At 62.2% G+C, this 114,339-nt stretch carries 94 protein-coding genes and 20 pseudogenes (2 of these 114 running past the window's edge); 58 read left to right on the top strand and 56 right to left on the bottom strand.

Annotated features, from left to right (window positions below; all coding sequences use genetic code 11):
- Positions 1-521, top strand: partial view of a methyltransferase domain-containing protein gene (locus HNQ08_RS13635; RefSeq protein ID WP_229790021.1) — the 3' portion only. It extends 10 nt beyond the left edge of the window; 521 of the gene's 531 nt are visible here — the last part of the coding sequence; its start codon lies beyond the left edge, outside the window; its stop codon occupies positions 519-521.
- Positions 522-667: 146 nt separating this feature from the next.
- Here the strand turns inward: HNQ08_RS13635 and HNQ08_RS13630 are convergent, their stop codons facing one another.
- Together HNQ08_RS13630 and HNQ08_RS13625 are read right to left on the bottom strand one after the other, a co-directional pair.
- Entirely contained in the window at positions 668-1,774 is a 1,107-nt protein-coding gene (locus HNQ08_RS13630; RefSeq protein ID WP_184133062.1) for a serine hydrolase domain-containing protein, read from the bottom strand.
- Positions 1,775-1,825: 51 nt separating this feature from the next.
- On the bottom strand, positions 1,826-3,151 hold the full coding sequence (locus HNQ08_RS13625) for an amidohydrolase family protein (RefSeq protein ID WP_184133060.1): 1,326 nt from the start codon (positions 3,149-3,151) through the stop codon (positions 1,826-1,828).
- A gap of 55 nt (positions 3,152-3,206) precedes the next feature.
- On the opposite strand from HNQ08_RS13625, the gene HNQ08_RS13620 reads away from it, so the two are divergent.
- Entirely contained in the window at positions 3,207-3,884 is a 678-nt protein-coding gene (locus tag HNQ08_RS13620) for a helix-turn-helix transcriptional regulator (protein ID WP_184133043.1), read from the top strand.
- 84 nt (positions 3,885-3,968) lie between these two features.
- On the opposite strand, the gene HNQ08_RS13615 is transcribed toward HNQ08_RS13620, so the two are convergent.
- Positions 3,969-4,181 carry a hypothetical protein gene (locus HNQ08_RS13615; protein ID WP_184133040.1) on the bottom strand — a complete coding sequence of 71 codons (213 nt, stop codon included), beginning with the start codon at positions 4,179-4,181 and terminating at the stop codon, positions 3,969-3,971.
- Positions 4,182-6,333: 2,152 nt separating this feature from the next.
- Positions 6,334-6,609 (bottom strand): 3'-5' exonuclease family protein, encoded by a 276-nt coding sequence (locus tag HNQ08_RS13610; RefSeq protein WP_229790022.1) that lies wholly within the window; start codon positions 6,607-6,609, stop codon positions 6,334-6,336.
- Between the two features lie 143 nt (positions 6,610-6,752).
- On the opposite strand from HNQ08_RS13610, the pseudogene HNQ08_RS13605 reads away from it, so the two are divergent.
- Positions 6,753-7,596 (top strand): annotated as a pseudogene (locus tag HNQ08_RS13605) (IS5 family transposase).
- Positions 7,597-7,602: 6 nt separating this feature from the next.
- On the opposite strand, the gene HNQ08_RS13600 reads toward HNQ08_RS13605, so the two are convergent.
- Positions 7,603-7,977 (bottom strand): DMP19 family protein, encoded by a 375-nt coding sequence (locus HNQ08_RS13600; RefSeq protein ID WP_221284190.1) that lies wholly within the window; start codon positions 7,975-7,977, stop codon positions 7,603-7,605.
- 331 nt (positions 7,978-8,308) lie between these two features.
- Here HNQ08_RS13600 and HNQ08_RS13595 point away from each other — a divergent pair, with 331 nt between their 5' ends.
- A complete protein-coding gene (locus HNQ08_RS13595) occupies positions 8,309-8,479 on the top strand; it encodes a hypothetical protein (protein ID WP_184133034.1) in 171 nt (56 codons plus the stop codon).
- Between the two features lie 34 nt (positions 8,480-8,513).
- On the opposite strand, the gene HNQ08_RS28245 is transcribed toward HNQ08_RS13595, so the two are convergent.
- Positions 8,514-8,759 (bottom strand): helix-turn-helix domain-containing protein, encoded by a 246-nt coding sequence (locus HNQ08_RS28245; RefSeq protein WP_184133031.1) that lies wholly within the window; start codon positions 8,757-8,759, stop codon positions 8,514-8,516.
- A 184-nt stretch (positions 8,760-8,943) separates the two neighbouring features.
- On the opposite strand from HNQ08_RS28245, the gene HNQ08_RS13585 reads away from it, so the two are divergent.
- Both HNQ08_RS13585 and HNQ08_RS13580 read left to right on the top strand, forming a co-directional pair.
- A complete protein-coding gene (locus HNQ08_RS13585; RefSeq protein ID WP_184133027.1) occupies positions 8,944-9,255 on the top strand; it encodes a hypothetical protein in 312 nt (103 codons plus the stop codon).
- A complete protein-coding gene (locus HNQ08_RS13580) occupies positions 9,252-9,842 on the top strand; it encodes a class III extradiol ring-cleavage dioxygenase family protein (protein WP_184133024.1) in 591 nt (196 codons plus the stop codon). Before HNQ08_RS13585 ends, HNQ08_RS13580 begins: the two co-directional genes overlap by 4 nt.
- A 49-nt stretch (positions 9,843-9,891) precedes the next feature.
- Here HNQ08_RS13580 and HNQ08_RS13575 read toward each other — a convergent pair whose 3' ends face one another.
- Positions 9,892-10,161, bottom strand: coding sequence for a helix-turn-helix domain-containing protein (locus tag HNQ08_RS13575; protein ID WP_184133022.1), 270 nt, complete (start codon positions 10,159-10,161; stop codon positions 9,892-9,894).
- A gap of 484 nt (positions 10,162-10,645) precedes the next feature.
- Between HNQ08_RS13575 and HNQ08_RS13570 the strand changes: the two genes are divergently transcribed.
- Positions 10,646-11,617 carry a hypothetical protein gene (locus HNQ08_RS13570; RefSeq protein WP_184133019.1) on the top strand — a complete coding sequence of 324 codons (972 nt, stop codon included), beginning with the start codon at positions 10,646-10,648 and terminating at the stop codon, positions 11,615-11,617.
- Between the two features lie 113 nt (positions 11,618-11,730).
- Positions 11,731-12,483 (top strand): hypothetical protein, encoded by a 753-nt coding sequence (locus tag HNQ08_RS13565; RefSeq protein WP_184133016.1) that lies wholly within the window; start codon positions 11,731-11,733, stop codon positions 12,481-12,483.
- Positions 12,484-13,545: 1,062 nt separating this feature from the next.
- On the opposite strand, the gene HNQ08_RS13560 is transcribed toward HNQ08_RS13565, so the two are convergent.
- Positions 13,546-14,424, bottom strand: a complete 879-nt coding sequence (locus HNQ08_RS13560) for a LysR family transcriptional regulator (RefSeq protein ID WP_184133011.1) — start codon at positions 14,422-14,424, stop codon at positions 13,546-13,548.
- A gap of 105 nt (positions 14,425-14,529) precedes the next feature.
- Here HNQ08_RS13560 and HNQ08_RS13555 point away from each other — a divergent pair, with 105 nt between their 5' ends.
- The 3 genes from HNQ08_RS13555 (at position 14,530) to HNQ08_RS13545 (ending at position 17,208) form a co-directional block, all read left to right on the top strand.
- Positions 14,530-16,218 (top strand): M20/M25/M40 family metallo-hydrolase, encoded by a 1,689-nt coding sequence (locus HNQ08_RS13555; RefSeq protein ID WP_184133008.1) that lies wholly within the window; start codon positions 14,530-14,532, stop codon positions 16,216-16,218.
- 134 nt (positions 16,219-16,352) lie between these two features.
- On the top strand, positions 16,353-16,658 hold the full coding sequence (locus tag HNQ08_RS13550; protein ID WP_184133211.1) for a type 2 periplasmic-binding domain-containing protein: 306 nt from the start codon (positions 16,353-16,355) through the stop codon (positions 16,656-16,658).
- A 139-nt stretch (positions 16,659-16,797) separates the two neighbouring features.
- On the top strand, positions 16,798-17,208 hold the full coding sequence (locus HNQ08_RS13545) for a DUF4383 domain-containing protein (RefSeq protein ID WP_184133005.1): 411 nt from the start codon (positions 16,798-16,800) through the stop codon (positions 17,206-17,208).
- 188 nt (positions 17,209-17,396) lie between these two features.
- Here the strand turns inward: HNQ08_RS13545 and HNQ08_RS13540 are convergent.
- The 5 genes and pseudogenes from HNQ08_RS13540 to HNQ08_RS13520 form a co-directional block, all read right to left on the bottom strand.
- Positions 17,397-17,555, bottom strand: a pseudogene (locus tag HNQ08_RS13540) (IS5/IS1182 family transposase); the annotation flags it as partial.
- A 320-nt stretch (positions 17,556-17,875) separates the two neighbouring features.
- A pseudogene (locus HNQ08_RS13535) lies at positions 17,876-18,588 on the bottom strand (IS6 family transposase).
- Positions 18,589-18,699: 111 nt separating this feature from the next.
- Positions 18,700-19,458 carry a hypothetical protein gene (locus tag HNQ08_RS13530; RefSeq protein ID WP_184133003.1) on the bottom strand — a complete coding sequence of 253 codons (759 nt, stop codon included), beginning with the start codon at positions 19,456-19,458 and terminating at the stop codon, positions 18,700-18,702.
- 195 nt (positions 19,459-19,653) lie between these two features.
- Positions 19,654-20,643, bottom strand: a complete 990-nt coding sequence (locus HNQ08_RS13525) for an SMI1/KNR4 family protein (protein ID WP_184133000.1) — start codon at positions 20,641-20,643, stop codon at positions 19,654-19,656.
- Between the two features lie 158 nt (positions 20,644-20,801).
- Positions 20,802-21,320, bottom strand: a complete 519-nt coding sequence (locus HNQ08_RS13520; protein ID WP_184132998.1) for a hypothetical protein — start codon at positions 21,318-21,320, stop codon at positions 20,802-20,804.
- 105 nt (positions 21,321-21,425) lie between these two features.
- Between HNQ08_RS13520 and HNQ08_RS13515 the strand changes: the two genes are divergently transcribed.
- From HNQ08_RS13515 to HNQ08_RS13505, 3 genes are all read left to right on the top strand, one after another.
- Positions 21,426-21,929, top strand: coding sequence for a hypothetical protein (locus HNQ08_RS13515; protein WP_184132996.1), 504 nt, complete (start codon positions 21,426-21,428; stop codon positions 21,927-21,929).
- Positions 21,930-22,012: 83 nt separating this feature from the next.
- Entirely contained in the window at positions 22,013-22,243 is a 231-nt protein-coding gene (locus HNQ08_RS13510) for a hypothetical protein (RefSeq protein WP_184132993.1), read from the top strand.
- Positions 22,244-22,492: 249 nt separating this feature from the next.
- Positions 22,493-22,951 carry a hypothetical protein gene (locus HNQ08_RS13505; RefSeq protein ID WP_184132990.1) on the top strand — a complete coding sequence of 153 codons (459 nt, stop codon included), beginning with the start codon at positions 22,493-22,495 and terminating at the stop codon, positions 22,949-22,951.
- Positions 22,952-23,137: 186 nt separating this feature from the next.
- Here HNQ08_RS13505 and HNQ08_RS13500 read toward each other — a convergent pair whose 3' ends face one another.
- Together HNQ08_RS13500 and HNQ08_RS13495 are read right to left on the bottom strand one after the other, a co-directional pair.
- Positions 23,138-23,521: a hypothetical protein gene (locus HNQ08_RS13500; RefSeq protein ID WP_184132987.1), complete on the bottom strand. Its 384-nt coding sequence runs from the start codon at positions 23,519-23,521 to the stop codon at positions 23,138-23,140.
- 159 nt (positions 23,522-23,680) lie between these two features.
- Positions 23,681-24,154 carry a hypothetical protein gene (locus tag HNQ08_RS13495; protein ID WP_184132984.1) on the bottom strand — a complete coding sequence of 158 codons (474 nt, stop codon included), beginning with the start codon at positions 24,152-24,154 and terminating at the stop codon, positions 23,681-23,683.
- 207 nt (positions 24,155-24,361) lie between these two features.
- Between HNQ08_RS13495 and HNQ08_RS13490 the strand changes: the two genes are divergently transcribed.
- The 7 genes and pseudogenes from HNQ08_RS13490 to HNQ08_RS13460 all read left to right on the top strand — a co-directional run.
- The gene (locus HNQ08_RS13490; protein ID WP_184132981.1) at positions 24,362-24,784 is read left to right on the top strand and encodes a hypothetical protein; all 423 of its coding nucleotides are present in this window, start codon (positions 24,362-24,364) and stop codon (positions 24,782-24,784) included.
- Between the two features lie 294 nt (positions 24,785-25,078).
- On the top strand, positions 25,079-25,513 hold the full coding sequence (locus tag HNQ08_RS13485; RefSeq protein WP_184132978.1) for a hypothetical protein: 435 nt from the start codon (positions 25,079-25,081) through the stop codon (positions 25,511-25,513).
- Between the two features lie 103 nt (positions 25,514-25,616).
- Entirely contained in the window at positions 25,617-26,183 is a 567-nt protein-coding gene (locus tag HNQ08_RS13480; RefSeq protein WP_184132975.1) for a suppressor of fused domain protein, read from the top strand.
- A gap of 204 nt (positions 26,184-26,387) precedes the next feature.
- A complete protein-coding gene (locus HNQ08_RS13475; protein ID WP_184132959.1) occupies positions 26,388-26,948 on the top strand; it encodes a hypothetical protein in 561 nt (186 codons plus the stop codon).
- Between the two features lie 685 nt (positions 26,949-27,633).
- A pseudogene (locus HNQ08_RS13470) lies at positions 27,634-28,092 on the top strand (DUF416 family protein); the annotation flags it as partial.
- A gap of 123 nt (positions 28,093-28,215) precedes the next feature.
- Positions 28,216-28,653, top strand: a complete 438-nt coding sequence (locus HNQ08_RS13465) for a hypothetical protein (RefSeq protein ID WP_184132953.1) — start codon at positions 28,216-28,218, stop codon at positions 28,651-28,653.
- Between the two features lie 753 nt (positions 28,654-29,406).
- A pseudogene (locus HNQ08_RS13460) lies at positions 29,407-30,123 on the top strand (IS5 family transposase); the annotation flags it as partial.
- Between the two features lie 46 nt (positions 30,124-30,169).
- On the opposite strand, the gene HNQ08_RS13455 reads toward HNQ08_RS13460, so the two are convergent.
- From HNQ08_RS13455 to HNQ08_RS13445, 3 genes and pseudogenes are all read right to left on the bottom strand, one after another.
- Complete coding sequence (locus tag HNQ08_RS13455; RefSeq protein WP_184132950.1) at positions 30,170-30,730, bottom strand: 3'-5' exonuclease; 561 nt, start codon at positions 30,728-30,730, stop codon at positions 30,170-30,172.
- 530 nt (positions 30,731-31,260) lie between these two features.
- On the bottom strand, positions 31,261-31,869 hold the full coding sequence (locus tag HNQ08_RS13450; protein ID WP_184132947.1) for a hypothetical protein: 609 nt from the start codon (positions 31,867-31,869) through the stop codon (positions 31,261-31,263).
- Between the two features lie 159 nt (positions 31,870-32,028).
- Positions 32,029-32,190: pseudogene (locus HNQ08_RS13445) on the bottom strand (transposase); the annotation flags it as partial.
- Between the two features lie 836 nt (positions 32,191-33,026).
- Between HNQ08_RS13445 and HNQ08_RS27430 the strand changes: the two are divergent.
- The 4 genes from HNQ08_RS27430 (at position 33,027) to HNQ08_RS13430 (ending at position 35,238) form a co-directional block, all read left to right on the top strand.
- On the top strand, positions 33,027-33,245 hold the full coding sequence (locus tag HNQ08_RS27430; RefSeq protein WP_229790023.1) for a hypothetical protein: 219 nt from the start codon (positions 33,027-33,029) through the stop codon (positions 33,243-33,245).
- 169 nt (positions 33,246-33,414) lie between these two features.
- Positions 33,415-33,807, top strand: a complete 393-nt coding sequence (locus tag HNQ08_RS27425) for an endonuclease NucS domain-containing protein (protein WP_229790031.1) — start codon at positions 33,415-33,417, stop codon at positions 33,805-33,807.
- 15 nt (positions 33,808-33,822) lie between these two features.
- Positions 33,823-34,110, top strand: coding sequence for a hypothetical protein (locus tag HNQ08_RS13435; protein WP_221284189.1), 288 nt, complete (start codon positions 33,823-33,825; stop codon positions 34,108-34,110).
- A 36-nt stretch (positions 34,111-34,146) separates the two neighbouring features.
- A complete protein-coding gene (locus HNQ08_RS13430) occupies positions 34,147-35,238 on the top strand; it encodes a hypothetical protein (protein ID WP_184132944.1) in 1,092 nt (363 codons plus the stop codon).
- Positions 35,239-35,358: 120 nt separating this feature from the next.
- Here HNQ08_RS13430 and HNQ08_RS28125 read toward each other — a convergent pair.
- From HNQ08_RS28125 to HNQ08_RS13410, 4 genes and pseudogenes are all read right to left on the bottom strand, one after another.
- Positions 35,359-36,009 (bottom strand): annotated as a pseudogene (locus tag HNQ08_RS28125) (IS6 family transposase); the annotation flags it as partial.
- A 184-nt stretch (positions 36,010-36,193) separates the two neighbouring features.
- The gene (locus HNQ08_RS28120; RefSeq protein WP_184132941.1) at positions 36,194-38,155 is read right to left on the bottom strand and encodes a S8 family serine peptidase; all 1,962 of its coding nucleotides are present in this window, start codon (positions 38,153-38,155) and stop codon (positions 36,194-36,196) included.
- A 665-nt stretch (positions 38,156-38,820) separates the two neighbouring features.
- Positions 38,821-39,562 (bottom strand): annotated as a pseudogene (locus HNQ08_RS13415) (IS6 family transposase).
- Between the two features lie 20 nt (positions 39,563-39,582).
- Positions 39,583-39,717, bottom strand: a pseudogene (locus HNQ08_RS13410) (transposase); the annotation flags it as partial.
- A gap of 102 nt (positions 39,718-39,819) precedes the next feature.
- Here HNQ08_RS13410 and HNQ08_RS13405 point away from each other — a divergent pair.
- Positions 39,820-40,272 carry an SRPBCC domain-containing protein gene (locus HNQ08_RS13405; protein ID WP_184132939.1) on the top strand — a complete coding sequence of 151 codons (453 nt, stop codon included), beginning with the start codon at positions 39,820-39,822 and terminating at the stop codon, positions 40,270-40,272.
- A 51-nt stretch (positions 40,273-40,323) separates the two neighbouring features.
- On the opposite strand, the pseudogene HNQ08_RS13400 reads toward HNQ08_RS13405, so the two are convergent.
- From HNQ08_RS13400 to HNQ08_RS13385, 4 genes and pseudogenes are all read right to left on the bottom strand, one after another.
- Positions 40,324-40,458 (bottom strand): annotated as a pseudogene (locus HNQ08_RS13400) (IS6 family transposase); the annotation flags it as partial.
- Between the two features lie 66 nt (positions 40,459-40,524).
- Positions 40,525-41,154 (bottom strand): hypothetical protein, encoded by a 630-nt coding sequence (locus tag HNQ08_RS13395; protein ID WP_184132937.1) that lies wholly within the window; start codon positions 41,152-41,154, stop codon positions 40,525-40,527.
- A 246-nt stretch (positions 41,155-41,400) separates the two neighbouring features.
- Positions 41,401-43,446 (bottom strand): ATP-binding protein, encoded by a 2,046-nt coding sequence (locus HNQ08_RS13390; RefSeq protein WP_184132934.1) that lies wholly within the window; start codon positions 43,444-43,446, stop codon positions 41,401-41,403.
- Positions 43,447-43,519: 73 nt separating this feature from the next.
- Positions 43,520-46,627, bottom strand: coding sequence for a BTAD domain-containing putative transcriptional regulator (locus tag HNQ08_RS13385; RefSeq protein ID WP_184132931.1), 3,108 nt, complete (start codon positions 46,625-46,627; stop codon positions 43,520-43,522).
- 342 nt (positions 46,628-46,969) lie between these two features.
- Here HNQ08_RS13385 and HNQ08_RS13380 point away from each other — a divergent pair, with 342 nt between their 5' ends.
- The 3 genes from HNQ08_RS13380 to HNQ08_RS13370 all read left to right on the top strand — a co-directional run bounded on the left by HNQ08_RS13380 (position 46,970) and on the right by HNQ08_RS13370 (position 49,053).
- A complete protein-coding gene (locus tag HNQ08_RS13380) occupies positions 46,970-47,800 on the top strand; it encodes a hypothetical protein (RefSeq protein WP_184132928.1) in 831 nt (276 codons plus the stop codon).
- Between the two features lie 22 nt (positions 47,801-47,822).
- Entirely contained in the window at positions 47,823-48,044 is a 222-nt protein-coding gene (locus tag HNQ08_RS13375; protein WP_184132925.1) for a hypothetical protein, read from the top strand.
- 91 nt (positions 48,045-48,135) lie between these two features.
- Entirely contained in the window at positions 48,136-49,053 is a 918-nt protein-coding gene (locus HNQ08_RS13370) for a hypothetical protein (RefSeq protein ID WP_184132922.1), read from the top strand.
- Between the two features lie 24 nt (positions 49,054-49,077).
- Here the strand turns inward: HNQ08_RS13370 and HNQ08_RS28240 are convergent.
- From HNQ08_RS28240 to dinB, 3 genes and pseudogenes are all read right to left on the bottom strand, one after another.
- Positions 49,078-49,239: pseudogene (locus HNQ08_RS28240) on the bottom strand (transposase); the annotation flags it as partial.
- A gap of 134 nt (positions 49,240-49,373) precedes the next feature.
- Positions 49,374-50,053: pseudogene (locus HNQ08_RS13360) on the bottom strand (IS6 family transposase).
- Positions 50,054-50,208: 155 nt separating this feature from the next.
- Positions 50,209-51,249, bottom strand: coding sequence for a DNA polymerase IV (gene dinB / locus HNQ08_RS13355; protein ID WP_184132919.1), 1,041 nt, complete (start codon positions 51,247-51,249; stop codon positions 50,209-50,211).
- Between the two features lie 264 nt (positions 51,250-51,513).
- Between dinB and HNQ08_RS13350 the strand changes: the two are divergent.
- From HNQ08_RS13350 to HNQ08_RS13340, 3 genes and pseudogenes are all read left to right on the top strand, one after another.
- Positions 51,514-52,212 (top strand): annotated as a pseudogene (locus tag HNQ08_RS13350) (IS6 family transposase).
- 363 nt (positions 52,213-52,575) lie between these two features.
- Positions 52,576-53,067 carry a MarR family winged helix-turn-helix transcriptional regulator gene (locus tag HNQ08_RS28235; protein WP_184132906.1) on the top strand — a complete coding sequence of 164 codons (492 nt, stop codon included), beginning with the start codon at positions 52,576-52,578 and terminating at the stop codon, positions 53,065-53,067.
- A gap of 1 nt (position 53,068) precedes the next feature.
- Positions 53,069-54,127 (top strand): LLM class flavin-dependent oxidoreductase, encoded by a 1,059-nt coding sequence (locus HNQ08_RS13340; protein WP_184132903.1) that lies wholly within the window; start codon positions 53,069-53,071, stop codon positions 54,125-54,127.
- A 237-nt stretch (positions 54,128-54,364) separates the two neighbouring features.
- Here the strand turns inward: HNQ08_RS13340 and HNQ08_RS13335 are convergent.
- The 7 genes and pseudogenes from HNQ08_RS13335 to HNQ08_RS13305 all read right to left on the bottom strand — a co-directional run bounded on the left by HNQ08_RS13335 (position 54,365) and on the right by HNQ08_RS13305 (position 60,404).
- A pseudogene (locus HNQ08_RS13335) lies at positions 54,365-55,059 on the bottom strand (IS6 family transposase).
- Between the two features lie 538 nt (positions 55,060-55,597).
- Entirely contained in the window at positions 55,598-56,293 is a 696-nt protein-coding gene (locus tag HNQ08_RS13330; RefSeq protein ID WP_184132899.1) for an MOSC domain-containing protein, read from the bottom strand.
- Positions 56,294-56,876: 583 nt separating this feature from the next.
- Positions 56,877-57,341 (bottom strand): Rrf2 family transcriptional regulator, encoded by a 465-nt coding sequence (locus HNQ08_RS13325; RefSeq protein ID WP_229790033.1) that lies wholly within the window; start codon positions 57,339-57,341, stop codon positions 56,877-56,879.
- 91 nt (positions 57,342-57,432) lie between these two features.
- Positions 57,433-57,831, bottom strand: a complete 399-nt coding sequence (locus HNQ08_RS13320) for a group III truncated hemoglobin (RefSeq protein ID WP_184132893.1) — start codon at positions 57,829-57,831, stop codon at positions 57,433-57,435.
- Complete coding sequence (locus HNQ08_RS13315) at positions 57,828-58,214, bottom strand: DUF4149 domain-containing protein (protein WP_184132890.1); 387 nt, start codon at positions 58,212-58,214, stop codon at positions 57,828-57,830. Before HNQ08_RS13315 ends, HNQ08_RS13320 begins: the two co-directional genes overlap by 4 nt.
- 86 nt (positions 58,215-58,300) lie before the next feature.
- Positions 58,301-59,542, bottom strand: coding sequence for an NO-inducible flavohemoprotein (gene hmpA / locus HNQ08_RS13310; protein ID WP_184132887.1), 1,242 nt, complete (start codon positions 59,540-59,542; stop codon positions 58,301-58,303).
- 265 nt (positions 59,543-59,807) lie between these two features.
- Positions 59,808-60,404, bottom strand: coding sequence for a helix-turn-helix domain-containing protein (locus HNQ08_RS13305; protein WP_184132884.1), 597 nt, complete (start codon positions 60,402-60,404; stop codon positions 59,808-59,810).
- Between the two features lie 1,005 nt (positions 60,405-61,409).
- Between HNQ08_RS13305 and HNQ08_RS13300 the strand changes: the two genes are divergently transcribed.
- From HNQ08_RS13300 to HNQ08_RS13280, 5 genes and pseudogenes are all read left to right on the top strand, one after another.
- Positions 61,410-62,075, top strand: a complete 666-nt coding sequence (locus tag HNQ08_RS13300; protein WP_184132881.1) for a MarR family winged helix-turn-helix transcriptional regulator — start codon at positions 61,410-61,412, stop codon at positions 62,073-62,075.
- 173 nt (positions 62,076-62,248) lie between these two features.
- On the top strand, positions 62,249-62,989 hold the full coding sequence (locus HNQ08_RS13295) for a hypothetical protein (protein WP_184132878.1): 741 nt from the start codon (positions 62,249-62,251) through the stop codon (positions 62,987-62,989).
- A 176-nt stretch (positions 62,990-63,165) separates the two neighbouring features.
- Complete coding sequence (locus tag HNQ08_RS13290; RefSeq protein WP_184132876.1) at positions 63,166-63,654, top strand: superoxide dismutase; 489 nt, start codon at positions 63,166-63,168, stop codon at positions 63,652-63,654.
- Complete coding sequence (locus tag HNQ08_RS13285) at positions 63,651-63,887, top strand: hexameric tyrosine-coordinated heme protein (protein ID WP_184132873.1); 237 nt, start codon at positions 63,651-63,653, stop codon at positions 63,885-63,887. Before HNQ08_RS13290 ends, HNQ08_RS13285 begins: the two co-directional genes overlap by 4 nt.
- A gap of 353 nt (positions 63,888-64,240) precedes the next feature.
- A pseudogene (locus tag HNQ08_RS13280) lies at positions 64,241-64,885 on the top strand (IS6 family transposase); the annotation flags it as partial.
- Positions 64,886-65,101: 216 nt separating this feature from the next.
- Here HNQ08_RS13280 and HNQ08_RS13275 read toward each other — a convergent pair.
- Positions 65,102-69,466 (bottom strand): hypothetical protein, encoded by a 4,365-nt coding sequence (locus HNQ08_RS13275; RefSeq protein ID WP_184132870.1) that lies wholly within the window; start codon positions 69,464-69,466, stop codon positions 65,102-65,104.
- Between the two features lie 395 nt (positions 69,467-69,861).
- On the opposite strand from HNQ08_RS13275, the pseudogene HNQ08_RS13270 reads away from it, so the two are divergent.
- Positions 69,862-70,014 (top strand): annotated as a pseudogene (locus HNQ08_RS13270) (IS6 family transposase); the annotation flags it as partial.
- 125 nt (positions 70,015-70,139) lie between these two features.
- Here HNQ08_RS13270 and HNQ08_RS13265 read toward each other — a convergent pair.
- The 5 genes from HNQ08_RS13265 to HNQ08_RS13245 all read right to left on the bottom strand — a co-directional run bounded on the left by HNQ08_RS13265 (position 70,140) and on the right by HNQ08_RS13245 (position 73,927).
- Positions 70,140-70,337 (bottom strand): hypothetical protein, encoded by a 198-nt coding sequence (locus tag HNQ08_RS13265; protein WP_184132867.1) that lies wholly within the window; start codon positions 70,335-70,337, stop codon positions 70,140-70,142.
- Positions 70,334-71,092, bottom strand: coding sequence for a signal peptidase I (lepB, locus tag HNQ08_RS13260; protein ID WP_229790025.1), 759 nt, complete (start codon positions 71,090-71,092; stop codon positions 70,334-70,336). Before lepB ends, HNQ08_RS13265 begins: the two co-directional genes overlap by 4 nt.
- Positions 71,089-71,496 (bottom strand): permease prefix domain 1-containing protein, encoded by a 408-nt coding sequence (locus tag HNQ08_RS13255; protein ID WP_184132861.1) that lies wholly within the window; start codon positions 71,494-71,496, stop codon positions 71,089-71,091. Before HNQ08_RS13255 ends, lepB begins: the two co-directional genes overlap by 4 nt.
- Positions 71,493-71,819: a PadR family transcriptional regulator gene (locus tag HNQ08_RS13250; protein ID WP_184132858.1), complete on the bottom strand. Its 327-nt coding sequence runs from the start codon at positions 71,817-71,819 to the stop codon at positions 71,493-71,495. The genes HNQ08_RS13255 and HNQ08_RS13250 overlap by 4 nt, the downstream gene beginning before the upstream one ends.
- 518 nt (positions 71,820-72,337) lie before the next feature.
- Positions 72,338-73,927, bottom strand: coding sequence for a replication-associated recombination protein A (locus HNQ08_RS13245; protein ID WP_184132855.1), 1,590 nt, complete (start codon positions 73,925-73,927; stop codon positions 72,338-72,340).
- 98 nt (positions 73,928-74,025) lie between these two features.
- Between HNQ08_RS13245 and HNQ08_RS13240 the strand changes: the two genes are divergently transcribed.
- From HNQ08_RS13240 to HNQ08_RS13230, 3 genes are all read left to right on the top strand, one after another.
- The gene (locus tag HNQ08_RS13240) at positions 74,026-74,382 is read left to right on the top strand and encodes a hypothetical protein (RefSeq protein ID WP_184132852.1); all 357 of its coding nucleotides are present in this window, start codon (positions 74,026-74,028) and stop codon (positions 74,380-74,382) included.
- Between the two features lie 139 nt (positions 74,383-74,521).
- The gene (locus HNQ08_RS13235) at positions 74,522-75,769 is read left to right on the top strand and encodes a Fic family protein (RefSeq protein ID WP_184132849.1); all 1,248 of its coding nucleotides are present in this window, start codon (positions 74,522-74,524) and stop codon (positions 75,767-75,769) included.
- Between the two features lie 43 nt (positions 75,770-75,812).
- A complete protein-coding gene (locus HNQ08_RS13230; protein ID WP_184132846.1) occupies positions 75,813-76,286 on the top strand; it encodes a hypothetical protein in 474 nt (157 codons plus the stop codon).
- 399 nt (positions 76,287-76,685) lie between these two features.
- Here HNQ08_RS13230 and HNQ08_RS13225 read toward each other — a convergent pair whose 3' ends face one another.
- Positions 76,686-77,774, bottom strand: a complete 1,089-nt coding sequence (locus HNQ08_RS13225; protein ID WP_184132843.1) for a GGDEF domain-containing protein — start codon at positions 77,772-77,774, stop codon at positions 76,686-76,688.
- Positions 77,775-78,545: 771 nt separating this feature from the next.
- Here HNQ08_RS13225 and HNQ08_RS13220 point away from each other — a divergent pair.
- The gene (locus HNQ08_RS13220) at positions 78,546-79,751 is read left to right on the top strand and encodes an NADH-dependent flavin oxidoreductase (protein WP_221284188.1); all 1,206 of its coding nucleotides are present in this window, start codon (positions 78,546-78,548) and stop codon (positions 79,749-79,751) included.
- 276 nt (positions 79,752-80,027) lie between these two features.
- Here HNQ08_RS13220 and HNQ08_RS13215 read toward each other — a convergent pair.
- Positions 80,028-80,217, bottom strand: a pseudogene (locus HNQ08_RS13215) (IS6 family transposase); the annotation flags it as partial.
- A 385-nt stretch (positions 80,218-80,602) separates the two neighbouring features.
- On the opposite strand from HNQ08_RS13215, the gene HNQ08_RS13210 reads away from it, so the two are divergent.
- Positions 80,603-81,112 (top strand): hypothetical protein, encoded by a 510-nt coding sequence (locus HNQ08_RS13210; protein WP_184132827.1) that lies wholly within the window; start codon positions 80,603-80,605, stop codon positions 81,110-81,112.
- On the opposite strand, the gene HNQ08_RS13205 is transcribed toward HNQ08_RS13210, so the two are convergent.
- Positions 81,109-81,387 carry a hypothetical protein gene (locus tag HNQ08_RS13205; RefSeq protein WP_184132825.1) on the bottom strand — a complete coding sequence of 93 codons (279 nt, stop codon included), beginning with the start codon at positions 81,385-81,387 and terminating at the stop codon, positions 81,109-81,111. The genes HNQ08_RS13210 and HNQ08_RS13205 overlap by 4 nt on opposite strands.
- Before the next feature lie 226 nt (positions 81,388-81,613).
- On the opposite strand from HNQ08_RS13205, the gene HNQ08_RS13200 reads away from it, so the two are divergent.
- Entirely contained in the window at positions 81,614-81,889 is a 276-nt protein-coding gene (locus HNQ08_RS13200) for a hypothetical protein (protein ID WP_184132823.1), read from the top strand.
- 124 nt (positions 81,890-82,013) lie between these two features.
- Here HNQ08_RS13200 and HNQ08_RS13195 read toward each other — a convergent pair whose 3' ends face one another.
- From HNQ08_RS13195 to HNQ08_RS13180, 3 genes are all read right to left on the bottom strand, one after another.
- Positions 82,014-83,192 (bottom strand): sensor histidine kinase, encoded by a 1,179-nt coding sequence (locus HNQ08_RS13195; protein ID WP_184132821.1) that lies wholly within the window; start codon positions 83,190-83,192, stop codon positions 82,014-82,016.
- A gap of 476 nt (positions 83,193-83,668) precedes the next feature.
- Positions 83,669-85,027 (bottom strand): sensor histidine kinase, encoded by a 1,359-nt coding sequence (locus HNQ08_RS13190; RefSeq protein ID WP_221284187.1) that lies wholly within the window; start codon positions 85,025-85,027, stop codon positions 83,669-83,671.
- Positions 85,028-85,038: 11 nt separating this feature from the next.
- Positions 85,039-85,734: a response regulator transcription factor gene (locus HNQ08_RS13180; protein ID WP_184132812.1), complete on the bottom strand. Its 696-nt coding sequence runs from the start codon at positions 85,732-85,734 to the stop codon at positions 85,039-85,041.
- A 194-nt stretch (positions 85,735-85,928) separates the two neighbouring features.
- On the opposite strand from HNQ08_RS13180, the gene HNQ08_RS13175 reads away from it, so the two are divergent.
- From HNQ08_RS13175 to HNQ08_RS28230, 7 genes and pseudogenes are all read left to right on the top strand, one after another.
- Complete coding sequence (locus tag HNQ08_RS13175; RefSeq protein WP_184132809.1) at positions 85,929-87,398, top strand: DUF3500 domain-containing protein; 1,470 nt, start codon at positions 85,929-85,931, stop codon at positions 87,396-87,398.
- Between the two features lie 81 nt (positions 87,399-87,479).
- Positions 87,480-88,892 carry a DUF3500 domain-containing protein gene (locus HNQ08_RS13170; protein WP_184132805.1) on the top strand — a complete coding sequence of 471 codons (1,413 nt, stop codon included), beginning with the start codon at positions 87,480-87,482 and terminating at the stop codon, positions 88,890-88,892.
- 135 nt (positions 88,893-89,027) lie between these two features.
- Complete coding sequence (locus tag HNQ08_RS13165; RefSeq protein ID WP_221284186.1) at positions 89,028-90,329, top strand: HupE/UreJ family protein; 1,302 nt, start codon at positions 89,028-89,030, stop codon at positions 90,327-90,329.
- Between the two features lie 59 nt (positions 90,330-90,388).
- Positions 90,389-93,055: a GAF domain-containing protein gene (locus tag HNQ08_RS13160; protein ID WP_184132802.1), complete on the top strand. Its 2,667-nt coding sequence runs from the start codon at positions 90,389-90,391 to the stop codon at positions 93,053-93,055.
- Between the two features lie 492 nt (positions 93,056-93,547).
- The gene (locus HNQ08_RS13155) at positions 93,548-94,615 is read left to right on the top strand and encodes a ScyD/ScyE family protein (RefSeq protein WP_184132798.1); all 1,068 of its coding nucleotides are present in this window, start codon (positions 93,548-93,550) and stop codon (positions 94,613-94,615) included.
- A gap of 91 nt (positions 94,616-94,706) precedes the next feature.
- Positions 94,707-95,365, top strand: a pseudogene (locus tag HNQ08_RS13150) (IS6 family transposase); the annotation flags it as partial.
- Positions 95,366-95,419: 54 nt separating this feature from the next.
- Positions 95,420-95,887: pseudogene (locus tag HNQ08_RS28230) on the top strand (DDE-type integrase/transposase/recombinase).
- A gap of 124 nt (positions 95,888-96,011) precedes the next feature.
- Here the strand turns inward: HNQ08_RS28230 and HNQ08_RS13140 are convergent.
- The gene (locus tag HNQ08_RS13140; protein ID WP_221284185.1) at positions 96,012-97,139 is read right to left on the bottom strand and encodes an ABC transporter permease; all 1,128 of its coding nucleotides are present in this window, start codon (positions 97,137-97,139) and stop codon (positions 96,012-96,014) included.
- A gap of 50 nt (positions 97,140-97,189) precedes the next feature.
- Positions 97,190-98,377, bottom strand: a complete 1,188-nt coding sequence (locus HNQ08_RS13135; RefSeq protein WP_184132790.1) for an ABC transporter permease — start codon at positions 98,375-98,377, stop codon at positions 97,190-97,192.
- 506 nt (positions 98,378-98,883) lie between these two features.
- On the opposite strand from HNQ08_RS13135, the gene HNQ08_RS13130 reads away from it, so the two are divergent.
- The 3 genes from HNQ08_RS13130 to HNQ08_RS13120 all read left to right on the top strand — a co-directional run bounded on the left by HNQ08_RS13130 (position 98,884) and on the right by HNQ08_RS13120 (position 103,362).
- Positions 98,884-100,728, top strand: coding sequence for a peptide ABC transporter substrate-binding protein (locus tag HNQ08_RS13130; protein WP_184132787.1), 1,845 nt, complete (start codon positions 98,884-98,886; stop codon positions 100,726-100,728).
- 588 nt (positions 100,729-101,316) lie between these two features.
- The gene (locus tag HNQ08_RS13125; protein WP_221284184.1) at positions 101,317-102,843 is read left to right on the top strand and encodes a S8 family peptidase; all 1,527 of its coding nucleotides are present in this window, start codon (positions 101,317-101,319) and stop codon (positions 102,841-102,843) included.
- 204 nt (positions 102,844-103,047) lie between these two features.
- Positions 103,048-103,362: a hypothetical protein gene (locus HNQ08_RS13120; protein WP_184132784.1), complete on the top strand. Its 315-nt coding sequence runs from the start codon at positions 103,048-103,050 to the stop codon at positions 103,360-103,362.
- A 55-nt stretch (positions 103,363-103,417) separates the two neighbouring features.
- On the opposite strand, the gene HNQ08_RS13115 is transcribed toward HNQ08_RS13120, so the two are convergent.
- The 5 genes from HNQ08_RS13115 to HNQ08_RS13100 all read right to left on the bottom strand — a co-directional run bounded on the left by HNQ08_RS13115 (position 103,418) and on the right by HNQ08_RS13100 (position 107,317).
- Positions 103,418-104,560 (bottom strand): tyrosine-type recombinase/integrase, encoded by a 1,143-nt coding sequence (locus HNQ08_RS13115; RefSeq protein WP_184132779.1) that lies wholly within the window; start codon positions 104,558-104,560, stop codon positions 103,418-103,420.
- Between the two features lie 106 nt (positions 104,561-104,666).
- On the bottom strand, positions 104,667-105,272 hold the full coding sequence (locus HNQ08_RS13110; protein WP_184132775.1) for a dihydrofolate reductase family protein: 606 nt from the start codon (positions 105,270-105,272) through the stop codon (positions 104,667-104,669).
- Between the two features lie 238 nt (positions 105,273-105,510).
- Positions 105,511-105,636 carry a hypothetical protein gene (locus tag HNQ08_RS27910; protein ID WP_268240011.1) on the bottom strand — a complete coding sequence of 42 codons (126 nt, stop codon included), beginning with the start codon at positions 105,634-105,636 and terminating at the stop codon, positions 105,511-105,513.
- A 56-nt stretch (positions 105,637-105,692) separates the two neighbouring features.
- Positions 105,693-106,238 (bottom strand): helix-turn-helix domain-containing protein, encoded by a 546-nt coding sequence (locus HNQ08_RS28225; RefSeq protein WP_425321347.1) that lies wholly within the window; start codon positions 106,236-106,238, stop codon positions 105,693-105,695.
- A gap of 143 nt (positions 106,239-106,381) precedes the next feature.
- The gene (locus HNQ08_RS13100; RefSeq protein ID WP_184132769.1) at positions 106,382-107,317 is read right to left on the bottom strand and encodes an ABC transporter substrate-binding protein; all 936 of its coding nucleotides are present in this window, start codon (positions 107,315-107,317) and stop codon (positions 106,382-106,384) included.
- 363 nt (positions 107,318-107,680) lie between these two features.
- Here HNQ08_RS13100 and HNQ08_RS13095 point away from each other — a divergent pair.
- Positions 107,681-108,341, top strand: a pseudogene (locus HNQ08_RS13095) (IS6 family transposase); the annotation flags it as partial.
- 234 nt (positions 108,342-108,575) lie between these two features.
- On the opposite strand, the gene HNQ08_RS13090 reads toward HNQ08_RS13095, so the two are convergent.
- Positions 108,576-110,345: a hypothetical protein gene (locus HNQ08_RS13090; RefSeq protein ID WP_184132766.1), complete on the bottom strand. Its 1,770-nt coding sequence runs from the start codon at positions 110,343-110,345 to the stop codon at positions 108,576-108,578.
- A 356-nt stretch (positions 110,346-110,701) separates the two neighbouring features.
- Here HNQ08_RS13090 and HNQ08_RS13085 point away from each other — a divergent pair, with 356 nt between their 5' ends.
- From HNQ08_RS13085 to HNQ08_RS13075, 3 genes are all read left to right on the top strand, one after another.
- Positions 110,702-111,862 carry a sensor histidine kinase gene (locus HNQ08_RS13085; RefSeq protein ID WP_184132763.1) on the top strand — a complete coding sequence of 387 codons (1,161 nt, stop codon included), beginning with the start codon at positions 110,702-110,704 and terminating at the stop codon, positions 111,860-111,862.
- On the top strand, positions 111,859-112,497 hold the full coding sequence (locus HNQ08_RS13080) for a response regulator (protein WP_184132760.1): 639 nt from the start codon (positions 111,859-111,861) through the stop codon (positions 112,495-112,497). The genes HNQ08_RS13085 and HNQ08_RS13080 overlap by 4 nt, the downstream gene beginning before the upstream one ends.
- A 381-nt stretch (positions 112,498-112,878) precedes the next feature.
- A protein-coding gene (locus HNQ08_RS13075; RefSeq protein WP_184132757.1) for an ATP-binding protein crosses the window boundary here: on the top strand, positions 112,879-114,339 show its 5' end (the start). It continues 1,680 nt past the right edge of the window; only the first 1,461 of its 3,141 coding nucleotides appear in the window; the start codon lies at positions 112,879-112,881; the stop codon falls past the right edge of the window.

The raw sequence follows: 114,339 nt of genomic DNA, 5'->3' as shown, positions 1-114,339 counted from the left end.
CGGATGCGCGGGTCCTGGAAGCCGGCTGCGGTCACGGCCCAGATGCCCTTCGCTTCGGCCAAACCGTCCAGCAGTGGATCGCCTATGATCAGGTCCCAGAACTGCTGGAGATGGCCAGGCGGAACGCCCCGCACGCCGTGTTTGAGGAATGGAATGGGAAAGATGCCCTGCCCGCCGCGTTGCAGGACCCTTTTGATGTGATCGTCTCTCGCCGTGGGCCGACGAGCATCATCTTGCGTCTGCCTGAACTGGCCGCCCCAGGCGCTCAGTTTCTCTACGTGGGACCTCGTCTGACCGTGCCTCAGGTGGCCGAACGTCTGACGGCCGTTCAGTGGAGGATCGTGGCAGAGTGGAGCATTTCCGTTCAGGCCTATGCACCGACCTGGGAGGACTGGCGGATGCGCGGTGAGTGGATGGACGAGCCCGTATCCAGAGCGGACTGGGAGGCAGGCGTCACCCCACAAGGCATGCCCTACCGGGAAGAACGGTATGTGGTCCTGGCCAGAGCGACATCGTCGTAAACAGGGCGGCGGCACGAAATCTGGGAAATATTGGGGCTTATCTTCAGGGACCCTGTGGTCAACGGAGTTGTCGCTGGGGCTGAACACTCAGAGTGCATAGGGTTGAAGGGCCAGGAAGACCGGTGGAACGTGATTCCACCAGCGCGTTACGGCGCGACGAGCGAAAGGACGAGGTCATTGAAGCTGGCGAAGTTGCTGGCCCTCTCCCTGGCCTGTGGATGACCCCAGGCGATCAGGCGCACGGCCACCAGTTTCGCCTCCTGATGCACAATCAGGTGTTGTCCCAGGTCCCCATCGTGACGGACCCCCACCCTGGGTCCATGCTCCTGCGTCATCCAGCCTTTCCCCGGCAACACCGGCAGTTCCGGCGGAACCACCCCCGCCGCGCGGATCAGCGTGATCAACTCGGCCCGGCTCACATCGGTGCACAGACACTGGCGAAGCGCAGCCAGCTGCTGAGGCGTTCCCCCCAGTTCAGCGACATTCTGAAGCTCTCGCTCGGTCACGCTGTGGCGCGTCCAGGCGAACAGCATCCACCACAGCAAGCCCATGGTGTTCTCCACAGGTGTCGCGGGCTGCGTACTCTCCTCGATCCACTCCCGTGAGATCAGCGGCGCTCCGTCCACCTCACCGCCATCGAGCGTCAGTTGCCCCAGTCGGGCCAGATCACGGGGGCGAAGGCTCAGCCCCGACATGCCGTGCGGATTGCCCGCCTCATCGCGCGCCCAAGACCAGTCCTCAATGCCCAGCGGCCCGAACAGTTCGGCACGGGCAAAGTCGTCGGCCTTGTGCCCCGTGGCGCGTTCCAGCACGCTGCAGATCAGGTTGACCGCTTTGTTGTTGTAGGCAAAGTGTGTCCCCGGTGGATGGTCCAGCTCCGCGCAGAGGGCCAGCTGCACGAGATCGGGGCTGGGGTAGATCTCCTGGTGGGCGATGGGCAGGTTCTGCAGGCCGCTGGTGTGGGTGAGCAGGTGGCGCAGGGTGAGGTGGCGCTTGCGGCCCTGCTGCCATTCGGGATACAGGTCACGGATGGGGAGGTCCACGTCTGGCAGATGGCCCAGCGTGACCGCGCGCCCAACAAGGAGACTCAACACCGCCTTGGTCACGCTCATGGTCTCGATGGGGCGGTCTCCCTGATCGTCCAGGAGCTCGTTCACCAGCGGTTCGCCGTGGTGGAGAATGACCAGCGCGCTGCTGTTGGCGTCACGCGCGGCCTGGATCAGGTCGTCCAGACGGGACTGCAGGATGGTCATGAACCCAAGGTAACGCGGGGGAAGACAGCAGCCTTCCACATTTGAGTCACATCAGGCTAAAACGTCGCCCGGGGAGGTGCGATCGACAGTGGAAGTGGGAAAATGCTGCCCCGGTTGCAGGACGCCGTTCTGCATGACGAGCTCCACGGCGCGCAGGTCCGTCAGTCGCCGGTCCGGCTGGCCCCGCACCACCAGCAAGTCCGCCGCAGCGCCCCGCCGCAACTGGCCCAGGTCATCACCGCCCAGCACCCGCGCCGCCGCCCAGGTCGCGGCCCGCACTGCCTCCAGCGGTGTCATGCCACAGCCCACAAGGAGGTCCAGTTCCGCGTGCAGGGCCCAGCCCGGCAGCGTGTCCGGCGCTGCGGGGCTGTCGGTCCCGGCCACCACGCAGCCGCCCAAGTCGAGCATCTCGCGGACCAGGGCACGGGCCAGGCGCAGGTCTGCACGCGCCGACCGTCGGTGGCCTTCGGGCAGGGCGCGCAGCGGCGCCCACTGAGGCTCAAAACTGCGCGCGCGCTCATTGGCAAAGCCGGCGTTGGGCCAGCGCTGATGACCGAGTTCACCCGCCAGGCCTGCGAGCGTCACCAGGGTCGGAACCAGGGCGACGCCCGCGCTGACGGTGGTGCGCGCGAGGTGCCGCACCAGCCTGGCGTCCAGCACCTCGGCGTAGGGGTCCCCGCCGAGCCGAGTGAGCGCCAGCGCGTAGCCACTGGCATGCTCGATGCTCCGCACGCCCGCCCGGATTGCGTCAAGAGCGTCCACTTGCGCGCCGTCCAGACCTCGCGTGCAGAGAAGGCCCAGGTCCGTCATCACCGGCAGGCCACGCGCCTCGGCCCGGCAGGCCGAGGCGCGGTACACGTCCACCTCGAGCTGCTCATACAGCTTTACGACGTCCATGCCCGCGTCGGCGAGGGTCTCCACTGCGCGGACCGCGTCTGAAGGCGTCTCGAGCACCCATGCCCCCGCATCACGGTCGCCGACGCGGCCCAGCACGCCCTGACCGAACTGTCCGAAGACGCTGCTTGGAGCATCAAGGGCGGGACCTGCGGCGAACACCCTGGGACCTGACGGCGAAGCACGCAGGTCAGTCACGTTGTTCAGCGAGCCGGCCGCGTCACGAATGGTGGTGACGCCCGCCTCTAGAGACAACGGGGTGTAGTGAGGCCGGGCGTGCACGTGCAGGTCAATGAGCCCGGGCAGAATGGTGGCCTCTCCCAAGGCGACCGATCGCGCGTCCAAGGGCACGCTGACGGCCTCCACCGGACCGACGTCGACGATCTGCCCTTCGTGGGTCAGGACCACGCCGCGCTCGATCACCTGGCCAGTGGCGGGGGCGAGCAGACGGCCATACAGGGCGAGGGGTTGGAGATTCGGCATGTCTTTGAGCTTCGCCCGCCTTCTAGTCACGGGATAAGCTCATGTTGTGAGTAGCATGTCGTCCATCACTGAGCCGCAGGCCGTCCGGCTGCTGGAACATCCAAGGGTTCGTCGAGTGCTCGGGTGCTTCCAGGGGAAGGCCAGCACGGTCGCCGCGGCCGCAGGCACACTGGACGTGGACCTCCGCGTGGTGCACCGGGACGTCACGAACCTCCTGGCGGCCGGGTTGCTGCGGATCGAACGGGCGGAGCCGCGGGCGGGACGCGCGGTCCGCTGGTACCGGGCGGCGTCCGATGCGTACTTCGTCCCCTTTCACGCGACGCGGGCGATCAGCGCGTCCCGCCTCGAAGAGCGGTTCACAGAGCGTCAGGACGCGCGGTTCAGGGAGGCGTTCGTGCGGGCCTTTGAAAGGGCGCTGGAGGAACAGAGCCCGGACCGCGAATGGGGGCTGCGGGTGTATTTCGATGGCGAGCGGGCACAGGTCGACGAGGGCTACGCCGACGCGGAGCTGCGCGGAGCGATCACCGGCTGGCAGGGACCGACTGGGCCGTTCCTGATGGGCAGCCCGGAGTACCGGTTGACGCCGGAACAGACGCGGGAAGCGCAGGTGACGTTGATCCGCCTGATGGGACAACTGCAGAGCTACCACCAAGAGAACAAACGCGTGGGGCGCGGCGCGCCCGTGCTGGTGCGGGTCGGCGTCGCGCCTCTGGATGAAGACGTCGGCGGTTAATCCGGAGGCGGGGAGAAAGGAGGACAGGCCCAGTTGAATTTGATACCTGCAGACGTGCTGGAGATGGATTGCCATTCCACGCTGTCAGGACCGGGGCAACAGGTGTCGGCGGATCAGCAGCATCTGTCCACGGTGGCTGAGCTCGTCCTCGAAGACGTGGAACCACGCCCAGTGGTGATTCACCAGCGCTCCGTCCAGCAGGGTGAACTCGCATGCGAGCCACGCGTCGTCCTGCTGAGCCAGGCGTTCCAGCGTCTGCTGACGGACCTCGCCCAGCAACTGGGTGTAGTCGGTCACGCCCAGTCCGTGATAGCGCTCGCGCGCCGCCAAGCCCAGTCGCAGGGCTGGGCCCCACTGGGCCTTCTCGGGTGCGGTTGGGTGGCGGCCCTCGAAGGTGGGAACCTGCGTTCGCGGTGACGCTCGAAGTACCGGCGTCCGTCATCGGTGAGGCGCACGTCCTTGCGTCTGCCTTTCCCCGGTCCTGGCTCTGTGCCAGTGTCGGTCGCCCAGCCGCGTGCCCGGAGCCAACTGAGGAGCGTGAGCACTTGGCCGTGGCCCACCTGACTCATTCGGCTGAGGCTGCCGCCGTAATGGCCTTGGGCGTTCGGGCTGGGCAGGGTCAGCGCGGCCATGACTTTGAGGGTGGTGAAGGTCAGGTACGACGGCTCCGGGGGGATATGGTCCGTCCATCTTAGGGCCTGTCCGCAGGGGGCGGGGCGGGTGTTGGCACGCGGGTTTTGGAGACCGGGTGCGAACACAAATGGGGGGGTGTGGGGAAGCCTTGGCCGGGGCCGTTGGAGGGGCAGGAGACGGGGGTGGAACCGGGGGGCTGGCGGGGCTGGAAGGGCATCTAATTAACTCATTGAGACGCTAATAGAAGTTAATTAACTCATTCAACATCTGAGCGGTTCCGGCGGAGGGGGTCTGCATTTCGTGCTGATTAACTCGTTTGTCCTGTTTTTGCTCTTTCCCTCGGTAGAGCCTCTATACACTAATTGACCGGACGGTAAGGGAAATGGACGGGCAAAATAGGGCGGCAAGTCGTCTGTCCTGGGCAGCATTGGCCGGGGCAGGTGGTGAGACATCCTGCGGGTCATGGCTGCACCGTCCACCCCGCGAAATGGGAATGGACAGCACAGCGGGGCAGGCATTGAGGTGTATTCAGCAGGGTCATGCAGGCGAGATTCGGAGTTGCTTTCCTTCCACTCGCGGCAGTGGTCCGGGCATTGTACATGACCAGACTCGGAGCGCAACGGGTGGCATTGCGGCAGACACTCGGAAGGCATTCAGAGGTTCTTCTGGCAGACTGGCGCTCCGTATTTTCGGGGAACGGGGGGCGGTCAGAAGGGGTGGTGTGTGGCTTGCACCAGGGGGGAAGTGACGGGGATCTTCACCTGTGCGGGGCTGACGTTGGACCCTGGGCGTGTGCATTTGAATGACTGGACGCTCCCCGTTCGGTAGCATGACTGGCGCTTGTTTGATGCCAGCGGGGCATGTGACTGCGGGTGTGGTGTGGGGAGAACACGAGTGGATGGGTGGTTGAGGAGAGGTGGTTAGGAAACCCTAAGCGCCCATGCTTACAGGTGTTGTCGCACACGATGACCTGCGCTTTCTGGTGCCTGTCTCTGTTGCAAGCTGGCTTGCTTCTGGGTCTGATCAGCGTGGGTTGGAGGTGGACTGTCTTGTGCTCAGCGGCCTCTTGATTACCTACAGTTGCGTCCTCTGACTGGCGATGGCGACTGCATTTTGTTCTGGCTTGCGGCCCTGGTAAGGTGTTGTCTCCGGCTCCTTGGACTGCTGTTGCGCCTTACGTCACTGGCCTCTTGCTGGTGTTTTACGGTGTTGCATTTGGGCTGTTTGGCGTGAAATGGAGAGCGATGATTGCCAGCGTTGCGGATGTGTAGATGCCTTGACGCTGTGGTTGATGGGTGGAGTGTTGGGCAATTTGGAAACCCTAAGCGTTCGCGCTGAGCTGTTGCTTTCTCGTCTCCCGAGTCGCATCTGCTTGCGCCTGCTGGTGACACCGTACCCACCTTCTGAGTGCACTTTGAGCTGCCTCCGGTGTGTTGTGTTGGCCCTGGTTGGTGCCACGATCTGCCGGACTTCGCCTGCTGAATGGGCCTGCACCTTGCCGTTCTATCCCTCTCCAGTTGAGCTGCCGATTCGCAGACGCTGCAATTCAAACATTCCAAAGCTGCGGCCCTTTCTAGCGAGGTGCTTGTTCTGAGACGGGGATGATCTGGGGGTTGCACCTGATTACTCACCTTTTTTGAGCACTGGCCGTTCCCTGCTGATGCTCTGGCATCTGTGTGCCTTCCCTTGTCTGCCTGTCCTCCAAGGCCAAGTAGGGCCAGTGCGGGCCTCTCCCTTTCCCGGCGCGTGGGCAGACAGAGGCCACTGTCATCCCTTGCAGTGGTCTCTGTCAGGGTTGTCTTTGGGCTGTCTTGGGTCAGTGATCGCCACGGCTGATCTGCACAGGCATCAGCGAGATCAGGCGGGCAATGTTCGCCGCGTCGTCCACTCCCCGGTGGTGGCGGCCCTCCAGTTTGGGTCTGCCAATTCTCAGGGCAGCCTCCATACCCGGTTGCTTTCTCAAGCCTTGCACGTCGTTAGACGCCTGCTTCGCGTTGGTGTGGGCCGGGCCGAATGGGTGAGCGATCTGGCCCTCGGCGCACTCGATTATGAACTTGTTGCGGTCATAGTCTCCCCAGCTTGCCAGTCTCAAGATTCAATTCGCACACGCCGATCTCAATGATTTCACTGCGTTGGCCCTGCGGGGCGTCATGCTCCCAGCAGGTTGCTTCGACATCTAGAGCGTGCCTGATGGATTGGGTGTAGAGGCTTTGTTTAGGTAGGCTCGCCCACATCGTGAACAGTTCTGATCTCACCGACGCCCAATGGACGCGTCTTGTTCTCCACCTTCCCACCAACACCGGACGTGGGCAGAAGTTTCGCGAACACCGCCAAGTCATCAACGGCATACTGTGGCGCGCCAAGAACGGCATCCCGTGGCGCGTGATCCCCACGGAATATGGTCCTTGGAAAACCTGCTACCACCGGTTTATCAACAGGACCCGAAGGAGAATTCGGCTGAGCATTCTGCAAAATCTGCAAGCCCTTGAGGATGTCGAACAGGGATTGCTTGGGACTGCTGCGCTCTGGACAGTACGCACATCAAGGCTCATCCCTGTGCCGCTGGAGCCCGATGTCTCCGTGCTCAAGACGATCCGTCGGACGAACACATCGGCCGCTCGCGATGTGGAAAGACCAGTAAGATCCATCTGTGTGTCGATGGACGAGGGCAGTCACGTGCCATCCTCGTCACGGCTGGACAGCGAAGTGATGGGACGCTCCTTGAGCCCGTACTCGACGCCATCCGAGTCCCTCAACCCATTGGCAGGCCCCGTAAGCGACCGACGCATCTCCAAATAGATCAAGCGTACGGCGTAAGAACGTATCGGCGTATCCTGGCAAGGCGCGGTATCGGCTGTGTCTGCCCTGAACGTGAGGAAGCCAGGAAAGCGGCCTTGCCAAAGGTCGTCGTGGTGGTCGCCCAGTCGCGTTCGACAAGGAAACCTACAAAGGTAGTAACGTGGAGGAGCGCGCAGTGAACAGCCTGAAACGGTATTGAGTGGTAGCCACACGGTTCGAAAAGCGTGGTGTGCACTACCTCGGTGTGGTGCAGGTTGCCGCAATCATGCTCTGGCTTTGACCTGTTCTATGCATCCGAAGAAAACTTGTGTTGGTGGGCGAACAGGTACCGTTCGGGTAAGCCATCGAGCTCATCAACAGCAGCGCGCAATTGTTGTTCGTAGTCGTCGAGGGGGGCGCTTTGTTGCGCCCGGAGTTCATCAAGCTGTACTCGGCGGCGCTCGCGATCATGGTCGGGGGCTCCCCCAGAGAAGGCGTGATTGAGTTCGAGCAAGATCTCGGCCGTTCGATGTGCACCAATGGACCGCAGGGTTTCGACCGTTTCTGCGGCGTAGTCGCCGACATCGCTGTCATAGAAGCCTTCGATACCCTGCATGTCTAAGGCTGTCAGGAATTCAATGGGCAGAAGAAACGTACCCTCAACCGAGCTCAACGCGTTCATCCCTTGAAGGGCGACTTTCTAGCGTGCCGCAAGAAAAACGTTCAGACTGCCAACGGGTGGTTTTGGTTCAGACATTCACCGGATTGTAAGAGGCCACTTGGTGTCACCCCGATGACTGATTCCACAACCTTCCTCATCGTCAGACACGCTCTAGCACGTTCAGGATCATGTCCTGGTGACCTGCCTGACACGGTGTATGAGGGTGGACGGAATGACCTTTAAGGGTAGCCAGGAGCTTGAAGGCATGTTTGCGGGCCTGATAGTTTCAAGGTCGGCTCCCCCGTGGAACGTCAGGTGCGAGAACATCGCCGGACAATAAATTCAGTACATCATGGCCCGCTCGAAGACCGATCTTGAGGAAATTCAGCGCCCGTCGTCAGTAGCGCCCGACGATACGTTGATTCGCAAGTTGCACCACCTCGATGCCCTGGGAAACAACCGAATCTGTTGCGTGTCGGCGAGCAATCAAAGTTTGGGTGTTGCCGCCGAGCTGTCCGACTGATTTGCCATTGACGCCTGAGTCCTGTTCTCTGCATTCAAGATTCTAGGTCTGGGACGTATTCGAGAACGTCAGCGATCTGAATGTCCTCACCAGTGAGCTTCCTCAAGCCGTCCAGGACTGCTGTCAGAGTGGGCAGGTCAACTCTCTTTGGCTCATGTCCTGGCTTCGCAATGCGGTAAATCGTATTGGGTTGCGAGATTCCACTCGCTTTTGCTAATGCATACGCTGAAAAGCCCCTCTCTGCGAGCAGTGATGCGAGCTTCCAGTGTGTGTACGACATTTAGGCATTGTCTCTCATGACATAGGGATGCGCGCTAGTTAAATATCTAGTAGCTACTAGATATGTTACTATCGGAGCTGAGGGGGCAGTAGTTATGCAGGCTCACAGCCCCCTCGGAATCCACATATTTCGGAGGACCCATGGAAAGATATCCCGATGTCCCTCTGTTGTCGTGGTGGCGGAAATGACCGTGTCACGCCCTGCTGTCCTGGTGGTCAGTGAACGGCTCTATGCCCGTCACCTGCGTTGGCCTTATTTCCTGACCAGCGTTCTGACCGCCGCAACCACAAACCTACAGCTGAGCAGCGGTTCACTGGGCTGGCAGATCAGTCCAGGCGCGTTGCGAGAGAGAGAGTTCGCGTTCGAACACCCGGTGCTGACCCAGGAGTTTGGTCGGGCGGACTGGCAGCTCGAGGGGTGCATCCACGGCGCGCTGGCGGCCCTGATCTGGCTGGCCGAGCGCGAAGAGGCCAGGCAGGCGGCGGTGCGCGGATGACTGGGACAAAGGGCAGCATGGCCTATCCCCACCTTCTGCGCGCCGAGCGGCGTTTCCTGGGCCTGGTGGGTGACCTGCCGCCCAGGACAGACGCTGAGGCCGCGCCCATCGAAACCATCGAAATCCACCGGCGCGGTGCAGGCGCGGCCCTGAAACGCATGCTGTCGTGTACAGGCCGGATGCAGGGCGGTTTGCTGTTTGGCACCAGGGATGAGGGCACCCTGGTGGTGGGTTTCGCCACGCCAGCTGGCGTGCGGCCCTGGTTGCAAGGGGCAAATCCCCTCGAGATCGATGCGGCTTACGTGCTGGGCTGGACCGACTGTCTGCGTGACGCTTACTCCATCACGCCAGGGGAGAGGCCAGTGGAATGGATCGGCAACTGGATTGCCTACCCGGATAGTCGGCTGCACAGTCCACATGAAGACCTGCCCTGGATCACGGCGGGCGCTGCGCAGGGGCTTTGCGATGAAGAACACCCGTTGCTCTTCTGTGGCTGGGACGAAAGCACGCTGGGCATGGCCGCGTACCTGTTTGACCATGCCGCCCGTTCCCCCGTTCCTGTGGACGTGGCCTGGCAAGTCCCCTGAGCCCTGTGCCGGTCCAAACCCAGTTCACCTCGCCGCCCCCACTGCGAAATCAACCCTGTTCCAGGTCACGCAGCAGTTCATCGACGGTCAAGTCGAGCGCCGCTGCGATACGGAGCAGGGTCGAGAGCTTCAAGTCCGTCTTGCCCGTCTCGATCGTGCTGACGTGGCTGCGAAAAACATCGATAACCTCCGCGAACTCGTCCTGGCTGTAATTGGGGGCGCGCAGGGCACGGATGCGCTGACCAAGGGCTTGTCGGAACGCCAGTTCCTCGGCATTCGGCTCGTGTCGTTTGCGGGTTTTCGGACGAAGGCGCTGCACGGCCTCAGCCTGCGGGCGTAGCGCTGTCAGGGCGACTTGTTGTAGAACGTTCCTCTATAATCAGTCGGTCTACAGTCAACAATCTCTGTGGACTGCAAAGGAGCAAGATGAAAGAGCAAGCACCCGTATTCAGGCTGGTTTTGCCTCCCAGGCTGTGTCAAGCCAGCTACCACGCGACGCGTACGGAATTTTTGTGTGCCGCACAGCGGGCAGCCCACAACCTCAGACACGGGACGGGACGCCACTGGTTCTTGGATGGACACACCTCGGACACCCTGCACCTGCGGCTGTCCTGCGAGGGGCTGAATCTCGGCACCGACTGCCTTCAGCAAGACATTGATTTCCAGGTGGGGTCTGGGACCGTCACGATCAGGCTCCTGTCACGGCTGCCCTCCGTCCTTGACATTTTCAATCAATTCGCTCAGCAGCTCAGTCTCGACTTGCCGCGCCGGTCCGCGGGATGACCTGGCCACTGGGCTCCTGAATGACGCCTGCTCCGCCGCCACTCTTCCGCTTCCGGGATCTCGCCCTCGGCGTGATTTTTGTATTCTTTCTGGCCTCGTTTCAGGGGCTGCCGGTGACCAGTGGGCTGGGGATCGGCTTCAGGGTAGTGTATTTCTGGGCGCTGTATCTGGCGCTCCGGCACTGGTGGGCGTACCACCGCAGCGTGGCGCCACGGCGGCAAGCGCACCAGTTGGCCCTCACGGAGCAGGCCGCGCAGCGGGCATGCGCACTGGAACGTCAGCAGGCCAGTCAGGCCCTCGCGGCAGCGGTCTCACCTCATCTGCCTGCGGGCCTGACGGTCACCCCGCTGGACAACACCGGCGTCCGGCTGGTGGGTGAAAGTGGAACGCGGTATCACGTTTACGCACAGCCGTCCGGGCCAGTCAGCGCTGCGGAAACGCGGGATCAGACGGCCCTGGCCCGGCGGGAGGGGGCCACTGTCGTGCGCCTTGACCTGCACGGCGGCCCTTCTACCGTGCAGGGTCAGGAGATTTGGTTGCACGCTGGGGTCCAGGGTCTCGCTGAACAGGTGGGTTTCTGGGAGGCCGCCGCCCTGAATGAACAGGCGGTGCGGCAGCGTGGGCATGATGTCGAAGCGTGGGCGTTGGATGAACTGGAGAGCATTTTCGCCACTTGGACCGTTCGCAGAGGCCTGCTAATGCGGCGTGGGGGCGATGTGGATGCTGTGCTGACGCGCCCGGACGGGCAGGTGTTCAGCGTGGACGTCAAGAGCCACCGGGGCACGCCCAGCCTGAAAGCAGGTGTGTTGTATCTGGGCCAGAGCGAGAAGGGCGGCGTGCAGAGTCAGCTGCACCTGCAAGCCCAGGAAACCGGCGGACAGGCGGTCTGCTGGCAACCGGAAGCGCAGTACGGGACGCTCTTGCTCGGCGGCCTGCTGTTCATCGGGGGTCCGGCCTCGTTGCTCCAGCATGCGCTGGAGGACCGGCCATGAACTGCGCCGCACGGCGTGTCTCCAGCCGAAAACCTGAGCGGTCAGCCTGTGGCGGGCAGCAGCGGTTGATTCAGGAGCGTCACTAGAGTGCCCAGTTTGAAATGGGGGTGGTGATGTCCGCGCTGTCTGTCCCCTCACTGTTTGCCGCAGCTTGTCTGCGCCGCCATTTGCCCGTTCGTCCACAGTCTTGCGCTCCTAAGCGTCTACTCTTCTCAATGGGGTTCTTTATGCGTGTCTTGCCGATTTTTTGCCTGCTTCTCCCTGGTGGAGCGTCCGCCGCCCAGATCGACTGCACCACGCTGCGACTCGACGTCAATGGGTGCCTGGCGTACCAGGAGGTTGAAGTTTTTCCCAACCCTGCCAAGCAGACGGCAGTCAAGCTCGATCAGCAGACCAAACCCTTCCAAATCAGTCTCTGCGGTGTGACGATTACGGCGGATAGGGGGCAGTACAGCTTCAAGACCAAGGACATCAAAACCTTGGCCACCGTTCTTGGGACCGGTTTGTCGTGGCGCTACGTGATCTACGGTGAGCATCAGGCAGCTGGGCGGACCACCTATCCGGAGGCCGCCACCGTGACCATTGCTCTGCCCGACAGTTTCCACAACCAGGTGAGGATCACGGGCTATTTCAGTGGCCGCTACCTTCCTGCAGATGCCCTGATGGCTGTTCGCATTGACGGCGGCAAACTGCTGCCTCTGTTGTTCAACGGTACCTTCCGCGACGTCGAGATTGGGCCCAAGATGTCGAAGATGGAATTTTTTCTCAAGAGCGGTAAGCCGTTGCACTGGGAAAAGATGGTCCTGGACGTCGCGAACAGCCAGATGACCTTTGTGAAGCGCGCTCCGTTTCCAGTGGTAAGGTGACCGGCTGCCTCTTGACCAGGCCGTTCAGCAGCCTAAAGCTGCTGATCCTGTCGCCCTCCTGCAGGGACCCACTCTGGCGGACCGTGCGTGACGTTCTTTCCGTCGCGAATTCACGGATGGATGGCGGCCTGAACTTGTCCGTCTGGCAACGGCGTGTACTGCGGATGGGATGCCACGTCCCCACGCAACTGGTCCTAAATGTCCTTTGTGGGCTTTTGGACTGCATTTGGGCAAGGTTTGGCGTGTGCGTGCTGCTCGACAGAGTCTCCTCTTTTGACCAAGAGATTTCGTCGGGTCCCAGAACTGTTTTTGACCGCAGGTTGCAAGTCAAGAATGATATTTAATCGGCGTTATAAAACGTGAGTCAAAAGTCTGCCTCTCCCTACTTCTCCTCCTCCTCATGCTTTTGCCGATGCACAGGCAGAGGAGAGGGGGCTTGATTCTTTGTTGTTTAACGCCAATAGAATCGGACCACTGAAGAAACCTTCCCCGGGTCACACAGACCTGGGCCCGCCTCCCCATGGCACATTAAAGTTAGGCGACTCCAGCCCGGCGTTCGACCTTGTGGGAGATCAAGTCACCCAAGATGAAGTGGCAGCGACAGGGGAGATGATGAGCCACAGGTGCGGGAAGGTGTGGTCCAGAGTGAAGTATGTGCATGACGGCGTACGCCTCGCGTCAGTTTTCCTGGGCCTCGATGGTACCGAACGCGCCTGCTTTCAGCACCCTGCCGAAGGCACAGCGCTTCACCCTCACCCGATCGTCAAAGTCCTTGACGCTGGCGTCCTTCCCATTCAACGGATATGCCTACATAATCTGACGCGCCATTCTCTCACTGACGCCTTTCACCACGGTCAGGGACAGCACGACGGCCTGTTCGTTCTCAATCCGGTACGACACACCTGAGCGATTGATGCACCTGCCGGACAGTGGGGCCGGGGCCAAACGCACGACGTAGCGCAGACCGCGTCGTGTCTCCGGTGCGCCACGGTTCCCATGCAGCCAGGGTTGCGGTATGGCTTTGAACGCAGACGTTTGAGGCGTCCTGCAGGATGGCAGAGGTCAGCGGGACGTGATGGTCGGTGCTGGGACTTCTGAGCCAGTCCGCAGGATCAGGGTGAGGACCCGTTGCACGGCGGCGGGGACGTCGCGGCAGGTGACGGCCCCGTACGAGCGCTGAACCGGCCAGGGCAGGGCCTGGACGCTTACGCCCGCAGGCACCTCGGTCAGGGCGAGGGCGGGGAGAATGGCAAACCCCAACTGTTGGGCCACCAGCGCGAGAATCGCCTGCTCGGTCGCCAGGCTCAGGGCCGGGTGGAGCCGCACGCCATGCCGGACCAGGGCGTCTGGAATCTGCCGGTCATGGGGGCTGCCCAGGTGAATGTAGGGGCGGGACCAGACGTCCGCGGCCGGCCATCCGGCGGGCATGACGAGCAGGTAGGGGTCAGCGCCGAGCACATGCACGGCGAGGCCCTGGCTGGGCCACACCTGGGTCAGGCCGATGTCCGCTTCGCCTCTGCGCACCGCGTCGTACACGGCCGGGCGATCCAGATACGCGTCGTTGACCCGGATCTGAACGCCCGGCAGCTGTGCCTGGATCAACGGCAGGGCGCGCGGCACCAGGTGCCGGGTAAGGCTGGGGAAACTGGCGATGCGCACGATGCCGCTCAGGGACGCTTCCGCCTGAGCGGCGGCTTCAAGAGCGCGGAGCTGGAAGAGCAGCTGCTCGGCGAGCGGCAGCAGTCGCTCGCCGGTGGCCGTCAGCGTCATGCCGCGGCCGCCCCGGTGGAGCAGGGTCACGCCGAGGTGCCCCTCCAAGTGACGCAGGGCGTGACTGACTGCCGACTGCGTGAGGTTCAGCTCCACAGCCGCGCTGCTCACGCGGCCCGTCCGGACGGTCGCGACAAAAGCGCGCAGCTGCGTGAGCGTCAGGCTGTCCATGAATCTGATTCATAGCACGAGTGGGCGGTGCATTTCGTGCATCACAGCCTCCGCTCCACTTCGTACGCTCACCTGTAGCGATGTCACCCACCACGAGAGGCCCGCATGACTGAACGTTCCCCCTGGTTCGACCGGACCCAGGACCTCGCGCTGACCCTCACGCGCTGGCCCAGTGTGACCGGCACCCCCGACGAGGCTGCCTTTGGTCCACGGCTGCGTGACTTCCTGGCCCGCTGGCCCTACTTTGAAGCCCACCCTGAGCATCTCTGGCTTTCCCCCATTCCTGGCAGCGACGCCCTCAATGTCTTCGCGCTGGTGGCAGGAACCGAGCCCGACACCGTCGTCCTGAGCGGCCATTACGACACGGTCTCCACGGCGCCCTACGGCGAACTCCAGCCGCTGGCCACCGAGCCGCACACGCTGCTGAGGGCACTTCTGGCGCAGCTTGACCGTGAGGATCTCACGGCCGCCGAGGCGCAGGCCCGCGCAGACCTGCGCTCCGGTGACTTTTTGCCCGGCCGGGGGCTGCTGGACATGAAAGCTGGCCTTGCCGCCGGGTTGGCCGTTCTGGAACGCTACGCGGCGTGCGCCGCGGGCGAACGCCGCAGCCACCTGCTGCTGATCGCCTCCCCCGATGAGGAAGGGGCATCCAGCGGCGCGCGTCACGTCGCGCACCTGCTGCCGGACCTGATGGGCGCGCGTAACCTGCACGTCCGCCTGGGCCTCAACCTGGACGCAACCAACGCTGCCGAGGATGGTCAGGACGGCCGCACGATCTACCTGGGCACCGTGGGCAAACTGCTCGTGTCTGCCCTGGTGGTGGGCCGCCCCACCCACGCCGGGTACCCTTTCGACGGCACCAGCGCGGCTCTGATGGCGGCTGAACTTGTCCGGCGCATCGAAGGTCACCCGGACCTGGCCGACCACGCGCACGGCGCGGCGGCCCCACCCCCCATCTGCCTGACGATGCAGGATGACCGCACCCGATACGACGTGACAACGCCCGCCGCGGTGTGGTGCGCGTTCAACGTGCTGACCCACCGCCGCAGCCCCGCCGAGGTGCTGTCGCAATTTGAGGCGCTGGCGCATGAAGCCGCGGACGCGGCCCTGAGCACCTTCAGGAACCGGGCGGAGGGGGCGGCCAGCCCCAGTGCCCCGGGCCTCGCCGACCAGCGCGCCCGCATCCTGACCGTAGCTGAGCTCCGGGCGCTTGCCGTCATGCGCAGAGGCGCAGCGCAGGTCAGTGCCCTGGAGGCCGCCACGCCGCCCGGACCGGACCCCTTGCAAGCCAGCCGCCACCTGACGCAGGGCCTCCTGTCCCTGGCTGGCCTGGAGGGCCCTTTGATCGTCCTGGGCTTCGGCGGCGTCCATTACCCGCACGCGCATGTCGGCGACGCCCCTGACGGTGACGACATGCGCGCCTGGGTGGAGCAGCAGCGCGCGGCGTTCGCCCGGCAGGCTGGACAGACCATCGGTGTCCGGCCGTACTTCGCCGGGATTTCTGACATCAGTTTCTTCGGCCAGGTTCCGTCCGCCGGCACGCGGGACGTGGTCGTCCGGCAGACCGTGCATCCGGCGCACTGTTCCCCGCAACGCGAAGACGCGCTGCGGTTCCCGGTTCTGAATGTGGGTCCCTGGGGACGCGATTACCATCAGAAACTCGAACGGGTCCACCAGCCTTACGCCTTTGACACCCTGCCCAGGCTGCTGTGGCACCTGAGCGTGGCGGCATTCCCCAAGAGGTCCCGGGGGCCCTCTGAACGCGAGGGAGCCCTGCTAGAGCTTCATTCCTGACGGGAACCGTTCACGGGGCATGCGGGCATCAACGTGGTTGGCCGCCTGGGAGGCTGGACCGTTCTAAAGTGCGTATGTGAACAGCTTAAAGCGCTCGTAGACGCGTGTTTCATCGTACTGTGGGACCTTTGAGTATGTACCTAGTCCAGCTCCTGCTTCCCCTCTATGACAATGAGGGCCATCCCTTCGGGCCTGATCTGTACGCTCCGGTCCGGCAGCTTCTGGCACAGCACTTTGGTGGCCTGACAACCTACAGCCGTGCGCCCGCCGCTGGCCTGTGGAAAGAGGGCGAGCAGACCGTTCGAGACGATTTGGTCGTCTATGAGGTCATGGCTGAGGAGCTGGACCGATCCTGGTGGGCGGCCTACCGGGAAGAGTTGCGCACCGCATTTCGGCAGGAGGCTCTGGTGGTCCGGGCGCAACCCGTCGAGCTGCTGTAGCGGTTTCCTCAGCGCCTCAAGAAAAACTAAGTCCTGTCTATGAACAGCGCTCCGGGCGGCATGGCTCAATGGATTTGTCAGAGCATCGGTGCCCTTCAGATGGAAGTCGCACCTGCTCTGTCCGAACTTGGAGGACAGGATGGTCAGACAATTCGCGCGTATCGCCGGCATCATTTACCTTCTTGTGGGCCTAGTTGGCTTTATTCCAGGACTTCTGTCGCCGCCCACCGGCCCGGACCTGGCTGTGGACGCCTTCCATGGGCGTCTGCTGGGGCTGTTCCCCGTCAATCTGGTGCATAACCTGGTCCACCTGGCCATTGGCCTATGGGGTCTGTCGGCAGCCCGAAGCCTGGACGCCTCGGTTGGATTCGCCCGTGGCCTGGCGGTGCTCTACGCCCTGCTGGGGGTTATGGGCCTGATTCCCGGACTGAACACCATGTTCGGCCTGGCACCCCTTCACGGTAATGATGTCTGGCTGCACTTCGGGACCGCCCTGATCGCCGCTTATTTCGGCTGGGGCGTGGCCCGGACGGATGCGACCCGCACCTGAATTCGGGATTTGAGAACAGGGCGGCCGCTGGGGCCGCCCTCCTGCTTTGGATTCAGCCCACCGTATCCAGCGCGCGGATATGAGCCGATGATCTTGGCACAACTGGCCTTGCGCAGGACACCGGCCAGTTCCTGCGCCACCTGCGGGTCCCTGGAGAGCGGATATAGACCAGCGAAGAGATCGGGATTTCAAGGCCAAGATGAGGTGGGAGAGTCGCGTGCCAACCGACGGAGTATCAACCGGATCATGGCCAGATGCACCAGCATCTCAATGGTTTCTGGAAGAGCCTCGTAGTCCTTGGACAACCGACGGCATTTGCCGAGCCATGCGAACGTCCGCTCCGCCACCCTGCAGCGGGTGGACTGGGCAGCAGCACGGCTACTCGCGAGCGCCGTAGGTGGTGGACATCAGAGCGAGACTGGAAAGTGCATTTCACGCTGAAACCGACCCCGACGATGCTGCGCTTATAAGCGACGCCATCTTAATTCTCGAAGCAAGGTGAGGCTCATTTGGTAGTTACCCTGCTCAATTCATTCGAGTGCGGCAAAGCGGCGCTCGTCAGATTGAGTGCGGCAGGAATGAGGTAGTTACCAAGCAGGTCTATTGCAACTTGGTTCTGGCAACTTAACCTTGAGTAGGCCAAATCTTTCCAGCAGCGATCTGAATCTCAGACTGCCGCAACAAAGGCGCGTTGCCAGGCCCGGTGGGCCTGCGATGGATGGGTCCTTCGATTGAGCGCGGGGACAGTGGTTCGGGTGTGCTGGTGAAGGTTCAAAATGCGGGTCTGCAGGGCCAGAAATTCTTGTGCCCGTCGTGATTTCTTGAAGCCCAACTGACTTCGCTTCTGTTTCCGGGCCCTGCGGTGGGACTGTTCAATGCGGTTGTTGCAGCGCGCAGAGGAACGGACCTGGAGGTGCTCCACCGCATGGAGCACCGGAAGCGCTCGAATGGCCGCCCCGTCACTCCAAAGCTTGTCGGTGTGAATGACGTCTGGAACGTCGTGGTTCACCAAGAGCCTTTCGAAAAAGGACTTGGCCGCCTGCGTGTCCCGGTGAGGTTGCAACAGGAGATCAAGCACTGCGCCAGTCCTATCGACGGCCCGCCACAACCAGTGTTTCCGGCCACCGATCTCAGTGCACATCTCGTCCAGGAACCACCCCGAACCCCGGCGTCCCCTCTCGGTGACGTAGCCCATCGGTGAGGAGTGGTGCGAACCCCATGTTCCGCTGCCGTAGCGTTTCATGGCTGACGACAATGCCGCGCACGTGCATCAATTCTTGGACATCGCGCTCGCTGAGAGGAAAGTGGTGATACAGCCACAGGGCGTGACCGATGATGCTCAGCGGGAGGGCGGTGACGGTGGGGCTTACGGTCAGTCACGGACGATCAGCGTACTGCGGTTATCTTGCCAGAACCGCTGAGGGCAACAACTTGAGGTAGGTGAAGCAGTCGATAGGGCGCACCAGTGTTGAAGAGGTCTCCTTCATGCCTTCACCCATCGCCAGAGTCAGTTTCGGAAAGAGAAATCCAGCAGGCCAGGACATCGTCCCACACAGGCAAATCTTCAGCGTGGAGTGCTACGCGCGCACTGGGTTCCCGCCAGAGATTCCCGACGTACCCGTCCTCTTCAATGGAATAGATGTGAGTTCCAAACCGATCTGAAAACCAGAGGTGCTGTGCGCCCTGGTCAGTTGTTAAAACAAAACTGTTGAAGCCCACTTCAGTGATCTGGCCCTGAAGCCGTTCCGCTGGCGCATCCCAGTACACCGTGGCCTCCTGAACCTGGAGATACAGGAGATAACTCACCCAGGCACGGCGGACCAGACTCCACCGCGCAGGCAACTCATCTGACAACTCTTCGTCCGCGTATTCATGCGGACAGTCAACGCGATCTGGATGTCGGACGTATTCGGGCTTCTCGACAAATCGCGAGAAGAATGCTTCGACGGTGGGCAGATGATCCGTCACGAAGACCGAATACTGCGTGAGCATCAGCACTTCCCAGGGCTCAACACTTTGCTCGGCTTCGCGTCGCTTCCACGTCTCATACGACTGGAACGTCACTTCGATCCGTTGGACTTCGTAGGCCCATTTTTCAGGTTGCCAGTCGGGAAGCCAGACCTGCCTCACGTGAATCCATCCGATCCGGTCACGCGCAGACTGCTGAACGTAGGCCGCAAGATCCGACACCTTGAGAGTGTTGCGCTGCTGTTGATCAAAGACAAATGGGGGCTGGGTGCCGAGGGTCATCGCTCGCTCATCGTATGTCGAGTCTTCAGGTAGGGAGACGCAACCTGAAGTACCGCTGTTCCGCCCTTAAACTGAGGCTCCGTCAAGACACCGCCACAGAATTTGTTCAGGGGTGCCACTAGCTGGACTCTGCCGCTTCTTTTTGCCTTTTGCAGGCTGCTCTTCAAGCTACGGCATTGCTCAATGGGTCACACCTCACGCCAGTCGGGGGCGCAGTGCAGCCAACAGGGCGGCCCGTGCCGCCGGCGTGAAGGTTGCTGTGCCTTTAGGCTCGCCCTCCAAGGCGCCCTCGTCAAATCGTGCCGTCCACCAGTCATCCAGGAAGTCGGGCCCGTACCCTTTCAGTCCAAACCCGCCCGGCCTGTCACGGACCCATCCCTGGAGGACCTGATGCATGTCCGCTCGGGTGACGCACGGGCCCGTAGCCGTCTCGTGCAGCCACAGCATCACGTCAAAGACATGGCGGGAGTGCGGGTCGGCATGCAGCGAGAAATGGCTCTTCTCGTCGAAGACCGCCAGCCCAGCGCGCCGCACTGCCGCCCGCACCTCTGGCAGGAGCGCTTCGGCACGCTGCAATTGCGCTTCCACCGCGGCCGGGAATGGGCCACGGGCCAGGGACTCGCGTTCCTGGTCCTGCTGTTCGGCGTCCAACGCCGCCTGAGCGTTGACCGAGCGGATCAATTGCAGAAACGCCGTGAACCCGTGTGCCAGCACCCGATGCGAGTCGAAGGGGTCATCGACTTCATGATCGATGAACCGCACCGTATGCTCTGCGTCATCCAGGCTGAGGGTGTACAGGTTCCCGCCCGGATCCTCGGCGAACACCAGCGCGTCGTCCGGCAGGCCCCAGCCGTAATCCGCTTCGCGGCGTGCAGGCGTGCAGAGACGGCTGGTGTAAGGCTCGTCCATGGCGTCTGGGTGGAGTTCGAGAAACCAACTCAGCATGAACTCTTTGCCGTCCTCGCTGGTGCCCAGAGTCACCCTGGGAAAGCCGCCGTTGTAGGCCAGGAGGAAGGCGCGGTAGTCCGCAGGCAGGGCGCGGCCCAGCAGGGCTTCGAACGCGGCAATGTCGTTGGCAGTGACAGGTGGGCCGGACTCGTCGAGGACGACGGGTGTCTCGACTTCCAGCAGGGTGACTCGGACCATGCGGCGATGATTGCACGCCTGGTGGGTGGCAGAAGGCATTCATGCAGTGTCTTGCGCGGTCGACAGCGCTCACGATGCTGGTGAGGTTAAGTGGCTTTGGCAGCTGAAACCCTCTCAATGTCAGACGGCACAGGAAAGTAACAAAGTCTTACCAGAAACCATCCCATAAACACACTGGGAGCTGAACTACAGCCGTTTCAAGCGAGTGAACGCCAACTCGAAAGGGTGTCAGGAGAGACAGGGTTTCCCCACCCCCCTCTCTCAGCAAAGGCGCTCACTTTGAAGGCTTCTACGTCTGGCAAGGGCACTCCTGCGTGTATCAGAATCTGGAATACCGCAAGGAGGTGACGTCGCGAGGCGTCACTCACGCCAGCAAAAAAATCGCAATACGCAATGCTCATCACTTCCCGCCGTAGCGTATTGAACTCCTCAACGTGATCCTTGCCGATTGAGTGCGCCAGATCGTCAGGTAACTCGACGCATGAAGACGCGAGTGGAGGGGTCAGGTTCGCCCAAACAATAGGGTCGGTTATCGTCGTGAACTCAAAGCAGTACTCAATCAGACGATCGACTTCATAGTGCTGAATGCCGCGTGCCACGCAGTAACGCTGTAAGGAAACAGCACCGATGGCCACTCGACCAACAATAGAAATGTCGGCAATCGCCCGCTTGAACGTGCGGACCCGTCGTCTCGAATTCGGGTTCGCGTCGTTCACGCCAACACTGTAGGTGAGCAATGATCGGCTCGCCCTGCCTCAAATGGCTTAGAGCGTTTGGTGTGGGCAACGGTCAAGGCTTACGCTTACCGGAGAATGGGGGCAATGACAGAGCTGCGCTGGCCGATGGATGGACGTTACCGCGCCTTCATCGCACCCTCAATCCCTCGTCTTGATGTCTTGGCCTCTGTGGACCACAAAGAAGGGGACCACCTCTTCCAGATTGGTGCGTTGCGGCCAGCAACTTTGGTTAACCTTCGGCCCGAGGGCCAGGTGGTCGCCATCGAGCATCTGTTCGGCGAACGTCATGACCTCACGCCGACGCGGCATCTCCCTCAAGACATCAAGCACGAAGACATCACCGTCACTGTGACAGACGTTGACCGCTGCCGTCTGGTCTTCGATGACCAGTACGCCCTCCTGGAATTTGAGTTCGTGGATGGTGTAGCGAATCATAACCATGTCTTGCGTCTGTGCAACAACAGCGTTTGGGTCTGCTTTGATGGTCAGTCACGTTGGTCAGGTGTTCTCTTCAGAGATGTCGTTTTTGACGAGACACTCACAGGCATCGAGTCGTGGAGTCGAGAACATCATTTCTCAGAGGAATAGGGCTATCCCCACCTTCAGCCGACACGCCCAAACAGGACTTTGTCAGAACTTGTCTCGTGCTACTGACATGGGACACTGACCCAGTGTTGATGAGCCGTCAGGAAGCCAACCTTGCCATTTTGGAACGTCTGCTCGAAGCCGTGGAAGCTGAGCCCAACCAGCAGTTCGGTCAGCTGTTGTGGAATTTCGGCGTGCTGATGCCTGCGGAGGAAGGGGGCATCAAGGACCCCTACGAAGATGAATCTATAGCCATCCTCAAACGGATGGAAAAGCGCATCGAAGAGCTAAAAAAGTGGCGATACGACAAGAAGTAACAAAGTCCTGCTAGTGGACTGTCCACTTTGGTCTGTCAGTTTGGGAAAAGCCTTCTAAACTCGTCGTGTGGAAGACATTGGCATCAGCCTCGAGTTTCAACGTCCCAATGGTTTCAGCAGGGCAGACTGGCAAGTCACCCGCATGCTGGCCCTCGACTCGGACGCCTCTTCCTCGGTCTACTGCCCCTTAAATGACTGTCAACGTGCCTTGGCGTACCACCGGCCCTGCCCATCTGCAGGGGGCCATTGATGGTCAGCGCCGTGAGACGACGGCCGGACCAGCCAGATCCCAGAGCGCTTCAGCTGCTGTACCGCGACTGGTTTACCTATAAAGACCTGCGTCCGGACAGCATGTGGCTCACGGAATCCACGTCGCGTGCTGACGGTGTTCTTCCCAAGCCGGTCACCAACGTTGACCGGGCCTTCGTCCTGCAGCTTGTAGGGATTGAGGAGAAGTCGTTGCTGGACTGGCGTCGCTACTGCGCGCTCCACATCACGCGGCTCTGGGATGCAACGGGTCCAGCAGGCCTCTTCGTGCCTTCAATGGCACTGCTTGAGCCACAACGACAGGTGTACGAAGTGGGGTGGGGTCAGTACGTGCTCGAGCCAGACGGAGGTCTGCAGATGGATTATTTCTTTGGACCAAAATACGGCCGAGGCTATTCCCTGTCGCCTGAGGGCGTCCTGACGTCCAACTGGGTGTCGTGAAGACCTGAGAAGCCCTGTGGGTGACAGGACCCGCAGCCTGGGTGATGACGGGTGCCATGCCCAAGTTAGTGGCCTTCCCTCACGCCTTGGGTGGGGAGACTAGTTGTCCCACCCCTGACAGACCAAAGTTGACGTCCCATTAGAAGGCATTCAGAAAACGCCTCAGGCTTCTCGTTGATCAAATGCTTAGTTAAAACAATCAACCTGCATTGAATTGAATGTACTAACATCAGGTGCAAATTCACTCTCTTTGTAAATGTTAGTTGCGCCTTGAAAGTTTTCCATTTCCCATGTTTGTATAATCGCTTTTCTTCCGATTAAAATACTCTTAACTTGATCTGTCCAATTCTTCGTTGCCCCAGGCAGTGTCTTAAGATTAGAGAACTTACCAGCGCCCTCGATAATATCGTTGGCAGCATTTTGCTGGAACGCCGGAGCAGCAAAAAGATGGATAGCGCAGCCGTTAGGCGTGGGAGGTGGGAGCCAGCCCAGATCCTCAGCACGATCACCACAAGCCGTCAGGACGAGCACGCTAACTAACCCCGCCACTGAAAACCCCTTATCTTTCATTCAAATATATTAGGTCTTCTGGCTTTAGTCAGAGTTGTGGAGTGTAGGCCGATGTAAGCCCTAAACGGAGTTCCTTATCTCTTGGAGGCGCGTCTGCCTCGTAGGAAATCAGCACACGTTACGCTGCGGACTTCTGCATGGGTTAGTGAGTGGACTGGTTCATCCCGCGGCCTGACCTGTGGCCAGTCGGATGAAGTAAGCCGCAACGTACTTCTCGTACAGCGGTTGGACCTGTTCACCTAGCCAAGGATCATCAAATCGAGAGTACCGTTCAAATGTTTCGACCATGACCTGTGCAATATCAGGACAAGCAGCAAAGCGCCATTGAGCCAAAGCACTGCGAAGACGCTCGACCCAGGGATGGTCAATGTTGACATCTTCCGCTTCGTTCCAAAGATCATATAAGCCGCACAGCAGTGCCACAGCTGAACCTTGGCGGAGTAAGGTAAGGTTGACCGGAGGGTTGGCCGGCTCTTCAGCTTCCGCATCGAGAAAGCGGAATGGATCAAAGGTGCCTCTATCCATGCCATGACCGAACCCGTTGTAACTTTCGGCGAGATCCACGTAGAGGAAGAGGATGTCCCGAAGAGCCTGGCGTGCTTCGTCAGAATTTTCATGCGTGATGACGTGCATCGGCCCATCGTACTGAGAAGCTGCACCTGAAGTGACGCGCTGTACTCAAAAGAGGGTCAGCATGCGGGTCACTCGTCAGCCTGCCCTGCCGAAACCATCGGGACAAGGCTTTTCTCAAGCTGATAGACCAAAGTTGACGGTCCACTAGAAGCTATCCCGATAACAAAATCGGAGTCCGCGGGACCGTCAGAGATAGATACTGACCGCATGAATCCCATCTCAGAGGCCACGAGAATTCGATTGACGAGCTCTTTGGGCCTTCCAGAAGCTCCTGCTGACTGGGATTGGTACGTGAGCGTGGCTGACGCTCAACGGGTGAAAGAATTTCTGGCTGTCTATGAAGCACAGTCTTGGTCCGGTCATGAGCGATCTGCGCTGATGGAACTGATTTTGATCTCGTACGACTTCCATCTGGGCGAGCATGGCGATGGGGACCAACAGCTGAAGACTGCCCTTCACCGGACCCTCGTCCGAGACTTTGCACTGCATCGGCAATCGTTGGAAGACTGGTGCCACTTTGATGAACCTCAAAGCACCGCACAGGACAAAACCCGCCCCTTCGACCTTGGTGCGCTTGCAAAGCGCGTGTGGAGCGAGGTGATGGGGAGCGAGTCAAGACAGCCGACGTAACAGGATCAACATCGTCCCAAGCTGCACCATGCCATGAAAATCCTCGGCGTGCTTTAGCCCACCAGGAATCTGACATCAGGGCTTCGGACGTCCAGAGCTCCATATCCTGGAGCCCCGTCGTCTCGGCTAGGAGATGGTCAAGCATCTCCAAGGCCTGGCATTGTTCTCCTGGCCAGCCTTCCAAATCACCGTCTCGCACGGCTGGCACATACCAAGCGTCGAAATCGCCCGCCATCTCATCACCAGCCAGAGGGTTTTCAGCGAAAAGTTAGGGAAGGACAAGCTGGCCTGGACATGGCAGACGCCCAATCGCCAGACCTGGTCAGTGAAATCCTGACGTGGTACTACGGCCATTTCACGGCGATCAATGCGAGTGCGGAGCTTACACCTGCGTCGGATACGCTGTTGAGCTACAGGTGGTTCGAGGCCCTGGAGAAGGCGCTGCATCTTGCGGGGAATGCGGATGCCAGCGACCTCCTCACCTTTTTGGCCACTGGACGACCCATTGATGGTGGGCCTGTCCGTGAAGCACGATTGACGTGGGACGATCCGAACCGCCTGTCGTACTGGACGGCTGAGGAGGCCCTTCAGCTTTGGCAGATGCTGGAAAGGGCCAGTTCAGCAGAGCGACTGACATTGGATCCCGACCGGGCGGCTCTTCCTGCGGTGCATGAAGCGGTTTCCGCCGCTGTGCAGCTCAACACTGGGGTCATCATCTCTGTTGGCTGATCATGGCTGTCGGCCAGGAGTCAAAACCTGGTCATCAAGGTCAGTATAAAACTGTCGACGTTTATCTGACTCAGACCACCAGCTGCCATATATAACGGGATGCGTGAACCTTGGCGAAGCCTACCTTGACCACTACGAAGGCTACCTGGGGAGCTTCGCACCGGACTTCTACGCACGTTTTGAACATGATGGGTTCACCGTTCAATTGCTGGACTTTGCGGGTGCCATGAAGGACACCCACGTCCTCACGTCGCTTGGACTCACGCACTTCCAGGCCGTGTTGGGCGAGGCGGTGGAGATCGTCGTCCCTGTGTCCGAGCTGGACGACGTCGTGGCGGATACGGTAATGGCGTCCCTGACGTTCCTGCTCTATCTCCGCGTGACGGTTCCGGAGGTGAGCTTTCTGCATAACGTGCAGCGAAGCGTGCCAGTGTTCGCTGAGCGCTACGGGAAGGTGGCTTTCGCATTCGCCGAACCGTACCTGTTCCCGGATGCGTTCGCGCATCTCGCCCTGCCGAAGTCAGAGAGCATCGGGAAGGTGCGGATGGGCTTTTTCTTGTCGGAGGGCGAAGTGAACATGATGGAGCGGGAAGGACTTGATGCGCTGTATGCCTTGTTCGAGGAGCAGCAGGTGGATGTGATCGACCTGCGCCGTCCCTCAGTGGTCTAGCCCCTTGGTCAACTGGTAATCGGGGCGAACTAACGAGATAAATCAATCAGGCCACATGACCGCCATCGCCAGTCACGCACTTAAACGCGCTCCCGTGGTGCGAACAGCTCTTCTGACCTTGGGGCACATGCGAAAGGCGCCTGGGGGAGGTATCACCATCACAAGCTGCTCCTTTACAGTGGTGGCACGCAGGGAGCCTACAGCATGCTCTACATGTTCAAACAGCAGTTCGTCTCGAAAAACCAGACCTACGTCCACGCTCAACCTGTCGATGGGCCTGTCACTACTGCACCACATTGGTTCGATGATGCTCCAATCAGCCTCATCCCACCCCACCCCACGTACCAGCTCAACACGCAATGCGTCGGGGTGGATCTGCTCCCGACGGGTGACATCAAAAGCCTGTACTCAGAGGCCTTGATTGACGTGCTCGCAGCGTTTGACGTGCGGTTTGAAATCTTCCCCGTGACACTGCTGGACCGAGCGGGCAAGGAAGCAAGCAAACGCTACGCACTCTTTCACCTTCTGGAGGTTCAGTCACCAGTAGCGCGGCGCGTTCCTGATGCCCATGGCGTGATGCAACTGCTACCAATGTCCCAGCGGTTTGCCGCTGACGCCCCATCGATATTCCGGCCAGCTACCCACGCCAATCTGATTTTCGTTACACCGAGCGTCAAAGAAGCGATTGAGACACGTGGTCTGAGTGGGTGCGCCTTCGAAGCCGTGGATGACCACTTTGCACCCCGAAGCTTCAATCCGCGCTGACCTCTTCCTCGAAGATCCATTGGCACACGCCCTGGAGGCGGCCGGACAATCGAAGTCTGGAAATGGATGGTTTGCAAACGGGTTACGCGCGATGCGGCCAGGACAGGAGGTTGCAGGGGAGAAGTGAGGGACGGGATGCGGTGGGGGCATTGCTCGCCTCACCCTCACGCACACACGTATGGCCAGCACTGGAAGGACTAACGCCGTATGGGGTCATGGACCCTCGCGGAGCATAGGGAGAGGACGGGGACGATCGAACGTCGCCTTGACGACCACTCGTTTAGCCTCACGTCCACAGAGATCACACACTGCCGCAACAGAGGCCGCTAAGGTCATCATTCCCCACTCGCCCCTACTCCACAACGTTTGAATGGCAGCCTCCAACGAGTGGTTCGCGTTTAACAGCAGTCGCAGATCTCGCTCAAGACGTGCGTCTCGCGAAGACGTACGGGGCACGGACATGCCAACAGGGTAACTGCCTTCGCGTGCAAGCTCTCACAGGACCTTGTTCACTCCGCCTTGCTCCCCCGGGCCTTAGCAGATGCTATAGGTGACGGACATGCTGCCTGAATTCGATCACGACGCACTGAAACGACGCCTGGATGCATTGAACCCACGACAGCGTCTCGTCTTCGCTGTTTCGTGTTATTTCGCCGTTGAACCGCATTAGCGCGCGTTTGTCGCGGACACGGGCTGGGGGAATCACGAGCAGATGCACCAGTGGGCCGAGCGCTTATGGAGCGTCGCCGCAGGAGACGCGGCGCTTGATGTGCAGGAGCTGCGCGCTGTCCAGGAGCAATGGGACGAGCTGGTTCCGGACCATGATGATTTCGATTCGCCCTTCACTTCGGCTGCACTTGATGCGGCCGTGGTTCTGGTGTGTGCGACGGACGCCGCGGCGTCGAGCAGTGCGGAGGACGCCTCAAACGCGGGGTATCAAGCGATGGCCCGCTCAGATCTCCTCGCGCAGGAGTCACAGAACATGCACCCACAGGATCCAGGATTGGAAGAGAAGATCCGGACCCATCCTTTGATGCAGACGGAGTTGCACAGACAAGCGGACGTCTTGGCATTGCTCGAGGCGGGAACCGAGTTGACGGCAACGTCCCTGGCATCGATTAGGCCACCAGCGAAACCCGTGTGATCGCAATTCAACGCAGGCAGTGACGAAGTTCCACTCATTCAAGGCCAGCATCCGGGGCACGGCACTACGGCGTGTGGGCCAAGGGTAAGCGTGAGTGCAGGTTCTTCTGCGCCAAACTGAAGTATGGGCCCGTACGACTACGATCTGATCTTCCGAGGCGGTGAGCCGCTCTTCACAGAGAAGGTACTCGAACAGTTGATCGGGCAGGCATTCCATTCTCAGCATCAGGAGACCTTCCCCCACCAAGTCTTCGCCCTGGTGGAAGGTCAATGGTGGCGGATGATGATCGATGGGCCCATGCTCTACATGCAGCGTTGGGACCAAGCGCCTGAAGCCTGGGACATCCCAGAAGACGAGGTGTCCTTCCCCCTGCGCGACCTTGGCGAAGAATTAGAGCTCGGCGGTGAAACGCTGAGTGGGTGGTCTTACGGTGTACGCCACCATGCTCCTTCTCTGTCCCTCAATTTTCAGAATGGTCGCCAAATAACCTTCTTCAGTACAGACGGAGAGAGCTGGTCATCGTTCGAACTCTCGCGCTGGGAGGTTTCGCGTCTCAAATGACGCAGGCGCCGTCGGCCGGGTCGTGTTTCAAAAGATCACAGCCACAGCAGAAAAAGATACGTTGTTGCCGTCAGTTCCTACCCTTGGCCGACACGCCCGCCTCCACCACTCAATGCATGAATTTGACAGGAGCTGAATACTGCTCTATCTTGGAGAAATCAAAGCGGCCCCCGGGCTGCTTTTCTTATGGCCCGACAGGCTCTTCCCGCTGGCTCGAAGTCACCATGCGCCTCGCTGAGCGCTCCGGAGCCGACAGTTTTTCAAAATAAAAGGCTGTATGGGAAGCCTCCAACAGCCTGCTCGGTCACAAGCGCCCTGAGCACCAATGCGTACAGCCAGAATGGTGCATGCGTTGGCGGCTGGGAGGCAGCACCTTCCGCACTCCTGGTTGGCAGGAGTACGCTCTGATCAGGCCCAGCGGTGAACCGCTGGCCGCGCTGCTCGTGAATTCCGACCACCACGGAGGATGAGGATGGCGACATTTGTGCTTCTGCATGGGGGATGGTCCAGCGGCTGAGTCTGGCGCGCGGTAGCTGGAGCACTGCGCCGCCTGGGACATGACGTATTTATACCCACCCTGACCGGATATGGTGAACGCTCGCACCTGCTCACTCCGACCGTTTCACTGACCACCTTCATGGACGATGTGCTGGGCGTCATCCGCTTCGAGGAACTTCAGGTTCTGTTGACGAAGGTCGGCGGTAGTCTATCTGGCTGTGCCGCTCCGACCTTAGCGATGACCAGTAGGCCGTCCTTGCGCCCCTCCTGCCGTCTCAGCGCTCACCCCTCGGCCGCCCTTCGCACGACCACCGTCGGGTCCTGAACGGGATCTTCTGGGTCCTGCGCTCGGGTGCCCCATGGCGAGATGTACCCGAGCGCTACGGCAAACAGCCTCTACATGCGCTTCCGCCGCTGGACCCGTTCAGGCCTCTGGGCCGTCTCCCGCATCATCTCCAACGTGACGCTGACCTCCGCAGCGTACTCGTTTGCAAGACGCACTTCGTCGACGCGACCGTCGTTCGGGCTCATCCGTGCGCGGCCGGTGCCCGTGGTGGGCAGGATGGATAAGCACTGGGCTATTCCCGTGGTGGATTCAGCACCAAGATTCATCTGCGCGCCGAGGGACAAGGCCGTCCTCTGGCCTTCGTGCTCTCCAGCAGCGAACGGCACGAATCGCAGGACCTCCAAGCGCTCGTCGATCTCGGGCGTATGAAATGTGTCGGTCGGGGGCGACCACGGTCTCGACCAGAGCAACTCGTTGGTGACAAAGGCTACAGCTCTCCCTCGTTGCGCCGTTTGCTTCAGGCGCGAGGTATCTGTGCCGTGATTCCCACGCGAAAGGATCAGCCGACCAGCCCAGCATTCAGTAAGATTGTCTATCGCGAGCGCAACCGGGTCGAGCGACTCATGGCGCGTCTGAAACGCCATCGTCGGGTGGCCACGCGCTACGACAAATTGGCGCTGTCCTAAGGCGCGTGGGTGACGTTTGCCTGCGTGTTGGAGTGGCTGCGTCCACTCAAGTAGGCCATGCGCCGTGTTGGAACAGCAGCACGACGAGCGAGCCGATATTCCACGCGTCGTCATCCCCACGGTGATGCCGTCCTTCCAGCGGGAGGCTGGCGTGCTCAAGCGCCTCGTGCATGCCCAGTTTTTTGTTCAGCTCAAACGCCTTTGAGAACGCCGTCTTGACGTTGGTGTGGCGTGATGAGAATGGGTACGGAACGCGCTCCACACGGCACTGACGCTCGAACTGCTTGCGGTCGTAGTCACCCCAACTCGCCCAGGAACGCGACGAGGCTCGGTGCTGGCGTTCGAGGGCCAAACACACATCTCGGAAGGTCAGGCCATCATCCACATCGTGCGCCTGCAACCCGGTGAGTTGCGTACAGAAGGCGCTGATAGTGGAGCGTTGCGGGCGTACCAGGAGGCGGTGGCGTTCGACACGTTCGAAAGTGAAGGCGTCGATGACGCACAACCCGATTTCGATGATTTCGCTGGCCTGCCCAATGGGAGGGGCAGTCTCCCAGCAAGTTGCTTCGACGTCGATAACGTTGAGGTAGCGTCCAAACTCTTCCATGGCTCGACTGTAGCGAGCGCGGTGGACTCAGCCATCCGCAGTTCAGCGCATTTTGTCAACAGAACCTAGTCCCACCCCTTCCCCCTGGCCACTCCGCCGAGGAGGGGCCCTTCCTGGAAGTCTCCGATGTCTGCCCGTCTCATTCGACGAATCCGATTCAGGACATTTCCAGAGTGAGTACGCAACCTGCACGCCCTCTACACCGGTTATCAGCATGCGTACTCACTCTCACAGGCGTACGCCATCAGCGTTGGCAGGCTGTACGCCCGTCTGGTAGTCATGGAGCGGGCAGGTCTGATTCAAAACCAGTTGAAGCCAAGCCCCCCGCCTCACTGCAGACGCTACTTCCTCAGTACTCAGGGCCGCGTCCTAAAGCGCGTGTATAAACGAATTGAAGCGCTCTTAAATCCATGCTTCATCTTCGAAAACTTATTTCGCCCCAGTGCAGTTCTTGAATCAGTTCGGATTACATCTTCCGCAGAGTCTACGGAACATTCTGGTTCAGTTAAAATTCGCCAGATAATTATGTATCATAGGGGACTGATCAAAGATTCAGCCCCTTCGATAGCAAATGACCTCCAGGTGTCATCAAAGTCTTGATCGTCCCGATCACCCGTCAATCCAAGAAATTCTGCAGTCTCAGTGAGTAGCAAAAGACATCCCGGCTTTAAGTAAGTCCCATGTGTTTCATCGCATAAACAAGCACTTCTTAGGCCTAAAGATTTATCTAATAGTCCAATAATCAAAAAATACAGTCTATGCAGTTCTAGGGACTCGAGCTTTCTTAGCGGAGGCTTCCCCCAAAAATGCGGGAAGCCTCCGCAGAGCTTCTCGAACTGGCGTGGATACATCACGAGATGATGTGTTTTATCACCCGCTCCTTCCGTGATCGCCCCAGAGTACGAGTAGTACAAAAAACCTAATGGCTGACTAACAATCTCTGGCTTGTTAACCACCAACAGCGAGCGAGAATCACTCTTAAGCACCCACCTTTCTGCTCCAAAATGTTTGAGCATTAAGCTGAAAACTGCTTCTTGCTTAACTTCTCCATCAAATTGGAACACGAGGTCATACGTTGGGCCGTACTGCCAGCTTTCAGGATCCTTGAAAAAGGAAATCTCTTCTTGGGATAGGAGCATTCTGCTGCAGGCTACCCCACAGTACATTCGCCACGTTGGACCAAAGCGTTACTGAAAGCACGCACAGACCCTAAAACGGCGCTATCTCTTCAGCAGCAACTTGTCGTGGCTTGAACCAGAGGAGCGTCGGTTTCTGGGACCAACTACCAGGACAGTGAATCAGGGTGGAACGCGAGCCAACCTCCGGAGCATCAATCGAATCATGGCCAGATGGACGAACATTTCTGTGGTCTCCGGCAACGCCTCGTAATCCTTCGACAGACGGCGACACTTTCCCAGCCAGGCGAAGGTCCGCTCCACAACCCAGCGACGGGGCAAGACGTTTCACGTCTTGCGGGGATCCACCTCCTCAGCCAAGTCTGGTGTGTACCGCTTGGCCTGAATGACTCAGGGCGAGATAGTCGCAGTACGCGATGTCTGCTCGAAGACAGCAAAACCCTCATTTTTAACACTAAACAGCATTAGCGTCATCCACTCGAACAAGCTGAGCAGACCGGCAACTCCACCGCCCATGACCCAACTGTAGAGCGCTAGCCACCTGAACCTGGATGGCAGTCATCACCTGGCCAGCCCAATCATCCCCACGCTCCCGACCGAGGCCAGTCGCAGCACCCTGCGCTGACCCCAGCAGGTGCCGCCACGATCTGCCTGAGCTGCTCCCGAGCTTTTATCACCAAATCCTCCAGCGACCGGACACGCTCTGCGAGGTGCCCATGGGCCCCAAGACGGTGCAATTCACAGGCGGATTACTGTTGCATCAGCTGACTGGTCGGGCACTGGGGCTTCCATTGGGCCAGGGCCTCAATGGAGCTGTCCAGGACATGGACCCTCAGGTGGCCCTGCTGAGGTCACGCTGATGGGCACAGTCTCGGGGCGCCATGTCCGCCTGTTCACGGCTGAGCGCTTCTCTGACCTAGCTTCAATCTCACTATCATCTTCTCTGGCGCCGCCCCCCTCCTCTACTCTCGAAAACGCTTAGAGGCCCCTTCCTGGGCTTCCTAGGAGCGAGCGTGAAAAAGACTGTCATAGACAGCAACTACCTCTTCAAAATTTCTTTCAGGTAAAAGTCGATGGGATTTGTTCTGTTTGGAGCATAAAATGGGTCTTTGGTACCGTTGCACCGGAGCCTGCCCATCCTCCAATGACACCATGCAGGCATGATCCGCGCTCGACTCCTCACGCCGGACCCAGGGGGTCTGACCACCCACCTCACCACCCATACCCGCACCCGCGATGGCCTGATCCAGATCGCTGGCCTCGCTGAAGTCACCTATCAGGGGCGCGCCACCAGCACTGCTGAAATCGGCGCCTCCCTCGTGCTACTCAAACGCGGCGGCAGCCTCCAGATCCACGCCCCCATCGGCCTCAAGCCATGAACTGGCACCCCCGCACGGACGAACGCTCCGCCCGCGTCGAACACGGTCACTGCGTGTTGCATGCGTCACGCCGGAGTCCTGAGGAACTCGGCACGTCACCTTCCTGCATCCTCACCTGGCACTTGATCTGCACGAGGCGTCATTCACCTTGTCTGGTTCGGTGAAACAAATGCAGGACGCCCTGGTCCGCCACCCGGAACTCATTGAACCCGGACTGACCGTGCTGGACCGCGAGTTGCTGATTGATTCCGGTGGCATCGACCTGTACGCGCGTGACGCCCAGGGACGGTCTGTGGTGGTGGAACCCAAGCGGGGCCGTGCCACCCAGGACGGCGTCAGCCAGTTGGGGCGCGACGTCGCGACCGTACAAAAGTCGGGGATAGGCACGGTATGGAGCATCCTGGCGGCGCCGTCCATCACCGCGCCGGCCTTGAATCGCACCCCAGGGGACTGGCATTCCGCGAGATTGGCGCCTGGCCTGATGCTCCTGCACCAACGGTCTTGCCCACCCTGTTCGACTGAGCAGTCGCCACCACCCTTTAAAAGGGCGTCACAGACTTAAGGCGGCTCTTCTCCCATGGCTGCATTGCCCACCCTGGTGCAGGGACGGTTGGAGCAACAGCATTTGGGAGCTTGGTGGATTTCTGTGGACACCGAAAAGTTCGTGAACTCAACGTGGGCTGTGACGGTGGGCGGGACCCGCTGGCTGCTCGTGATCGGCTTTGGCGACACCGTGGAGACGGTGATTCGCACGGACAAGCGCGGCCTGGGGGACGACGTGCTCCGTAGTGGCCCCGTGTTCGAGCGGGTGGCGCAGGTGAACGCGGCGCTCATGTCGGCAGAGGCTGAACTGCGGACGCAGTAACAGTGCTTGGAGACGGCGGCTGAGAGCATAACGGTCATGGCGACAGATCGGCAGAAGGCCATCGACAAGGCGGTCAAGGTGTTCCGCCAGGGGGTGTCCACGGGACATGCAGGCGAGAAGCTCAAGTGCGTGCAGGTGCTGTCGCGCCTGAGCGAGCGGCATGGGCTGATGCTGTGCGACATCGACGCCTCATTGCCCAGGCGCTGGGACGCCGAGCTGTTGCGGATCAAGATCGGTCTGGTGGTGGTCTCGGCCTCTGCGGCGGGTGCAGGAGGGGGACAGGGAACGGCGAACGTCGATCTCGAGTCGCTGCTCTTCCAGCATCTGGACGTGGCCGAGCGCAAGCGACGACTGCAAGGCCCGCTGTTCAGTCAGGGGGTGTTCAAGGCCGTCGAGCGCACCAGCGCCTACACGCGCCTGCTGGCCGAGGCTCACTCGCTGGACCGCTCCAATGTGGGGGTGGGTCTTGGGGATCAGGAGCTGATGACATGGCTGGACCGCGCACTATCGCGTCAGGGGTCCCGCGTGGAGTCGCGGCCCACATCGCACACCATCTTCGAGGATCTGGTGGCCTATTGCCGTGCCGGGTACATGACCGAGACCGGGGAGCGCCGCAAGGCCGAGCAACACCGGCAACGTCAGGAACAGCGCCAGCAGGCCGAGGCAGAGCGAAAGAGAGCCGAAGCGCAGCGCCGTGATCGTGAACGGCAGGCGGCAGAGGACCGCCGGAAACGCGAGCAGCGAGAAGCCGAGCGGGTCAGGCGTGAGAACGAGGGACGTGGGCACCTGGACGATGAAGCCGAGGTGTTCGCCATGGCCTTCGACGAGCGCGCCGTGGCCCGGCTGTACCTGAAAGTCGCCCGGCAGCAGGTGGGAACCAGGGGCACCGTGAAGCCCGTGACCGCCGCGACGGGGCAGCTCGTCGTGAAGTTGTTGGTCACGGCAGCCCTCAAGGACGACGTTGACCTGGCGTTTCGCAAGGCGCTGCATGACCTTCAGGTGGCGGCAGCCAGGGTGCGGGACGAGGCGGCCAGGAACCGGGATGAGGCGGTCAGGCGGGCCGAGGCCGCCTACGCCAGCGAGTGCGAGCTGGCCTTCGAGCGCGTGGTGGATCGGTACGTGGCGTAAGGAACAGCGAACACAGCGTCCACCTGTGTGCCGCTCATGCTGAACTTCCATTTGAAGAGTTGTGGCAAGTTGTTGGCTCTCACAAAGCAGAGGGGGATGCGAAGGCAGGCCGCCTGAACTTCAGGCCGCCTGCCACACAGTCTCTTGCCCGGTCTTGAAGGCAGCTCGTTGATGGTGCCGACGCCATAGAGCGGGAACGGTGGAACGGGCAGGGTGATACAGATTCGTGACGCGGGCGTGCACCTCCACGAAGCCCTGTGCGCGTTTTCGTGACCTGAAGCCTCGCTGCTGACGTGCCTGCCTCCGGGTGGGACGGTGGGAGTGCTCAACGATGGTGTTGTAGGGAGCGGTCGACACCACCTGAACGTGCTCCACGGGGTGGAAGCACGGGAAGTTCGCGAAGGGCGGCACCGGAACTCCAGAGCGGTGTGGATGACCACCGGCACGTCGCCCCTGCCCCAGCAAGCGGTGGAAAAACGCCCTGGCGGCCTCAGTCTCCCGGTGCTCCTGAAGGAAGACGTCCAGCACGACGCCGTATTCGTCGACTGCTCGCCACAATTAGTGGGTGAAGCCTCCAACATCCACGTGCCGTAACGTCCAAATCAAATGCCACAGGGAACCCCGACGGGGTTCCCTGTGGCGTAAACCTTGGGCCAAGAGGTCACTGAAGTTGATCCACCAGGTCCGGATGGATTCGCGGGTCACGCAGACTCCCCGGTCCAGCAGCAGTTCTTCGATGTCGCGGTAGCTGAGGGAGAAGCGGTGATCGAGCCTTGGATTACAGCAAGGGGAAACCGGTACCCAGGAAGCTTCTGACCCCTCAACACCACGTCACCCTACCCCAACAACTTGCCACAACCCCCTGAACTAGTTAAGGCAACATAACCACCTGAAGTTCAGGTTGCCTGTCGAAAACATCGTTCTACCCCTCGTTCACTTGCCAGAATCCTCCAGATTACGGAGCCGTGGTGAGGATCCGCGCCAACGCCTGGTCAGCCTGGATCAGTCCGGCCCCACTGTCAGCATCGTACCCAGGGGTCTTCATGTCCACGCTACTCGCGGCGAGCGCCTTGTAGATGTCGGCAGGCCGCGAGGCGCCACCGTACTGCGTGACGCCGTCGAGCATGAGGGCCGCGACGCCGGCCGCGTGTGGTGCGGCGGCACTGGTGCCGAAGAAGTTGGGGAAAGCGTCGCCGTCAACGGGCGTCCCGTCGCCGAAGGTGACCTGTCCGAAGAAGCTGGTGTTCCCACCGTCTGGCGCCGTGAAGCGCGGCTGTTGACGAAGATCCGGGCTACTGAGCGGCCGTCCGTTCAGATCAAAGAGGATCGGAACGCCACCGGCGGACGAGAAGCTTTCGAGCAACGGTGGGTTCTGCCCGAACGCAGGGGTGCGGTAGAAGCGCGCGGCGCCCACGCCCGCGCCACCAGCAGCATTGTGGTGACCGATACTGGTAGGAGATTTGGTGTCGTACTCGATGTCTGTGCCGTAATCGAAGTCAATCCATTTCAGGAGCTTCGGGGCCGGGCCGCTGCACAGGGTCATCGCCAAGTTGACCTTGATCGGGGCCTTGGTGGTGTTGAAGTACTGCACGGCTTCCACCGGATCGCCGCCAACGTTATCGTCGGTGGACACGGGGAATTGCCCGGCCTTGGCGTCCGTGGGCAGGAGCTTGCCCTTGCTGTCGAACAGCAGCAGATCCACGTCGCTGGCTGATCCCCGGCCAGCGCGGGACACAGAGGCGAAGGGCTGATCCCACTGGAGGAAGATGAGCACGTCGTCGCCCGGGGCGATGGTGATGCTCTGCAGGGGATCGACCTTGCTGCCCGGATCGAAGTCATTCAGTTCGCAACCGTTGAAGGTCTGACCGCTGGGCCGGAAGGCGCCCTCGTAGGACTGCCGGGCCTGGTTGCCCGCCGACGAGAAGTAGGACACGCCCTGGCGGGCCACCTTGTCCACGGCCTGCGCTACCACCCCATCCTGGAAGTACGGCTCGGAGAAGTAGGTGACGTCATCCACAATCACATCTGCGCCTGCATCTGCGAGCTTGAGGATGTTGTTCGCGAAGCCAGCTTGGCCGCTGTAGGCGGTGGCGAACGACAGTTTGGAGGCAGGCGCCACGTCATGGACGATCTGGAGCATGCCACGTCCCTCATCGGACGCCCCGGCACTGCAAGAGGGCGCATCGAGTTCCGCGACCACCTGAACACCACCTGCGGGGAGGTCACCATTCTTGACGTCATCAGGGGCGGTGGTCAGCGGCTTCTTCGCGCAGTTGAAACTGTCGGAAAGGGCGCCCACCGTGACGCCCGCTCCGCTCACGCGGTACTTTTGACGGGCGATATCGCTGCGTTGGGCCTGATCACCCTGTGAGATGGTCAGACCCTGGCTAGGCGTTTGGAAGGCCTGCCCGTGCAGCTGGTTGGTGGTGGCAACCGCAAGGCGCATGCTGCGCAATTCCGGCAGAGCGGCGGCGGCTGGGAGGGCCGAAACAGGAAGCACGCCCGACACCAGGCCCGCGTAGGTGGACCCTGATGTCATGCCGAGAGACTGGAGGGTAGCGAGCAGTTCCTCGGGCGTCCCGGTGGATAGGGCGTCGACCGTGACGGTACTGTCCCCACTGACGAGGCGGTTGCCACGAGGGCGAACGTCACTACCGCTGGCCGTCAGGTCCGTGCTCTGGGCACTCAGGCCACCACTGGCTAAGGCGGTCAGGGCGCTGCTCAACTTGCTCGTCTTGGCAAGCAACGGGGCATTGCTATCGCCAGCAGGCGTTGTGAGAACAGGAGGCGAATCTACCGGAACCTGGGCACTTGGAGACGGCGCTTCGGGCGTCTGCGGATCCTGCACTTGAGGGGTTGTGGAACATGCGGCCAGCAGCGACAGGGTGATCAATCCGGTAAACAGACGTCTTCTCACGTGGTTCTCCTTGGTTTCGCTAATGCATTGCCACCGAAGATACGAGCCGCCGAAAGCATGAAAAGCTCCGCAGAATGACTCCCGGCGCCCTCATGTTTGATGCTTACTACACAAATTGATGTTACGCGGGGTGGAGTATATAATACCTCACAGTGGCCGTCCACTCCCGATAACTGACCAAGACAGCGCGCTCAAACAGCACCTCCCGAACATCCCGCTGGCTCATAGGAAAGCGGTGGTAGCGCCACAGGGCAGAGCCCATGATGCGCAGGGAAAGGGTGGCTGCAGCGGCTTCCGGTCAGACACAACTCTCTACCCTGACCGCTTTAACTTGCCAAAATCGTTTGGGAGATCAGCGCAAGATGATGTCAAAAACGGCCTGAAGTTCAGGCCGCCTTTCCATTGCATTGTCCGCTTGTCGCCTTAAGGTCCACCACTGGCCACAAATCGTCAGGCGGTCAGCGCCTGCTCCTCTTTTGTGGCCCCTCCGCTCAGGCAAGGACGATGTCCTTGCCCAGCGCCTTGAGCTTGTAGCGGGCCATGGCGAAGTTGGCCTTATCCTTCGCCAGCACCAGATAAAGAAACAGGCTCTGTCCTGGCACGGTGTAGATGGTTCTGGCAACTCAACCTCGAGTAGGCCAAATCTTCCCAGCGGCAGTCTGAATTCAGAGCGCCGCATGAACGGCGTGTTGCCAGGCCCGGTGGGCCTGCGATGGATGCGTTCTTTCGATCGAGCGCGGGACAGTGGTTCGAGTGTGCTGGTGAAGGTTCGAAGCGCGGGCGTGCAGGGCTAAAAATTCCTGTGCGCGTTGCGGTCTCTTGAAGCCCGGCCCACTTCGCTCCTGTTTCCGGGTCGGGCGGTGGGACTGTTCAATGGGATTGTTGCAGCCCACAGAGGAAATGACCTGGATGTGCTCCAGGGTGTACAGCACAGGAAGCCCTCGAAGAGCCGCCCCATAGCTTATCGGTGTGAATCACGTTTGGGACGTCGTGGTTCACCAACAGCCGTTCGAAAAAGGCCTTGGCCGCCTGACTGTCTCGGTGAGATTGCAACAGGACATCGAGCACCGCGCCGGATTCATCGACAGCCCGCCACAACCAGAATTTCTTCCCCACCATGTCGAGACAGACCTCATCCAGGGACCACCGGGAACCCCAGAGGGGTTCCCAGTGGCGCAGCGCCTCGGTGAGAAGCGGCGCGAACTTAATGTTCCACTGGCGAAGGGTTTCGTGGAGGAGTGGCGTCCTCATGGGCGTCCGTTCACGACGATGGCTGACGACAATACCGCGCTGGTGCAGCAATTTCTGGACATCACGTTCGCTCAGGGGGAACCGGTGGTAGAGCCAGAGGGTGTGCCCGATGATGCTGAGCGGAAAACGGTGTCGGTAGGGTTTGCGGTCAGTCACAAACCATCAGCGTAATGCGATTAAGTTGCCAGAACCGCGGCGACGAAGTGGAAGCCAGTCAGGGTGATCGACAGGCGTTCGAGGTCCCGCCCGAGCCGTCTGAAGCGCGACAGCCACGCGAACGAGCGCTCCACCACCCAGCGTTTCGGTAGCAAGCTGCTCGCTCCGACCGGGCGAGCTTCGGGTCAAGGCCGGTGCCCAGGGGGGTTCGCGGAGGTTCTGAGCGCCTGCTCTCCGCCCCCGCTATACTGCCCCTGATGCCCCGTGCCGCCCGCGCTGAGATCACTCTCCAGGCTCCTTTGGAACGGGTCTTTGAACTGCTGGTGGACTTCGGCGCCTACGGGCGCTGGAATCCCTTCGTGGTGGACGTCACGGGAGCCACCCGCGCTGCCGAGGGCGTGCAGATGCGCTTCAGGCTGCTCTGGCGTGAGGGTCGGTACATCCATTCCGACGAACGGGTCACGCGCGTGCAACCTCCTGCCAATGGCGCGGCGCTGGTCGCCTGGCGTTACGACAGTCCTTTGGCCCACTGGGGCCTGCTGCGCTCAGAGCGGGTGCAGACGCTCAGGCGCCTCCCGAACGGCCACACTGCCTACACCACCGAGGAGGTCTTTCACGGCCCGGCAGCCGCATTCGTCCCCGTGCATTGGGTGCAGGCGGGGTTCGAAGCCCAGGCGCGGGCCATGAAAGATGACCTGTCGTCCTCCTGAAGGCCAGCGGTATCGCCCTAGGGGGCGCAGAGCAGTGATCTTGCCCCTGTTTGTAACGATGATCCCCCGTTCCGCCAGCAGTTCTTCCACGTCCCGATAGCTGAGGGTGAAGCGGTGGTACAGCCAGACGGCGTGCCCGATGATCGCGACAGGGAATCGGTATCCAGGAATCTTCTGATCGCTCAGCACGGCGTCACCCTAGCCCAACAACTTGCCGCAACCCGGCACCACTGAAAAGCATCCCTGATGCTTTTACCGCCGACGTACTTCCAAACCCCGTTCAGGAGTGCGCCGATCGTATTGCAGAACGGTTCGTATCGCCGGCGTTCCGTTATACAGACTGGTGCGGTACTCCAGGGTCAGGCTTCCCTGCGAAAGTTCCAGGGCTGGGGGCAGCAGTTCATCAGGTCGTCGGCCACTGAAGCGCGTGAGTTCCGTCGCAGGTTCACAAGCTTCTACGGTGGCGGCCTGTTGCGCCGCGATCGCGAGAGTTGAAGTGAGCTTGAGCCACAGTATGTCGCTATTTGTCGCCGCCCCACACAGGCCCTGAACGTTACAGCGTGAATTTGTGTTGACCTGCAACACTACAGACCAAAACTCTGCTCGTCGCACGATGTCCAGCACACGCGTCGAGACGGAGCCTCCGTCTCCAAAGCCGCTCTGTTCTTCCTGGGTTCCGTCGAATAGACGGCCCCAGCAGCCGCTGATATTGCGGTGCAGATCCACGATGCGTTGTGTCTTTCCCTGTGTGAGCCGGAAAGTTCCCCCTTTGAGAGAGGTGATGCGGATGGGGTCATTTGGTGCCTGCACTGCGGGTTGAGCGGCCGCCATTCCAAGGCTGAAGACAGCGGGCGCGAGGACACTCCAGCGGCAGATCATCATGTCTCAGCTGACTTGTGACGCTTAGGGTTGTGGCGAGTTGTGAAGGTCTGACGACCCCGGCCAAACTTGCCCTCCTGGCGAGAAACACAAGCGTCCAGGCTCCGTTCGGCTGCCGCTCGTAGAGCGTCAGGAACGTGGCGAGCGCGCCGCACAGTTGGCCCTGACTCAGCGCCGCGACGGCACTGTTGCGGGTGCCCTCGGTGGATACGGGGTGATGGCCCGGAGCCCCATGCCGTTTTGATCATGCTACGCGCTACGCAATGCGATGAGGCTGGCAGCGCGGTCACGCTGGTGCGTCATCTCACGTGCCCGGTTTGTGTCACCGGACGCCTGAAAGGCGGCGGCTGCACTGGCGTATTGCGCGCACGCGTCTGTGAGCTGGCGGCTGTTTTCGGCCTGCTGCGCGGCGCGTTCCCACCACAGCGCGGCCTGAGCAGGCTGCCCGCCCGCCTGCCAGTGCGCGGCTATACGCGCCGCCGCTGCGCCCTGTGCCCCCAGCACGCTGGCTACTTTTCGGTGCAGCAGCGCGTACACGACGGGCATGCGCTGCAAGTCCTGCTCCATTGCCTGCGCAATCAGGTCGTGGGCAAAGCGTTCCCCACGCACCACTTGGGCACGCTCCAGTTCCTCCCAGGCGCCGAGGAGGCCCATGACGTTCCAATCAAGAACCTCGGCGACCTGTTCCAGGGTAAAGTCGTTGCGCAGCACGGCAGCGGCCTGCGCCGCCTGCCGCGCTTCCGAGGAAAGCTGCGCCAGGCGCTCACTTAGCAGGCTGCCCAGCGTGCGGCCTGCCGCCTCCCGCACAGCGGCGACGTCAAAGGTCCCCCGCTCATGCAGGTACTTGGCGAGTTCCAGGGTCAGCTGGGGATTACCGTCAGCGAAGCGCTGCACCTCACGGATCACGTCCTCGCTGCCAGTAATCTGGGCGGCCTGCAGCAACGCCTCTGTGGCTTGAGTGTTCAGTGGCGCCAGATGAATAGGGCGCACCATGCCGCTCTCGTACATCTGGCGGGACAGCGTCTCGGTGACGGTGCTGAGCGCACCTTCGCGATAACAGAACATCGAGCGCAAAGAAACCTGACTGTTCCCCCAGAATTTGGCGTACACGTACGCACCCGCTTCGATAGAGGCGTCGTCCATAAAGTGGAGGTCGTCGGAAATCAAAACCACCGGACCACGCGCCGCGACCTGGCGTAACACTTCGTATTTGGCATCGTAAAACCGCAGTTTCTCCTGCTCTGAAGTGAGTGGGCCAGGGGCCGGGCCGAGTTCCGGGATCAGGCGCGCCAGTTCTGTACGCGCCCAGTCGGGCAGGGCGGCGGCCACCTCCGGAAAAGCGTTGAGGGTCTGACGGTAGGTGCGGGCGTGGGTGGTGTAAGCGGCGTTCTGGTCACCAGGGCGGCCCTGCAGCAGGAGCACGTGAAATTCTGGATGAACGCGTGCGAAATCCACCGCCAGCCTGGACTTTCCGCTGCCCGACGGGCCGATAAGTGCGACGCCCGCCCCGGCGGTCCACCCCGCCTCCATCTGTGCCCAGGCGTCTTCCTGACCCAGGAGGACGGGAGGGCGCAGCAGGCTCAGAGGGATGTCCGCCGCGCCCACAAGCGCCGTGGTTGGAGGCTCCTGCGTCCCCAGATCACGCGCCAGGCGGGCCGCTTCTGGTGAGGGCTCCATTCCCAGCTCCAGTTGCAGCGTCGAGCGCAGTCGCCCGTAGACCTGCATGGCCGCCGCGCGATTGCCGCTGAGGTGGTGCAAACGCATCAGAAGCCCGTAGGCGTCCTCATCCAGTGGGTCGCGCTCGACCCGTCGCTCGGCCAGGGCCAGCGCCTGTGCCAGATCGCCCCGCTCAATGAGCGTTGCGATGTCCTGCGCCACTCGCGCGGCCCACTGCACCTGCCGGGCCTCCCGCTGAACGCGGAGCCAGTCGTCGAAGGGCGCGCTGAAATCTGTATCCAGGCCGCTCAGCAAATCGGGGTCGTCCGGAGTGGGCGGCGCACTCAGATCGGTGTACACGCCTGGCGCCAGGAAGAGGGTACGCTGTCCAACCACCAGGTCACCTCCAGCGACGCGTGTCAGCCGCCGCAGGAGTTGCACCAGATTGTTGCGAGCAGTGGCATGCGGCGTGTTGGGCCACAACAATTCGGCGCAGGCAGCGCGGTCACGTGGCCCCTCGGCCGCGAGGTAAGCCAGCAGCGCCGCTGGCCGGGCATCGAGAGACCGCGCTGCTGGTTTCAGCCGCAGTTGCGGCGCGCCCAGCAGACGCACGATGACCTCATCCGTGTCCCAAGTCATGGACACAGTGTAATTACCTTTCAGAGCGTCGCCCTGCTGGGGCGGGCCCGCCCGACAGCCGCAGAGTCCTGAGTCAAGGTCCTGAGGCGGATGGGCCAAGACGCAGCGCCAGAGCCAGTGCTGGATCCGGGGCGGCGCCGCCCAGCAACGCGGCACTTAACCCATGTAATCCCTGATCATGGGCGCTGGCCGTGACAGCTTGCAGCGAGGCTTGGTCGCTCAGGAGCGTGGCGCGCTGCGCGGCTGCGCGCAGGTGCAGGTAGGCGTCGTTGTGGCCCTGCGTGGTGATAAGCGCCTCATTCAGGCAGGCAAGCGCTTCGTCCCGGTTCCCGGCGACCACATGCAGGGTCGCCAGGGCACAGTTGTGCTCGGCGTGGAGCGTGGGGGGCAAGGGCAACGCGCACAGACGCTCGTTCACCTGCTGCGCTTTGCAGAACTCTCCGGCTTCCAAGTAAAGCCAAAGGCTGACCACGCCCAGCGCCGCGCGCCAGCCCGCTTCGGCAGGCGTGGTTTCGGCCGGCACACCGAGCTCCTGTGTCCATGTGCGAATGAGTGCCGCGGCGCCGGGCTGATCACCCAAGGCCCACGAGGCCAGCGCTTCTCCATACGCGCCGATCAGCTGCACCACGCGAAATCCTTCGGTGTCGCCAAGTTGCCGCCTCGCACGCTGAGCGTGCGCCAGCGCTTCCGGAAAAGCCCCCAGCTTAAATGCGGCCCGTCCCCGCTTGATCGTGGCGGAAGCCGCGTAGGGGGGTGGTTGGGTCCGCAGATGCAGCGCTTCGGCGTCTCGGAGCAGCGCATCCGCCTCCCTGGGATCACTGGTCAGGGCGGCGAAGCCCAGCCCTTCAAGTGCCCAGGCCTCAAGTTCTGGGCGGCGCAGGCCCCGCGACAGGTCGCCCAGGCGCCTGAGGGTCACCCGGGCCGCCTGCAGATCGCGGTGCAGCTCATAGCCGGCCAAAACCTCGAGCAGCTCCGCTTCCAGAGCCCGGTCACCCTCCTGGGCGGCCAGCGCGAGACCGGTGCGCGTCACGCGCGCCGCTTCTTCCTCCTCGCGCAGCGCGAAAAGAAGGCGGGCATGCTGAAGCTGGGCCTGTGCGCGCTCCAGAGGTGTGCGGGCGCAGGCCTGAAGTTCACCGACGCGCAGGCGCCACTCTGAGACCCGGTCTTCCAATGTATACAGAGCGTCTACCTGACCATGCCGCGCCGCAAAAACCAGGTCCGTCTCGCCTTCGCCACTGGCCAGTTCGGCCGCGCGGCCGAACTGGCCGGCCGCTTCACGGTAAAGGCCACGCTGGGCAGCCTGCTTCCCAGCCTCCAGCAAAGCGCCGGCAGCCTCAGACATCCGGCCACCCGCAAACCAGTGCGCGGCGCAGCGAGCGTACGGCGCGCCCTCGCGGGCCAGCGTGCGTGCGGCGGCGCGGTGCAGCAAGCCGAGAAGCGCTCCGGGAATCCGGCTCAGTAGCGCGCCGCGCAACAGATCATGGGTGAAGCCGTCTCCGCGGACCACGTCCAACCGTTGCAATTCCTGCCAGATGACCGCCACGGTGAGCAGCGGTAGGCCCAGCATATCGGCCAGCAGCTCTGGACGCAGATTCTGCGCCAGCACCGCTGCCGCTCTGGCGACCTGGGTCGCTTCGGGCGAAAGCGCCTCCAACCGGCGGACGAGCAGGTCTTCTGCACGCCCACTCCAGTGCACCGTGTCCAGATCCGCCCGTCCTGTCAGCACCTGGCGGGCGGCCTCCAGCAGATAGATGGGCAGTCCACCTACCCGTTGGGCAATCTGCGCGGCGTGGGTTGCGAGTTCTGGGCGCTCAAGGCTGGCAAGCAACGCCTCACTCTGGCGAGGGTCCAGCGGGGGGAGCTTAAGGACGGTGGCACGTCCCGACTCTATGACGCCGTTCAGGACAGCGGCGATCGACGCATCCAGGGTATCTGCCCGCGCGCAAACGATGATGCGCGCCGCCCCTTTGCTGTCCAGGGCCAGCAGCGCACGCGCCGAAGCAGCGTCCATCAGCTGCAGATCGTCGAGCAGCAGGCAAGGTGTGCCCAGGGCGCTGCAGAGCTCGCGCAGCGCTGAGTGCAGCGCCGGAGCGATATCCCCAGCTGGGGCCACATGCGGCTCAAACCTCTCTGGCAGGAGTGCCCCCAGGGCCCGGCACGCCGCGCCGCTGAGGGGCAGATTCGCGTGGTTAACGAGCAGTGACCGCAAGCCGCGCGTGAGGGCCGCGTAAGGCACCGGCCCGTCGCTGGGCCGCCCCTGAATGATCAGGTGCTCGAACGGCTCAGACTGCAGGCTGCCGTGGAGCACATGGCCCACGATGAAATCCCGCGCGAGGCGACTTTTCCCCAGACCGCCCTGTCCGGTGAGCAGAATCATCCGCCCGGCTTCCCAGGCGTCTGCCATAGCGCGCCACTCCTCCTGGCGGCCCACCAACCGGGGAGCGTCCAAGCGAGTGGGGGGCGGACAGGCAAGCAGCACACCGGCCTCAGGCTGAACGCCACGCCCGATCTCCTGGGCAAGTCTCTGGGTGAGCGACACAGGCTCGACATTCAGTTCACGCGCCAGCACTCTGCGGAGGCGCTCATGGGTCCTCAGCGCCGCCGCCACATCGCCGGACAAATATTCCGCCCGCATCCGTTCGCGGGCGGTTTCCTCAGAAAGCGGCTGAATCCGTTCGGCGTGGGCCAGCAGCGGCAGCGCCGGGAGGTAGATTCCGCGCCTGGTCAAGGCGCGCGCCTCTTCCCGTAGCGCGCGTGCGCTCTCCTCTACAAGGGTCAGGCGGCGCGCATCAAGCCAGACGTTGAACTCCGGGAGCTTTAGGGTATCCAGGCCGGGGAGGGGACGAACGGGGCGGTTTGGGTCATCCACGGCTGGGATGGTTGGGATGCGCACGATGTGCACGCCGGTCTCCAGCGAGAGCAGCGGACCGGAATCCACACACAGCGGCTCGCCGTACGCCCGGTGCATTCGGCGCAGGAGCACCACCAGGTTATTGCGGCTGGCCGGCCCAGTCTCCGGCCACAGCAGGTCAGCCAGCCGGGCGCGCGGGGTGGATCCCTCCAGGGCCAGGTACGCCAGAAGCGCCAGCACTTTGCCCTCACAGCGCTGGGCGCGGCTGTGTGGATCAAGCAGCGTGGGAAGGTCCCACAGACGCAGCTGCCAGCCAGAACCATGCGCCATGGCGCTCAGTGTACCAAGGCCATCGCAACTCAGCGGCCTCAGTCAACCCTCGCTGGAGAAGCGTTCGCCAACCAGAGCAGACGAGGATGGCGGCGCGGACCGTTGGTCGCCTCCCCCACTCTGAGCGGGGCGCGGTGAGGCACGGACGGCGAGTGACCGATTCAACCGGCCGCGCCAGTGTTGTGGGCTGACCAGCATCCCTGGTCAGAACAGGGGCGGCAATGAACGTGATGCTGCGGCCCCTGCCCAGTCCAGTGGAGGCCTGTGTCATCGGCACGTCACCCCCGGCCTTTTAGGGTAACCACGTTCGGCCGGGGTGTGCCCCAGCCAAAGGAGCCCACCATGAACAGTCGTCCCCTGCTGGCCCTGTTGCCCGCCCTCCTGCTTGCTGCCCCCGCCCAGGCTGCTGCTGTGCCCGCCTCTCTGCAAGGGCAATGGGAATACGGTTACGTCTCGCCCATTGAGTACTACGACCCCTCCACTGGCAAGTACGCTGAGGGCAGCGGCACCAGCGAGATTATCCGCATCCAGGCCGACGGCAGCTACGAACGCAATGGCATCATCGTGGTGACGACCTACGGTTGCACATCCAAGCTCCTGACCACCAGCAAGGGAAAGGTCAGCCTCAACGGCAACATCCTGACGTTCACCCCTACCACGGTCTACAACAAGGGCTATACCTGCTCGCCCAGCAAGAGCTACGAGACCCGCGAGCTGCGTCCCTCGGTCTTCACCTGGAAACTCAGCGGCGACACCCTCGCCCTGGGCGACCCCAAGGGCGAATCACGCGACAGCCTCTACAACCGCCCCCGTACCCTGGGCGCCTCGGCAGCGGGGCAGAAAGTGCGGCGCGTGACCGGCATGCTCAGCCTCCCCGAGGGGCATGCCGCACAGGGCGTGGCCGTGATCGCCTGCCGCGTGGACCGGGGCTGCGGCGCCGAGGATGGCAGCGTGCGCTTCGTGAGCCTGACAGGCAGCGGCCGCCAGCAGAGCTTCTCGCTCGACAACCTTGACGGCGTGCCCTATGAAATTCTTGCCTGGGAAGACACCAACGGCAGCGGCCTGCCCGACGCGGGCGATTGGGTAGATTCGGCCTCGGCCCGAGGTCAGGCCGGTGTTACGGTGACGCCGCCCGTCACCGACGTGTTCCTCAAGCTCGAACAGTGGAAGTGAAGGCCCTGTGGATGCCGGGGAGTTGAGCGCCAAGGACCTGGAAACCAATTCCGGTCGCCGTTCCTTCTTCCAGGTCTGGTCGGATGCGAGCGGGTGGCGGGCCACGGTCCAGTATGGGAACGAAGCGCCGCGCACCTTCCACGAACCGGACGACGCCCTCCTTTTTCTCTATAGCTGTCTGCTGGGGCGCCAGGAGACGGCGCCTTCCGGCGCTTCTCCCTGGGGCGATCCAGATTTCCATTGATGGCGCTCTGTGTTCTGACGCACCCTCTCCTGAGTAAGCCCTTCGAGGCTTACGAATCTCTCCTTCAGCCAACGCCTTCAAGGACTGACCTATGTACCGTTTGATGACCTGTTTTGCCCTACTGTGCTCCGCCGCCCTGGCCGCCCCGTCCTCTGCCCCCACTGGTGAGTGGCTGACCGGCCCGGCCTTTCCTGCCCCTGTGTACGAGGAGGACTTCGCGGGAGCCGCAGCCTCAGGGACGCGCCTGTTGCTGCTTCCCGACGGCCATTACTCCCGTACGGAACTGAATTTCTCGTATATTCCTGGATTCTTCGGCAGCTATGTCATCACCTGCGGCACCCTGAATGTGCATGCCGAGAGAGGGCGCTACGCAGTGTCGGGCGACCGCCTCACCTTCCAGCCAGAGCAGGTGCGGGAGGTGCACGGCCTGTCGCCCAGCGCCCTGAACTCGGGGTGCAAACGCTCGGAGGGCATCGCCTCGACGCCCAAACTGACGTCCTATCAGGCGACGTTCGCGCTCTCGGGAACGCAACTGGCCGTCAATATCCAGGGGACACGCCAGACCTACGCCCCCCGACCAGCCCGAGCGGCAGACGAGGTCGCGGCGGCCAGCCGGTCTGTCCCGGTGGGGGGGCTGACCGCCCGGAACGCGTCGGTGACGCCCCCGACCACCCCACTGATCACCTCCGAACCCTACACGGCGACTGGCACATGGCAGGCCAAGCTCGACGTGTCGGGCATGCAGGTTCCGTTGCAGTTCAAGCTGTACGACGACGGCGAGCAATCGCTCAGCGGCAGTGGCTATGTGGGCAGTCAATACGTCGCCTGGGTGCTGGGATCGCGCACCGGTGCCTTCGATCTTGGGCTGGACGTGGACGGAACTGAGCTAAAGCTCAAGGTCGAGGGGCGCTTCACCGGCGACCGTTACGAGGGGACCTTCCGCGCCCAGGACGGCTCAGGCGCGGACCTGGGTGGGGGTACGCTGAACATGTCGAGAGATGCCCGCTAGAGGCTGCCAAGCACCCTCTGCGAAAAGTAGCTTGAGGTTATTACAGAGCAGAATGCAGTCCGCGAGGACATAGAATCCGACTGGCGTCGACCGCAACCGTTCCAGGTCCCGGCCCAAACGCCAAAAGCGCGACAACCACGCAAACGAGCGCTCAACCACCCAACGTTTGGACAGTAAATGAACGCCGGTAGGGTGGTGAGCTGTGATGAACCGCAAGCCCTATCGCCACCGTTTTCCCCTTAGCCAACGTGACGTTCTGGCAAGGGTTGTGTCACCTTCACTGAGCCGGGGGGAGGCGAAGCCGAGGGGTAGCCTGAAAATCAGGCCACCCCTCCTGCGACCTCACGCCAGGTCTGAAAGGCCGGGTTCTGGTGGCGTCGTCTGGTCAGGGCAGGAACCGTGGTGCGGGTGTGCTGGTGAACGTTGGTGATTCGGGCATGCCGCTTCAGGCACTCCTGGGCTCGCTCCGGCCGCTTGAACCCAAGCTGACTTCGTTCCTGTCGTCGTGTGGGCCGATGGGACTGGAGGGTCAGGTTGTTGCAGTGCGCTGTAGAGGCCACCTCGTGGTGCTCCACGCCGTGAAGCACCGGAGGTTCCTGGATCGCCGCACCATCGCTTCTGAGGTGGTCAGTATGGATGGCCTCTGGAACAGCGTATTCCCCTGGCAAACGGGTGAGGAAGGACTGGGCTGCCTCCGTGTCGCGCTGTGCCTGCACAACGATATCGAGCACAGCCCCGTGACCCCACCCACCTTTTTGCAGATTTCGTCCAGGAACCACCGGGAACCCTGCCGGGGTTTCCGGTGGCGTCGTTGCTCAGTGAGCAGGGGAGCAAACTTGATGCCCCACTCGCGGAGGGTTTCGTGGCTCACCTGGATTCCGCGCTCCAGGAGGAGTTCCTGAACATCACGGGAGCTGAGCGTAAAGCGGTGGTACAGCCGGAGGGCGTACCCGGTGATGCTCATGGGGAAACGGTGACGGTAGGGCTTCGAGTCAGGCACTGGCCATCACCTTGCCTGTTGACCTGACAAAACCAGCGGCACTCCCGTCCATTTCCTGTTTTGCACCATGCCCGAGCGCAGCTGAACTACACCTTGAACTCAGCGCATTTGCGCCGCGCAGCGGCAGCCTCTGGCGGACCCAACCGCCCACGCCGTCAGGCCCTTGGGCTGAGGTTGACCACGCTCACACCCAGCAGCCGCACGCGGCGTTCCGCGCTCAGCTCCGAGGTCAGCATCCCGGTCACTGCCTGCGCCAGCTCGTCCGCTCCAGCCAGGGGCTGCTCCCGAGTCCGGTGCCGCGTGACCGTCGTCCCGTCCTCGAAGCTCATCTTCAACACCGCAGTTCGTCCCACGTACCCCCGCCGCGAGAGCCGTGCGGCCAGTTCCTGGGTCAGCCCGGGCAGCTCAGCGAGCAGGGCCTCCCGGGTGGTGAGGTCCTGCTCGAAGGTCCGCTCCACACCGATGGACTGTGGTTCCCGGTGCGCCTCCACCGGCCGGTCGTCCACCCCCCGTGCCAGACCGTGAAGCCGCGGCGCGAGCTTCCCGGATCCCAGGACAGCCTGGAGTTCGACCAGCGATCTCGCGCGCAGATCCGCTCCGGTCTCGATGCCCTGCGCCCGGAGCTTCCCGGCGATCACCGGGCCCACCCCGTAAAACTCGTCCACGGTCAGGGCAGCGAGCAGAGCGTCCACCTCCTCAGGCCGGATGACCGTCAGCCCCGCAGGCTTCTGCAGGCCGCTGGCGAACTTGGCGAGGAATTTGTTCACCGACACCCCAGCCGAGCAGGTCAGGCGCGTCTCACGCAGGATGTCGGCCTGGATGTCTGCGGCGAGGTGCTGCGCTCCTTCCAGCGTTTGATCCTCCCCGGTCACGTCGAGGTAGGCCTCATCGAGCGCGAGCGGCTCGATCGCCTCCGTGTAACGGGCGAAGATCCCGTGGATCTGGGCGGAGACGGCGCGGTAGAGATCCATGCGCTGGGGGAGAAGAACGATGCCGGGGCAGCGCAGGCGGGCCTGGTACACGGGCAGCGCGCTGTGGACCCCGAAGTTCCGGGCGACGTAGTTGGCGGTCATGACGATGCCCCGGCGGCCGGGAACGATGACGGCGACAGGCTGGCCCTCCAGCTCAGGCTGCTCGCGCACCTCGACGGAGGCGTAGAAAGCGTCCATATCCACGTGCACGATCAAGCGGGTCATGAGACAGTTTCGCCGATGGAAGGAGCCCGCTTCTGTCAGCCGTCATGCGCTGGGCCCCCGGACCATGTCCGGGTTCCCCTTCTTCCTGCGTTCTCGTCCGTCAGGCACCCGCCGCGCACATGACCGGTGAACGCACCGGGGGTTAATCCAGAAGGACCGGGCGATCTGGAGAAGCGTGAGGGGTGGCAGCTGGCCCGGGACGGCTGGCCGATCCTTCTTGCCCATCCTGGCTATGACAAGTTGTTGGGGTAGGGTGACGCGGTGCTGAGCGATCAGAAGCTTGCCGGTTATCGGTGCCCCCTTGCGGTCATCGACTCTGCCGCCAATGCTCTATCACCGCTTCACTCTCAGCGATCGGGATGTTGAGGAACTGCTGCTGGAACGAGGCATCACCGTGACACGTGAGTCCATCCGCATGTGGTGCATCAAGTTCAGCGACGACTTCGCTCAGCGCCTTCGCCACCGGGAACAGAGGCGTCCCCTCCCGGTGGCCGTTAGACGTTACGGTGCGTGGACGTCGGCGGGGTCCACCACTGGCTGTGGCGTGCAGTCGACGACCACGGAGCCGTGCTGGACGTCTTCTGACAGCAACACCGGCAGACTGAGGCTGCCACATCGTTCTTCCACCGATGACTGGGGGAGGGACGCTGTGCCGGAGTTGATCCACACGGACAAGCTCTGGAGTGATGGCGCAGCCCTTCGCGAATTTCTCGTCCTCCACCCCGTGGAGCACGTCCAGGTGGTGTCGGCCGCTCGCTGCAACACCATCGTCCCACCCGGAGACAGGCACGTCAGCAGCGAGGCTTCAGGTCACGAAAATGCGCACAGGGCTTCCTGGAGGTGCACGCCCGCGTCACGAATCTTCATCACCCTGCCCGCTCCACCGTTCCCGCTCTATGGTGTCGGCACCATCAACGAGCTGCCTTCAAGACCGGGCAAGAGACTGTGTGGCAGGCGGCCTGAAGTTCAGGCGGCCTGCCTTCACATCCCCCTCTGCTTTTTGAAAGCCAACAACTTGCCACCACTCAGGACACCAGAGACAAGCGTCCTGGCGCAGCCTGGGGATGGGAGGAGGGCGGTCTGGAGAGGAGCCAGCTCTTGAGGCTGGGGCGCCCAGGAAGGGAGCGTCAGGTGACTGGCCTATCGAGGACCGTGACCTGTATGGCAAGTTTGACGTCCCAGAGATCATCAACGCAGACAGGCTCTGGAGCGATGAGTCAGCCATATGGGAACTTCCCGTGCTCCACGGTAGGCAACACGTTCACCCAGGCACCCTTCGTGAATGAGCTCGCAATCGATTCGACTCCTGAGGTTTAAATTTAAACCATGTCGGAGGAGCACTCCATCACACATGATCTGCGTGCCGAACGTCATGCCCTGATCCTCTGGACCCTTATCGCTCGCACGTACCATCATTCGCTCCAGGAAATCGAGATCACCTTGGAGCAGCATGGCCTCACTGTCATGGAGTTTGACGTTCTCGCCCATATCGATGCTGAACCTGGCCTCACCCAGCAGCATCTCGCCGGACGGCTTCTCGTCACCAAAGGCAACGTCACCTATCAGCTGACCAAACTTGAAGGTCAGCAGTTCATCGAACGCCGCGTCAATGGGCGCTGTAATCACCTGCACCTCACCGCCCAGGGTCAGCAGCGCATTGAGAAGGCCATCCTTAGCCTCAAAGCCCTCCACACCCGGCAGTTCGCCCATCTCACACCCGAAGAGCAGCACCACCTCACCGCTTTGCTGCGAAAGCTTACCCAAGCGCCACGGGCCACCCAGGCAACCAGTCCCCACGCTCCCCTCATTGAGGTTTAACATGTCCACCATCTACCCCAAACGCCTCGGATTCCTTACCTTTGGCCACTGGCCGGCAACTCGCGGTTCCTACACGCCAAATGCCGCTGAGGCTCTCAAACAGACCGTCGACCTCGCCGTTGAAGCCGAACGCATCGGCCTGGACGGTGCGTACCTGCGCGTCCATCATTTTGGTAAGAGCTTGTCCTCCCCGTTCCCTCTCCTGTCCGCCATGGCCGCCCGCACCCAGCGCATCGAGCTGGGGACCGCCGTCATCGACATGCGCTATGAACATCCCCTTGGCATGGCCGAAGAAGCGGCTATCACTGACCTGCTCAGTGACGGTCGACTCCAGATTGGTTTGAGCCGTGGGTCTCCCGAACACGCCTACCGTGGGTACGAGGCATTCGGATACGCTCCAGCGGAAGGGCAGTCTCTGGCAGACTACGTCCGAAGCAAGACCGAACAGTTCCGGGCAGCGATCGGCGGAACGCCCGTCGTGCACGCCGATGCGGGTGGGCAGCCCTCACCGGCAATGCTCACCATTCAACCGCAGTCCGCAGGCCTGAAAGACCGCCTCTGGTGGGGTGCCGGAAGCCGTGACACGGCGGTATGGGCGGCACAGCAGGGCTTCAACCTGATGTCCTCAACCCTTCTCTTAGAGGATACGGGGGTGCCCTTCGACGAACTGCAAGCCGAGCAAATCGCGCTGTTTCGCGAGACCTGGCGCGAAGCGGGATGGACGCGTGAGCCACGGGTGTCGGTGAGCCGCAGTGTCATGCCGATCACCTCTGACGCCGACCGAATGCTGTTTGGTCATGAAGGCGTCAACGATCAGGTCGGCGTATTGGAAGGGTTCCGGTCGCGCTTTGGGCGCAGCTTTGTGGGCGACCCGGATGTGATTGCTGAGGAACTCAGCCAGGACGCAGCCGTTCAGGCTGCCGATACCCTGCTGCTCACCGTTCCCAATCAACTCGGCGTCGCGTACAACGCACGGATGCTCGCCACCATTGCCCAGCATGTTGCCCCTGCCCTTGGATGGCGCCCTGGACCATCGCAGGACGTTGCATTGACGCGCTGATGATTCAAAATTCGCCCCCGTTCCACCACTTCGTTGTTGGTCAATTGATACGGCTTTGGTGTCTGGCCGAGTCCCGCCAAAACAGCCCGAATACCTGAGGACGTCGAGGCCTCTTTTGTGACCATGCCGTAGATGGGCCAGTTCCGTTTTCGTGTAGAGCATGGGCTCATGGACACTCGAGGGTTATGTTGCCTTAACTGGCACCGAGGCAGCCGAAGGGCAGGGGTGGCCTGAGGTTCAGGCCACCCCTGCGGCAACCATTGACCACGTGTGGAACGCCTGTTTCTGGTTGCCTCTTCGAGTCTTGGCGGAAACGCTCGTGCGGGAGTGATGGTTGAGGTCAGGGTCCAGGCATGCAGGCGCAAAAATTCTTGCGCGCGTCTTCGCCGCTTAAATCCTTTGTTGCTGCCGCTTTGACGTCGTGTGGAACCGTGAGACTGCTGAACCATGTTGTTGCAGCGTGAGCCGCTGATCACCTGCTGGTGGTTGACATGAACTAGGTTCGAAAACGCCCGGATTGCGGCTCGATAGCTCCGCAGCTGGTCGGTACAGATCGTGTCTGGGACATCGTATTCGCCGAGAAGATTGCTCAGAAAGATCTTCGCGGCTTGGGTGTCTCGGTAGCGCTGAAGGAAAACATCGAGCACGAAACCGTGCTCGTCGACCGCCCTCCATAGCCAGTATCGGACGCCATCTACCGCCGTGCAAACCTCATCCAAAAGCCATCGGGAACCCCGGCGGAGTTCATCGGTGAACTGCGGCCCGAACTTCAGACACCACTCGCGGAGCGTCTCGTGACTGATCTCAAGACCGCGCTGGTGCAGCAATTCCTGGACGTCTCGGGAGCTGAGCGGGAAGCGGTGGTACCGCCAAACTGCATGCTGAATAATCGTCATGGGCAATCGGTGGCGGTAGGGTTTGGCAGCGGTCACGGCGGATCAGCTTCCCTGGGACTGGTTAAGGCAACACAACCTTGCCTTCTCGTACGTCTTTCCTGGCTCAGCCGTTCCGAACAACGAATGGATTGTTCTAAAACAGGGCATTGCGCGGCACATGCTCACCGATCACGCGCCCACCATCTTGAGGCACCGGAGCGGCGTGACGCGGCCTCGCCAGGGGACAATCCGACAATCCGATGATTGAAAGGCGGGGTCAGTTGACACCGATCTGGGTGTCAGAGGAGCCCCACCCGCCCTCGAGCGCAGCCAATTCACGGCAGCCAGCAACTTAGACTTTAGCCGTTCCCAAGAGACTACAGGCCAGCAATTTTGAGCTGTAAAGGTTGTTAACGTCCGACTAAAAGTCTTGACCGTAAAGAGGTCACCGCCCAGACCCTGAGTACTGGTACTCCCGCTATCGCTTATTACGGGGTTTCAACGGCGAACCAAGGCGCCTCCGGTCTGGGTGTCGAAACCCAACGCGCCGCACCCACGCGGCCCCAAGGAACTCTCCGTTGGTGTTGGCACTGGATCACCCCTGCTCCTGCCGTCCGTTGAGGCGAGCCGTCGTGTCTTCGAAGCTGCCGCCCAACCGCTTCTCAAAAGTGGCGCGCCACGAGCGGGAGAGGCCCTGCTGCGAGAGCAGGCGCTCAATGGCTGCATAGTCCAGCTTGTCGCGGTGCATCACGCGATTCGCTTCTTGGATGGTCACGGCGTTGCCTGAGCGTGAAACCAGACTCAGTCGCGCTCCGGCACGCACCTCGCCGGCCTCGAGTACCCGGAAGTACCAGCCGGTCAGCCCGGTCTTTTGTACCCAGAGGGTGAACTTGGGCACGTCGTGCCGCGCCGCGAGTTTAAAGCACGGCTGACGCGGCTGACTAACCTGCACGACGGCCTTGCCGACCTTGACGATGTCCCCGATGCACACTGCCCTCTCCGTCAGGCCGACCACCCTAAAATTCTCTCCGAAAGCTGCAGGACCCAGACTACGCCCCAGCAGCTGCTCCCAGTACGGATAGTGCTCGCCCGGATAGACGCAAACGGCCTTCTCGGGCCCACCGTGATATTGGCGGTCGGCCTGGCCGTCGCCCTGGAGGCCCTCCCTGCCGAGCTGGAGGCCCCAGTTCACTGGCGTTTTGACAAAGCCGCTGGGTACCATCCCGTCCCGGTAGGGCAGCGGAGCTGGTAGACCGACGCTGAGTTGCTTGATACGCGCGCCTATCGTCATTTGATCTTAACCCCCTTCCCAGGTCCCTGCAGCAACGTCCGTGCTCCATGCGGCCCACGGGTGTCGTATGGGCGCACGCTTCACGCTGCCAGGAGCCTCGTGAGCTCCCCGCAGGATGAACCAGGGGCACATCACGCAAGGTGTAGGCAACCTCCCTGGACTGAGCATGAGCCAATCAGCAGGCGAGCGGACGGAGCGTGCCCCCAGTCTACACCGATAACGTGCAGTATGTCGTGGCCATCTTGCCAGGTATGGGACGTATAAGGGCAGGTGAAACGTGTCAAAGCGGGAGACCTCCCTGAGAAGAGGGCTGCCCAAAGCAGTTGGAACAGTCACTTCTCAATGATAGACCTGAGTTGCCCCTCAGGCAAAAAACCGCTTTGAAAAGTTGCCTCGCGTAGGGATATAGCTCATTCCTCGCAGTTACAGAGAACGAAAACTCCATTCAGCACAGTATCTCCGATTAGCCGGGCATTCGCACGCCACATTGATCTATGGGTGAAGTTCCCCTTCGCTTGAGTGAAGTCTTTGCCGTTGACGCGACAAGATTGGACGCCAAGTCTCCAAGAGGGAGCCCGTTTACCTATTCGGGAACACATGGCGGCGCATGGGGCACGGTTGCCCAGGCATCCGCCGGAAGGGGCGCGCCAAGGAGCATGGTGTTGCGGGCCAGATCGTCCAGTGTGTAGCGGTCCAGTACGCCGTAAAACGCCTGTATGGCTTCGCTGAGCGCCCGCTGCAACTCGCAGTTGAAGCGGAGGGGGCACGCCGGGCAATTCACCAGCGGCGTACGGGGCTCCGTTGTGCGGACCACCGTTCCGAGAATGATCTCGCCCGCCGGCATGCCCAATTTGAGCCCTCCTCCGCGTCCGCGCGACGACCGCACCCAACCTGCGCGGCTGAGCAGTCCCACGGCTTTGTTCAGGTGATTGAATGGCACGTTGTAGAGCTGGGACAGTTCAGCGGTGGTAGTCACCGCCTCCGCGTCCTGTCGCGCGAGGTGCATAAGGATTCGCAATGAGGCGTCCGTGAACAGCGTCAGTTGCATTCGGCGCACCGCCTCCAGGCCCTCATCATGCTTCAGGATAGGGCGTGGTCAGGCGCGAAGACCAGCGCGTACACCCCCTTTTGGATGAAAATCAGTTCTCCCCAGCCCGGGGAACCGGTGTCGTGGCGACCCGCTGTAGGTTGACCCGCATGCGAGCCGCTAGCTGATAGACGGCTTCAGCATCGGGAGAAGGCAGGGTTTCATTCAGCGCTTCCCGCCACAAGTGCAGCCAGGCCTCGAAGTGGCTGGCGTCGATTCCCAGGGACTGATGCGCCGGACCGGGGGCACCCCTGTACGCGCCCGCCCCTCCCATAACGGTCCGCCAGAATCCCTCTATCCGCAGGAGGTGGACGGGCCAACCCGCTCGTGGAAAAGGGCCCAAGACCCGGGTAAACACCGGCCCCAACTCTGGGTGCTGGGCTGCCCGCCGGTAGAACGCGTACAGAAGGACGCGCAGGCGCTCGTCTCCGACGCGGTCATACAGGGTCATCCCCCTACCGCCGCTGCGCAGAGGCCCAGACCTGCCAGCAAGGTGGCGTGGGTGATCCAGCGTGGTGGAAAGGACTGGCGAGTGGCGAAGCGGACGTGCAGGGCAATCAGCGCACAGAGCAGGACCAGCATGAGCCACTGAGCTAAAAGGGCCGCGCTCGGAGCCTGGGCGACGCTCAGCGCCGTCAAGGTCACGAGCAGGGCGAGCGTCACAAGGCCATTGACGCGAGCGTACTGCCGACCGAGGACCAGCCGGTGGGCACGACGCGTCCCCGCATCAGGAAAGAGGGTGTGAAAGGCAGGACTCACGACGAAGGTCGTGAACAGGTACATGCCGAACCATACGCCTGCCAGGGTTGCATTGAGGTGAGGGAGCGGGGACATCGGGTTCTCCTTGGCCAGACGCGGGCCGGCCGGGCGTTGATCGGGAAGGACGGATGCGCCGAAACGCGGGCACCTGTCTGGCGGAGTCAGTCCGTGCCACTGGGCACCTCGAAGTTCCGGGACGGACCGAACGTCTCAGTAAAGCGTTGCTCGGCAGGAACGCCGAGGGCGTCAAGGAGACCCTCCACGGCTCCGGCGAATCCGGCGGGCCCACAGTAGTAGTACTCGGCGTCGCCCAAGGGCAGTAGGGGACGTAGCATGTCCATACTCAGCAGGCCTTCGACGTCGTGATGCATGCCGGGCTGATCTTCGGCCATGACCTGCGCGTAGTACACCTGCTTTCGCAAATTCGGGTAGGTCTGCGTGAGCGAATTGACGTGCTCGCGGAAGGCGTGGACATCGCGGTTCAGGGCGGCGTGGACGAACAGGACGGGCCGGGTGGACTTGTTCGCCACCAAGGTATTAACCATGCTGATCATGGGAGTTACGCCGACACCGCCGCTGAGCAGCACGACTGGGCGGGCGTTGTCCCGCAGCACGAAATCCCCGGCGGGCATGTGGACCAGCACGGTGTCGCCCAGGTGCAGGCCGTCGTGCAGGTGGCTGGAAATCAGACCGTGCGGAAGATCAGCGTCCGGGAAGGGCGCACTCTCCCGCTTCACGCTGATGCGGTAGGTGCGGCCATTGGGCGCGTCGGAAAGGCTATACTGCCGGATCTGCCGGGTGGCCTGACCGGGCACCTGAAGCTGCACGCTGATGTACTGCCCCGGGTGAAAGAGCGGTAGCGGTTGACCGTCTTGCGGCGTGAGCTCGAACGACGTGATGACGGCGCTCTCCTGAACCCGCCGGGTCAGAGTAAAGGGTTTGAAGCCGTGCCAGCCGCCCTCCTGCTCGGCCCCCGCCGCCTTCATCCGCCCCTCGACACCCATCATGATGCTCGCCAATTGCCTGTAGGCGGCGGCCCAGGCGTCCAGAATCTCGAGCGTGGCGGCATCGCCGAGAACAGTTTGAATCGCGCCCAGCAGGTGCTCCCCGACGATGGGATAGTGCTCGGGCAGTACGTCAAGGCTAACGTGTTTATGGGCGATCTGATTGACCATGCTTCCAAGGCGGTCAAGGTGATCGATGTGCGCGGCGTAACTGAGAATGCTGGCCGCAAGGGTGTTGGCCTGCCGTCCATTCTTCTGGTTAACAGGGTTGAAGATGTTCAGGAGTTCGGGATGGGCCCGGAACAGCGAGGCGTAGAACACCCGCGTTATTTCGGTGCCGTGGACCTGCAATGTGGGAACGGTGGCTTTGATGAGTTGCAGTTGTGTGGATGTCAGCATAAGAATTGCTTTTATTAATATGCTTTTCAAATACGTATTTAAGGGCCATTTGTCCTCCAAGGGTAGTGCCGCTGGTGCGTTTCGTGGAAAGGCTCTTTTGCACTGCGGCGCAGCGGGCGTCCACTCTAAACGACTCTTGGCGAGCGATCTTCCTTCATTCGGTTTGCCCTCCACGCCGACGCTCTCCATGGCCGGGTGGAGGAGCACTTGCCCACGGAGCGCATTCCGGTCCGGAGGATGCTCAGGGAACCTGGGTGCCCCCGGTTCAGAGGTAACTGCTCAGCAGGGGGCGTGGTGACGTGGTCGCCACGAGGAGAAGTTCGGCGTCTCCCTCACCTTCGGCCACCAAGCGGTGGGGCGTGCGGGCATCGAAGTGGGCGGCGTCGCCCTCTTCGAGCACGTGTTGCTCCCGCCCGAGGATAAGCCTCAAACGGCCACGCAGCACGTACAGCCACTCCTCACCGTCATGCTGGTAGAGCTCTTCGCCCTCGCGGCCAATCGGCACCAACACGCGAATGGGGCGCAAGTTGAACTCGCCGGCGCGGGCGGAGAGTCCCGCGTGCTGCAGCCCATTCCCAGGCTTGAGCAGGGCCTGCGTTCCACGGACCACCACTTGCGGCGCTTGCTCACCCTCCTGAAACAGGGACGCGACAGTGACGCCGTAGGTCTGGGCGATGCTGAGCAGGGCAGCGATGGACGGCTGACGCTCGCCTGCCTCCAAACGCGAGAGGTAAGGCTTGGACAGCTGGGTTCGTTCGGCTACCTCGTCCAGCGTCCAGTCGCGGCCGTCGCGTAAGGCCTTCAAACGCTTGCTCAGCCCGCGCAGTTCGCGTTCTGGATCGACGTTCGGCGCAGGACTCACCCCCGCATGTTAATGCCCGGTTGCCTCCATGGCAACGTGTGAACACTGAAGAATCTACGTCCGGTTCTGCTGTCAGACCGAGATGATTCTCCGTTTTTCTGGACTGGCTCTCCCCCACTCTTGCGGCGATCAGGCGTCCGGGTGAGGAGACGCGAGGGGCAGTGCGCAGACGATCTCTCAATCGCCCCACATGACGCTCGGTCTGCTCCGTCCAGGAAAGAGCAACCCCAGCATCGTCGAGGGCCATGCACCTCTTGCCACCATGCGGGAGTTGAATTTGGTACCGGGCACTGTACCGTGAACCTGCGCGATGGCCGCATTCAAGCACCGTCAGGCTACGGGTGACCAGTTCGGACGGGCCCTACGCCGCACCGGACTCCTGCGCGAGGGATACGGATTGCTCCTCGCTGAGCGCCTTGCCGCGTGCCTGGGTCGTCAGGCGGTCCAGACTGCCCGTGAGGTGGAGGTAGCGCAGGTGGAAACCGGTGCTCGCCGCTCCTCCCGGAGAGTTGGTCAGGGCCGGTAGGGGCGCATTCAGGGCCTAAGCGCGCCAAGTCCTCACGTGCTTGAGTCAGGTGTGCGCCATAGGTTGCATGCTGGGGGCAACGATCAGCCCCGGTCCGCGTGGCCACGCCTCGACTTGACGTTCGCTCATGCTTCTCCCACAAGAATAACCTCGTGCCCCTCTCGGGACTGCTTCATCGCTGGGACTTGACGTGCCCTCGGGAGTGCGGTCTCCAAAGGAGGAGGTCAATCTGCCATGTTGCTCTCTAGAGAAGCGTCCGAGTCCGCCAGGACAGTTGCCTCGAGGGCAAGCACAAATTTCAGCATCAGCGTGGAGAAGCTGCGGACTGTCCGGCGCCTCGGTCCTCAATAAAGAGCCTTACAGAGCGTGTTTTTCCCGGACCCCAGACTAGGGTTTGGGCTAGAGTGTAAGGAAACATCCGCCCCCTGTTGACATGGAGGCAACTCAAGCGTATTACTTAGGAGTCCGAAGGAGGGCGTATGACAGAACATGCTTACCCTCTCGACGACGCAGCAGCGCCCCGTATCAGTGACGGACTCACGCAACTGGCTGCCGCACTGCGCCAACGCTCGTGGCACGACGCTACGGCACTCGGCCTCTCGGCCACGCAGGTTCAGATTCTGGTCTTTCTTCACCGGCACGCCCGGGACGCGGCCAAGCTGAGCGAAGTCGCCCGCATCTTGGGCCTCACGAGCGCGACTGTCAGCGACGCCGTCAGTACCCTGGAAGCCAAGGGGCACGTGCATAAAGGCCGTGATCCGGGCAATGCTCGCGCGCTGGCGCTCTCCATCACCGGGCCAGGACGTCTGGTGGCCGAACAGGTCACCCGCTGGCCGGACGTTCTTCTCGCTGGCGTCGAGACGCTGACGCCCGACGAGCAGACGGTGTTTGTCCGTGGTCTCAGCAAGATCATCGGGGAGATGGAACGGCAAGGGGCCATTCCCGTCGCCCGGCTGTGCGTGACCTGTGCCAACTTCCGCCCGAACATGCACGCGGACTCCGCTCGGCCACACCATTGTGTCCTGATTGACGCTCCTCTGGGGGATCATGGTCTGCGCCTGGACTGCGCCGAACACGAGGAAGCGGCCTTGCCTGGGCGGGAAGCCACCTGGCAACGCTGGCTCGACATCGAACAACTGCGCTGAACGCTGAACCCTTCCCCACCGATTTCGGGCGACTCCTCCGTCGGCCCGTGCGGAAATCCACCTCTTCAAACTCACGGCGTCCGCCGCGAGGAGGGAGTTGCTGCGCCAAAAACCCTCGCCCGTCCTCTCGCTCCGTTGCCAAAAGCCTTTCACCCACATCCACAGAGGTTGTTATGAACACCAAGTCCACGCTCGTGCTCAGCGCTCTCGTCACCCTCTCCGTCGCCTTCGCGCACGGTGGCGGCCACTCCAGCGGTATTGCAAGCCCGGGCCACCCCGCGAAGCTCGCCGACTACGACATCGTCCGCACCCAGGTCTTCAGCGCTGGAACCCAACTGGTATTCCAGATGCAGACCACCGGCAAGGCGGGCGTGACCAAGCCCACCGCGACGGGCAAGCTGGCGGGCAGCCAGGTCTACAGTTACGTCTGGCCCACCAATCTCGACTCCAGCGCCGTGGGCTTCGAGAGGGAGCAGGGCGTGCTCGCCCTCGCCGCCACCGTGCATCCCGACTTCGACGACACCCCCCTGTACGACGAGAACGGCGACGGGAACACCAAGAACGACGGCAACCTATGGCATTCCCACTGGGTGGTGCTCATGCCCGACGACGCCTGTGGCAAAGGGGCGCTGAAGGTCAAGGACATTCCCGAAGGCACCCGGCCCAAGCTGCCGGCCACCTGGCCTAACCTGCCCATCCTGATCGACAGCCCCGGCTACGAGCCCGAACTGCACGACAACATGGTGCAGATCAAGGTGCCGCTCAAGGAGCTGGGCTTCACCAGGAACTTCAAGTACGACGGCGTGACGAGCGCCCTGCGCGTCAACGCGAATCTGCACAGCCCGCTGCTGTGTGTGGTGGACGTATTCAAGGTGGCCTCGGGAGACCTAAGCCTGCCCGGCAGCCTGCGCTAAGGACCGCTTCCGTACGGCAAGGCCCTGAACTTTCAGGCTGCAGCTTCCCGGTCATTCAGACGTCTGGCCCAGCTTCCTTTGCAGCTTGCCCGCCGCCGCTCCAGCGTCTTGCCAACGCGGCAAGGCCTCTTCCCGGGCGCTGGCACCCCACGCGCCCCGCACCGCAGGAGACCTTCATGTCCCGAGTTCAACTGATCGAAAGTCCTTCTCCGACCCTCTCATCCGACCGCCAGGCCCTGCTGGGTGAGATTTACGGCACGTTCGGCGCGGCGCCCAACATGTTTCGCGCTGTCGCCAATTCGCCCACCGCCCTCGCTGCCCACTGGGTCGAGGTACCCACAGCGATTCGAGAGGTGGTGCGAAACAATACCGGGGGACACCTCAACCACAGTTTCTTCTGGCCTCTGCTGACGCCAAGCGGAACGGCAATGGCGCGGGAGCCGAACGGAAGGCTGCGCGTGATGAGCACGGCCATCCAGGACACTCCTCTCACTGAGGGTGTCTATCCCCTGCTCAGGCTCGACAGCTGGACACACGCCTACTACCTGAAGGACCAAAACCGCCGCGCTGAATATGTCCAGTCATTTTGGAACGTGGTGAACTCGGAAGAAGTTGAGCGCCGTTACCGGGTGGCGCTCGGTCTCGCAAGGGGGCATCGCGCATGATGGAAGACTACGTACCGACTTTATTGACCGCGACGCCACTCGAGGGACGGCAACTCGCGCTCAAGCTGGCCCGCAAGACGGTTGCCGCCATTCAGCCCGATGCCGAGGTGCGGCAGCGGCTCCGCCCCGCTTATGCGGAAGACACCGCCCAACTGATGCTTGCCGCGCAAGTGGCTGCCATAGAGTTTCAAACCATCGCCGCCGCCAACGATTACTGGCGTGGACAGGACTGACGAGCAAACCCACGCTGCGTATCCCAACGTTTTGAGAGGGTCTAGAGGTGTGTCAAGGCGGACATGGTCGATGAGGGGCGTCACGACCCTGGTCACGCTTCCCGCCAACGAGGAGAAGCTGTCAACGATTGGAGCGATCACCTCGAGTGCTTGATTCTTCCAGCTCACCAAGACAGGCGCCCTCCACATCGGAGATGTGATCAGATTTTTTTTGCACCTGCTGCGTTACGTCCACGGGTTCATCAGGTTGTGGCAAGTTGTTGGCTTCACAGCAACGGAGGGTCTCAGTGAAGGGTTCTGGCAACTTAACGCCGGTAGGTTGTTGAGCTGTGATGAACCGCAAGCCCTCTCGCCACCGTTTTCCCCTCAGCCAACGTGACGTTCAGAGAACGCCTCCACGAGCGGGGCCTCCAGGTCAGTCACGAAAAGAAAGCGCCAGTGGAACATCAAATTATCTCCGCTTCTCGCCGAAGAATTGCCTCAGCGTGAGCCCCGGCGGGGCTCACGCTGGCTTTTGGACGTTACCGTGCGTCCAGGTCGGCGGGGTACAGCACTGGTGGTGGCGTGCGGTTGATGAGCGGGGCGACGTCCTCGACCTCCTGCTTGAGGAACACCGAGAGACGAAAGCGGCCAAGTCCTTTTTCGTGCGCTTGTTGAGGGAATACGACGTGCCAGAGATCCTTCACACCGAAAAATTGTGGAGCGATGGAGCAGCGCAACGGGAAATTCCCGTGCTCCACACCGTGGAGCACGTTCAAGTGGTTTCCACTGCCCGCGGCAACAACCTCGTGGAAGGGTCACATCGCAGGGCACAGCGACACGAATGGAGCCAGCTCGGCTTCAAACGACGGCGACGAACGCAGGAACTCCTCGCGCTCCACGCCCGAATCTCGAACCTTCACCACCATGCCCGAACAACCATCCCCGCTGTCCTTAACCGAAGCAACCAAACTGCGGCACAGCTCTTCTGGCACGAGGCGATGCAGCAGGCGGCTTGAGAATCAAGCCGCCTGCTGCGCAACTTCGGCCCCGCTGAGATTAAGTTGCCAGAACCGTCATAGAACACAAAAGGTCTTAAAGTCTTAAGACCTGGCAGCAGTCGTGCAACAGGCGGCCTCAAGTTCGGGCCGCCTGCGTTCCTGAGGCTCTTTTCCTTCTTCAGAGGGAACAACTTGCCACAACCCAAGCAGGCGGCCTGCCCCTACGCTCCCGCGTTACCTGAACCAAGTGACCCGGTAGGTGAAAGTCACACCGCAGCCGGTCTTGTCCGATTCGGCTTTGCCCACCACGGACTTGGAAAACAGGCCGCTGCGGATCTCGTCGTATGCGGTGGTCTCGCTGAAGTCCTCCAGCAGGTCGTCGGGATTACCGACCGGGTCGGCGTCCTTGAGGCTCCTGGTCGATACCTGCAGTCCATCGTCGCTCTTCAGGTTGTACGTGCGCGAGGCGTTGGCGGAGGGGGACCATGTTTCTCCCACCTTGTGGTCGTCAATGCCGCTGCTGCCGCCACCAGTGAAGTTAAAGACGGTGCTCTCCTCGTTGTACGTGGACACCAGGAATTGGCCGCGCAGCTCCATATAGTTGTCGCCCGCGCCGTCGCAGGAGCCGTCTACCCGCACCTGGGTCAACTGAACATTGACGATCTTGTTCCTGGTGAGCGGATCCGAGCCGTTGCCGGTCTGGCCCACGGCCTGCATGACCTCGAAGTAGTCGCTGGCCTGATCGCCGTCGGTGTCAACCTTGGTCGGATCCATCCAGCGGTCCCATTCCTCCTTGTCGGTCAGACCATCGTAATCGGTGTCTCTCAACAATGGGCTGGACGAGACCGGGGTGGTCATGCCGAGCACGCGGGGCACCCAGGGCTTTTTCAGCTCCGTGAAGTCCGTGAGTCCATCGCCATCGGTGTCGACCTTGGTGGGGCTGGTCTTGAAGTCGATGACCTCGTCGCGGTCGCTGAGGCCGTCGCCGTCGGTGTCGGGCATCATGGGGCTGGTCAGGGCGTCGCGCTCCTGCTTGTCGTTCAGACCATCGCCGTCGCTGTCCGCGAGTTCAGGGTTGGAGGTCACGGGGACTGTACTGGTGGCGAGGGTCACGGTCCAGCCGACCTTCTCCTCGAGGTTGCTCAGGCCGTCGCGGTCGTTGTCGGCCACTTTGTCGAAATCCTGCACGCGCGGGTCAGTGCCGATCCGCAACTCTGCCCGGTCGTTCAGGGAATCGCCGTCGGTGTCGGGTTTGCGCGGGTCGCTGAAGCGCGTGACCACCTGCCGCGTGAAGAAGTCCCGTGAGGGCAGTCCATCCTGCTCGCCGCCGTCCGACAGGCCGTCGCCGTCGGTGTCCGGATTGGACGGATCGAGTCGGGCGGCGTACTCGCTCTCATCCCAGATGCCGTCGAAGTCCGAGTCCGGACGGGCCGGGCTCGACACGAGGGGAATAACGGTGCCGTCCGGGGCTGTAATGGTCAGAGGATGACGCTCTCCACGGCCATCCAGTTTGCCGAAGACTTCTTCGGGGTCGGCCACACCGTCGTTGTCGCTGTCGGTGCTCGTGTCCTTGCTGCCGTACAGGTCTTCGACTGACTTGACCATGCCGTCCTTGTCGGCGTCCTCGGTGAACATCAGGTCGATGACATCGCCGGCATGGCCGATAAAGCTGTCCACCGACCTGTCGTTCTGGTTGGTGTTGTTGCGGTTGATAAACCAGCTCTGCAGGTACGGCGTGTTGTTCTTGACGTACACGCCCCGGATGCGGGTCAGCACCCGCCCGCCCGGGAGCGTGGCCGTCGAGTAACTGTTCATAAGGGCGTCGCCTACCAGCGTGGCGTCGCTGGCGTGATCCACGTGCTTGAGTTTCAGGATGTTCTCCAGCAGGTACGGCAGGCTGACACCCTGCTGGGTGCCGTCATCCCCATACAACGAGGTGGTGGCCACGTTGTAGTGCTCAGCTGGTGCGGCGCCGCCGAAGTCGATGTTCAGTTCGGCGGTGCGCTCCTTGACCTGTTGCGAGGTGTAGGCAAAGTTGCGCCCCAACTCGTCGGTGAGGTCATAGTTGGTGATCCGGAACACGAGATTCTCGGGGTTCTGCATGAGTTGCTCGACCACCGCCGGGTAAGCCTGCACCGACACGAAACGGAGCGGGCCGCGCAGCGGGCTAGCTGGTCCCAGAGAAATGCCGCTGACACCGCTGTCTCCCTCGGCCTTCAGGGTGGCCACCGGCACCAGCTTGCCCGGCGCGAAGGGATCGGTCAGGTATGCGGTGACCTCCACGTTCTTCATCGTGAAAGCGACGGTGCCGCGCGTCCGGAAGGTCACGCCGGCCGACAGCTGCGCGGCTGGCACCTCGCGTGTCACGTTCTCGTCTGTGCTGACCTCCTGATCGGTGGTGAGGCTACTGGCGTATTCCTGCTGGCTCTGCTCGACCGAGCCGCGCGTGAAGGTCATGGCGGTGCTGCCACCGCCGCCCGCCTCGGTTGAGATGGTGCCGGAGAAGGCCCAGCGGGGAAAGCCGATGTTCGTGTCGCTTCCTCCGGTGTTAAACCCTGTCGTGAAGCTCACGCCAGCCTTGGCGAACCACTCGGAGGTGCGGGCGGAACTGTAGTCCTCGCTGGTACTCCGGCTCTGGGTCAGGGTGGTCTGCGTGCTCTTGGATTCCAGCTGACGGGTGCTGCTGCCACGGGTGGCCGTGAAGCGCACGTCCAGCTTGAGGTCGACTCCACTCACGGTGAGCTGGGGGGTCGGCAGATCGGCAATCAATGGATTGCGCAGCGGTGAAAGGGTCTCCACGTCATCGCGGATGCCGTCGCCGTCCGTGTCGGCCAGCAGCGGCGATGACGCAAAGAAGTTCGCCTCAGCGCCGTCGGTGATGGTGTCCCCGTCCGTGTCGGCCGTGGTGGGGCTGCTGAAGACCTTGTTGTACTCGTCGGCGTCCGTAATCTGGTCACTGTCGGTGTCCGCAAGCCGGGGATCGGTCGCGTTGGTCAGCTCGTCCTGATCGGCGAAGCCGTCACCGTCCGTGTCGGCCTTCGTAGGATCGCTGGTCACCTGGTACTTGCGCACCTGGCCGCCCACCTGGGTCACGCTGACCACCCAGCCACGCTGCTCGGTGGCGTCGCTGAGGCCATCCTTATCGGTGTCGTCTCCGACGCCGCTCACCGGCGTGCCGGTGAAGGTAGCCTTGCCGGGATCCACGCCGCGTTCCGGACCAGCGATCTGATTGCCTGCCAGATCCTGCACGCCCGCCACCTGAATCTCGTATTGAATGTCCGATTGCGCGCGGGTCGTGAGCAGGACGCTGGTGCCGCCCGGCTGGAGGCGGGCCCTCTGCACCTCTATGGTGGCGCTCTGCGGCGTTATGCTGCCCGATGTCTTCACTTTGCTCGTCCCCATTGTCTCCAGGCCGGTGATGTGGTAGTTGGCTGGGTTTTCGGCGCTGGCCAGCCCGCCGCGCACCGCCTCGGAGAAGGTCACAAGCACACTGCTGGTGCTCTTGGACAGCGCGCCGGCCACGCGCGGCGGGGTGGTGTCGGCCCGGCCGGCGTCCGACGCGCCCGAACCTTGAAAGGTCAGGGCGCTTTTGCCGGTGGTGGTGTCCAGCACGTTGCCCGCCGTGTCCTTGAGTGCCTCAGGTGTCAGGGTATACGAGGCGCCGGCCGTCTGCGCTCCGGTTGTCAGGGTGACCGAGGTGCGGAACTCGCTGAGCGTGCTGCCCGTGACGGGCAGCACGCTCCCGGCCGAGTCCTTGAGGAGGTAGGCGCTCACGTCGGCGGCTCCCGCATCCATAGGCTCACTGAAGATCAGCTGCACGCTGCCGTTGCTCGGGGCCAGGATCCGCTTGATGGTGGGCTTGGTGGTGTCTTTGGTGGCCAGCGCCACGAATGTGCCCTGATTGTGTTGAGGATCGACCAGCACGGCCGCTCCAGAGCCCCGGCTAGCCAGCACGCGCAGCGCGGCGACAGTGCGCTCGCCACTCAGATCCTTGGCGCTGAGGACGACGCCGCTCCTGTCCGTGCTCAGGCGCGCCCCCTGGAGAGCGGCGGCCGGTGTGAAGCGGTACGCCGCCACATCGGTAGCGCTCGCGTCCAGGGCAGCCGGGGCCCCGCTAACGGGATCAGCGAAGCTCAGCAGCACCTCGCTCTGGCTCAGGGCCGTGACGTCCTGCAAGACTGGCGCGGCCACCGTGCTGCCCGTTACCGTTTTGCGACCAGCAATAGCCTGTCCGTTCCGACCACGGAGGCCGCTCACGTTCACGGTGTATGTGCCCGGGTCCTGCACCCTGGTGGCCAGATCCACGCTGAGGCCGTCGGCCGAGGGGTAGGCCGCCAGCACCTCCAGCGGCGCCCCTCCCTCCGCTGTCACCTGATAGTGGCGGAGATCGGCGCTGCCATCGCCCACCGGCCCACTGAAGGTCACGCGCAGGGACGTGCTGCTGTCCGCGCTCAGGGCAGCGAGCGTGATAGCGGCCGCGCCGGTGCTGGGGGTAGACGTGCCCGCCTTCACTGGCGTGGGCGTACTTTGGTTGCAGGAAGCGAGCAGAAGGGTTACGGCGATACCGGTGAGCAGGTGGGCAGTGCGGAAACGGGTCATGTCAGGCTCCTGTTGGACGACGGCGTCATGGTCTGTGACGGGCGGGGTGGTCATGGATCGGTCACGCAGCACTGCTGGGAGGCGGCGATGTGTGGAGGCTATGTGTGGGGCGTTAGCTGCCGTTACATGGCATGCAGTAGGCAGTGCCATACGCAGCCCGGATGAATCGAGAAGGTTCTGACAACTTAATGCCGGTAGCCTGAGGAGCTGTGACTGAGCGGAAACCCTTCCGTCATCGTTTTCCGCTCAGCGTCACCGGGTGTGCCCTACGGCCCTCTCACCGCTTCCCTCTCAGCCAGCGTGACGTGCAGGAACTGCTCCACGAGAGCGGCGCAGCAGGTCAGCCATGAGAAGAAAGCGCGGTTTTGTCAGGTCAACAGGTAAGGTGATGGCCATTGTCTGACTCGAAGTCCTACCGTCACCGTTTCCCCATGAGCATCATCAGGTACGCCCTCCGGCTGTACCACCGCTTTACGCTCAGCCCCCGTGATGTTCAGGAACTCCTCCTGGAGCGCGGAATCCAGGTGAGCCACAAAACCCTCCGCGAGTCTGCTGCCCTCAAGCAGCCCTGATCTGCCCCACGTTCTCCTGGGTCTGTTGTGTCTGGAACTGGCCGTTGGCCTGGGGTTCGGCCGGCATTCGCTTCAGAGCGCCAAGGAGAGTCAGGCCGGACTCAAGCGCCAACCAGCACCCCGATGGACCTCGCCGGCACCAGCATTGTGCTGACCAGATCAGGTTGAACCATGCCCGCCATCTGACCACTGAGGAGGTCCACAGCGCCCTTACTCGACACGGGCTCCAGCCCCACTCCATCAAGCAGTGCCGCTCCGCTGCTCTCGCCGCATTCCCAAGGCTTGCGGTGTTCGGTCACCTGACGCTCTGAAACCCCTCCGGGCGGGACAGCATCCGCAGGTTCGGCACACTTTCACCGGAAAAGACCACATGGTCCTGTGGCCGAGAGATCTCGGCGCAGTCATAGCGCGCGTTCGTCTTGCGCATGATCGGCCACACCACCGCCGCCGCACGCCCTGCGATGTCTCGCAGCGGCACTGGACCGAACGTACGGGAGTCCTCGCTGCCCTGCGCGGTGCGGTTGTCGCCCATCACGAAGTACTGCCCGGGCGGCACCCGGAACTCCTGCGCGCCGCGCACCAGTCCGGGACTCTGCGCGTGGTTGGCCAGGTCACTCCCCGTGTCCCAGCAGCCCTGCTCGCGCCAGTAGTCCGTGGTGAAGCCCTGCGCCACCTCCTGCCCGTTGACGGACACCTGCCCGCCCGTGACGCGCACCGTGTCCCCCGGCAGGGCGATCAACCGCTTGATCAGGAACGGCCGGTAGGTCCACAGTCCCAGCGGACCCGGCCGGGTGAGTTCGGGGGCCCGCGCCGCCACCTCGCGGGGCGGCTTGAAGATCACGATGTCGCCGCGCTGGAACTGCCCAATCCCGGCCTTGTGCAGCCAGGTCTCGTACTTGGGCACGAACACCCGCTCGTGGTCGCGCAGATTTGGCATCATGCTCGCCCCGTCCACGCCGACCAGCGTCGCGGCGAACTGGGTGACCACCACGGCAAAGGCCACCGGTTCCAGGAATTCTTTCCACAAGCGGCCCAGGCGAAGGGTGAAGGTCACCGTGCTCCTTTTGGCGGCATGGACGGCACTGAACGGCGGCATTCGGGCTCCCGATGTTCAGAGGTCTGGCTCGGCCCAGTCGGGCAGGTCACCGGAGAGGCGGACCGGACTGGCATCTCGCGGACGGCGACGCCCAGCGCCACCGTCCCGACACTCGAAACCATCAGCAGCCCGGTGACGACGAGGGGCAGTGTATGCACCCTCAGCAGGCCCTGACGGACCCGGGCCGGGGAGCCGAAGGCGCGCAGGGCGCCTTGCAGCGCTTCCTCGGGCGAGAGGCCGCTGACCTGCAGGTCGAGGGCGTGCTGCACCAGGTTGCCGTGCAGTTCCTCCCGCACTGCGCGGCGACGTGCGCCGAACAGGCCCCGGGTGGCCTGCTCGAGGTAGCGATCGAGCTCGGTCATGCCGGCCGCCACAGGGCGCGCAGGGCGTCGTCGAAGGTGTCGTAGGCATGGCGTTTGTCGGCCAGGGCCTGCTGGCCTGCCCCGGTGAGCTGGTAGTAGCGGACCCTGGGACCGCCGCGTGGGGGGGGCCGGTTCTCGCTGCGGACCCACCCGGCGCGTTCCAGGCGGTGCAGGGCCGGATAGAGGCTGCCCGCGTTCAGGTCGAAGTACCCCTGTGTGCGGGCGTTGGCCTCCTTGGTGATGTCCAGGCCGTACTTCTCGCCACCCTCGAGGATGGAGAGCAGGATCAGGTCCAGGTTGCCTTTGAGCAGGTTCGGTTCCATTGGGCCTCCGTTATCAGTGTCTGAGTATCACAATACAAGAGCGGGCGTGCTTTGCAAGGGCGCCGGCGTCACGGCCCGACACTTCTTCGCCTCAGCACCTGACACCTTGAGGACCATGACTTCCAGGACGCAAAAAGGCAGCACAAAAAGAAAAATGACGAGCTCACATACCGTCCAGCTCCATGCAGACGCGCTGGCTGTTCCGCAGAAAGCCGCTCATGACTGGCGCCTGGTGGGCCGAGCTGGAGACAGCCCATCCACGCAGACATGCGATGAGCGGAACAACGTGATTGAGTGCCAGGCCCAGGTTCCGCTTCCTCCTGCGTCCATGGTGGTTCAAGGGTGGCGTCGAAGATTCGTCGGGGGACGGACCGGACACATCGTGCTGATGACGCACGAGGCTGTGAACCATCCTCCGATCGCAGAGCCACCCAGTTGGGCCCGGAGAGGTCATCTCGCCGGTGGGTGCGGCGATCTCAGCCAGGGCGACCTGCACGGCCCGGTCATGGGTGAGACACTCACGCCTTGCCCCCCTTCTGCGCTGCTGACCTGGCCGGCGTGCGCGCTGCCTTGGCGCCTCCCTTGCTCTTGACCTCAGCGTCCGCCTTGGCGGTCTTCTCCTTCTTGCGCGCGGCGCGGTCCTCCTTGCGCATGGCCTGGGCGGGGCAGTCGACGCCCGGGGGCATGCTGATGGCCGGGATCACGGGACTTGTCCCCTGTGCCTCAGCCTTCTGTCCCGCCTTCTCCCCGGCCTGCTGGGCCAGGCGCGCGTCGACTGCCCCGCCCTCCGGCTCGCTGGCCAGCGGCTGCGGCGTGCCGCGCAGGGCGCGCCAGTGGGCCACCCGGGGAGCGAGCACCTTGGCCTCGTAGCCCTGGGCGCTGGGGGTGTACAGCTCGAGCCCGGCGAACTCGTCGGGCAAGCGCTGCTGGCCGCTGTAGGCCCGTGCGTAGTCGTGATCGTAGGCGTAGCCCTGCTTGCGCCCCAGGGCGCGCTGGTAATCGGTAGGCGCGTTCATCATGTGCAAGGGCGGCATCAGGGTCGGGTTGGCCCGCGCCAGGGCCATGGCGCCATTCAGCGCCGTGTAGGCCGAGTTCGATTTGGGTGCGCTGGCCACGTAGATCACCGCCTGCGCCAGCGGCAGCCGCCCCTCGGCCGGCCCGAGCCGCAGCATTGCCGACCAGGCCGCGTCGGCCTGGACCATCGCCTGGGGGTCGGCCAGCCCGACGTCCTCCGAGGCGCAGGCCTGCACGCGGCGGATGATGGCGTAGGGGTCCTCGCCCCCCTCGAGCAGCATGGCCGTGTAAAGCAGGGCGGCGTCGACGTCGGATCCGCGCATGGCCTTGTGGAGGGCCGAGAGCAGGTCGTACAGGGCCTCCGCGTTCCGCCCGTGACGGCCCCGGGCCACCGGCGCGACCACGTTGAGTTCCTCGGGCGTGAGGTCGTGGTCGGGCCCGGACATCCAGACCGCCTCGGCCATGCCCAGCGCCATGCGCGCGTCGCCGCCGCACTGCTCGGCGATCGACGCCCGCGCTTCGGGGGTCAGCGGCAGCCTCTTGTGCTCCACGCTTTCCGCGCGTGCCAGCAGCTCGAGGATGTCCTCGTGGGTGAGCGCCCTGACCTCGACGATGCGGGCCCTCGAGCGCAATGCCCCCACCAGGGTGAAGCCAGGATTCTCTGTAGTGGCGCCGATCAAGGTGATATTCCCGCTCTCGATCTCCGGCAGCAGGGCGTCTTGCTGGGTGCGGTTCCAGCGGTGGATCTCGTCGAGGAAGAGGATGGTGGAGCGCCCGCGCAACCGGGCGGCGCGTGCCTGCTCGACCACCTTGGCCAGCTCGGCCTTGCCGGCGTTGGTGGCGCTCATGGCCACGAAGTCGGCATCCATGGTGTTGGCCAGCGCCCTAGCCAGCGTGGTCTTCCCGGTCCCCGGAGGGCCGTGCAGGATCAGGCTCTGCACCTTGCGGGTGCGCCTGGCGACCTCCAGGGGCGCGCCACGCACCATCAAGTGCTTCTGGCCGATCAGCTCGTCCAGGGTGCGCGGGCGCAGGCGCTCGGCCAGTGGCCGGTACGATTCGTCTGCGTGCTCGAAGAGGCCGGTGGGCATGCTCATGCCCCTATGCTGCGCTTCCCCGGCGTGTTCCTTCTGCGGTTCAATCCTTCATGCCGCGCTGGAGCCCAATGGCAACACGGGCGAGGTGACCTTCACAGGTGCGTTCGAGCCAGCCGGCATCTACGCTCTGGTCATGCCCACCTTCAACGACTGGTTCTCCCAGACAGCAGGCGGCGAACGGCTGGGCGGCGGCAACAATCGTTCTGAAGAGCAATATCCATCAGGCCAATGCAGGGCAGCTTGACATCCGCATCGACAACGATGTCAGGAATTTCAAGCTCTACAGCAGCGTGGACGCCTTTCGGCCCGCCCTCGATCCTTACCTCAACACCTCCAATCTGCATCAGTGGGACGCCCAGCATCCCGCCCCCGTCCTGCTCCTGAAGCTCAGCGGACACTTCGGGGCGGATGCGTCCACAGTTGTTTCACCCGCATCGGTGAAAAAGCAGCCCTGAGACAGCCTGACTGGAGGGCCATCCTTCGCTTCGTGGCTTCTCCAGGCTCCCTGGCTATGCCCGCTGCGCCGCGGCAATGCGGCGATTGCGGATACCAATCGCCGCTAATAATGCGGCATTTGAGTGGTAGAATCGCCGCATGACCCGCTTTCAGCCGCGCTATCTGCATGACCATCCCGGCTGGACGAACTTCACCTGGGACAGTGCCGCCGTGTCGAACCTGCTCGCACAGGTCAACTTCCAGCGCGGCGTCCTCAGCGGACAGCTCAGCATTCTGGGGCTGGACGCCCAACAGAACGCCCTGATGGACGCCCTGACCGACGACGCCGCCCGCAGCACCCGCATCGAGGGCGAGGTGCTCGACGAGATGAAAGTCCGCTCCAGCGTGGCCCGGCGCCTGGGCCTTCCGTACGCGGGCCTGCCCGAACTTCACTGCGACGTCGTCGGCGTGGTCGACGTCACCCTCGACGCCACCCGGAACGCCTCTGAGTCTCTCACCGAAGATCGCCTGTTGCGCTGGCACAAAGCCCTGTTCCCCACCGGGCAGAGCGGCATCACCCCAATCCTCACCGGCCAGTACCGCACCGACGTGCACGGCCCCATGCAAGTCGTCGGCAACCGTCTCGACAAGCCCACCGTGTACTTCGAGGCGCCGGCAGCCGGCCGCGTCCCGAACCTGATGGACGACTTCCTGGCGTGGCTGGAAGCCGAGCAGCACCTCGACCCAGTCGTCAAGGCTGGCCTCGCGCACCTGCACTTTCTGACCATTCATCCCTTCGAAGACGGCAACGGGCGCCTCGCGCGGGTGATCAGCGATCTGCTGCTCGCCCGCGCCGACCGGCGCAGCGAGCGGCACTACTCCCTGTCCCGTCAGATCCAGGAGCACCAGCGGGAATACTACGAGATCTTGGAACGCACCCAGCGACAGCACACTCCAGACGTCACGGCGTGGCTGAGGTGGTTCCTTCAGCGCGTCCTCGACGCCACCGAGCAGACCCAGCAGGCCCTGGGCGCGGTGCGTGCCAAGCGCGCTTACTTCGACCACCACCGCGCTGCGGCGCTGAATGAACGGCAGTTGGACGTCCTGAACCGACTGTTCGAGCCATTCGATGGAAAGCTCACCCGCCGGAAGTACGTGCGTCTAGCTGGTCAAGGCCAGGCCTCAGGTGGGCTGCGGCGTCGGCCGATCAGCGAGGACACCGCGCTGCGCGATCTGGAGGGCCTCGTGGCAGCCGGCATGCTCGTCCGTGAGGGTGCCGGACGAGGCGTGCATTACCGCGTGCTGCTCCCCGACAATACGGACATCTCAGCGTTCAGCGAGGACATGTTCACCACGGCGTCCGGCCTGACGTGCGGCGACACATCAAAAAGAGAGACAACCGAATAAATGTCAATTGAAGCTGAGCATGCCATCACCCGGTGCGTCCAGCATGGGCTTTTCCGACGACATAAAGCAGCATGTCAGCGGTGGTTGCTGGTGGAGCGTCAAGAAGGGTTCGTCACCACAACCGCCGCCGGTAGAGGTGTTCAACGGCCACAACATCCTTGTTGATCCAGCCTGGCTCCTGTATTCGGGTGAGGTGCGCCGTGGCCTCAAAACCGTGTCCTGTCCACCACCCTTCAATCCACGGCTCACTGTTCTCGAAGGTCGTCAGGACCAGGCGTTGTCCCTGGTTCTCGCGTTCATCCCAGGCTTCATCCGGTCAGCCCCAACACCACCCGCCCAGCTGAGCGACCGTACCCCCCACCCACATGGGATGCGCGGCCCGAAGCCTCTGGTCCAGTTGGTCGAGTGCAGGGTGCTCGGGAGCGCCGATGTCACTCTGCGTCAGCAGCGCTTCAGGCGCTTGACCGAGGAGATCAGCCATCCACTGTTGCAGTGCTGGTTCACCGTACCGAAATAGCGCGTCGACATGTGGGAACTGCATGGTCTGATGGGCAGACAACAGGGTGTCGCCCGTGGTCTGCAGTGTCGCGGCGGGGTCGTGGAAAATCAAGGGCTGAAGCTCTTCCTCATTGAAGTAGAGGCTCACGCAGCCTGCGAGGGACAGGGGCAGCGTGCGAGCATCTACGCTGAGCCAATGGGCCTACGCTCCGAAGCCATCAGAAATCAATCTTGCAAGTCCAATATTCCCGATATTTTGAAAATCTTTTCTAAAAGAGTTCACGACACGGATCAGCCCTAGCTGTACGCTCAGGCGCGCCACCAGGCCGTCTCCGTGTCGTGATCCCACCGAGACATTGCTCGCGTTCCTATCCCACAGTCCCCTGAGGGCCTGCTGGACTCTCCAGGTGCTGCTTGTTCAGGACATGAGGTTTTCGCCTGCGCCCAGCCACGAGAACATGCGGTTACGGCCAGCTGCTTTGGCGGCATACAGCCAGGTATCGGCGGCTGCCAGCGACGCCGCGCCGCGCGCAGGCACCAGACCGCCGGACACAGTGATGACCCCTGGCACGCCAGCCAGCCCCGCGAGTCGCCCCTCGATGCTCGCCCGCACCCGTTCGGCCACCAGCAGCGCCGCATCCGGCTGGCAGTGATGCAGCAGCACCACGAATTCCTCCCCACCCAGGCGATAGACCCGGTCCGACGGACGCACACTCTGGCGGACCACGTCGGCCAGTGCCCCAAGCACCCGGTCCCCGGCCGCGTGGCCGTGGCTGTCATTGACCTGCTTGAAGTGATCCAGGTCCAGCAGCAACAGGTAGGACGCGGGGCCCGCCTGTGGCAGATCCAGGTCGAACTGACGGCGATTGAGGGCACCGGTCAGCCCGTCGGTGAACGCCAGCTGTCCCAGGGTGGCTGCGTTGGCCAGAGCACTGAGACGGGTCTGCACCACGAGGTGCCCCGCTACCATGCCCACGGTGCTCAGGAGGGTGAACAGCGTGTATACCCCCAGGGCCTCGGCGACGGGCTTGGCTGCCAGCGCGAAGGCCACGAAGGTCGTGAGGTTGGCCATGGCAAAGATCTGAAGTGCTTCCCTCCAGCGGGTATAGAGGGCCGGGCCCACGTTCCCGGAACGCCGGGTAAAAGCGGGGCGGCCCCAGCCAGCCAGCAGGGCGACCAGCAGCAGATTGATGCAGGCAGGCACCTGGCCCAGGCCGCCCAGCAGCCAGCGATACACGCCCAGAGGCAGGGCCACCGCGAGCCCAGCCAGCCAACCGTTGCGGCGGCTGGCCAGCGCCACCGGGACAGTGCGGAAGTCGTACAGCAGCCCTGGTCCCAGGGGGATGGTGTTCACCATCAGCGCAACGCTGGTGCCCACCATCAGGGCGTAGCGCACCAAGAGCCGGGTCCAGGCCTCGGACACGCTCGCGCGCACGTACGTCAGGCTGACCGTGAACAGACCGGCCACGAGCAGCGCAAGGTTCATCAGCAGCGGGTTGGTGAGCATAGGCAGAGCGCAACGTACCCAGGCCAGTCTCACGCCTGCCTGACAGGGGGCAAGTCAAAACCTCAGGATTATTTTCCAGGGCCTTCTTCTCCTGACCTCCCAGGCGACGGCCAGGAGGGATGAAAAGGCACTGACTTGGGACTGACCAACGTGCAGCACAGCGTGGAATGCCCTGGGGGACGGGTATCGGTGACGGACAGCTTGATGAAGGGCGCAGCTGCGCCCACGGCGCCAGGCCGCCCAAGCGCCATCCTTCGCTTGTGCACGCGTCTTGCCGGACCATTTTGAAATACACGAAGGTCAGCACACTGGGATGGGCTGGTGTGCTGACCTTCCTGAAGGCAAAAAAAGCGGCCCGAAGGCCGTCTTGATTTCTCTAAGAGAGCGTCGAATACAGCAACTGTCAAACATATGCATCGAATCCAATGAACCAGAGCCGCACTGCACGATCAGCACTCTGCTCCAGCCGCCTGCCCGAACGGCGCAAAAGGGTTGTGGCAGTTGTTGGGGGAGGGTGCCGGGGTGGCCCACAGTCAGAAGCTCCCCGGCTCCCGGGCAGGGAGGGGCCTCCTTCACAGTTCAGTGTTCAGCAGGCGGCCCCTCGCATGACGCGTCGGCCAGATGGTCTAGGCCGCTGACACGCGGATCAACGCCCCGATGCCCGCCTCATCGGCCCTGCACAAGCCGCACGCCACCGCGGCTAGCATTCAAGGATCGCTCAATTTCCCGAGGCTGCTGAGCAGTTGCATCTCGAAAATATTGGTTTGCTAAATGTACTACTTGATTTTATACAGTGAAAAGTTTAGGGTATCTCCTATGCAGGATCTCTCCGCGCTCTTCGAGCCCTACACTTTCCAGAGTGGTGTCCACGTCAGAAACCGCCTGGTTTTGGCTCCAATGACCACCTGGTCGTCCGATCCTGACGATTCGGTTTCCAGAGCCGAACTGAACTACATCGCGAGGCGTTCAAAAGGTGTTGGGCTGGCGCTCACGGCAGTCACCTATGTCACGCCGAATGGCAAGGGATTCCACGGTCAATTTGGGGCGGAACGTGATGATCGCCTGGAGAGCCTGAAGGCGCTGGCACAGGCGGTCAAGAGCGGAGGGGCGCGGGCCGTCCTTCAAATGTTTCATGCTGGTCATCAAGCCCCACCCGAACTCGTCGACAACGACGTTGCCTCGGCCAGTGATGTGCCGCCGCCAGGCAGCCCCTTGCGCTCAGAGAGCCCTGTGTCAGTTCGGGCGCTCAGTCAGGAAGAAATTCAAGACATCGTGCTTGATTTTGGGCAGACGACCCGTCGGGCCATTGAAGCTGGATTTGATGGCGTCGAAATCCACGGAGCCAACGGTTATCTCATTCAGCAATTCCTGTCCGGCCACAGCAATCGCCGCACTGACGGGTGGGGCGGCTCGCTGGAGAAGCGCCTCCGTTTCCCGTTGGCCGTGATTGCAGAGGTCAAGCGTGTTGTAGCCGCCCATGCCCAAGGCCCGTTCCTGGTGGGTTACCGCTTTTCTCCCGAAGAACCTCACGAGCAGGGCTTAACCATGCACGACGCCCTGAGTCTGGTGGAGGCCCTGAAAGATCAGGACCTGGACTATGTTCATGTGTCGTTGTCGGAGTATGCCGGCCAACCACGCCGCGGAGACGATCTGAAGCGCAGCCGCTTGGAACAGATTGCCGAGCGTCTTGGGACGCAGACGCCGCTCATTGCCGTTGGCAACGTCTGGAGTCCTGAGGATGCAGTGCAAGCACTCCAACTGGGGGCATCCTTTGTGGCGTTGGGCCGTGCGCTCCTGCTCGATCCGGAGTGGGTACAGAAAGTAGAAGCTGGGCGAAGCCAGGACATTCAGACCACGCTTTCGATCAATGACCGGGAAGCCCTGACACTCCCGGAACCCTTATGGAAGCTGCTGACGAACTTTATGGTCAAAGACCGCCTGACTGGGGCCACGGGCCCTGAACCGAGTCCTGCGTAGCCTCTCAACTTGGGAAGGGCGCAACTTCATCTGGGTCGATCGACACGCTCGAGTCTCGAGCCTTTACCGCCAGACCTGAACGACGACCTCCGCTGCCCTCAAACGAACCAATTCAACCGGAGCACTCTTCCTCTGAAGAAAGGTGATACAGCAGGCAGCTTGATTCTTAAGCTGCCTGCTGCGCTCCTGCATCCCGGCTGAGGTCAAGTTGCCAGAACCATTTTGAGAGACATGTGCAGAGTTAGCACCCACCGATGAATCGGCCGACAGTATCTACATTTCGTTCAGATGCCACCGGGCACAGAGGCGGGGTTCCCGGTGACGCAATGCCTCAGTGAGAAGCGGGGCAAATTTGATGTTCCACTGCCGCAGGGATGATCACACGCTCGTGGAGGAGCTCTTGGACGTCACGCTGACTGAGGGGAAAGCGATGGTTGAGCCGAAGAACGAAGCCGATCACACCCACGGGAAAACGATGGCGGTATGGCCTCCGGTCACGCCTGGCTCACCAGCCCACCGAGATTAAGTTGCCAGAACGCATAGATCACAGGCAGCAGATCGCATCCACGTCAAGACGGTCACCAGCCGAACCATTCAGAAGGTCGAGCTGGCAGACCTGCGAAGGAGGGCCGCAAGAGAAATGAGCATCGGCGGCAGCACAGCTGTGCCTGCGAGTTGAGAAGGGGACGAGGTCCATCAGGTGTCACGTGGCCTGGCCCGTCCGCCTGATCTGCGAGTCATGCAAGAACGTCTCCAAGCTGTTTGAGGAAGTCTGGAAAGGTCGCAGACTTCACCTTCCTGAGCGCAGTGGCGTCACGCGCATGTCATGGCGCTGCACCTAACATCAGCCGATGAGACGCCTCTCCACCGTGAACAACGCCCTGCTGGTCCTGAGCCTTAGCAGTTGGGGACTTGCTGGCACGGCCACAGCCCCCAGTACCCCTTATCTTGGCTCTACCGTACCCTTCCTCAAGACCACCTTCTGCCAGCTCAACCGCTGCACCCACCTCTCCACCATCCCAGTCCTGGGACACACGGAGGAAACCTATAGCGTTCGCCTCCCCCAGGATCCCTCCCCCCATCTGCTGACCGTCCTGCGGGCACAGGGTAAGGTCGTGAAACTCTCAACCCGGGTTTTTGGACAGGACGACATGCCGGGCCTGGCGGAAGTCGCGCTCTTCAAATTCGCCAGCGGCTCTAAGATCCTGACCTTGGGCACCCTTCAGAATCTGACCAACCGGGGTCAGCGCCCGACGATTAAGGGAGCCCTCAACCATTCCTACAGCGTGACTGTCGCTTCTCTGCCCATCGGGGACTATGCCGAGATCTGGTTCAGTATTGCTGCGTTGCCCGACTTCTAGCTGTCGCCGGCGTAGGTGGCCCCCAACACATTAGGGGGCCACTTCGTGAGTGGCCTGCCACGCCTGCACCAACGCCCCATAGAGGTGGCGGTCACCACCTGGCGGAGTGCTTGCGTGACCACGATCTGCTCTTGTCCGGCTTGAATGACCTGTTCGAGGGTGTCGAGTTGGATTAATCCGGCCTCCCAGACGTGGTGCCGTGTTGCGGAGAACAACGTCTGCTCGGCGCGGGCGTCGATTTCCTCCGGTAGGTGATGCTCCTCTTCAGCGGGCATACCACAGTGTAGAGCGCCGGTAGCGTGCGCTTGGAAGTAGACCGAGACCAGTGGGTCAGCAGGGTCAATCCTGACGCGGTGTCTGGCGGCGTGTGGGGCGAGGTCATTGCCTCTCCCCTGATCTTCATCGTCCTTGAGGCTTTTCGACATGACCCAGCGCTGCCTTAAAGGGCGCTTTCTCCGCCTTGAACCCACGGCTCGAGTGATTCTTTAAAATGCAGGGGCTATGGACACTGACCGGGAAGCGCGCACCACTTCCCTGGATGACCTCCTGCCAGCCATTGCGCGCCGCATCCTGACCTTGCGGTGCTGGCAGATGGAATGTGAAGCGCTGGCGGGGGAACGCCAGTGGCGCCGGATCCACTGGCAGACGCTGGGCAGACCCAGCTCGCCACCCCTGCCGCCTGAAGAGGTCCCTCGCTGCGCTCCAGTCGCCTCGGGTTTGAGCGTGTCGCCACTGGCGCGTATTGAGGCAATGCTGCCGCCTGGACAGGCCAAGTGAAGGGTGCCGCCCGGTCACCGCAGGCCGACGGGCCACCGCTCAACGATCAGTTTTCGGGAGCCCGGTCCAGGCGTGTCGGGGTACGCGCTGATTGGCCCTCACGCTTCCCCTCTGCCCCCCTGGGCTACGCGAGCCAGAACGTCGCCCCCTGGTCCACCTTGCTGTCCCCCCAGGCCCGTCCCCCGGAACGTTCCGCCAGCCGCCGCACCACCGCCAGCCCCAGTCCAGTGCCCTCGTAAGACCCGCAGGGATGGAGCCGCCCGAACAGTTCAAAAGCCTTGTCCTTGTGCCGCATGTTGAAGCCCACCCCGTTGTCCTGAATGCCGATGTGGTATTCCTCCGCGGTGGTCTCCACCAGGACATGGATGCAGGCCCGCTCACGTGTACGGGTGAACTTGAGCGCGTTGGCCAGGTATTCCTGCACGATCATCTGCAGGGCTTTGCTGTCGCCCTGGACCGTCGGCAGACTCGCCGAGGACCACTGCACCTCCCGGCCGGCCAGCACACCGTGAAGCGCTTTACGCGCTTCGGCCAGCACCCGGTTCAAATCCACGCTGGTCGAGCGGAGCCTGAGTTGCCGCGCCTGCAGGTAGCGGCCAAGCGACTCCAGCAGCACAAAGGTGGTGTCCAGCACGTCCTGCGTCGTGTCGAGGTGGCTGGAGACCCGTCCGTCCAGGCCCACGTCTTTGCGGTGGAGATTCAGGTAGCTCTGCAGCCGCCCGAGGTGCAGGTACAACTGGGCTTCGGTGGCGCTGACCACCTGATGGACTTCCTCGTCCAGGCGACGGTTGCGCTGCTCGTGCTCCTGAACCGCGTGTCTGAGCGCCTCGACTTCGTCGAGCAGGAACACCTGGGCCTGTTTCAAGGTCGTCACGTTCGTGACGACGAGCTGGCATCCCGCCGCCTCGTCCGCCTCATCGATTCGCTGCGCCGCGACCATGACCGACAGGGGCCTCTCAGCGGGGGACAACAGCACGAGATCGTCTTCCACCCGCTCGGCTGTGGCGAAGACCCGTTGAAGCAGGGCGGTCAGCGACGCCTGTGAGGCCGGGGTCAGGAAGTGTCCCAACCGGCGGCCGGTGACCGTCTGGACCGGAACGCCCAGCAGCAGACCAGCCTGCCGGTTGGCGGCCAGAATGCGCCCGGAGGGGGCCAGGACGAAGGCTCCCTGGGGGCTTTTGGTAAACATGGCTTCGGCGGTGCGAAGCTGGGCTTTCAGGACCTGAATCTCGTGCTGCAGGTCGCCGGAGTTTGGGAGCGCAACCTTCGGTTGCGCCTGGCTGACATCGTCGGAGTGACCCATGGTGCTCCCTGGATTGAAGGCTTGCCTTGGGGATGAGCCCGGCTGGGTCTTCAGGACCAGGGGACAGGGCTGATGGTCAGCGGTCCATCCAGCATACCCCCCTGGAGCGGGCGGAACTGTGGCGCTGCCGCTCAGGAGCTTTTGGCGCCAGGAGCTCGGCGGCGTGATGGCCCCCGGCGGTGTTCGTGGGGCTTTGTGGCATTGGTGGCCTGTCAGGGCGGACCAGCAACTGAACAGCAGGGACCGCCGTGGGTCTGGCGGAGAGGGCTTGATTCTGTGCCTGGCTGGCCTGCTCGCCCCCATCCATGCCTCAGTCGGTCCGGCCCGTGCAGAAACGAAGGGTTTTGCTTCAACTCCTCTAAAGCAGCACGTCGTCCCCACTCGTGACGAAAGGGGAGCAGGCCACAGGGGCGTCTCCAGCCTCCTTTTCGTTTCACACCAAACGCTCTCTTGAACCTGACCGTTAAGACCGCTGCTTATGAATTGAGAGGGACCGTGAGGACAGCGGTGGTGCCGTTTCCAGGAACGCTCTCCAGCGTCAGCGTGCCGCCGTGTGCCTCGGCCAGCGTGCGGGCAATGCTCAGCCCCAGCCCACTGCCAGGCACGCTGCGGGCGTCGTCACCCCGGTACAGGCGGTCAAACACCCGCTCCAGCTGCTCCGGTGGGATGCCTGGGCCACTGTCCGCGACGGTGATGCGGAGCTGAGCCACACCATGGAGGCCGGCGGCCACAGTGATGAGCCCGCCGCGCGGCGTGTGGTTGAGGGCGTTCTGGACAAGGTTGTGCAGAATCTGCGTGACACGCAGCGGGTCGAGCTGGGCGTGCAGGTCCGGCGGCGCATTGACCCCTAGGATGACGCCCCCATCGCGCGCGACCTCGAAGAAGGTCTCCTCAACATCTGAGAGCAGTTCGGTGATGTTCACTGTCCTGAGCTTGAGCGTCAGGTCGCCCGCATCGGCCATCGACAGCAGCCGGAGGTCGCCACTCAACTGAATCATGTGATCGGTCTGCGTCTGGAGCCGGGAAAGCCGTTCGGGCGTGGCCGGGAGGGTGCCGTCTTTCATGGCTTCCAGCGTGCCGCGCATCACGGTCAGGGGGGTGGACAGGTCATGGGCGATGTCGGCGCTGAACTGCCGTGAAGAGATGCGGCGGCGCTCCAGCTCAGCGCTCATGCCGTTGAAGGCCCGCAGCAGTTCGCCCAGCTCGTCCGGCTGGCCTTCGGGCAGCGGCGCGGCCTGTCCAGTGGTGGTCAGGGCCCGCACACCACCCTGCAAAGTTCGCAGCGGCGCGAGCAAGCGGTGTGAGAACCAGGCTCCCAGCAGCACCGAAATCCCCGTCGCCAGGCTCACCGCCAGCAGCAGCAGCCCCGCCGTGCGGCGCACAAAGGCGGTGGTCTGTGCGTCCGGGCGGGGCGGCGTGCCGGTGGAGAGCAGGTACGCCACGGGCCGGGCGTTCAGCGTCACAGCCGTCAGATTGCCACGGTCGGCGACGGGGATGAGCAGGCCCTGCGGATGCCCCGTGGCGGCCACAGCCACCCGAAACTGCGGGTCCAGCACGATCAGGGGCGGCGGCTCCACACGGCCGCGGGAAGGCGCGGTGGGGGGTTGACCGCGCTCCTCTGGCGGCGGCTCCTGGGGCCGCAGGCCTTCCAGTGATCCGGTGAGCTGAACATGGGTGCGGATATTGGCCACCAACTCCTCTCTGACCGTCTGCTGGCGGAGACCCAGATAGACCGTACGCGCGTAGAGCAGCGCTCCACCAGCGAACAGCAACAGCACCGGCAGACTGACAGCGGCGAACGCGACGATCAGCCGGGTTCGCAGACTGCGGCTCATGCCCCTGGTGGTCACGAAACAGTCCTCAGCCGGTAGCCGACGCCATATACCGTCTCCAGCAACTGTGGGTGTGCCGCATCAATCTCCAGTTTGGCGCGCAGGTTGCGGACGTGCACATCGACGGTGCGCTCGGAGCCGCCACCGTCCTCCTGAAGGTGCGAGAGCAACTCGCCGCGCGTAAAGACCCGCTCGGGGCTGAGCATCAACACGTGCAGCAGTTCAAACTCGGCGCGGGTCAGCTTGACTGCCTCGCCCAGAACCGTGACCTCGCGCGTGAGCGGATGCAGGCTGAGTGGTCCGTGCGTCAGGGGGCCGCGCGGCTTGTCCTTCAGGCCGGCCCGCCGCAACAGAGCTTTGACGCGGGCCAGCAGTTCAGCCATCGAGAACGGCTTGGTCACATAGTCATCTGCCCCCAGTTCCAGGCCCAGCACCTTGCTCGCCTCATCGTCGCGGGCCGTCAACATCAGGACCGGGGTATCACGTTCCGTGCGCAGTTGACGCAGCACTTCCAGCCCGCCCAGACCAGGGAGCATCACGTCCAGGATGACCAGATCAGGGGCCAGGTGTAGCGCGGATCTCAGGCCGGCGTGTCCGTCAGCCGCTGCAGAGACCTGGTAGCCGTGTGCACCCAGATACTCGCGCAGCAGTTCGCTGAGGCCGGGATGGTCCTCCACGATCAGCAGGTGTGGGGCGCTGTCCTGGGTCATGGCAGGCAGCGTAGCAGCGGGCCTGCAAAACCGCCCAGCCCTCTACTCAACTTCTTAACAAGTGCCCGGTATCACCAGGGCAGGAGGTTTGGTCCATGTCCCATGACCAGATGCACGACGATCCGTGCACGAGGAACTGACGCCCAGAGCGGCAGCATCACTTGCCCCACAACACACGGGACCAGCACAGCAGCATGACTCGTACCGACACCATTTCCGGCCATGTGGGCGACACCATGCTGCTGACGCTCAGCGGCAGTCACACAGCACCGGGAGACCGCCGATCCCCTCGTGATCGGCATGACGCTGTAGAGCGCGGGAGAAAAACCATGAAACGCAACCTGTCTATCACCCTGGCCCTGATCGTCTCGGCGGCCCTCAGCGGCTGCACGCCCACCAGCAGCGGCGCCACCCCATCCACATCAGGCACCACGCCCACCAGCTCAGTTCAGACGACCTCCTCCGCGACTTCGGACGCCACCGCCACCGTCGGCGCAGACGGCACCGTCGCCGTCACGGGCGTCACCCTACCCGGCCAGACAGCCGCCGTTCCCGCCGATTGTGCGGCAGCTCCCACCCAGACTGGCAAAGTGGTGTGCAGCGCGCAGGCCTTTCTCGCCACGCTGACGGACGCGCAGAAAGCCACCGTTTTGCTGCCGGCCACGCAGGCCAACGCCGTCAAATGGTCCAACCTGCCCTGTGGCAACAATTGCCGCAATGGCATTCAGTTCAGCACCCTTAATGCTGAGCAGCTCCTGGCGGCGCAGGCCGTGGTGAAGGCCGCGATGGGAACAGTCAAGGACGACGGCTACGACGAGGCCATGCAAATCCTGATGGCCGACGACGTACTGAACGCTTCAGGTGGCATGGGCGGCCCGAACAGTGCAGGCGGGGGCGGCACCCCCCCAACGCGGCCGACCGGGAATGCGAACGCGCCTCAGGGCGGCACGCCTCCCGCCGGAGCGCCCACGGGCGCGCCCCCTGCGGGTGGCCCTGGTGGCGGGGGCGGCGGGGGGTACTCCAGCGGCACCTACTTCCTGGCCTTTCTCGGCACGCCCAGCACGGACGGCACCTGGCAGCTCCAGTTCGGCGGTCATCACCTGGCCGTCAACACCATCTTTAAGGCCGGGCAGGTGGCCAGCGCCACCCCCATGTTCACCGGCGTGGAGCCGAAAGTCTGGACGGAGAGCGGGACCACTTACGCGCCGCTGAACGCCGAACATGCCGGAATGGCGCAGATGCTGGCCTCATTGAGCGCCGAGCAACTCGCCAGCGCGAAACTGTCGCAAACCTTCAGCGACGTGCTGCTGGGGCCGGGGCAGGACGGTAAGTTCCCGGCCACCAAAGCGGGCCTGAAAGTCGGCAGTCTCAACGCCGAGCAAAAAGCCCTGGTGCTGGCCGCCATGAAGCCCTGGGTCCAGGATGCCGACGACGTCACTACGGCCAAGCTGCTGGCAACCTATGAACAAGAACTGGACGAGACCTATATCTCCTTCTCCGGCAACGCTGGGCTGACCACCAATGCCGATTACGTGCGGATTGATGGGCCAAGTGTCTGGATCGAGTTCGTGTGCCAGAACGGTGTGGTGTACAGCTCACAGATTCACTATCACACCGTCTGGCGCGATCACACCCGCGATTACGGCGGCGAGTACTCGTTCTGAGCGTCCTACTCAGGTTCTGAACAACTTCCTTTTAAGGTCATCGGGGCGGGGGACTTCCTCCCTCGCCTCAAGGAGATTCCTATGCCGCGTTCCAGTTCTGCCCGTTCCCTGTGGCTCGGCCTGCCGGTCAGCCTGGCCCTGTTCCTGTCCGGCTGTGGGACAGAGCCCATCACAACCACGGACATCACCAAGCCCAGCGTCGCGCTCACGGCCACGCCCAGTACGCTCAGCGCCGCTGGCAGCGTCACCCTGACCGCCACCGCCAGCGACAACGTGGGCGTGTCCCAGGTCGTCTTTTCGCGGAACGGCACCGTGATCGCCACCGACACGGCCGCGCCGTATACCTATACCGACACCCTGACCTCCGCCAACAACGGCACCCTGACCTACACCGCGCAGGCCAGCGACGCGGCAGGCAATACAGCCACCGCCTCGCAGGCCGTCACGGTGAGCATCGGCACCCCGGGTGGGGGCAGCAATGACAGCGCCGTGCTCAGCGCCGCAACTGCGTTTCTGGCCACCCTTTCCACCGCCCAGCAGGCAAGCGTGGTGCTGAACCGCACCCAAGCGCTGGCGATCAACTGGTCCAACCTGCCGTGCGGATCCGGTTGTCGCAACGGCATCGTGCTCAGTAGCCTGACTGCGGCACAACTGGCGGCCGCAAGGGCGGTTGTGTCGGCGGCCATGGGGACGAGCGACGACGAGGGCTATGAGGAGGCCATGCAGATTCTGGCCGCCGACGACGTGTTGGGAGCAGCAGGCAGCGGCGGGGGACCGGGTGGCCCGGGCGGTGGGTACTCCTCCGGCAACTACTACCTGGCCTTTCTAAACGCGCCCAGCGCCACCGGCGTCTGGCAACTCCAGTTCGGTGGACATCACCTGGCCGTCAATATCACCTACAACAACGGCGCGGTGGTGGGCGCAACGCCGTTGTTCGAGGGCGTCGAACCCAAGTGTTGGAGCGTGACGGGCACCGCCGTGAGCGCCAACAATTGCACCGCGCCCGGCACCAGCGGCGCCACCACGACGTACGCACCGCTGTATCAGGAGCAGACGGGCATGGCGGCCATGCTGGCCTCGCTGAGCAGCAGTCAGCTGGCCAGCGCCAAACTGTCACAAACCTTCAGTGACGTGCTGCTGGGCCCGAAGCAGGACGGTAAGTTCCCGGCGACCAAGGCAGGCCTGAAGGTCGGCAGCCTCAGTACCGCACAAAAAGCGCTGGTGCTCGCGGCCATGAAGCCCTGGGTGCAGGATGCCGACGCCACTACGGCCGCCGCGCTGCTCGCCACCTACGAGAGCGAACTGAACGACACCTCCATCGCCTATTCCGGTCATGCCAGCCTGAGCACCAATGCCGATTACGTGCGGATCGACGGGCCAAGCGTCTGGATCGAGTTCGTGTGTCAGAACGGCGTGGTGTACAGCTCACAGCTTCACTACCACACCGTCTGGCGGGACCACACCCGCGATTACGGTGCAAGCTTCAGCTTCTGACCTTTTGAGAACACCCTCAACCGCAGGTCTGGATGGGATTTCCTCCCTTTTCAGGCCAGCCAGATACCTCAATCCGCTTTTCTGGGCCAGCCAGCCACGTTCATTGAGATCCCACTCTCCCCCACTGAGGTAGCCATGACCCGCACTCCCCTACTCCGTTTTCTGCTTGTGTTTCTGCTGGCCCTGACCTCACCTGCGTTGGCCCACCCGATGCCGAGTTCGGTGATCCTGCTGGACGTTCACGAGGGGGCGGTGGGAGCCGAGATGCAGCTGCCCCTCTCCGAACTGGGGCTGGCGCTGCATGAAACCCTGAGCGGCGATTCAGACACCCTGCTCGCCGCCCATGAAAACGAGTGGCGGGCCTACCTCCTGAAACACTTGCGGCCCACCACGCCGGATGGTGAGGCGTGGACGGTGGCGGTGGATGACCTGAGCATCGGGAACGCCGAGCAGACCGCCAGCGGGCCATACCAGGAGCTCAACGCCCACCTGACCCTGACACCACCTGCTGGGGCCAGCAGCCGCGCCTTTACCTTGAACTACGACGCGGTGATGCATCAGGTGGTCACGCACTCGGCGCTGGTGTCGGTGCGTCAGGACTGGGCGGCAGGTGTGACGCCTGAGGGTACCCCGGCTGAGGTGGGCGTCATCCGGGTCAATCCAGTGGACGGTACCGTCGCGCCGCTGGTGGTCAACCGCGACGGGGGCAGCCTCTGGACGGGCTTCGTGGGCATGCTGAGACTGGGCGTCTCGCACATCGCGGCGGGAACCGACCATCTGCTGTTTTTGCTGACGTTGCTGCTGCCCGCTCCGCTCCTGGCCGGACTGAACCACTGGGGCGGATTTGCAGGAACGCGCCACTCACTGCTCAACATCCTCAAGATCATCACGGCCTTCACGGCGGGGCACTCGCTGACCCTGATTGTGGGCACGCTGGCTCGCCTGGATCTGCCCGCCCAGCCCATCGAGGCGCTGATCGCCCTGAGTATTCTGATCAGCGCTGTGCATGCCCTGCGCCCGGTTTTTCCAGGCCGCGAGGTGCTGGTGGCTGGATTTTTCGGCCTGATTCACGGCCTCGCCTTCTCGTTCACGTTGGCTGAACTCAACTTGAATGCGGGGCAGATGGCGCTGAGCCTGCTGGGCTTCAATTTGGGCATTGAGGCGATGCAACTCGTAGTGATGGCCCTGACGCTGCCGTGGCTGATCCTGCTCGCGCGCACACCTGCATATCCGGCGGTGCGGGTGGGTGGAGCGTCGGTAGCCGCGCTGGCGTCGCTGGGCTGGCTGGGACAGCGGCTGGGCCTGGACAATCCGCTCTCGACGCTGGCCGATGGTTTGGGGGTGTATGGATCCTGGGGCATCGCGGGGCTGGCGGTCGTGGCGATCATGCTGACGTTTTCAACGGCACGGCGTCTCCGCACGGGGACAAGGCACTGACCCTCTTCTACGGAATTCGTACAGACGTTCTGGGTTCCACTGTTACTCTGAGCAACCAAATGCCCGACTCGCCAGAAGCCCTTGACGTGATCCAGCTCACCCTGCCTGAGCTCCTCGATCATGTTCAGGACGTCTTCTACATCCTCGACGACGGGTTCCGTTTCACCTTCTTCAACGCTGCGGCCCAGCGCGCCCTCGGTCTTACTCCCGACGCCCTCGGAAAGACCATGGGTGACGTTCTCCCGCAGGTTGTGACCGGCGAGGGGTACCAGCGCTTGCAAGACGCGCTCGGCTCCCAGCGTGCGGCTCACTTCGAGGTGTTCTCCGTCGTGATGCGCCGCTGGGTCAGCCTGGACGCGTATCCCAGTGCCGGTGGGCTGATCGTCTACCACCGCGACATCCACGAACGCAAACAGGCCGAGGACCATGTCCGCGCGCTCGCCACCATCAGCACCAGCCTCATCGGGACGTCCAGCGCCCGCGAGGTGGCCGAGGTGCTCGTGCAGATCGTTCCACCCGCACTCGGGGTGGATTTTGCCGTGGTGGTGACCCTCGATCAGGAGGACGAGGTGTTGCGCGTCATCGCCGCAAACGGCCTGACCGAGGAGAGTTTCCGGAGCTGGGCAACCTTCCCGCTTGCCTCCCCTGTCCCGCTCGCCACCGCAGCACGAGAAGGGCATGCGGTGTTCGTTCATTCCCGCGAGGAGGCCGAGCAGTCATTCCAGGCACTGCTGAGCGTCGCAAACACCCACGAGGCCTGGGCCGCGCTGCCCCTCCAGTTCGGGGCCCATACCTTCGGCGCACTCGGTCTGAGTTTTCTCACGCCCAGGCTGTTCGACCCGGCGGAACAGGCCTTCCTGAAAGCCGTTGCCGCTCAGGCCGCACAGGCCCTTGAGCGTGCCCGGTCTCAGGAAGCGGAGGCCCGCATCCGCCAGTACGGGGCGTTCCTTACTCGCGCCAGCGGCGACCTCGCGAACTCGCTGGACCTGAACGCCACCCTGGAGAGCCTCGCGCGACTCGCAGTGCCTGCTGTAGCCGACTGGTGCGCCGTGTACCTCCCAAACGGTGAGGAACTGAGGGTGGTCGCCGTGGCCCACCAGAAGCCCGAAAAGGTTGAGCTTGTGCGCGCCGTGACGACGGCCATGCCGCTCCGACTCGACGACCCGGGCGGCGCGCCCGAAGTCTTGCGGACGGGACAGGCGGTTTTCGTGCCGGTCGTCACGCCCGCCCTGATCGACCTGCAAGGACGCACCCCGGAGCACACCCGCCAGTTGCACGCGCTGGGCCTGCGGTCGTACCTGTGCGTCCCAATGGTCGCGCATGGCCGCACGGTTGGTGTGCTGGCCTTTGCGCTCACGGAGACCGAACGGTTCTACGACACTCAGGATCTCGACTTCGCCCTGGAACTCGCGCAGCGGGCGGGTGTGGCCCTCGATCACGCGCGCCTGTACCAGGAGGCGCAGCAGTGGGCGGCGACGCTGGAACGCACGGTCGAAGACCGGACCCGTGAGCTCGCCGCTCGAAACCGTGCGCTCGACGCGTTCGGGGTGCTCAGCCGTGACCTAGCCGTGGAGACCGACCGGGTGAATCTGCTGCGCCGGGCGCAGCAGATTCTGCTGACCCTGCTGCCTCACGGTCTCACCGGGTATTTTGAACTGGATGGCGGTCGCTGGCAGGTCCGCAGCCTGGTCGGCGAGATGCCGGACGGGACCTTCGAGGTCGCCCTGTCGCGGGGGCTGCCCCGCGGCGAGGCGCCGGTGCTGGACCTGCCGTTCGAGACTCAGGCGCCACTGTACCAGGACCACTACCAACCGAGCGCCCAGCATGTTCCGCTGGACGCCCTCATGCGGCTGCTGTCCACGGCATCGTTCCCGGTCGGGACGGGAAACGGCTCATTCGGGGTGCTGGTGATCGCGCTGTATCAGCAACACGGGTGGACCCCAGCGGATCGGGCGCTGCTGGAGACGGCACTGGGCCAGGTACGGCTGGCCCTTGAGCGTGCTGAGGCTGTCGAGGGGTTGGCGCGGCGCACGGCGGAACTGGAGGAGGTCAACGCGGAACTCGACGCGTTCAGTTACAGCGTGTCGCATGACCTGCGCGCACCGTTGCGGCACATTATGGGCTTCAGCAGTGTGTTGCGCCGTGCCGTGGGCGAGGACGCGCCGGAGCGGGTGCTCAGACCGCTGGGTATCATCGAGACGTCCGCCTTACGGCTCACAGCGCTGACGGAGGCGTTGCTGTCCTTTGCGCACACGTCCCGGCAGCCCATCAGCGTACGCGACGTGGACCTGAACGTCGTTGTACGGGAAGCGTGTCAGGACCTGCACCTGGAGGCTGGCGGTGCGCAGGTGGAAATGCGCCTGGACACCCTGCCAACCGTGCGGGGAGACGCGATCCTGTTGCGGCAGGTGATGGTCAACCTGCTGGGGAATGCCGTGAAGTACAGCGCGCCCAACCCCACGCCCGTCGTGACGGTTTCGTCGTGCGAGCAATCTGGTGAGGTCGTCGTCACGGTGACCGACAATGGCGTTGGCTTCGACCCGCAGTATGCCGACAAGCTGTTCGGGATGTTCTCGCGTTTGCACCGTGCGGACGAGTTCGAGGGCAACGGGGTGGGACTCGCGATGGTGAAGAAGGTGGTGCAGCGTCACGGTGGGCGGGTGTGGGCGGAGAGTACACCTGGTGCAGGGGCTGCGTTCCACGTCGCGTTACCCCTAAACGTGTAAAGCGGAACTGGATGCGCGCTGTCAGCGCTGGAAGAGGCATGCGACGTGACCGCAGGGGAGGTGCGAAGTCACGAACTGCTGCGGGCCGCCACAGTGAATTGACGGTGGGGTCGGCGGACCCGTGACGGCCCTGGCTCGCCTGCTTTTTCTGTACGCTTGCTTACAGAATGTCGGTGGGTATATGCTTTTTGTAGCGTTGAGACCCTTCACTCAGCGACAAATGAGGTGCGCCTATTGCCAAGCTCTGGCCCCCTGATTCTGTGGCTATGGGCCACTGGCTCTGGTCCTGCACTTGCCCTGTCATGTGCTGTTTGGAGGATCAGAGCAGACAGACCGGAACAGTCCTCCGGATGATCTCTCGGACTGGCCAGCTGCGTTCTTGGTCTTGACCTTTCAAGGAACAAGGAGGACAACATGTCCCACCCCACAACACGGCAAAGCTCCCTCCTCTGTGTCACCGCCATGACGGCGCTCCTGTCAGGCTGTAACTTGATGTCTGCTCCGGTGGTTCATCAGGGCACCGTTGTGGCCCAGGGGCTCAACGGTCCGCAGGGCGTGTATGTAAGCGCAGATGGCACGGTCTGGATCGCGGACTCCGGTACAGGTGGACCCGGGACCTTTACCACGCCGGGTGGACCTGGCAGCGCTGAACCGACGACCAACAGCTACGGGGACACAGCGCGCCTCGTGCGGGTGAGTCCGAGTGGCGTGATGACCGATGTCGCCATGTTGCCCTCAGTGGCCGGCGCCGAGGGGGCCGAAGGGGCCAGCCGAGTAATGGAACTCGGCGGGAAGCTGTATATCACCAGCGGACACTGGGCCGCAGATTCCAGCATCGAGCGGCTGCCAAAAACAGCGGCTCTCCTGCGCCTCGACGGAAGCTCCACGACTGAGATTGCCAATCTCTGGACGTTTGAGAAGGCCAACGATCCAGACAAACAGGGAGCAGATTCGCATCCCTATGGCCTGGCGGCCGGACCGGACAGCCAGCTCTGGGTGACCGATGCGGGCGGAAATGACCTCTTGCGTGTGGACCCCATGACAGGCGCGATCACTCTGGTCACGGTCTTCGATAACCTTCCCAACGCCAATCCTGGTCCTGGGGTTCCTCCGAGCTCGCAGGCGGTCCCGACGGGAATCGCTTTCCTGAACGATGGAGCGGCGTATGTGTCCCTCCTCCCCGGCTTTCCCTTCACCCCGGGTTCGAGCAAGGTGGTGCGGGTGGCCAGTGATGGCAGCAAGACCGATTACGCCACAGGTCTGACCATGACCACTGACCTCAGAACCGGACCAGATGGCAACCTCTACGCTGTCGAGCTCGGTCAGTTTGGAGAACAAGGTCCAGCCCCTGGCTCCGGTTCGGTGATCCGCATTAAGGCCGGGGGCATTAAGGAAACCGTATTGAGCGGATTAGATACCCCCACAAGCTTGGCCTTTAACGGAAACGGAGACGCCTTCATCACCGTCGGTGGGGCAGCCGCTCCCGGAACGGGTCAGGTGCGGCGTTGGGATAAACTCACCAATAAGGCAGCGATCACCCCCTCCTCCCTCGCCCAGTGATCTTCCGCCCGTGGGCCATGTTGATGCCTCCGTTCGCTGCAAAAATTCAGTCGTCACTGCATCCGACTGAGCAGGTGGATTGTCGCAAGTCATTGGGGTAGGGTCACGCGGTGCTGAGTGGTCAAAAGCTTCCCGGAACCGGTCTCCCCTCGCTGTGATCGGCCATGCCGCCAATGCTCTCTCATCGCTTCACACTCAGCGACCGCGACGTCGAAGAACTGCTGCTGGAACGGGGCGTCGTCACGCGCGAATCCATCCGCAGGTGGTGCATCGACTTCAGTGATCTTTTCGCGCTCGGTCTACGCCACCGGGTACCGCGTGGCGGTACCCGGTGGCATCTTGACGTTACGGTGCGTGGACGTCGGTGGGGTCAAACACTGGCTGTAGCGGGCCGTGGATGAACGCGGAGCGGTAATGGACGTCCTCCTTCAGGAACACCGAGACACCGGGGCGGCCAAGTCGTTCTTCCACCGACTGCTGGGAGAGGGGCGATGTACCAGACGTCATTCACACCGACAAGCGCTGGAGTGATGGTGCAGCGCTTGGAGAACTCCCCCTGCTCCACACCGTGGAACACCTTCAGGTGGGCTCGACCGCTATCACAATCTGGTCGAGCAGTCGCATCGCCCTACATGGCGCCGTGTTCGGCAACAACGGGGGTTCAGGTCACGAAAACGAGCACAAGGTTTCCTTGACCTGCACGCCCGCATCACGAATCTCCACCACCGGGCCCGCTCTTCGCAGAAAGCCTGCGCCAGCGGGAGGGGACGCTGGGGTTCTGGGTGGCTTCTGGACGAGCTTTGCGTGACGGTGAATGGCGTCCGACACTGGTTCTGGCAGACGGTGGACAAGCACGAAACCGTGCTCGATATCTTGCTTCAACCGCACCGAGACACCGAAGCAGCGAAGGCCTTCATGACCCGGCTCCTGGATGAATAGGATGTTCCAGACAGAATTTGCACAGATATGCTCGCCAGCGATGGCGCGGCGATCTGGCAGATCGCGAGTCTGGCCGAGGTCAACCACCAGGAGGTGATTTCCACGGCCCGCTGCCACAACCCCATTGAACAAACTCACCGTCCTACACGGCGTCAGGAACGCCAGCAACAGGGCTTCAAGCGGGGGAAGCGAGCGCAGGAATGCCTGCGTCTGCACGCGCGAATACACAACCTCCGCCATCATTCCCGTACCAGCGTTTCCGCCACAACCAGGCAAAATAGTCAGAGGCGAGCGTTTCAGACGTGGTCAATGGTTGCGGCAGGGGCGGTTTGAACCTCATGCCACCCCTGCCCTCACCCCGCCGTGACGCCAGTTAAGGCAACACCACCGTGAGCATAGGAGTAGTGGGGCGTGTCCTGACGAACCAAATAGACTTGTGGCCCAAAGCGGATCCCAATTACCCCCGGCTGCGCGGGTCGATTGCGTCACGCAGTCCATCCCCAATGTAATTGGTGGCCAGCGTGGTCAACAGGATGAACAGTCCTGGCCAGAAGACGGCAGTGGGCTGCTGAAAAATAGCTTCCTGCGCACCATTCAGGATGTTGCCCCAACTGGCAGTGGGTTCCTGAATGCCCAGCCCCAGGAAGCTCAGCGCAGCCTCAGCGACAATGGCGTGCCCCAGGTCCAGCGTGATCTGCACAAAGATAGGCGCAATTGAGTTGGGCAGCAGGTGGCGTAACATCACGCGGGCGTCACTGGCTCCCAGGCTCACGGCGGCCTCGTTGAATTCGGCATTCCGCAGGTTCAGGATGGTGCCGCGCACGATGCGCGCCATCGATAACCAACCAAACAGGGTCAACACGAAAATGATGACCGTCACCGAACGGGCTGGACCCAACAGCTGATCCAGGGTGACGCCCAAACCGATCTTGGGATTGGAGAACAGCCCGGCCAGCACCAGGAGAAAGGGCAGCGTAGGAATCGCCAGAAAGATGTCGATCAGGCGCGAGATGACCGAGTCGATGTCCAAGCGGATGGAGCTGAAAAAGCTAAAATAGAAGATCAGGATGGCCAACGTCACGCCGATGATCCAGGTGACGGTGAAGAATATGCCGTCATTCACGCTGGCGAACTGTCCGGTGGCCCGCAGTACGAAGGCGATGACAGCAGACCACCCCACCCAGCGCACGACGCTTTTGAGCCAAAAACTGCCGCCCCCTCTGTGTTTGGCTTCAGCCCATTGAGGCGAGAGCGGACCCAAGGCCACCAGCAGCGGTTGCCCACTGTAAAATCCAGCCAGCAGCCCCAGCCCGGTCCCAATCAGCGCGGTCAGGATGGTGACGGTGAAGCCCACCAGTAGACTGACCCGCCCGGCATACAGCAACCGGCTGAAGATGTCCCGGCCCAGGGCGTCCGTGCCCATGAGGTGCTGAAAACTGGGAGCAGCGTACACATTGGTGGCGTCGATTTGCGAGGGTGAGTACGGCGCAAGCAGCGGCGCAAAGACTGACAGCAGGATCAGCAACAGCAGAATGATCAGTCCAGCCGTTGCAAGCTTGTGTTTGAGAAATCGCTTGCGCACCATCGTCCAGGCGGACTCAGGCTTCGACTTGACCACAGGAGCCGTGACTGTCATCAGCTAAACCGGATCCGAGGGCTGAGCAGAGCGTAGGCCAGATCAGTCAGCAAATTGGCCAGCAGTGTGATGACAGCCAGCAGCAGCAAAATCACCATCGCCGGGTTGTAGTCCTTGTCCAGGATGCTTTGATACAGCGCCAGCCCCATGCCGGGGTAGTTAAAGACTGTTTCAGTGATCACAGCCCCGTTGACCAGTCCTGGCAGTGACAGTCCGATCAGGGTAATCACGGGAATGAGGGCATTCCTCAGGGCGTGTTTGGAGATGACCCGCCCCTCCGGCAGACCCTTGGCCCGCGCCGTTCGCACGTAATCCTGGTTGATCACGTCCAGCAACGCTGCCCGCATAAAGCGTGTCCAGGTGGCAATCTGGATCACGGCCAATGCTACGGTCGGCAACACCAAATACTTCAGCCGGTCCAGTGCATAGCTCAACCAGCTTGCCACGGTCACACTGCGGCCGTACGGCTGGCCCGGCGAGACGTAATCACCTACCTGCACCTCGCTCTTGACCCCAGTCGGCAGTGCATAGGTCCGGTCCTCGGTGGCCCCCCTGTCGGCGTCGTAGACCTCTACCGTGACCTGCGTCTGGCCGTTTGACTGCTGCACTTTCGTGACCGGGCCCGTTGCGTCAAAGGTGGCTGAAGTGCTGACCAGCGGCGTGGCATTGGGACTGGACAGTCCCCCAGCCGGCAGCACCTTGAGGTTAACGCTGAAAACGATCAGCAGCATCAGGCCAAACCAGAACACAGGAAGAGAGAAGCCCACGAAGGCGAAGAAGGTGGTGACGTAGTCCAGCACGCTGTACTGCTTTACTGCTGACAGGATGCCCAGGGGAATGCCGATGAGAAGCGAGAGCGTCAGTGCTCCTGCTCCTAAGAGCAGCGTGTTGCCCAGCCGCTGCTCCACCACGAAGGTGGCGGCTGGGATGTACTGCTTGCGCGAGATCCCGAAATCCCCCTGCACGGCGTGGCTTAGCCACTTGCCATACTGGACGTACCAGGGCTGATCCAGGCCGTAGGCGCGGCGCAGATTCTCGACCTCCTGCGCCGTCATGTTGGGGTTGCTGAGCTTGAGGTCATCGACGAAGGTGCCCGGCTGCAATTGAATCAACGCGAAGACCAGAAGCGACACCACCAATAAAATGGGAACCATAGCAGCGACGCGTTTTAGGGTGTATTTGAGCATGGAAACCTCAGTGAGAAGGGGTTTGGAGGATGAAAGGGAGCGTGTATAGAACAACATCTGGACGCGCAACCTATTGGGCGGGCGGCGTGACTGCGCGCTCAGGAGAAGGCTCAACATTGCGCCGGAGTTAGGGAAATTCTGTAGGGCGCCCCGCAAAATCGGTCCAGACAGCGTTGAGGAGGTTGAGCGGAGAGCACTCACCTCGCCTGAATTCATCGCAGCAGGGTTCTGCGAACGCCTGACTCTGAAACAGGGTTGAGACGTTTATGACAATGGCTGAAACAATTCAGCCATTGTCACAGTGCGCTCCAAAAGTCAAAAGGCAACTGCCCAACGCACATTTCTAATGAAACCAATAGCGGGAAAACGTGCTTTCTCCCTTTCTGCATTGCCCAGATAATCCTCTCCAGACTCATCCCTGGGAGGAGGACCGTGCGCGAGTCGGTATTCCGACTCGCCGGTCCACCTTCTTTTTGTCCAAGACATCCTCAACCTAGGAGACGTTCATGACCATCACGCTGCCCCGCGCCGCTATCCGCTTGAGCCTGACGCTGTCCTGCAGTTTGACCCTCGCCCACGCTGGTCCGACTGACAACTCGCTGATCATCGGGGCCAGTCAGGAACCTTCAGCGCTGGAATACATCGTCAACAGCCAATCAGTGACCCGCGAGATCATGGGCTGGATGTACCGTGACCTGACCTATATCGACTTGGACGGCAAGATCCAGCCGGACATGGCCGCGCAACTGCCCACCGAGGGCAACGGCAGGGTCAAGTACACCCGCGATGCCAAGGGGGAACCCACCGCCATGACGGTACGCTGGACCCTCAAGCCCGACATCACCTGGAGCGACAACCGCCCGATCACCAGCGAGGATTTCCGGCTGTTCTACGAGATCGCCAGCGACAAGCGTGTGCCGGTCATTACGCGGGCCAATTTTCCCACGGCCTTCAAGGTGATCGATGCCAAGAACTTTGAGGTCACTTATTCGCCGATCAACCTCTTTTACCAGAAAGGCGTGCAGCCCGGCGACTTCTCCAACCTACCGTCACAGGTATGGAAACCCCTCTGGGAACGGGTCAAGGCCAACTTGGAAGGCAAGAGTGCCGAGCAGCAGCAGGCGATTATCCTTAAAGATCTGCTGGGCACGCCCATCTCCACCAGCGTGGGCGGCCCGCCGGTTGTCAGCGGCCCCTTCCGTTTCACGCGCTGGACGCCGGGGCAGAGCATGGTCATGAAGCGCAACCCGACATATTGGCAGAAGAACCCCAACGGCGTGCAGAGTATTATTTACCGTTTTATCGGCAACACCAATACGCTGCAGACGGCGCTGCTGGCCGGGCAGATCGACGCAACGTCCACGCAGGGATTGGCCAACTCCCCCGCTACCCTCAAGCTGCTGCGCGACAACGCCAAGAACGTTTTTAACGTTTCCCTGGTGGAGGGCACCGCCTTCGAGAACCTGATCATCAACAAGTTTGGGAACGTGAAAGCCGTCTCAGACCTGAAGCTGGACGATCCCAAAACGCGGCAAGCCATCTTGTACGCCATCGACCGCAAGAGCATCGCGCAGGACCTGCTGGGAGGCACGGTGTCGGTGACCAATACTTTTGTGAACCCCAACTCGCCGGTGTATTCGGCTGCGCTGGAAGGCGAATACGCCTATAATCCAGCCAAAGCCAAGCAACTGCTGGCTGGGCTGGGCTGGAAGGCTGGTTCAGACGGCATTTTGCAGCGCAGTGTAGGTGGCAAGACTGTCAAGTTCGTGTTGGAGTACGTGACCACGGCAGGCAATGCGGTGCGCGAGCGTAACCAGCTCTTCATCAAGGACAACCTGCGTAAGGTGGGCATCGACGTCAAGGTCAACAACGCGCCCGCCTCAGTGGTCTTCGGGCAGGACTATTTTCCCAGAACGTCTGAAGGCTCGTGGACCGGCGTGTTCGAGGCGGCGGGGGGCGGTGTGCCGCTGCTGGAGGCAGGCAACGAGTTTTACTGCGATGACTCCACCACCCCGTCTCAGAAAGACAATGTGCCCAGCAAGGCCAACGGTTATGGGGGCAACAATGTGGGCGGCTGGTGCAATGCGGCCTACGACAAAGCTTGGAGCCAGGCCCGATCTGAAACGGACCCAGCTGCCCGCAAGGCCCTGTTCGCGAAGATGCAGCAGCAGTTTGTCACCGAACTGCCGTCCATTCCACTGTATCTGCGCCGCGAACTGCTGACCACCCGACGTGGGCTGGTGAACTACGTCTGGAACGGTAACACCAGCTATCCGTCCAGACTGGGCTGGCTGACCGGCTGGACTCAGAAGGGCATGAAGCAGGTGGTCAAGCAGCCCGAAATTAAGTGAGGTGTTCAATCCTCGCATCGGCTGGCAGGGCATGCTGGTTCACATCGTGCCTTGAATCCCTTCCGCGCTGCGTGAAACCGCCTTATCCTCACTCCCGCGCGCTCAACATGTGAACTCTGTCGTCCGGCCTGCGCCGGTTCTGGCAATTTTATGGAGGTAAGCTGTTAAGCCGTGAGTGACCGGAAACCGCAGGTCACGCGGACCAGCGAGACGTCCCATCAACCCCCCAGTTAGGACCAGGCCTGGCGGAAGAAACTCAAGAGCGACCGCCAGAAAGGCGGTCGCTCAATGGTTCGAGTCCATTAGGGTGCACCAAGAAAACCCCGCTCTATGCGGGGTTTTTCCTATTTCAGATACAGTCAGTTGACGCCCGTATCCCCTCTGTACAGTTGAAGTACAGCCTATCCAGACCAAACAGGCGAACTCGCGTCGCCCTGACTGTTCAAAGTCGCGTTGTGGCGTAGCGGCCTGCGCTTCAGCGGTGGCCTTCGAAGACAGTCCACACCACAGCACTCAAAAGTGAGATCGCTAACGATTCTTTCACGGAGCGGCGCTAAGGTACCCAGACCAAAATAAATCGGAGGCAACATGACCATGAAGTGCTTAAAGGCCGCACTGGCCCTATCCCTGTCCCTTACGCTCGCCGCCTGTGGGCAGCAGAACTCGCCGGATCAAAGCGCCGGGCTTTCCTCCCAGGCTGTGACCCCTAGCCAGCGCTACATCGTGGTCTTCAAAGATCAGCGCCTGCCTGCCGACACCGCGAAGCGTGTCTCGGCTGCGGGCGGCTGGGTGCAAAAGGCCGTGACCGAAACCGGCGTGGCGACCATCAGCGGGAATGCGGCAGTGCGGGCCAAGCTGGAGCGCGACAGCGCCGTGCTCGCGGTGGGGCTGGAGCATCTCTATACCTTGCCGCCCACCGAGCGGGTGGCGGCAGACGCAAGCAACACGGCCGGGGGCTACAGCGCCACGGCCGCTGACACCCTCTACGGGTATCAGTGGGACATGCGCCGCATCGGCGCCCAGGTCGCAGCCAACCGGGTTGGCAACGCGCAGTCCCGCATCACGGTCGGCGTGCTGGACGTGGGCGTCATGAGTGACCACCCAGACATGGTGGGTCAGATCGCCTTCTCCAAGGGCACCAACTACTGCCAGGAAACCGGAAAAGACGGCACCACTGGCTACCCCGTCTACAGCAAGCTCATCGACTTCGACGCGCACCCTGAATGGAGTCCGGCCGACGGCTGTGACACGGCGAAAGCCATCTTCGAGGACCACGGGACGCACGTGGCGGGCACCGTCGCGGGCGCCGTAGGGGGCGGTGCGATCGTCGGTGTCGCCCCTGGAGCCAAAATTGCGGCATACAAGGTGTTCGACCGCTACCGCTTCACCGACGCTCAGGGCAAGCTTCAGGATGGAGTGGGCGGCTTCGATGGACCCATCTTCGATGCAATCGTGGACGCTGCGAACCGGGGCGTGAACATCATCAACATGAGCCTGGGGAGCACCCTCGATCGCTCGAACAAGGACGACAACGCATCATGGCTGGCGTGGCAGCGCGTCATGAACTACGCGGACAAGAAGGGCACGCTGATCATCGCGTCGGCCGGCAATGACGCGGAGAACTCCAACGGCAACATCGCGCATATCCCGTCCGACGTTCCGGGCATCATGTCCGTTTCTGCGACGGGGGTCACGGTCCTTGCCACTGACGCCAAGGGCAACCTCGTGGCTAATGGCCCGGATGTGCTGGCGTTCTACTCGAACTATGGAGCGTCCACGGACATCGCTGCGCCGGGTGGGGACTGCGGGACGAACCCCGCCAACGGCCTGAGCTGGTGCGACAGCTCCAACAGGGCCAAACGCCCGGCCGACTGGTTCACCCACCTGATTCTGTCGAGCATCATTAACGCGGATGGCACGCCTGGCTACGACTGGCTCGCCGGCACCAGCATGGCCAGCCCCCACGTGGCGGGCGTCGCCGCGCTGGTCAAGGCACAGCACCCCGAGTTCAGCACCAACCAGCTCAAGGCCTACCTGAAGCGCACGGCCGAGAACGTGGGCCAGAAGCAAGGTTTTGGCAGTGGTCTGGCCAACGCTGACCTCGCCACACGCTGAGGAGAGCAGGACCTAAAAGGCGCGGGGGACGCGATTCCCGTGCGCCTAGGGTACCTTCTAAACAGTCAATGGTTCAAGTCCATTAAGGTGCACAGAAAAACCCCGCCTCAGGCGGGGCTTTTCCATTCCAGATACGGACAGATACTACCTATCACGACTTAAACACGTGGCTGTATGCATGGGGGCTCGCCATATCCTTGGGATGTGCCCGCTTATCTGCCTCCCCAATGGTTTGTCGTCGTTGAAGCGCTGACCGCCAAAGGCTGGCATGAAGTGCAGAACGATATTCCCACCGTCTGGTGGTCTCTCTATCAGGTGTCCTTCGTGCGCCACGAACAGCAAGTGGTGCTCTCGCTGCTGACCGAACCATGGAGTGATGAAACCAGACCGCACGCCTGGGCCATCGGGGCAAGCAGGACGATTCCCACTGACAGGGCAGCGGCTGCTGTACTGGGTTCACTGACTCTGGGGCGAGGGTGGCAACAGAGCGTCACAGCATTTATTGGCCTGTTTTCGTAAAACCATGTGTTTAAGTAGTGCTATTTCCCCTATCCACAATTGAAGTTCAGCCTATTCAATCCAGATCAAACAAGCCGTCCAGCTTCGCACCCGTCTCCTGCAGTTCTTCCTGCTGAATCTGGCGGTAGATCTTCATGGTGATCACCGGCGACGAATGCCCCACGATGGCGGCCACCACATCGAACGGCGCACCGGCCCGGATCACCACATTAATAAAGGTGTACCGCAGGCCGTGAGGCGTCAGCCGCGGCAACGGATCCGCAGGCGTGCGGGCATTGATACGGGCCTGGATCTCGTCGAGGTGGCGAGCGACGTTGCGGTCTCCCAGCATCGTGCCGCTCTCGGACGGGAACAGCCAGCTGCACTCGCGCCACAGACCTGCTGCCTTTCCCTTCTCAGCTTCCACCGCCAGGCGCTCACGATGGGCCACCAATACGGCGTTTAGATCGGCGGGCAGGGTCAGCAGCCGAATGCTCGCCGCCGTCTTGGGCGTGCCGGTCCCCGTGCGGCGCGACTGCTGCCAGTCCTCGCGCTGGATGGTCTGGTGAATCGACAGGGTAGAGCGGGCCGGGTCGTGATCGTCGAGCTGGAGGGCGATGGCTTCACCCAGCCGCAGACCCTGCCCGAACAGCAGGCGATACAGGGCATACAGCCGGTGACCCTTGACCTCTTCCAAGAAGCGCTGTGCCTGCGCCTTGCTCCACGCCTGGTGCTTGCTGGCCTGGGTGGCGAGACGGGGGAGGGTGATGGCCTTGGCCGGGTTGCGGGCGATCAGGTCCAGCGCCACCGCCTCGTCCAACGCGGAGACCAGCAGGGTCAGCAGTTTGCGGCGGGTGCGCGGGCTGTAGCTGGCGTGGTCGTGCATCATCGCCTGAACGTGCGCGCCATGCAGGGCGGTCAGCCTCCGGCTCCCGGTGTGCCGGATGACCAGGCCAGCCAGGCGCTTGTCCTCCCGGACCGTCGCGGGCTTGCTGGCCCTGGCCCGGTGCTTGCGAGACAGGTAGCCGTTCAGCCATTCGTCAACAGTGGTGGTGCTGGGTGCCTGCAGCGCACCACGTCCACTCTCGGCGATCATGTCGGCCAGTTTGCGTTCGGCCTCGCGTTCCGTGGCCGCGTATCGGGTAATCCGGCGGCGTTTGCCGTCCAGCAGGCCGAGGTCGATCTCGGCAGCCCACTTGCCGTCAGCCCTCTGGAACACGCTGCCGAGGGAGCGGCGCTGGCGGCACGAATTCTGATCTCCTCAGGAACAGGTGCGTACAGAACAGGCCTTCTCTCTCATAGAGCAGAGATTCTTCTTTGCGGTCTCACTCAGCCGTCTCCAACATGGGTGCGATCCGCAAGGGGCCAACCGGTCGGTATGTGTTCAAGACCCCACCCGAAGGGGCGGTCACTGTTGTCACCAGTGCAAGCTCGAGCGGTGGCGTGGTGTCCGAAAAAAACCGTGTTCCCTGGCCCAGCAACACCGGGGCGACGATGAGATGCACCTCATCGGCCAGTCCATGCTCGAGCAGCAGGGAGGTCAGGCTCGAGCTGCCAAAGCACAGGATGTCTGGGCCGTCTTTCGCTTTAACGCGGCGAATGCCCTCAACGATGTCCAGACCCAAGTCCTCAGCCGGTGCCCATGAAAGGCTCTCTGGCTGGTGGGTCGCCACGTACTTCGTCGCCCCGTTGAAGTTCTCGGCTCCGGGGACGTTGTCGGCGGTGGGCCAAAAGCCAGCCCAGGCATCGTAAGTTCGGCGGCCGAGCAGCAAATCGAAAGACTGACCCAGTGCTGCGTTCATCGCCTCTTCGAGCACGGGATCGTGGAACGGCCACCACCAGCCGCCATAGCTGTACCCTTCTTCCGGCCCACCGGGCGCTTGGATAACGCCGTCCAGCGAGATGTATTCGAGGATTTTGATCTGTCTCATCTCTGATCTCCTGTGGTGGGGGTTGCCTGCTCGGTTCCGACTCCAAACAGCCGTTCGGCGCGGCGCATTTTCAGGGCTAGACTCGCTGAAGTCGGCTTGGATTGCGAGGGACTGGAGCGAGGTTTGGCCATTTCAGTGCGTACTATTCAGGCGCGTGCGCGGCTTGTGGCGTGCTTCCACCACGACGCCGCAGAGCCAAATACGGTGCTGGTTGGCGCGGTTTAGCGGGCCTGTCGGGTTATAGCTGGACATAGCCGTAACCCAGTTTGTGTGCCAGGGGCTCCATGTCCGTTTCGTGATCAGCGTCCTCGTGCCGACTCTGGTGATAGTCGAGAACGTTGGCAATGTCGGAATCGAACGTCATTCTTCTGGATCCTGAGGATTCCAGTCATCCTTGTATTCGAGGAAGACGGCCAGCCATTATTCCGGGGTGACTGGGCGACGCTTGAACGGGATGTCGTTGAGCGTGCGCAGCCAGCGATATTCCCGGAGGGGGGCTAGTTCGGTCTTGTCCCCATACTCCTCTGCGGCCTTCAGAAGGGCGCTATCGATGGGGCGAGGAGCGGATCTGGGGATGCGGTACCCCGTTGACGCAGCCGAAGCTGGATAGTCGGACCGGCGCCTCGCTTTTACATCTACGTCAGCTACGTGTTTTGATTCTACGTAGAATGTCTGTTTGCCGTCAGAAACCATTAAATCTACTGACCGCCATATAGGCACACCTGTTGCCTTTTCAAAGTCCTGAGGTGTCCACTCCAGAGCGTCTGCTAAGGCGACCACGCGAGGCGCAGTGATGTTCATTAAATGGGTTTTGCCACGCTCTAAATCTGAAATCGTTCCTTGCGAAACCAGATCCTCCGTGCGGGCAGCTACGTCTTCTTGGCGCAGATTCAGCTGAATCCGGCGGGCTCTTAACGCTGTGCTCCACGCAGGGCGTGGGGCTTTGGGCTCAGGACCACGCGCCATAATCGTTGTCTGCGCCGGTGAGGAAACTAGAAACATGCCGCATAGTACGGAGAGTCTTACTCAGCGGTTCCTGTTTTCCTAACGCCATTCCCGTATCGTGCGACGACCTACCACAAGAGACGTCTCCGTGGTGGGTCGTTACCTTACTTCGTCATCTCCTTGACCAATTGACGCTCAATCAGCTGTGCAGCGATAGGACCGCGAATTCGCCTGAACAAATGATAGTCAAAATAGTAGATCTGATTTGCCTTGCTTGCTCTCAGTCCACTTGTCAATGGACTGGAGTTCCAGTCGAATTTTGCCCGTGTTGGAGTGTTGGTACCAGACGCCAAGACGATCACCATATCGGGATCTACAGCGGATAAGCCCTCAATGCTGACTGCAGCGTCTCTTTTATCGCCATCAATGACGTTGAATCCCAGATCTTTCAGTAGACCCCCCGTCCAATCATTACTGTCGCTGATGGTGAATGTATTCTTTTCAGGACCACCTCCGGTCCAAATGACCAATACTCTCTTGTTTTTTATAGTGCTTGACAATTGAGATTTCGTGGTCTGAACACTCTTATTATACTTACTAAGTATACTGCTATAGACCTTTTCCTTATCGAGCGCTCTAGCAAGAGCTGGAAGTGTTTTTTGCCACTCATTCCTGTCTATACCCTTGAAAAGGAGTGTTGGCGCAATGCGGCTCAGCTGGTTATAAACAGGAAGCGCGTAGTTCTCGCCAATGATCAGGTCAGGTTTAAGGGTCGCCAGGATTTCCAGACTTGGACTAAAACGGTCGCCGACATTCACTGGGCTGGAAGTGATACGGCTGCCCAAGTACTTGATGTCACGTATGGGAGAGCCGAAGGCGGGCGTCTTGATGTACGTCGATGCTTCGCCGTAGCCTACAGGTTGTACTCCAAGTGATAGCAGCAGATCCAGGGCATGAGGTCCAAGGGCCACGACACGCAGGGGGCGTTTCTGCACAGTGGTGGTTCCAGCCTCATGGGTGAGCGTCACTGGGTACGTGGTTGCTGCAGCTTGGGTCAAACCACATAGAAGGAAGGCTGAATACCAGACTCTTTTCTGCATAACAACTCCTCGTTGTCCGAAGGGGCCATGGCCACCGTTCAGTCGCGCCTTGATTCTGGCAAATATTAATCTGACTTGACAAGTCGGATTAATAGCCATCGCAGTTGGGCGAGCTCCTGCCCTCTGGACGGTTCCAGGTCGTCAGGTCTCCATCAGGCTAAATTAGACCTTGCTTTTCCCTGAATGGGGGTTCTGCCTTCAGTCTCCATTCGCGAAGAATACGTCTACATGCACATGCGCGAGCTCAAGCCGTTCGGCCCCCGCTGAGGAGTCACCTGAAAAGATGCCCTGGCCTTGACGGATCCTGGCTTTCACTTCAGTGGGTCGTGTTGCCTTAGGCGGCCTAGCGTAGGCTGACCATCCGTGACCGACACCAAGGCTGACCGCCACCAATCTCCGATGGTGATCATCCAGCACGCCCGAAAAGCTGTATCACCGTTTTTCTCTCAGCTACCGAAATGTTCAGGAATGGCTGCACCCGCGCGGCACCCTGGTCAGTCACGAGACGTTGCGCGAATGGTGTCTCGAATGAGGTCCGCTCTTCGCTAATGGCCTGCGTCAGTGGGAGGGGACGCTGGGGTTTGGGGTGGCTTCTGGATGAGTTTGACGTGACGGTGGATAGCGTCCGTCACTGTTCGTGGCGGGCAGTGGACCAACACGGCCACGGCTTCGTGCTCGATATCCTTCTTCAACGGCATCGAGATACCGAAGCCGCGAAGAGTTTTTGACAAGACTGTTGGGTGAATATAACGTCCCAGAGGTGATCCACACGGATGGTCTCCGGAGCGATCAGGCCGCTCTCCGCGCCCTGTCCAGCCTGGCTGGCGTGGAGCATCAGCAAGTGATCCGGGCGGCCGACTGCAACAACAGCGTTGAGCACTCCCAGCGGTCCACACGGTGTTAAGAGCGGCAGCAGCTTGGATTCAAGCGGCGGAAACGGCCCCGAGAATTTCTGCGCCTCCACGCTCGGATCGAGAATCTCCACCGCCACTCCTGCACCAGCGTTTCCGCCGCCACTCGAAAAGCAATCAGCAGCAAGCGCTCCAGACGTGGTCAACAGTCGCAGCAGAAGTGGCCTGAGAATCAGGCCACTTCTGCCCTCTGCCTGCCGAGAGTCCAGTTAAGGCACCACAACAGTCCTACCGCCCTCCCGCTCAGTGTCATCAGCCACTGCGGGTCAGTCTCCCCCGCTTTGAACATCTCCAAACCACGCAAAGCCGCCCCAAAGGGCGGCCCTGAAAATGCCGGTGCGTGCCGATTACGGTGCCAGTGGCTCAAAAAGTCCTAAACTCCTGTTGACATTGAATCTGTACTCGACTTTCGAGTGACAGCCAGACAAGCTGCCCATCCCACACTCCTTGGTGCCTCCGTCCCAAAGACGCTGACCATCGGCAAAGGCGACCATCGCCAGCTTGTGTTTGTACACCCAGTCCTTGACCGAGACCCCCACCACCTTGAACTCTGTGTCGTCTCCGCCCGGGTTGAGGAACGGTGTCAGGTCAAACCGTCCGCTGCTGGTCAGATACCCCACCTGGGTTTCACCGCCCGCAGGATTGACCCGCAAAATCTGAACCTCGCCCTTGCTGACGTCGAAGTTGAGGGAGACCGTGTTCCACGTCGCCACGCCCGTGTTGAAGACAGGGCCAACGTCTGAAGAGTGACGCTCAAAAGCCGTGTAGAGGCTGCCGCACCTTTCTCCGTTCCAGGACCGGTCAAATACGCCGAGCAGCACCTCCAGATGGGCGTTGTAGCCGAGACAGAACTGTGGACCGGCCGTGATCTGCCACAGCGGATGCCGCTCAGAATCGACGCTCCCTTTGGCGAAGGCGCGGACCCCAGCATAGACGCCGCCGTCAGCGTGTGCGGCGATCACTGTGACGTAAAACCCAATGCCCGCTCTGGCCTCGATGCTGGCTTTCGCGTCTGCCTTGTAATTGCTAAGGCCGTCCCAGTTGTTCTCAGGCAAGGTGAAATGGACTGTCCGCTCGTTGATGGGCGACAGGGAGCCGTTTCGGTACTGAAGCCCGCCCTTGTACGTGGCGTCCTGGGTCACGGTGTACTCGAAAGTGCCGGACACTGAACCGTCCAGATGGCCGATAAACTTGACGTATGGCGTCAGCAGCACGGGGACTGGACCGATGAACACTTCAAACGGTTGAAACCAGATGGATCCCAGCTCCCAGTCTTTTGAAAAGTTCTGGCTCTGATTGAGGAACTCAACTTGCAGTTTGGCCTGTTCGTTCAGTTGAACGGAAGCTTCAAAGGACTCCAGCTGTGCGCGGCGGATCTTCAAGCTGACATGGGGCTGAACCCCGAGGTCAATGCAGCCCTTCAAAACGCCCTTGTCAAAATCTTTCTTGAAGATGCTTCCGGCGGCAGAGCAGTTGACGGTGAGTGCCTTCAGCAGACTCTGGCCGTTCACGCGGCTGCTTGACTCGGTCAGTGGGGCGCCGCACGGAATAAGATAGCTCACGTCTGAATCACACTGACTTTCGCCTTCAACCCGGACGATCTCATCAACGCGCATGGACCGGGTGTAGTCCAGGGTGCCTTCCTCGATCACGTCTGTCAGGGCTGCTTCGGCCGTTGAGAGCACCCAGTTGCCGTTTTGATTCTGGATGCTGATGATGCGCCGGGGGGGAACGCCACCTGGCGTCGCGGCGGTCAAGCCACCCACCACCACCAGCCCGGGGGTGTAAGCGTCCGTCTGCGGCGTGCTGTTCAACACCAGTTGTCCAGTCTCCGGGTCGTAGGCCACAATGGCGCTGTATTCAAGAACCCTGGCCTGTGGAGTGAGGACTGTTTCATCCGAGGGCGGATCGGGATCCGGGTCTCCACAGGGCGTCAGTAATCCTTGAACCGACGCTGTACCGTTCAGCGAGAATTCCTCGCAGGGCAGCCGAAACTGCTGCTGAATCTGCTGGCCTCCCCTGGCTCCAGTGACCGCTGCTTCTGGCGTGTAAATTGAACTACAACCGGCCAGAACCAATGAAAACAGCGTGACGGATCCCAGATGTAATTTTTTCACTCCCTCTCCTTTATTTAAAAACCGAAACACTGTTCAAAAACTGTACGTTCTCTCTGAAAACAAACACTTTCTGCTCAAAAACAAGCCAACCCTGTAGAACTAATTCATTTCCAGGAACTCCTTTGAAGCTGGGATGGGCTGTGGACAATGAAAGGAAGTCTTGACCAGGAACCATCTTGATGGCGTCAGAAAGATGTCTGCCGAGTCTCAACATCGGCTGCATAAGTTCTGATTTCGTTTGGTCTGGCCAAATGTAAGGGCCGTTTTGCTTTAGGTACATGTGCCAGAAGTCACCCCTGATGACATGACTTCTGGCACATGACAGGTGGCCAGAGGTGGCGATAGCATTCGGGGCAATGCGAAACGCCTCGGTGACCGCCATGCGCTGGTGCGGTCTGCTGGCCTGGCTCTGCACGCTTCTGCCCGTCAACTTTGATCTCGCTGGACGCCGTGACACGCTGGTCAATTTGGGATCAGGGCCACTGGAACTCTGGATGGGCGCGTTTCTGGGGTTTGGTGCGCTGTACTGGAGCGTGACCTACCACCTGGGACCCTGGCTCAAGCACGGCGATCTGACGCGCCGCACGGCCCGTTTGACCGGCTGCGCCTTGATGGGGCTGTGCGCCCTGACGCTGAACGCAACGTATTCCTCAGAGGGGGATATGACCATCTTGCTGGTCCTGGTGGCCGTGCTGTTGCCAGGGCTGCTGGCCTGGCCGTGGGTCAAGCTCTGGATTGGTGCGCAGAGCCTGCTGCTTTTCGTGGTCCTGATTCCCGAGCTGGGTTTCGGCAAGGCCGTCTACACTGGACTTTTTCTGGCCATGGTCCAGGTGTTTTGCGCCATGCTGGTCCATCTGCTGACCCGGGAACGCCTGGCGCGGCGCGAACTGGGGGACTTGCATCTTCAGTTGCGCTTCGCCCAGGCCCAGTTGGAGGAAGCGGCCCGCGAGCGTGAGCGGCTGCGCATCTCGCGGGAATTGCACGATTCGCTGGGTCACCACCTCACGGTGCTGGGCCTGGAACTGGAATTTGCGGCGCAGGTGCCGCCCGAACAGGTGCGCCCGCCAGTGACGCGCGCCCTGGCGCTCAACAAACTCTTGCTCAGCGACGTGCGCGCGAGCGTGACCACCCTGCGGACCGCCCAGGAAGACTGGCTCCATCTGACCCAGATGCTGGTTGAAAGTGTGCCCGGTCTCGACATTCAATTCCACTGCCCTGCGCAGTTCATACCGGACTCGGCCCCCCAGGCGCGGACATTGCTGCGTTTCTTTCAGGAGGCCATGACCAACACGGTCCGTCACGCTCAGGCGGCCCGTCTGTGGCTGCGCCTGGAACACTGTTCCGACAAACTCATCGTCTCCGCCCATGACGACGGCACGCTGGGGCTGCCGTTTTGCCCGGGCAACGGCCTGACGGGCCTTCACGAACGGTTCGCGGAACTCGGCGGCGCCCTGACGGTCAGGGTCAGGAACGACGGCGCACTCCATCTGGAAGGGCAACTGCCGGTGTCTGGATGATTCGTGTGGCTCTGGTAGACGACCAGACCCTGGTCCGGCTGGGGCTGCGCCGCTTGCTGGAACTCGCGCCCGATATTCAGGTCATCGCCGAAGCGGCGGATGGTCAGGCCGCTGTTGCAATGGTGCAGGACACGCAGCCTGACCTGCTGTTGCTGGACGTCCGAATGCCGCATCTGGATGGTCCGGGCGTGCTGGAAGCGCTCAACGCTTTGGGTTGTCTGCCGCCAACAGTAATCCTGACCACCTTCAATGACGACGCCGCACTCCTCCATTGCCTGCGCGCAGGGGCACGGGGCTCGCTGCTCAAAGACGTCAGCTATGAAGAGCTGATTGCCAGCGTGCGCCATGTGGCGCAGGGAGGGAGCCTGAATGGACCGCTGGTGCCCCAACATTTGCTGGAGCGACTGCGTCATCCTGTGGCCAGTCTGTCCCCCGAAGATGAGGTCAAGCTCACCGAACGGGAGCTTGATATTTTGCGCTTGATGTCTGGCGGCTATTCCAACAAGGAACTGGCCGACGCACTCTCCCTGAAAGAAGGCACCGTCAAGAACCACGTCTCCAATATCCTGCTCAAACTCGAAGCCCGTGACCGGACGCGGGCAGTATTGCGTGCTCTGGAACTTGGGTTGCTGTAATGCTTAAAGGCACTCCACTGAACCCGGCATACTGAAGCGTCGGAATGACCGGAGGGACGAGAACACCATGCGAGCGCACAGTTTGATTGAGCAGGGCATCTTGAATGGATAGAGCCGCGCGCAGGACCTGACGGGCTGCAGCAACATCTTGAACCTCAACGAGGGTGCTGGGCTGCTGAGCGAATTCTACGGGCGCACCTGCTCAGCCGGCAGTAGCTGAAGCTGATCTGGGCATATGGGTTCAGCCCAACGGTAGACGCTGTTCATGCTCAATGCTAAAAAAAGCAAATACCTGAACAGCCGGTCATGCCACACTGAAAGCGTCACCACAACGTTATGGCCCTGCTGGACAGTTCACGGCCACCAAAGGGAGACGTCGCTATGACCCCTGACCTCGTGCAAGCGCTGATTCGCCGGATGGAACATGTTCATACACGGAGGGGCCATTTGGCGCTGGCTGTGGTGGGGGAGCCAGGCATTGGCAAAAGCCATCTGGGACAGCGCCTGCTGGCTGAAGCGGGGGGGCTGAAGTTCACGCTCCATACCCGGGCATTCGAAACGGGTTTCGGCGACCTGTTGGATTTGCCAGAAGCGCCCGCGTGGGCCAAACAGGTCCTGCAACGCGCCCTGGCCGCACAGTCACCGGACGTCACCGTGCTGGCCAACGCAGTGGCCGCACTGCTTGGACACGCTGCCCCCGCTCTGGTGTGGGCGGAGGATTTCCATGAGGTGGCGAACAACGAGCGGGCCGCCGAATTCTGGACCGCGCTGGCCCGCCACCTGTCCCACGCGCGGGGGGTGGCCCTGCTGGTGAGTAGCCGCACGCCCTTGCCAGAAGGGTTTAGCGAACAGCGCGTGACCCCGCTGGACGATTTGACGGGCCGCGATCTGCTGGAAGCGCAGGCCGGCGGCCCCTTACCCCACGCCGCCCTGGCATGGATCGAGGAACGTGCGCGGGGAAATCCGCTGTTCCTGCTGGAATTTTTCCGCCACCTGAGCCGCGAAGGCGCGCTGTACCTGGACGCCGCGGCCGGACGCTGGCGCTGGCGAGAGCCCCCACTCACTACTCTGCCGATGAGTGTGGACGCGCTGATCGCCGATCACCTCGCGCGCCTGACGGTCAGTGCTGGCGCGGAGGCCCTGCTGGGCCTGTGGGCCCTCTGGGACACGGCCTTGCCGGGCAAACCACTGGAAGCTGAGCTGGCTGCCCAATTGAGTGGCCTTGACTTAGAAGAGATCCATTCGCTCCGCAGCCTGGCCCGAGTGAGTGGGATTCGCGCGGCCCAGACGTTCGCCCACCCGCTGTTCCGGGAGGTGGCTCTGCGTGAATTGCCCGCCTCGTTGCGGCGTGGGCTGGCCCGGCAGTGCATGGAGGCGCTCACCGACACTCCGGAACGGGCGGCGCGATTTCTGATCTGGGCCGAGTGGCCCGCGGCAAAAGCCGCCGCGCTCCTCCGGCGCGCCCTGACGGCCGCTGAGGTCAGGGGAGATGAAACCAGTGCCGCCGACTACCGGGACGCGCTGGTAGATGTCCTTCCCAGCGGGGAACGTGCCCAAGCCGCGCTGACGGCGGCGCAGGCCCTTCAGCACCTGCACACCGAACGCGCCCTGAGGCGGGCCAATCAGGCGCAGCAGCTTGATCCCCTCAGCGGTGGGGCGCTGGACCTGTGCGCCCGGCTGCTGGCCTCCTCTGGGCGTGGGCAGGAGGCGGAGCGGCTCCTGGAAGACGCCCCCGACGAGCTCAAGGGGCGAAGCGACTACTGGGCCACGGTGTTGCAAACGCGGGTGAGCGCCGCCGACTACAGCGGGGCCATGCAAGTCTGGCAGGACCACCGGAGCGGG

Origin of the sequence: Deinococcus humi, from assembly GCF_014201875.1 — a bacterium.
In the GTDB taxonomy this organism is placed as follows: Bacteria; Deinococcota; Deinococci; order Deinococcales; family Deinococcaceae; genus Deinococcus; species Deinococcus humi.
This window is presented reverse-complemented; position numbering and strand designations above follow the sequence as displayed.

Coding starts and splice junctions, on each gene's coding strand:
- HNQ08_RS13395 (WP_184132937.1), bottom strand. CDS start 41,154: ATGATGATCTGCCGCTGGAGTGTCCTCGCGCCCGCTGTCTTCAGCCTT.
- HNQ08_RS13220 (WP_221284188.1), top strand. CDS start 78,546: ATGTACTACTTGATTTTATACAGTGAAAAGTTTAGGGTATCTCCTATG.
- HNQ08_RS13085 (WP_184132763.1), top strand. CDS start 110,702: ATGCGAAACGCCTCGGTGACCGCCATGCGCTGGTGCGGTCTGCTGGCC.
- HNQ08_RS13555 (WP_184133008.1), top strand. CDS start 14,530: ATGACTGAACGTTCCCCCTGGTTCGACCGGACCCAGGACCTCGCGCTG.
- HNQ08_RS13585 (WP_184133027.1), top strand. CDS start 8,944: ATGACCGTGTCACGCCCTGCTGTCCTGGTGGTCAGTGAACGGCTCTAT.
- HNQ08_RS13385 (WP_184132931.1), bottom strand. CDS start 46,627: ATGGCGCATGGTTCTGGCTGGCAGCTGCGTCTGTGGGACCTTCCCACG.
- HNQ08_RS13370 (WP_184132922.1), top strand. CDS start 48,136: ATGTACCGTTTGATGACCTGTTTTGCCCTACTGTGCTCCGCCGCCCTG.
- HNQ08_RS27910 (WP_268240011.1), bottom strand. CDS start 105,636: ATGACGTTCGATTCCGACATTGCCAACGTTCTCGACTATCACCAGAGT.
- HNQ08_RS13430 (WP_184132944.1), top strand. CDS start 34,147: ATGGCGACAGATCGGCAGAAGGCCATCGACAAGGCGGTCAAGGTGTTC.
- HNQ08_RS13125 (WP_221284184.1), top strand. CDS start 101,317: ATGACCATGAAGTGCTTAAAGGCCGCACTGGCCCTATCCCTGTCCCTT.
- HNQ08_RS13515 (WP_184132996.1), top strand. CDS start 21,426: ATGACAGAGCTGCGCTGGCCGATGGATGGACGTTACCGCGCCTTCATC.
- HNQ08_RS13290 (WP_184132876.1), top strand. CDS start 63,166: ATGTCCCGAGTTCAACTGATCGAAAGTCCTTCTCCGACCCTCTCATCC.
- HNQ08_RS13295 (WP_184132878.1), top strand. CDS start 62,249: ATGAACACCAAGTCCACGCTCGTGCTCAGCGCTCTCGTCACCCTCTCC.
- HNQ08_RS28235 (WP_184132906.1), top strand. CDS start 52,576: ATGTCGGAGGAGCACTCCATCACACATGATCTGCGTGCCGAACGTCAT.
- HNQ08_RS13315 (WP_184132890.1), bottom strand. CDS start 58,214: ATGTCCCCGCTCCCTCACCTCAATGCAACCCTGGCAGGCGTATGGTTC.
- HNQ08_RS13225 (WP_184132843.1), bottom strand. CDS start 77,774: ATGCTCACCAACCCGCTGCTGATGAACCTTGCGCTGCTCGTGGCCGGT.
- HNQ08_RS13235 (WP_184132849.1), top strand. CDS start 74,522: ATGACCCGCTTTCAGCCGCGCTATCTGCATGACCATCCCGGCTGGACG.
- HNQ08_RS13505 (WP_184132990.1), top strand. CDS start 22,493: ATGGTCAGCGCCGTGAGACGACGGCCGGACCAGCCAGATCCCAGAGCG.
- HNQ08_RS27430 (WP_229790023.1), top strand. CDS start 33,027: ATGATCCGCGCTCGACTCCTCACGCCGGACCCAGGGGGTCTGACCACC.
- HNQ08_RS13435 (WP_221284189.1), top strand. CDS start 33,823: ATGGCTGCATTGCCCACCCTGGTGCAGGGACGGTTGGAGCAACAGCAT.
- HNQ08_RS13455 (WP_184132950.1), bottom strand. CDS start 30,730: ATGGAAGAGTTTGGACGCTACCTCAACGTTATCGACGTCGAAGCAACT.
- HNQ08_RS27425 (WP_229790031.1), top strand. CDS start 33,415: ATGCAGGACGCCCTGGTCCGCCACCCGGAACTCATTGAACCCGGACTG.
- HNQ08_RS13525 (WP_184133000.1), bottom strand. CDS start 20,643: ATGCCTTCTGCCACCCACCAGGCGTGCAATCATCGCCGCATGGTCCGA.
- HNQ08_RS13475 (WP_184132959.1), top strand. CDS start 26,388: ATGCTCTACATGTTCAAACAGCAGTTCGTCTCGAAAAACCAGACCTAC.
- HNQ08_RS13195 (WP_184132821.1), bottom strand. CDS start 83,192: ATGGGTCACTCCGACGATGTCAGCCAGGCGCAACCGAAGGTTGCGCTC.
- HNQ08_RS13285 (WP_184132873.1), top strand. CDS start 63,651: ATGATGGAAGACTACGTACCGACTTTATTGACCGCGACGCCACTCGAG.
- HNQ08_RS28225 (WP_425321347.1), bottom strand. CDS start 106,238: ATGGCGCGTGGTCCTGAGCCCAAAGCCCCACGCCCTGCGTGGAGCACA.
- HNQ08_RS13160 (WP_184132802.1), top strand. CDS start 90,389: ATGCCCGACTCGCCAGAAGCCCTTGACGTGATCCAGCTCACCCTGCCT.
- HNQ08_RS13405 (WP_184132939.1), top strand. CDS start 39,820: ATGCCCCGTGCCGCCCGCGCTGAGATCACTCTCCAGGCTCCTTTGGAA.
- HNQ08_RS13200 (WP_184132823.1), top strand. CDS start 81,614: ATGGACACTGACCGGGAAGCGCGCACCACTTCCCTGGATGACCTCCTG.
- HNQ08_RS13210 (WP_184132827.1), top strand. CDS start 80,603: ATGAGACGCCTCTCCACCGTGAACAACGCCCTGCTGGTCCTGAGCCTT.
- HNQ08_RS13175 (WP_184132809.1), top strand. CDS start 85,929: ATGACTCGTACCGACACCATTTCCGGCCATGTGGGCGACACCATGCTG.
- HNQ08_RS13080 (WP_184132760.1), top strand. CDS start 111,859: ATGATTCGTGTGGCTCTGGTAGACGACCAGACCCTGGTCCGGCTGGGG.
- HNQ08_RS13580 (WP_184133024.1), top strand. CDS start 9,252: ATGACTGGGACAAAGGGCAGCATGGCCTATCCCCACCTTCTGCGCGCC.
- HNQ08_RS13275 (WP_184132870.1), bottom strand. CDS start 69,466: ATGACCCGTTTCCGCACTGCCCACCTGCTCACCGGTATCGCCGTAACC.
- HNQ08_RS13550 (WP_184133211.1), top strand. CDS start 16,353: ATGTACCTAGTCCAGCTCCTGCTTCCCCTCTATGACAATGAGGGCCAT.
- HNQ08_RS13485 (WP_184132978.1), top strand. CDS start 25,079: ATGGCAGACGCCCAATCGCCAGACCTGGTCAGTGAAATCCTGACGTGG.
- HNQ08_RS13165 (WP_221284186.1), top strand. CDS start 89,028: ATGACCCGCACTCCCCTACTCCGTTTTCTGCTTGTGTTTCTGCTGGCC.
- hmpA (WP_184132887.1), bottom strand. CDS start 59,542: ATGCTGACATCCACACAACTGCAACTCATCAAAGCCACCGTTCCCACA.
- HNQ08_RS13230 (WP_184132846.1), top strand. CDS start 75,813: ATGGGCTTTTCCGACGACATAAAGCAGCATGTCAGCGGTGGTTGCTGG.
- HNQ08_RS13110 (WP_184132775.1), bottom strand. CDS start 105,272: ATGAGACAGATCAAAATCCTCGAATACATCTCGCTGGACGGCGTTATC.
- HNQ08_RS13530 (WP_184133003.1), bottom strand. CDS start 19,458: ATGACCCTCGGCACCCAGCCCCCATTTGTCTTTGATCAACAGCAGCGC.
- HNQ08_RS13205 (WP_184132825.1), bottom strand. CDS start 81,387: ATGCCCGCTGAAGAGGAGCATCACCTACCGGAGGAAATCGACGCCCGC.
- HNQ08_RS13140 (WP_221284185.1), bottom strand. CDS start 97,139: ATGGTGCGCAAGCGATTTCTCAAACACAAGCTTGCAACGGCTGGACTG.
- HNQ08_RS13320 (WP_184132893.1), bottom strand. CDS start 57,831: ATGACCCTGTATGACCGCGTCGGAGACGAGCGCCTGCGCGTCCTTCTG.
- HNQ08_RS13390 (WP_184132934.1), bottom strand. CDS start 43,446: ATGACTTGGGACACGGATGAGGTCATCGTGCGTCTGCTGGGCGCGCCG.
- dinB (WP_184132919.1), bottom strand. CDS start 51,249: ATGACCCGCTTGATCGTGCACGTGGATATGGACGCTTTCTACGCCTCC.
- HNQ08_RS13135 (WP_184132790.1), bottom strand. CDS start 98,377: ATGCTCAAATACACCCTAAAACGCGTCGCTGCTATGGTTCCCATTTTA.
- HNQ08_RS13570 (WP_184133019.1), top strand. CDS start 10,646: ATGACGCCTGCTCCGCCGCCACTCTTCCGCTTCCGGGATCTCGCCCTC.
- HNQ08_RS13155 (WP_184132798.1), top strand. CDS start 93,548: ATGTCTGCTCCGGTGGTTCATCAGGGCACCGTTGTGGCCCAGGGGCTC.
- HNQ08_RS13450 (WP_184132947.1), bottom strand. CDS start 31,869: ATGCTCCTATCCCAAGAAGAGATTTCCTTTTTCAAGGATCCTGAAAGC.
- HNQ08_RS13545 (WP_184133005.1), top strand. CDS start 16,798: ATGGTCAGACAATTCGCGCGTATCGCCGGCATCATTTACCTTCTTGTG.
- HNQ08_RS13560 (WP_184133011.1), bottom strand. CDS start 14,424: ATGGACAGCCTGACGCTCACGCAGCTGCGCGCTTTTGTCGCGACCGTC.
- HNQ08_RS13250 (WP_184132858.1), bottom strand. CDS start 71,819: ATGGAACCGAACCTGCTCAAAGGCAACCTGGACCTGATCCTGCTCTCC.
- HNQ08_RS28245 (WP_184133031.1), bottom strand. CDS start 8,759: ATGTCGTACACACACTGGAAGCTCGCATCACTGCTCGCAGAGAGGGGC.
- HNQ08_RS13495 (WP_184132984.1), bottom strand. CDS start 24,154: ATGCACGTCATCACGCATGAAAATTCTGACGAAGCACGCCAGGCTCTT.
- HNQ08_RS13100 (WP_184132769.1), bottom strand. CDS start 107,317: ATGCAGAAAAGAGTCTGGTATTCAGCCTTCCTTCTATGTGGTTTGACC.
- HNQ08_RS13600 (WP_221284190.1), bottom strand. CDS start 7,977: ATGAACGCGTTGAGCTCGGTTGAGGGTACGTTTCTTCTGCCCATTGAA.
- HNQ08_RS13565 (WP_184133016.1), top strand. CDS start 11,731: ATGTCCGCGCTGTCTGTCCCCTCACTGTTTGCCGCAGCTTGTCTGCGC.
- HNQ08_RS13630 (WP_184133062.1), bottom strand. CDS start 1,774: ATGACCATCCTGCAGTCCCGTCTGGACGACCTGATCCAGGCCGCGCGT.
- HNQ08_RS13465 (WP_184132953.1), top strand. CDS start 28,216: ATGGGCCCGTACGACTACGATCTGATCTTCCGAGGCGGTGAGCCGCTC.
- HNQ08_RS13380 (WP_184132928.1), top strand. CDS start 46,970: ATGAACAGTCGTCCCCTGCTGGCCCTGTTGCCCGCCCTCCTGCTTGCT.
- HNQ08_RS13170 (WP_184132805.1), top strand. CDS start 87,480: ATGCCGCGTTCCAGTTCTGCCCGTTCCCTGTGGCTCGGCCTGCCGGTC.
- HNQ08_RS13325 (WP_229790033.1), bottom strand. CDS start 57,341: ATGCAACTGACGCTGTTCACGGACGCCTCATTGCGAATCCTTATGCAC.
- HNQ08_RS13180 (WP_184132812.1), bottom strand. CDS start 85,734: ATGACCCAGGACAGCGCCCCACACCTGCTGATCGTGGAGGACCATCCC.
- HNQ08_RS13130 (WP_184132787.1), top strand. CDS start 98,884: ATGACCATCACGCTGCCCCGCGCCGCTATCCGCTTGAGCCTGACGCTG.
- HNQ08_RS13625 (WP_184133060.1), bottom strand. CDS start 3,151: ATGCCGAATCTCCAACCCCTCGCCCTGTATGGCCGTCTGCTCGCCCCC.
- HNQ08_RS13490 (WP_184132981.1), top strand. CDS start 24,362: ATGAATCCCATCTCAGAGGCCACGAGAATTCGATTGACGAGCTCTTTG.
- HNQ08_RS13300 (WP_184132881.1), top strand. CDS start 61,410: ATGACAGAACATGCTTACCCTCTCGACGACGCAGCAGCGCCCCGTATC.
- HNQ08_RS13330 (WP_184132899.1), bottom strand. CDS start 56,293: ATGACGATAGGCGCGCGTATCAAGCAACTCAGCGTCGGTCTACCAGCT.
- HNQ08_RS13245 (WP_184132855.1), bottom strand. CDS start 73,927: ATGAGCATGCCCACCGGCCTCTTCGAGCACGCAGACGAATCGTACCGG.
- HNQ08_RS13190 (WP_221284187.1), bottom strand. CDS start 85,027: ATGAGCCGCAGTCTGCGAACCCGGCTGATCGTCGCGTTCGCCGCTGTC.
- HNQ08_RS13255 (WP_184132861.1), bottom strand. CDS start 71,496: ATGACCGAGCTCGATCGCTACCTCGAGCAGGCCACCCGGGGCCTGTTC.
- HNQ08_RS13340 (WP_184132903.1), top strand. CDS start 53,069: ATGTCCACCATCTACCCCAAACGCCTCGGATTCCTTACCTTTGGCCAC.
- HNQ08_RS13620 (WP_184133043.1), top strand. CDS start 3,207: ATGTCGTCCATCACTGAGCCGCAGGCCGTCCGGCTGCTGGAACATCCA.
- HNQ08_RS13595 (WP_184133034.1), top strand. CDS start 8,309: ATGGCCCGCTCGAAGACCGATCTTGAGGAAATTCAGCGCCCGTCGTCA.
- HNQ08_RS13500 (WP_184132987.1), bottom strand. CDS start 23,521: ATGAAAGATAAGGGGTTTTCAGTGGCGGGGTTAGTTAGCGTGCTCGTC.